Annotated in this window: 106 protein-coding genes (2 of these 106 cut by a window edge); 55 read left to right on the top strand and 51 right to left on the bottom strand. The window is 60.1% G+C overall.

Annotation, left to right across the window (positions count from 1 at the left end; genetic code table 11):
• From flgJ to QMK55_RS21215, 6 genes are all read right to left on the bottom strand, one after another.
• Positions 1-1,004: the 5' portion of a flagellar assembly peptidoglycan hydrolase FlgJ gene (flgJ, locus tag QMK55_RS21240; protein ID WP_320329909.1), read on the bottom strand. The gene continues 280 nt to the left of window position 1, outside the view; only the first 1,004 of its 1,284 coding nucleotides appear in the window; its start codon is at positions 1,002-1,004; the stop codon falls past the left edge of the window.
• An 11-nt stretch (positions 1,005-1,015) separates the two neighbouring features.
• Entirely contained in the window at positions 1,016-2,104 is a 1,089-nt protein-coding gene (locus QMK55_RS21235) for a flagellar basal body P-ring protein FlgI (protein WP_161794916.1), read from the bottom strand.
• A gap of 27 nt (positions 2,105-2,131) precedes the next feature.
• Positions 2,132-2,827: a flagellar basal body L-ring protein FlgH gene (gene flgH, locus QMK55_RS21230; protein WP_007965503.1), complete on the bottom strand. Its 696-nt coding sequence runs from the start codon at positions 2,825-2,827 to the stop codon at positions 2,132-2,134.
• A gap of 52 nt (positions 2,828-2,879) precedes the next feature.
• Complete coding sequence (gene flgG, locus QMK55_RS21225; RefSeq protein WP_003222804.1) at positions 2,880-3,665, bottom strand: flagellar basal-body rod protein FlgG; 786 nt, start codon at positions 3,663-3,665, stop codon at positions 2,880-2,882.
• A 45-nt stretch (positions 3,666-3,710) separates the two neighbouring features.
• Positions 3,711-4,451 (bottom strand): flagellar basal body rod protein FlgF, encoded by a 741-nt coding sequence (locus tag QMK55_RS21220; RefSeq protein ID WP_102355282.1) that lies wholly within the window; start codon positions 4,449-4,451, stop codon positions 3,711-3,713.
• A gap of 310 nt (positions 4,452-4,761) precedes the next feature.
• A complete protein-coding gene (locus QMK55_RS21215) occupies positions 4,762-6,324 on the bottom strand; it encodes a sigma-54-dependent transcriptional regulator (protein WP_102355283.1) in 1,563 nt (520 codons plus the stop codon).
• Positions 6,325-6,696: 372 nt separating this feature from the next.
• Here QMK55_RS21215 and phhA point away from each other — a divergent pair, with 372 nt between their 5' ends.
• From phhA to QMK55_RS21185, 6 genes are all read left to right on the top strand, one after another.
• Positions 6,697-7,488: a phenylalanine 4-monooxygenase gene (gene phhA / locus QMK55_RS21210; protein WP_047292472.1), complete on the top strand. Its 792-nt coding sequence runs from the start codon at positions 6,697-6,699 to the stop codon at positions 7,486-7,488.
• A gap of 118 nt (positions 7,489-7,606) precedes the next feature.
• Complete coding sequence (locus QMK55_RS21205; protein ID WP_003222798.1) at positions 7,607-7,963, top strand: 4a-hydroxytetrahydrobiopterin dehydratase; 357 nt, start codon at positions 7,607-7,609, stop codon at positions 7,961-7,963.
• Entirely contained in the window at positions 7,963-9,156 is a 1,194-nt protein-coding gene (locus tag QMK55_RS21200) for an amino acid aminotransferase (protein ID WP_102355284.1), read from the top strand. The genes QMK55_RS21205 and QMK55_RS21200 overlap by 1 nt, the downstream gene beginning before the upstream one ends.
• Before the next feature lie 269 nt (positions 9,157-9,425).
• On the top strand, positions 9,426-9,557 hold the full coding sequence (locus QMK55_RS21195) for a hypothetical protein (RefSeq protein WP_256588107.1): 132 nt from the start codon (positions 9,426-9,428) through the stop codon (positions 9,555-9,557).
• Between the two features lie 69 nt (positions 9,558-9,626).
• Positions 9,627-9,809, top strand: coding sequence for a hypothetical protein (locus tag QMK55_RS21190; RefSeq protein ID WP_003222790.1), 183 nt, complete (start codon positions 9,627-9,629; stop codon positions 9,807-9,809).
• Between the two features lie 102 nt (positions 9,810-9,911).
• Entirely contained in the window at positions 9,912-11,105 is a 1,194-nt protein-coding gene (locus QMK55_RS21185; RefSeq protein ID WP_102355285.1) for an MFS transporter, read from the top strand.
• Between the two features lie 63 nt (positions 11,106-11,168).
• Here the strand turns inward: QMK55_RS21185 and QMK55_RS21180 are convergent, their stop codons facing one another.
• The 4 genes from QMK55_RS21180 to QMK55_RS21165 form a co-directional block, all read right to left on the bottom strand.
• A complete protein-coding gene (locus tag QMK55_RS21180) occupies positions 11,169-11,639 on the bottom strand; it encodes a hypothetical protein (RefSeq protein ID WP_320329908.1) in 471 nt (156 codons plus the stop codon).
• A gap of 115 nt (positions 11,640-11,754) precedes the next feature.
• Positions 11,755-12,465: a hypothetical protein gene (locus QMK55_RS21175; protein ID WP_320329907.1), complete on the bottom strand. Its 711-nt coding sequence runs from the start codon at positions 12,463-12,465 to the stop codon at positions 11,755-11,757.
• Between the two features lie 234 nt (positions 12,466-12,699).
• On the bottom strand, positions 12,700-13,113 hold the full coding sequence (gene arfB / locus QMK55_RS21170) for an alternative ribosome rescue aminoacyl-tRNA hydrolase ArfB (RefSeq protein ID WP_095050152.1): 414 nt from the start codon (positions 13,111-13,113) through the stop codon (positions 12,700-12,702).
• 223 nt (positions 13,114-13,336) lie between these two features.
• Positions 13,337-14,755, bottom strand: coding sequence for an amino acid permease (locus QMK55_RS21165; RefSeq protein ID WP_102355287.1), 1,419 nt, complete (start codon positions 14,753-14,755; stop codon positions 13,337-13,339).
• An 892-nt stretch (positions 14,756-15,647) separates the two neighbouring features.
• On the opposite strand from QMK55_RS21165, the gene QMK55_RS21160 reads away from it, so the two are divergent.
• Together QMK55_RS21160 and QMK55_RS21155 are read left to right on the top strand one after the other, a co-directional pair.
• Complete coding sequence (locus tag QMK55_RS21160; RefSeq protein ID WP_003222780.1) at positions 15,648-15,785, top strand: hypothetical protein; 138 nt, start codon at positions 15,648-15,650, stop codon at positions 15,783-15,785.
• A gap of 70 nt (positions 15,786-15,855) precedes the next feature.
• Positions 15,856-16,821 (top strand): leucyl aminopeptidase, encoded by a 966-nt coding sequence (locus QMK55_RS21155; RefSeq protein ID WP_102355288.1) that lies wholly within the window; start codon positions 15,856-15,858, stop codon positions 16,819-16,821.
• 189 nt (positions 16,822-17,010) lie between these two features.
• On the opposite strand, the gene rluB is transcribed toward QMK55_RS21155, so the two are convergent.
• The 6 genes from rluB to QMK55_RS21125 form a co-directional block, all read right to left on the bottom strand.
• Positions 17,011-18,231 (bottom strand): 23S rRNA pseudouridine(2605) synthase RluB, encoded by a 1,221-nt coding sequence (gene rluB, locus QMK55_RS21150; protein WP_320329906.1) that lies wholly within the window; start codon positions 18,229-18,231, stop codon positions 17,011-17,013.
• Positions 18,232-18,373: 142 nt separating this feature from the next.
• On the bottom strand, positions 18,374-18,565 hold the full coding sequence (locus QMK55_RS21145) for a DUF1289 domain-containing protein (RefSeq protein ID WP_320329905.1): 192 nt from the start codon (positions 18,563-18,565) through the stop codon (positions 18,374-18,376).
• Positions 18,566-18,712: 147 nt separating this feature from the next.
• Positions 18,713-19,678 carry an SMC-Scp complex subunit ScpB gene (gene scpB / locus QMK55_RS21140; protein ID WP_320329904.1) on the bottom strand — a complete coding sequence of 322 codons (966 nt, stop codon included), beginning with the start codon at positions 19,676-19,678 and terminating at the stop codon, positions 18,713-18,715.
• A gap of 11 nt (positions 19,679-19,689) precedes the next feature.
• Complete coding sequence (locus tag QMK55_RS21135; RefSeq protein WP_178082106.1) at positions 19,690-20,388, bottom strand: segregation and condensation protein A; 699 nt, start codon at positions 20,386-20,388, stop codon at positions 19,690-19,692.
• Between the two features lie 123 nt (positions 20,389-20,511).
• Entirely contained in the window at positions 20,512-21,141 is a 630-nt protein-coding gene (locus tag QMK55_RS21130) for an L-threonylcarbamoyladenylate synthase (protein ID WP_102355312.1), read from the bottom strand.
• A 13-nt stretch (positions 21,142-21,154) separates the two neighbouring features.
• Complete coding sequence (locus QMK55_RS21125) at positions 21,155-22,018, bottom strand: PHP domain-containing protein (protein ID WP_102355293.1); 864 nt, start codon at positions 22,016-22,018, stop codon at positions 21,155-21,157.
• An 87-nt stretch (positions 22,019-22,105) separates the two neighbouring features.
• On the opposite strand from QMK55_RS21125, the gene QMK55_RS21120 reads away from it, so the two are divergent.
• From QMK55_RS21120 to QMK55_RS21095, 6 genes are all read left to right on the top strand, one after another.
• On the top strand, positions 22,106-22,705 hold the full coding sequence (locus QMK55_RS21120) for a septation protein A (protein ID WP_320329903.1): 600 nt from the start codon (positions 22,106-22,108) through the stop codon (positions 22,703-22,705).
• Position 22,706: 1 nt separating this feature from the next.
• On the top strand, positions 22,707-23,006 hold the full coding sequence (locus tag QMK55_RS21115) for a YciI family protein (protein ID WP_007919677.1): 300 nt from the start codon (positions 22,707-22,709) through the stop codon (positions 23,004-23,006).
• A 290-nt stretch (positions 23,007-23,296) separates the two neighbouring features.
• The gene (locus tag QMK55_RS21110; RefSeq protein WP_102355295.1) at positions 23,297-23,707 is read left to right on the top strand and encodes a translation initiation factor 2; all 411 of its coding nucleotides are present in this window, start codon (positions 23,297-23,299) and stop codon (positions 23,705-23,707) included.
• A gap of 7 nt (positions 23,708-23,714) precedes the next feature.
• Positions 23,715-24,392, top strand: a complete 678-nt coding sequence (locus QMK55_RS21105) for a response regulator transcription factor (RefSeq protein ID WP_007966021.1) — start codon at positions 23,715-23,717, stop codon at positions 24,390-24,392.
• Positions 24,393-24,624: 232 nt separating this feature from the next.
• A complete protein-coding gene (locus QMK55_RS21100) occupies positions 24,625-25,074 on the top strand; it encodes an LTXXQ domain protein (protein WP_102355297.1) in 450 nt (149 codons plus the stop codon).
• Between the two features lie 117 nt (positions 25,075-25,191).
• Positions 25,192-26,532, top strand: a complete 1,341-nt coding sequence (locus QMK55_RS21095; RefSeq protein WP_320329902.1) for a HAMP domain-containing sensor histidine kinase — start codon at positions 25,192-25,194, stop codon at positions 26,530-26,532.
• A 112-nt stretch (positions 26,533-26,644) separates the two neighbouring features.
• On the opposite strand, the gene QMK55_RS21090 is transcribed toward QMK55_RS21095, so the two are convergent.
• Positions 26,645-27,211, bottom strand: a complete 567-nt coding sequence (locus QMK55_RS21090) for a nitroreductase family protein (RefSeq protein ID WP_102355299.1) — start codon at positions 27,209-27,211, stop codon at positions 26,645-26,647.
• Positions 27,212-27,332: 121 nt separating this feature from the next.
• On the opposite strand from QMK55_RS21090, the gene QMK55_RS21085 reads away from it, so the two are divergent.
• Positions 27,333-28,787, top strand: a complete 1,455-nt coding sequence (locus tag QMK55_RS21085) for a TrkH family potassium uptake protein (protein ID WP_102355300.1) — start codon at positions 27,333-27,335, stop codon at positions 28,785-28,787.
• Here QMK55_RS21085 and QMK55_RS21080 read toward each other — a convergent pair.
• Positions 28,744-29,799, bottom strand: a complete 1,056-nt coding sequence (locus tag QMK55_RS21080; protein WP_320329901.1) for an AraC family transcriptional regulator — start codon at positions 29,797-29,799, stop codon at positions 28,744-28,746. The two genes, QMK55_RS21085 and QMK55_RS21080, sit on opposite strands and share 44 nt — an antisense overlap.
• Positions 29,800-29,963: 164 nt before the next feature.
• Here QMK55_RS21080 and QMK55_RS21075 point away from each other — a divergent pair, with 164 nt between their 5' ends.
• Complete coding sequence (locus tag QMK55_RS21075; RefSeq protein WP_102355302.1) at positions 29,964-30,275, top strand: DUF962 domain-containing protein; 312 nt, start codon at positions 29,964-29,966, stop codon at positions 30,273-30,275.
• A gap of 26 nt (positions 30,276-30,301) precedes the next feature.
• Positions 30,302-30,892 carry an HD domain-containing protein gene (locus QMK55_RS21070; protein ID WP_320329900.1) on the top strand — a complete coding sequence of 197 codons (591 nt, stop codon included), beginning with the start codon at positions 30,302-30,304 and terminating at the stop codon, positions 30,890-30,892.
• A gap of 124 nt (positions 30,893-31,016) precedes the next feature.
• On the opposite strand, the gene QMK55_RS21065 is transcribed toward QMK55_RS21070, so the two are convergent.
• Entirely contained in the window at positions 31,017-31,832 is an 816-nt protein-coding gene (locus QMK55_RS21065; RefSeq protein ID WP_025110572.1) for a UDP-2,3-diacylglucosamine diphosphatase, read from the bottom strand.
• Positions 31,833-31,968: 136 nt separating this feature from the next.
• On the opposite strand from QMK55_RS21065, the gene QMK55_RS21060 reads away from it, so the two are divergent.
• Together QMK55_RS21060 and QMK55_RS21055 are read left to right on the top strand one after the other, a co-directional pair.
• Positions 31,969-32,733 carry an AraC family transcriptional regulator gene (locus QMK55_RS21060; protein WP_102355304.1) on the top strand — a complete coding sequence of 255 codons (765 nt, stop codon included), beginning with the start codon at positions 31,969-31,971 and terminating at the stop codon, positions 32,731-32,733.
• Positions 32,734-32,914: 181 nt separating this feature from the next.
• Positions 32,915-33,808: a DMT family transporter gene (locus QMK55_RS21055; RefSeq protein ID WP_102355305.1), complete on the top strand. Its 894-nt coding sequence runs from the start codon at positions 32,915-32,917 to the stop codon at positions 33,806-33,808.
• On the opposite strand, the gene QMK55_RS21050 is transcribed toward QMK55_RS21055, so the two are convergent.
• On the bottom strand, positions 33,802-34,089 hold the full coding sequence (locus QMK55_RS21050; RefSeq protein ID WP_016771139.1) for a SelT/SelW/SelH family protein: 288 nt from the start codon (positions 34,087-34,089) through the stop codon (positions 33,802-33,804). The two genes, QMK55_RS21055 and QMK55_RS21050, sit on opposite strands and share 7 nt — an antisense overlap.
• Positions 34,090-34,160: 71 nt before the next feature.
• Here QMK55_RS21050 and QMK55_RS21045 point away from each other — a divergent pair, with 71 nt between their 5' ends.
• Complete coding sequence (locus QMK55_RS21045) at positions 34,161-36,350, top strand: patatin-like phospholipase family protein (RefSeq protein WP_102355307.1); 2,190 nt, start codon at positions 34,161-34,163, stop codon at positions 36,348-36,350.
• 167 nt (positions 36,351-36,517) lie between these two features.
• On the opposite strand, the gene QMK55_RS21040 is transcribed toward QMK55_RS21045, so the two are convergent.
• The 3 genes from QMK55_RS21040 to recQ all read right to left on the bottom strand — a co-directional run bounded on the left by QMK55_RS21040 (position 36,518) and on the right by recQ (position 41,118).
• Positions 36,518-38,293 carry a FimV/HubP family polar landmark protein gene (locus tag QMK55_RS21040; protein WP_320329899.1) on the bottom strand — a complete coding sequence of 592 codons (1,776 nt, stop codon included), beginning with the start codon at positions 38,291-38,293 and terminating at the stop codon, positions 36,518-36,520.
• A gap of 127 nt (positions 38,294-38,420) precedes the next feature.
• The gene (locus QMK55_RS21035) at positions 38,421-38,855 is read right to left on the bottom strand and encodes a MarR family transcriptional regulator (protein WP_064586519.1); all 435 of its coding nucleotides are present in this window, start codon (positions 38,853-38,855) and stop codon (positions 38,421-38,423) included.
• 133 nt (positions 38,856-38,988) lie between these two features.
• Entirely contained in the window at positions 38,989-41,118 is a 2,130-nt protein-coding gene (recQ, locus tag QMK55_RS21030; RefSeq protein WP_102355309.1) for a DNA helicase RecQ, read from the bottom strand.
• 389 nt (positions 41,119-41,507) lie between these two features.
• Here recQ and QMK55_RS21025 point away from each other — a divergent pair, with 389 nt between their 5' ends.
• From QMK55_RS21025 to QMK55_RS21005, 5 genes are all read left to right on the top strand, one after another.
• A complete protein-coding gene (locus QMK55_RS21025) occupies positions 41,508-42,095 on the top strand; it encodes a YecA family protein (protein ID WP_102355310.1) in 588 nt (195 codons plus the stop codon).
• 10 nt (positions 42,096-42,105) lie between these two features.
• The gene (locus QMK55_RS21020) at positions 42,106-42,501 is read left to right on the top strand and encodes a YbaN family protein (RefSeq protein ID WP_320329898.1); all 396 of its coding nucleotides are present in this window, start codon (positions 42,106-42,108) and stop codon (positions 42,499-42,501) included.
• A gap of 124 nt (positions 42,502-42,625) precedes the next feature.
• Entirely contained in the window at positions 42,626-44,020 is a 1,395-nt protein-coding gene (locus QMK55_RS21015) for an AAA family ATPase (RefSeq protein ID WP_320329897.1), read from the top strand.
• A gap of 13 nt (positions 44,021-44,033) precedes the next feature.
• The gene (gene ptuB / locus QMK55_RS21010) at positions 44,034-44,681 is read left to right on the top strand and encodes a retron Ec78 anti-phage system effector HNH endonuclease PtuB (protein WP_320329896.1); all 648 of its coding nucleotides are present in this window, start codon (positions 44,034-44,036) and stop codon (positions 44,679-44,681) included.
• Between the two features lie 342 nt (positions 44,682-45,023).
• Complete coding sequence (locus tag QMK55_RS21005) at positions 45,024-45,383, top strand: DUF6124 family protein (protein WP_220558299.1); 360 nt, start codon at positions 45,024-45,026, stop codon at positions 45,381-45,383.
• Positions 45,384-45,600: 217 nt separating this feature from the next.
• On the opposite strand, the gene QMK55_RS21000 is transcribed toward QMK55_RS21005, so the two are convergent.
• Positions 45,601-54,942 (bottom strand): retention module-containing protein, encoded by a 9,342-nt coding sequence (locus QMK55_RS21000; protein WP_320329895.1) that lies wholly within the window; start codon positions 54,940-54,942, stop codon positions 45,601-45,603.
• A 533-nt stretch (positions 54,943-55,475) separates the two neighbouring features.
• Here QMK55_RS21000 and QMK55_RS20995 point away from each other — a divergent pair.
• The 3 genes from QMK55_RS20995 to QMK55_RS20985 all read left to right on the top strand — a co-directional run bounded on the left by QMK55_RS20995 (position 55,476) and on the right by QMK55_RS20985 (position 60,805).
• Positions 55,476-56,834, top strand: a complete 1,359-nt coding sequence (locus QMK55_RS20995; RefSeq protein ID WP_102354141.1) for a TolC family outer membrane protein — start codon at positions 55,476-55,478, stop codon at positions 56,832-56,834.
• A gap of 151 nt (positions 56,835-56,985) precedes the next feature.
• Positions 56,986-59,145, top strand: coding sequence for a type I secretion system permease/ATPase (locus QMK55_RS20990; RefSeq protein ID WP_102354142.1), 2,160 nt, complete (start codon positions 56,986-56,988; stop codon positions 59,143-59,145).
• 298 nt (positions 59,146-59,443) lie between these two features.
• The gene (locus QMK55_RS20985) at positions 59,444-60,805 is read left to right on the top strand and encodes an HlyD family type I secretion periplasmic adaptor subunit (RefSeq protein ID WP_102354143.1); all 1,362 of its coding nucleotides are present in this window, start codon (positions 59,444-59,446) and stop codon (positions 60,803-60,805) included.
• Between the two features lie 34 nt (positions 60,806-60,839).
• Here QMK55_RS20985 and QMK55_RS20980 read toward each other — a convergent pair whose 3' ends face one another.
• A complete protein-coding gene (locus QMK55_RS20980; protein ID WP_320329894.1) occupies positions 60,840-61,436 on the bottom strand; it encodes a tRNA-uridine aminocarboxypropyltransferase in 597 nt (198 codons plus the stop codon).
• 18 nt (positions 61,437-61,454) lie between these two features.
• The gene (locus tag QMK55_RS20975; protein WP_007956593.1) at positions 61,455-62,348 is read right to left on the bottom strand and encodes a LysR family transcriptional regulator; all 894 of its coding nucleotides are present in this window, start codon (positions 62,346-62,348) and stop codon (positions 61,455-61,457) included.
• A gap of 296 nt (positions 62,349-62,644) precedes the next feature.
• Here QMK55_RS20975 and speB point away from each other — a divergent pair, with 296 nt between their 5' ends.
• The 6 genes from speB (at position 62,645) to QMK55_RS20945 (ending at position 68,513) form a co-directional block, all read left to right on the top strand.
• Positions 62,645-63,595, top strand: a complete 951-nt coding sequence (gene speB / locus QMK55_RS20970; RefSeq protein ID WP_003222717.1) for an agmatinase — start codon at positions 62,645-62,647, stop codon at positions 63,593-63,595.
• Between the two features lie 10 nt (positions 63,596-63,605).
• The gene (locus QMK55_RS20965; RefSeq protein WP_102354146.1) at positions 63,606-64,037 is read left to right on the top strand and encodes a YybH family protein; all 432 of its coding nucleotides are present in this window, start codon (positions 63,606-63,608) and stop codon (positions 64,035-64,037) included.
• A gap of 311 nt (positions 64,038-64,348) precedes the next feature.
• On the top strand, positions 64,349-65,863 hold the full coding sequence (locus QMK55_RS20960) for a cytosine permease (protein ID WP_320329893.1): 1,515 nt from the start codon (positions 64,349-64,351) through the stop codon (positions 65,861-65,863).
• A 168-nt stretch (positions 65,864-66,031) separates the two neighbouring features.
• Entirely contained in the window at positions 66,032-67,411 is a 1,380-nt protein-coding gene (locus QMK55_RS20955) for a sodium:solute symporter (protein ID WP_102354148.1), read from the top strand.
• An 85-nt stretch (positions 67,412-67,496) separates the two neighbouring features.
• Positions 67,497-68,222, top strand: a complete 726-nt coding sequence (locus QMK55_RS20950; protein ID WP_320329892.1) for an MBL fold metallo-hydrolase — start codon at positions 67,497-67,499, stop codon at positions 68,220-68,222.
• Positions 68,223-68,264: 42 nt separating this feature from the next.
• A complete protein-coding gene (locus QMK55_RS20945; protein WP_320329891.1) occupies positions 68,265-68,513 on the top strand; it encodes an acyl carrier protein in 249 nt (82 codons plus the stop codon).
• 137 nt (positions 68,514-68,650) lie between these two features.
• Here the strand turns inward: QMK55_RS20945 and QMK55_RS20940 are convergent, their stop codons facing one another.
• On the bottom strand, positions 68,651-68,779 hold the full coding sequence (locus QMK55_RS20940) for a PA1414 family protein (protein ID WP_003184145.1): 129 nt from the start codon (positions 68,777-68,779) through the stop codon (positions 68,651-68,653).
• A gap of 142 nt (positions 68,780-68,921) precedes the next feature.
• Positions 68,922-69,815 carry a putrescine utilization regulator PtrR gene (gene ptrR, locus QMK55_RS20935; protein WP_320329890.1) on the bottom strand — a complete coding sequence of 298 codons (894 nt, stop codon included), beginning with the start codon at positions 69,813-69,815 and terminating at the stop codon, positions 68,922-68,924.
• 104 nt (positions 69,816-69,919) lie between these two features.
• Here ptrR and QMK55_RS20930 point away from each other — a divergent pair, with 104 nt between their 5' ends.
• Positions 69,920-71,101, top strand: a complete 1,182-nt coding sequence (locus QMK55_RS20930; RefSeq protein ID WP_102354152.1) for an MFS transporter — start codon at positions 69,920-69,922, stop codon at positions 71,099-71,101.
• Here the strand turns inward: QMK55_RS20930 and QMK55_RS20925 are convergent.
• From QMK55_RS20925 to QMK55_RS20915, 3 genes are all read right to left on the bottom strand, one after another.
• Entirely contained in the window at positions 71,046-71,978 is a 933-nt protein-coding gene (locus QMK55_RS20925) for a DMT family transporter (RefSeq protein ID WP_102354153.1), read from the bottom strand. The two genes, QMK55_RS20930 and QMK55_RS20925, sit on opposite strands and share 56 nt — an antisense overlap.
• 252 nt (positions 71,979-72,230) lie before the next feature.
• Positions 72,231-72,623: a DUF2177 family protein gene (locus tag QMK55_RS20920; protein ID WP_320329889.1), complete on the bottom strand. Its 393-nt coding sequence runs from the start codon at positions 72,621-72,623 to the stop codon at positions 72,231-72,233.
• Between the two features lie 45 nt (positions 72,624-72,668).
• Positions 72,669-73,505 (bottom strand): S1 RNA-binding domain-containing protein, encoded by an 837-nt coding sequence (locus tag QMK55_RS20915; protein WP_320329888.1) that lies wholly within the window; start codon positions 73,503-73,505, stop codon positions 72,669-72,671.
• Between the two features lie 350 nt (positions 73,506-73,855).
• On the opposite strand from QMK55_RS20915, the gene QMK55_RS20910 reads away from it, so the two are divergent.
• From QMK55_RS20910 to QMK55_RS20900, 3 genes are all read left to right on the top strand, one after another.
• Positions 73,856-74,044 (top strand): hypothetical protein, encoded by a 189-nt coding sequence (locus tag QMK55_RS20910; RefSeq protein WP_016985943.1) that lies wholly within the window; start codon positions 73,856-73,858, stop codon positions 74,042-74,044.
• Positions 74,045-74,248: 204 nt separating this feature from the next.
• Entirely contained in the window at positions 74,249-74,965 is a 717-nt protein-coding gene (locus QMK55_RS20905; protein ID WP_102354156.1) for a TorF family putative porin, read from the top strand.
• A 71-nt stretch (positions 74,966-75,036) separates the two neighbouring features.
• Entirely contained in the window at positions 75,037-75,906 is an 870-nt protein-coding gene (locus QMK55_RS20900; protein WP_102354157.1) for a DUF6279 family lipoprotein, read from the top strand.
• A gap of 113 nt (positions 75,907-76,019) precedes the next feature.
• On the opposite strand, the gene QMK55_RS20895 is transcribed toward QMK55_RS20900, so the two are convergent.
• Positions 76,020-76,412 carry a transcriptional regulator gene (locus QMK55_RS20895; RefSeq protein WP_102354158.1) on the bottom strand — a complete coding sequence of 131 codons (393 nt, stop codon included), beginning with the start codon at positions 76,410-76,412 and terminating at the stop codon, positions 76,020-76,022.
• Positions 76,413-76,588: 176 nt separating this feature from the next.
• Here QMK55_RS20895 and QMK55_RS20890 point away from each other — a divergent pair, with 176 nt between their 5' ends.
• The 4 genes from QMK55_RS20890 (at position 76,589) to QMK55_RS20875 (ending at position 79,154) form a co-directional block, all read left to right on the top strand.
• On the top strand, positions 76,589-77,326 hold the full coding sequence (locus tag QMK55_RS20890) for a DUF899 domain-containing protein (RefSeq protein ID WP_102354159.1): 738 nt from the start codon (positions 76,589-76,591) through the stop codon (positions 77,324-77,326).
• Between the two features lie 91 nt (positions 77,327-77,417).
• Positions 77,418-77,693, top strand: coding sequence for a hypothetical protein (locus QMK55_RS20885; RefSeq protein WP_102354160.1), 276 nt, complete (start codon positions 77,418-77,420; stop codon positions 77,691-77,693).
• A 264-nt stretch (positions 77,694-77,957) separates the two neighbouring features.
• Complete coding sequence (locus QMK55_RS20880) at positions 77,958-78,542, top strand: papain-like cysteine protease family protein (RefSeq protein ID WP_102354161.1); 585 nt, start codon at positions 77,958-77,960, stop codon at positions 78,540-78,542.
• Positions 78,543-78,554: 12 nt separating this feature from the next.
• Positions 78,555-79,154, top strand: coding sequence for a hypothetical protein (locus QMK55_RS20875; RefSeq protein WP_102354162.1), 600 nt, complete (start codon positions 78,555-78,557; stop codon positions 79,152-79,154).
• Between the two features lie 62 nt (positions 79,155-79,216).
• On the opposite strand, the gene QMK55_RS20870 is transcribed toward QMK55_RS20875, so the two are convergent.
• The gene (locus QMK55_RS20870) at positions 79,217-80,557 is read right to left on the bottom strand and encodes a DEAD/DEAH box helicase (protein ID WP_320329887.1); all 1,341 of its coding nucleotides are present in this window, start codon (positions 80,555-80,557) and stop codon (positions 79,217-79,219) included.
• Positions 80,558-80,748: 191 nt separating this feature from the next.
• Between QMK55_RS20870 and QMK55_RS20865 the strand changes: the two genes are divergently transcribed.
• Positions 80,749-82,047, top strand: a complete 1,299-nt coding sequence (locus tag QMK55_RS20865; RefSeq protein WP_320329886.1) for a mechanosensitive ion channel family protein — start codon at positions 80,749-80,751, stop codon at positions 82,045-82,047.
• Positions 82,048-82,087: 40 nt separating this feature from the next.
• On the opposite strand, the gene QMK55_RS20860 is transcribed toward QMK55_RS20865, so the two are convergent.
• The 3 genes from QMK55_RS20860 to QMK55_RS20850 form a co-directional block, all read right to left on the bottom strand.
• Positions 82,088-82,954, bottom strand: a complete 867-nt coding sequence (locus QMK55_RS20860; protein WP_320329885.1) for a carboxylate/amino acid/amine transporter — start codon at positions 82,952-82,954, stop codon at positions 82,088-82,090.
• Positions 82,955-83,300: 346 nt separating this feature from the next.
• Positions 83,301-83,900 (bottom strand): FMN-dependent NADH-azoreductase, encoded by a 600-nt coding sequence (locus tag QMK55_RS20855; RefSeq protein ID WP_102354173.1) that lies wholly within the window; start codon positions 83,898-83,900, stop codon positions 83,301-83,303.
• Positions 83,901-84,128: 228 nt separating this feature from the next.
• Positions 84,129-84,443: a 3-phosphoglycerate kinase gene (locus QMK55_RS20850; protein ID WP_320329884.1), complete on the bottom strand. Its 315-nt coding sequence runs from the start codon at positions 84,441-84,443 to the stop codon at positions 84,129-84,131.
• A 49-nt stretch (positions 84,444-84,492) separates the two neighbouring features.
• Between QMK55_RS20850 and QMK55_RS20845 the strand changes: the two genes are divergently transcribed.
• From QMK55_RS20845 to aqpZ, 5 genes are all read left to right on the top strand, one after another.
• Entirely contained in the window at positions 84,493-85,416 is a 924-nt protein-coding gene (locus QMK55_RS20845) for a LysR family transcriptional regulator (protein ID WP_102354175.1), read from the top strand.
• Positions 85,417-85,430: 14 nt separating this feature from the next.
• The gene (locus QMK55_RS20840) at positions 85,431-86,234 is read left to right on the top strand and encodes an alpha/beta fold hydrolase (protein ID WP_102354176.1); all 804 of its coding nucleotides are present in this window, start codon (positions 85,431-85,433) and stop codon (positions 86,232-86,234) included.
• Between the two features lie 3 nt (positions 86,235-86,237).
• Entirely contained in the window at positions 86,238-86,795 is a 558-nt protein-coding gene (locus tag QMK55_RS20835) for a peptidylprolyl isomerase (protein WP_041070262.1), read from the top strand.
• A gap of 88 nt (positions 86,796-86,883) precedes the next feature.
• Entirely contained in the window at positions 86,884-88,716 is a 1,833-nt protein-coding gene (locus QMK55_RS20830) for an ABC transporter ATP-binding protein (protein ID WP_102354177.1), read from the top strand.
• Positions 88,717-89,022: 306 nt separating this feature from the next.
• Complete coding sequence (gene aqpZ / locus QMK55_RS20825) at positions 89,023-89,718, top strand: aquaporin Z (protein WP_320329883.1); 696 nt, start codon at positions 89,023-89,025, stop codon at positions 89,716-89,718.
• A gap of 113 nt (positions 89,719-89,831) precedes the next feature.
• On the opposite strand, the gene QMK55_RS20820 is transcribed toward aqpZ, so the two are convergent.
• Entirely contained in the window at positions 89,832-90,956 is a 1,125-nt protein-coding gene (locus QMK55_RS20820) for a GNAT family N-acetyltransferase (protein WP_320329882.1), read from the bottom strand.
• A gap of 279 nt (positions 90,957-91,235) precedes the next feature.
• On the opposite strand from QMK55_RS20820, the gene QMK55_RS20815 reads away from it, so the two are divergent.
• Positions 91,236-92,567, top strand: a complete 1,332-nt coding sequence (locus QMK55_RS20815; RefSeq protein ID WP_102354183.1) for a putative porin — start codon at positions 91,236-91,238, stop codon at positions 92,565-92,567.
• Positions 92,568-92,764: 197 nt separating this feature from the next.
• Here QMK55_RS20815 and QMK55_RS20810 read toward each other — a convergent pair whose 3' ends face one another.
• The 5 genes from QMK55_RS20810 to ttcA form a co-directional block, all read right to left on the bottom strand.
• On the bottom strand, positions 92,765-93,001 hold the full coding sequence (locus tag QMK55_RS20810) for an anti-sigma factor family protein (RefSeq protein WP_102354184.1): 237 nt from the start codon (positions 92,999-93,001) through the stop codon (positions 92,765-92,767).
• Positions 92,995-93,609 carry an RNA polymerase sigma factor gene (locus QMK55_RS20805; RefSeq protein WP_025110617.1) on the bottom strand — a complete coding sequence of 205 codons (615 nt, stop codon included), beginning with the start codon at positions 93,607-93,609 and terminating at the stop codon, positions 92,995-92,997. Before QMK55_RS20805 ends, QMK55_RS20810 begins: the two co-directional genes overlap by 7 nt.
• Before the next feature lie 105 nt (positions 93,610-93,714).
• Complete coding sequence (locus tag QMK55_RS20800; protein ID WP_102354185.1) at positions 93,715-94,836, bottom strand: beta-ketoacyl-ACP synthase III; 1,122 nt, start codon at positions 94,834-94,836, stop codon at positions 93,715-93,717.
• 270 nt (positions 94,837-95,106) lie between these two features.
• A complete protein-coding gene (locus QMK55_RS20795) occupies positions 95,107-95,781 on the bottom strand; it encodes a DNA-3-methyladenine glycosylase I (protein WP_102354186.1) in 675 nt (224 codons plus the stop codon).
• 160 nt (positions 95,782-95,941) lie between these two features.
• Positions 95,942-96,766, bottom strand: coding sequence for a tRNA 2-thiocytidine(32) synthetase TtcA (ttcA, locus tag QMK55_RS20790; RefSeq protein ID WP_102354187.1), 825 nt, complete (start codon positions 96,764-96,766; stop codon positions 95,942-95,944).
• A gap of 470 nt (positions 96,767-97,236) precedes the next feature.
• Between ttcA and QMK55_RS20785 the strand changes: the two genes are divergently transcribed.
• On the top strand, positions 97,237-97,839 hold the full coding sequence (locus QMK55_RS20785) for a Yip1 family protein (protein ID WP_053122787.1): 603 nt from the start codon (positions 97,237-97,239) through the stop codon (positions 97,837-97,839).
• Positions 97,840-97,987: 148 nt separating this feature from the next.
• Positions 97,988-98,482 (top strand): SprT family zinc-dependent metalloprotease, encoded by a 495-nt coding sequence (locus tag QMK55_RS20780; RefSeq protein WP_025112945.1) that lies wholly within the window; start codon positions 97,988-97,990, stop codon positions 98,480-98,482.
• A gap of 108 nt (positions 98,483-98,590) precedes the next feature.
• Here the strand turns inward: QMK55_RS20780 and QMK55_RS20775 are convergent, their stop codons facing one another.
• Positions 98,591-99,772, bottom strand: a complete 1,182-nt coding sequence (locus tag QMK55_RS20775) for a CaiB/BaiF CoA-transferase family protein (protein ID WP_320329881.1) — start codon at positions 99,770-99,772, stop codon at positions 98,591-98,593.
• Between the two features lie 144 nt (positions 99,773-99,916).
• A complete protein-coding gene (locus tag QMK55_RS20770) occupies positions 99,917-101,251 on the bottom strand; it encodes a dicarboxylate/amino acid:cation symporter (RefSeq protein ID WP_102354189.1) in 1,335 nt (444 codons plus the stop codon).
• Between the two features lie 350 nt (positions 101,252-101,601).
• Between QMK55_RS20770 and QMK55_RS20765 the strand changes: the two genes are divergently transcribed.
• Positions 101,602-102,600 carry an AraC family transcriptional regulator gene (locus QMK55_RS20765; protein WP_320329880.1) on the top strand — a complete coding sequence of 333 codons (999 nt, stop codon included), beginning with the start codon at positions 101,602-101,604 and terminating at the stop codon, positions 102,598-102,600.
• A 26-nt stretch (positions 102,601-102,626) separates the two neighbouring features.
• Here the strand turns inward: QMK55_RS20765 and QMK55_RS20760 are convergent, their stop codons facing one another.
• The 5 genes from QMK55_RS20760 to QMK55_RS20740 form a co-directional block, all read right to left on the bottom strand.
• Complete coding sequence (locus QMK55_RS20760; RefSeq protein ID WP_320329879.1) at positions 102,627-103,487, bottom strand: hypothetical protein; 861 nt, start codon at positions 103,485-103,487, stop codon at positions 102,627-102,629.
• Entirely contained in the window at positions 103,412-103,681 is a 270-nt protein-coding gene (locus QMK55_RS20755; RefSeq protein WP_320329878.1) for a hypothetical protein, read from the bottom strand. Before QMK55_RS20755 ends, QMK55_RS20760 begins: the two co-directional genes overlap by 76 nt.
• 170 nt (positions 103,682-103,851) lie before the next feature.
• Complete coding sequence (locus tag QMK55_RS20750) at positions 103,852-105,198, bottom strand: ATP-binding protein (protein WP_102354192.1); 1,347 nt, start codon at positions 105,196-105,198, stop codon at positions 103,852-103,854.
• A complete protein-coding gene (locus tag QMK55_RS20745; protein ID WP_027612288.1) occupies positions 105,195-105,872 on the bottom strand; it encodes a response regulator transcription factor in 678 nt (225 codons plus the stop codon). The genes QMK55_RS20750 and QMK55_RS20745 overlap by 4 nt, the downstream gene beginning before the upstream one ends.
• Before the next feature lie 168 nt (positions 105,873-106,040).
• The gene (locus QMK55_RS20740) at positions 106,041-106,646 is read right to left on the bottom strand and encodes a hypothetical protein (protein ID WP_320329877.1); all 606 of its coding nucleotides are present in this window, start codon (positions 106,644-106,646) and stop codon (positions 106,041-106,043) included.
• Between the two features lie 141 nt (positions 106,647-106,787).
• Between QMK55_RS20740 and QMK55_RS20735 the strand changes: the two genes are divergently transcribed.
• Positions 106,788-107,579, top strand: a complete 792-nt coding sequence (locus QMK55_RS20735; protein WP_102354194.1) for a dienelactone hydrolase family protein — start codon at positions 106,788-106,790, stop codon at positions 107,577-107,579.
• Between the two features lie 145 nt (positions 107,580-107,724).
• On the top strand, positions 107,725-108,450 hold the full coding sequence (locus QMK55_RS20730; RefSeq protein ID WP_320329876.1) for a 4'-phosphopantetheinyl transferase family protein: 726 nt from the start codon (positions 107,725-107,727) through the stop codon (positions 108,448-108,450).
• A gap of 209 nt (positions 108,451-108,659) precedes the next feature.
• Here QMK55_RS20730 and QMK55_RS20725 read toward each other — a convergent pair whose 3' ends face one another.
• Positions 108,660-110,270, bottom strand: a complete 1,611-nt coding sequence (locus QMK55_RS20725; RefSeq protein WP_320329875.1) for an ATP-binding protein — start codon at positions 110,268-110,270, stop codon at positions 108,660-108,662.
• Positions 110,267-110,989 (bottom strand): response regulator, encoded by a 723-nt coding sequence (locus tag QMK55_RS20720; RefSeq protein WP_102354197.1) that lies wholly within the window; start codon positions 110,987-110,989, stop codon positions 110,267-110,269. The genes QMK55_RS20725 and QMK55_RS20720 overlap by 4 nt, the downstream gene beginning before the upstream one ends.
• A gap of 864 nt (positions 110,990-111,853) precedes the next feature.
• Here QMK55_RS20720 and QMK55_RS20715 point away from each other — a divergent pair.
• Positions 111,854-114,599, top strand: partial view of a ribonucleoside-diphosphate reductase subunit alpha gene (locus QMK55_RS20715; RefSeq protein WP_102354198.1) — the 5' portion only. Its footprint extends 149 nt past the window's final position; the window shows 2,746 of its 2,895 coding nt (coding positions 1-2,746); the start codon lies at positions 111,854-111,856; the stop codon falls past the right edge of the window.

Below are 114,599 nucleotides of genomic sequence, written 5' to 3'. Positions count from 1 at the left end.
CTGGTGATCGCCCGCGCCGAATCGCCGGTCCAGTTGCTGCTGGCCTTGATGCCGAACAGGTTGTGGCTGCAGCTGCCGTCCTGGGCGCGCATGACCGATTTGCCCCAGCCGGTTTCCAGCGCGGCTTGCGCCACCAGATAACGCGGATCGACGCCAATTCTGGCGGCGGCCTCTTTGGCCATCGGCAGCATGGTGTTGACGAATTCGTCGGCGGAGCTGAAGGCGCGCTTGGCCGGAGCCAGCGGAATCTGCGCCATCGCCCGACCGTAAATCTGCATCTGCCCGCCGGACGCTTTGGCGTCTTCGGCACGGGTCAGCCAGTCGCCGTTGTACAGCGGGCCGGCGCCGGTGGCGGTCGCGGTCGCGGTGCGTTGCGGCAAGGCATTGGCGGCAGTCGGTGTAGCGGAAGGCACCAGACCGGCGAGCAAACGATCGGCCAGTTTCGGCGGCAGTGCCAGACGACGCTTGTTGATCATTTCCATGTCGTTGGCGTGCGCCAACTGAGTGTTCGGCGCATGCAGCGAACGCGATGCCCACAACGGGCGCTCGCCATTGAGCCGCGACAGCGGGCCGGTGCCCGTGGTGCCAGCAGCAATCGGCGTCTGCACCGCAGCGGCTTTCGCGGCTTCCTGCTTGGCGGCGGACGCGGCCGCAGCCTCACCCGGCGCTAGCGGTTTGTTCCTCGACATCTGCTTCATCAGCACGTCGGCGAGGCCAATACCACCACCCTCGCGGGACAGCGACACCGCCAGTTGCTGGTCGTACATTTCCTGATACTGCTTGGCGGCCGGGGTGTTCATCGGGTTGTCTTTACCCAACGCCTCGGTGGCCGAACGCATCGACTTGAGCATTTCGCCAAGGAACAGCGATTCGAATTCCTGCGCCACCTTGCGCATGTTCGCATCGCTGTTCTTGTCGCCGACCTTGAGCTGGTTCAGACGATTGAGGTCGGAGTAGGAACCCGAATCGCCGGTGCCCACCAGACTGCCTTTGCGCATATCCATGGTCGCCGTCCTCAGATCACGATCAGGTCGGCTTGCAACGCGCCGGCCTGCTTCAGTGCTTCGAGAATCGCCATCAGGTCACCTGGTGCCGCGCCGACCTGGTTCACCGCCCGTACGATTTCGTCGAGAGTGGTACCCGGGCCGAACTTGAACATCGGTTTGGCTTCCTGCTGAGCATTGACCCGCGAACGCGGCACAACAGCGGTCTGCCCGTTGGACAGCGGACCCGGCTGACTGACGATCGGGTCTTCGGTGATGGTCACGGTCAGGCTGCCGTGGGTCACGGCGGCCGGCGAGACTTTCACGTTCTGGCCGATGACGATGGTGCCAGTGCGCGAGTTGATGATGACTTTCGCCACCGCCTGCCCCGGGTCAACTTCGAGGTTTTCCAGGATCGACAGATAGTCGACACGCTGGCTCGGATCGAGCGGCGCCGTCACACGGATCGAACCGCCGTCGATGGCTTGCGCCACGCCAGGGCCGAGCATGTCATTGATCTTGTCGACGATGCGCTTGGCCGTGGTGAAGTCGGAACGGTTGAGGTTCAGCGTCAGGCTGTTGCCCTGGTTGAAACCGCTCGGCACCGAACGCTCCACCGAAGCACCACCGGGGATCCGACCGGCCGAGGGAACGTTGACGGTGATCTTCGAACCGTCGCGCCCTTCGGCATCGAAACCACCCACCACCAGGTTGCCCTGGGCGATGGCGTAGACGTTGCCGTCGATCCCCTTGAGCGGGGTCAGCAACAGGGTGCCGCCGCGCAGGCTCTTGGAGTTACCGATCGAAGACACGGTGATGTCGACCTGCTGACCCGGTTTGGCGAACGCTGGCAGATCGGCACTGACCGACACCGCCGCGACGTTTTTCAACTGCACGTTGCCCGATCCAGGCGGCACCTTGATGCCGAACTGCGAGAGCATGTTGTTGAAGGTCTGCAGGGTGAACGGGGTTTGCGTCGTCTGGTCGCCGGTGCCGTTAAGCCCGACCACCAGGCCGTAACCGATCAACTGGTTGGAGCGCACGCCGGAAATACTGGCGATATCTTTCAGTCGCTCGGCGTGGGCACCAAAGGCTGCGGACAACAGGGCCGCAGCCAGCATGAGGCTCTTGAAATTCAAAGTCGCCACCTAGAAAGGGAACAGCGGGCTGAGGAAGAAACGGTCGAACCAGCCTGGCTGACTCGCATCGGCAAACGAACCGGTGCCCGAGTAGGTGATGCGCGCATCGGCGACACGGGTCGACGACACGGTGTTGTCGGTCGCGATGTCATCGGCGCGCACCAGACCGGCTATCCGCACCAGTTCGTCGCCGGTGTTGAGGGTCATCCACTTCTCGCCGCGCACAGCGATGATGCCGTTGGGCAGCACGTCGGCCACGGTCACGGTGATCGAACCGGTCAGGGTGTTGCCCTGCGCAGCCTTGCTGTCGCCCTTGGTCGCGCGGTCGCCGCTGTAGCCAACGTCCAGGCTCAGGTCGTTACCGCCCAACGGGTTGTTGGTGGTACCGCTGCCGCCGAACAGCGAGGTCAGGCCGATGCCGGTCTTGCTGTTCTTGGCCACTTGCGAGTTGGCGTTCTTGCTCGCCTGGGTCTTCTCGTTCAGGGTGATGGTGATGATGTCACCGACCCGGAACGCCTTGCGGTCGCTGTACAGGTTCTGCTCGAAGCCGGCCTGATAGATCGAGCCGTTATTGGCCGCAGCCGGTAATGGCGTGCGCGGCAACACCGGGGCGTAGTAAGGGTCATTGGGCTTGGGCGTCGGTGCGACGCAGCCCGCGAGCGAGACGACCCCACCCAATGCCAGAACAGATACGAAGCGTTTCATGACCCTACCTCACGGTGTTGCTGGCGGCCTCATGGCCGCCCCATAGACTTGATTACAGATTCTGCGTTACGAACGAGAGCATCTGGTCGGCGGTGGAGATCACCTTGGAGTTCATCTCGTAGGCGCGTTGAGTGGTGATCATGTTGACCATCTCTTCAACGGTGCTGACGTTGGAACCTTCCAGGGTGTTCTGCAGCGTGGTACCGAAACCGTTCAGGCCCGGGGTGCCGATTTGCGGCGCGCCCGAAGCAGCGGTCTCCAGGAACAGGTTGTTGCCCACCGCTTGCAGACCGGCCGGGTTGATGAAGTCAGCGGTTTGCAGGTTGCCGATCACCTGAGCGGCAGGGTTGCCTGGCACAGTGATCGACACGGTGCCGTCGGTGCCGACGGTGAAGCTCTGCGCGTTGTTCGGGATGACGATGGCCGGCTCCAGGGCGAAACCGCTGGCGTTGACGATCTGGCCATTGGAGTCGAGATGGAAAGTACCGTCACGGGTATAGGACGTGGTGCCGTCCGGCTGCAGGATCTGGAAGAAACCGCGGCCGTCGATGGCCATGTCCAGCGGCTGCTCGGTGGTTTGCAGGCTGCCGGCGGTGAAGTTTTTCTGGGTGCCGACGATGCGCACACCGGTACCCAGTTGCAGACCCGACGGCAGTTCGCTGTCCTGGGTCGACTGGGCACCTGGCTGACGCTTGATCTGATACAGCAGGTCCTGGAACTCGGCACGATCACGTTTGAAACCCGTGGTCGAAACGTTCGCCAGGTTGTTGGAAATGGTGGTCAGGTTGGTGTCCTGGGCGGACAGACCGGTTTTGGCAACCCATAGAGCCGGAAGCATTCGATTCTCCTCGTGCGCCTGTTTTACGGCGCGACGTTCTGATAATTAGCTGATCTGCAAGACCCGAGCCATGGCCTGGTCGTCGTCTTTGGCGGTGTTCATCATCTTGACGTGCAACTCGAACTGCTTGGCCAGGGCCAGCACCGAGGTCATTTCTTCCACGGCGTTGACGTTGCTCGACTCAAGGAAACCCGACACCAGCTTGACGTTGGCATCGGCCGGCGCAGGCTGGCCGTCCTTGGTGTAGATCGAACCGTCGAGGCCCTTGTTCATGTTCTTGATGTCCGGGTTGACCAGTTTGATCCGGTCGACTTCCGCCATGACGCGCGGGCCTTCACCCATCGCACGAATACTGATGGTGCCGTCTTCACCGACTTCGACCTGCTGCTCTGGCGGCACGGCAATCGGCCCGCCGTTGCCCATCACGGCCATGCCGTTGCCGGCACGCAGTACGCCGAGGGCGTCGATGTTGAGGCTGCCGGTGCGCACGTAGCTTTCACCGCCATTAGGGTTTTGCACGGCAATAAAACCGTTGCCGGTCACCGCGACGTCGAGGTCACGGCCGGTCTGCACCAGCGAGCCAGGCGAGAAGTCAGTGGCAGGCCGTTCGCTCATGGCAAACGCACGCGCCGGAAAGCTGTCACCGAACACCGGCATCGAACGCGCCTGCTCCAGGTCGCGTTGAAAACCATTGGTGGAGATGTTCGCCAGGTTGTTGGCATGCGCCTTTTGCGCCAGTGCGTTCTGACTGGCGCCGGTCATTGCCACATAAAGGTACTTGTCCACACTCTTTCCTCTGCATGCCGGACGTTTGCCGCCCACCGCTGTACTGCTGAGCCATAAGCAATTTGCAGACCAACTTTTTTCTGGCGGCTTGCGGCCCGGTAAACAAAGGACTTGAGGGCAAGCGAGGGGAAATTTGAAATGTATCGAAGTCGAAAAACCGGCGGTGTTATGCCGCTTCGCGGCAATCCCGGCTAATGATCGTTCCCACGCTCTGCGTGGGAATGCCTCAATGGACGCTCTGCGTCCGCTTTGGGACGCGGAGCGCCCCGGGCTGCATTCCCACGCAGAGCGTGGGAACGATCACGCATTGTTACTCGGCAGGGTCTTTGCCGACTTCATACTCGCGCAGCTTGTTGGCAATCGTGGTATGCGAAACCCCCAACCGCTTGCCCAATTGCCGACTACTCGGATGCTCGGAATACAGCCGCTCCAGCACGGCTTTCTCAAAGCGCCCGACAATTTCATCCAGCCCACCTTCCAGCGAGAAATCGCCAAGCGGCTGACGCACGCCGTAATCCGGCAAGCGAATATGCTCGGCCTTGACCGTGCCGCCGTCGCACAGGGAAACCGCCTGAAACAGCACGTTCTCCAACTGCCGCACGTTGCCCGGCCAGTGATAGTGGCTGAGGCGATCCATCGCCGCCGGCGCCAGTTTTGGCAGTGAGCAGCCAATCTGCCGACTGGCCTGATCGAGAAAGTGCTCGACCAGCGGCGTCAATCCATCGAGGCATTCGCGCAGCGGCGGAATGTGCAACGAAAGCACATTTAAACGGTGATACAGGTCCTGGCGAAACTCACCGCGCGCGCACAGTTCGGACAAGTCGACCTGGGTCGCGCAGATCACCCGCACATCCAGATAAACCTCTTCATCACTGCCGACCCGGCGGAAGCAGCCATCCTGCAAAAAGCGCAGCAGCTTCACTTGAAGGCGTGGGCTCATCTCGCCGACACCGTCAAGAAACAGCGTGCCGCCCGCGGTCAATTCCAGCAGTCCTAGTTTGCCCTCGGCGCGTGCACCTTCGAAGGCTCCCGGGCCATAGCCGAACAACTCGGTCTCGGCCATCGACTCCGGCAGCCCCGCGCAGTTGAGCGCCATCAACGGCGACTGCCCGCGCGGGCTGGCGAGGTGGCAGGCACGCGCCAGCAATTCTTTGCCGGTGCCGGTTTCGCCTTCTATCAATAGCGGTGCATCCAGCGGCGCCATGCGTCGTGCTTCGCGCACCACCGCCGCCATGACTTTGGAACTCTGGAAGATGCTGTCGAAACCACGCAGCTCCTGCTTGCGCACGTTATAGATGCGTTCGCCGACGCGGTCGGCGCGGTGCAAGGTCAGTACCGCACCGGCCATGGCTTCGCTGTCGTCATGCTCCGATTGCAGCGGCGCGATGTCGGCGAGAAAGATGTCGCCCCTGACCTTGACGCGCATGCCGTTGATCCGCGATTTGTTGGCGCGCACCAGTTCCGGCAGGTCGAAATCCTCGGCATACCGTGACAACGGAATCCCCGGCACCTCGTCCACGCGCACCCCGAGCAACTGCGCCGCCGCACGGTTGGCGGCAACGATCGAGCCGCCCATGTCGATCGACAGTACCGGGAACTCCAGTGCGCCGAGCAACGCGTTCAATTCCATGTGCCGGCGCTCGCTGGGCATCAACCCGACGCGCTTGACGCCAAACACCCCGGCAATCGCCTCGAACTTCGGCCGCAGCGCCTGGAACTGAATGTTGATCAGGTTCGGGCAGTGCAGGTAGATCGCGTTGCCGTGCTCGCCACCGACCTCGCCGCGCGCGACGTTGATCCCGTACTCCACCAGCAGGTTGAGGATGTCGCGCAGGATGCCGATGCGGTTCTGGCAGTGGACTTTGATACGCATAGGAACGCCCCGTGAAGACAGTAATACCTGTAGGAGTGAGCCTGCTCGCGATAGCGGTGGGTCAATTGATATTAATACTGACTGATACACCGCTATCGCGAGCAGGCTCACTCCTACAAGGGAACGGCGCCAGATGTTTCTGTCGAGGCGCGCAGATAGTTGTCAAGATTATGTGACAGTCACAGCGATTTTCAAACCTGCCAGTCACCGTAAATGCGAGATACCAGCCAAAGCGTAACGAATAGTTTACGAAATCCACCGATTTTTCCTACGCGTGCGCGTCGCCACCTACTGCACACCACCCCACTCTCAGGTAATTCTGAGTCCATCGCTGGACATAACAAGAACGAATTCCCCTAGCAGGAGAGCAGTATGAAGCAGACGCAATACGTGGCCCGCGAGCCCGATGCGCAAGGTTTTATCGACTACCCCGCCGAAGAACACGCGGTGTGGAACACGCTGATCACCCGCCAGTTGAAAGTGATCGAGGGTCGCGCGTGCCAGGAATACCTGGACGGTATCGAAAAACTCGGTCTGCCCCACGACCGCATTCCGCAACTGGGCGAGATCAACAAGGTGCTCGGCGAAACCACCGGCTGGCAGGTTGCTCGTGTCCCGGCGCTGATCCCCTTCCAGACCTTCTTCGAATTGCTCGCCAGCAAACAGTTTCCGGTGGCCACGTTCATTCGTACCCGCGAAGAGCTGGACTACCTGCAAGAGCCGGACATTTTCCACGAGATCTTCGGCCACTGCCCGCTGCTGACCAACCCCTGGTTCGCCGAATTCACCCACACCTACGGCAAGCTCGGCCTGCAGGCCACCAAGGAAGAACGCGTGTATCTGGCGCGTCTGTACTGGATGACCATCGAGTTCGGTCTGGTCGACACCCCGCAAGGCCAACGCATCTATGGCGGCGGCATTCTGTCCTCGCCAAAAGAAACCGTTTACTCACTGTCGGACGAACCCGAGCATCAGGCCTTCGATCCGCTGGAAGCCATGCGCACTCCGTACCGCATCGACATCCTGCAGCCGCTGTACTTTGTCCTGCCGAACCTCAAGCGCCTGTTCGACCTGGCCCACGAAGACATCATGGGTATGGTCAAGCAAGGCATGCAGCTGGGGTTGCACGCTCCGAAGTTTCCGCCAAAACCGAAAGCCGCGTGATCCGCGACTTTTGCTGACAATTGAGTCTGTCAGTCGCCGCCACTTTGGTTTAGCGTGACGGCACTGACGGCCCAAACGCTTTAATAAAAAAAACACACTCGATTTCAGGAATCACACCATGTCCACTTTGAACCAAGCCCACTGCGAAGCCTGCCGTGCCGATGCGCCACAAGTCAGCGACGAAGAACTGCCGATCCTGATCAAGCAGATCCCTGACTGGAACATCGAAGTACGCGACAGCATCATGCAGCTGGAGAAAGTCTTCCTGTTCAAGAACTTCAAACACGCGCTGGCCTTCACCAATGCGGTCGGCGAGATCTCCGAGGCCGAAGGTCACCACCCGGGCCTGCTGACCGAGTGGGGCAAAGTCACCGTGACCTGGTGGAGCCACTCGATCAAGGGCCTGCACCGCAACGACTTCATCATGGCCGCGCGCACTGACGAAGTGGCCAAGACCGCAGAAGGACGCAAGTAATGCACTTCGACGCCATCGGCCGGGTACCCGGCGACCCGATCCTCGGTTTGATGGAGGCCTATGCGCAGGACAGCAACCCGCGCAAGTTCGACCTCGGCGTTGGCGTCTACAAGGATGCCCAAGGCCTGACGCCGATCCCCGAAGCGGTGAAAATCGCCGAGGCGCGACTAGTCGAAAGCCAGGACACCAAGACCTACATCGGTGGTCACGGTAATCCGTTGTTCGGCAAGGTCATCAACGAGTTGGTGCTCGGCACCGACTCGAAACTGATCGCCGAACAACGTGCTGGCGCTACCCAGACCCCGGGCGGTACCGGTGCTCTGCGTCTGGCCGCTGACTTCATTGCCCAATGCCTGCCGGGCAAGGGCGTGTGGCTGAGCAACCCGACCTGGCCGATTCACGAAACCATCTTCGCGGCGGCCGGGGTCAAGGTCAGTCACTACCCGTACGTGGGCAGCGACAACCGCCTCGACGTCGATGCGATGCTCGCCGTACTCAACGAAGTACCGAAAGGCGATGTGGTGCTGCTGCATGCGTGCTGCCACAACCCGACCGGTTTCGACCTGAGCCACGACGACTGGCAGCGCGTGCTGGACGTGGTGCGCAGCCGCAATCTGCTGCCGCTGATCGACTTTGCCTACCAGGGCTTTGGCGACGGGCTGGAGCAGGATGCGTGGTCGACCCGACTGTTCGCCGCCGAATTGCCGGAAGTGCTGATCACCAGCTCCTGCTCGAAGAACTTCGGCCTGTATCGCGACCGTACTGGCGCGCTGATCGTCTGCGCAAAAACCGCTGACAAGCTCATCGACATCCGCAGCCAACTGGCCAACATCGCCCGCAACCTGTGGTCGACGCCACCGGATCACGGCGCGGCAGTAGTCGCCACCATCCTCGCCGATCCGGAGCTGAAAAGCCGCTGGGCCGACGAAGTGGAAGCCATGCGCTTGCGTATTGCCCAGTTGCGCAGCGGTCTGGTCGAAGCGCTGGAGCCGCATGGCTTGCGTGAGCGCTTTGCGCACATTGGCGTGCAACGCGGGATGTTTTCCTACACCGGCCTGTCGCCGGAGCAGGTCAAACAACTGCGCGAGCATCACAGCGTGTACATGGTCAGCTCGGGCCGGGCCAACGTCGCCGGTATAGATGCAACGCGCCTCGCATTGCTGGCCGAAGCCATCGCCAGCGTCTGCAAATAATCCCTCCCATTGCTCGTTCCCACGCTCCGCGTGGGAATGCAGCCCGGGACGCTCTGCGTCCCAACAGCGGACGCAGAGCGTCCATTGAGGCGTTCCCACGCAGAGCGAGGGAACGATCAATCACCACAGTTTTGCGCTCCCCTGCGGCCATCTGTCGCATTAATTTCAATTAAAAGTCTGATTGTCATTTTTCCTGCTGTATCCTGCGCAGGCTTTCAAGAAGCGCGGATCTACCAGATCTATCAACAGACTTAGCGAGGAGCGCAACCATGCACGAGATTCCTAATCTCCCCTTCCCAAGCCTGCACGTACCTGAGCAGACGACCACGCAACAAGCCGGCGCGGGGCAACCCGAGCCGAAAGAAGCCGTTGAGAGCCGCAAGGCCGACAGCGAAGAGTAAAACCCGCCGTACAGACCGTGTGGAAAGCGCTAAGATGCGCTTTCCACACTGCCTGAAACCGAGCCCGCCATGACCGACGAATTCTCTGAAAGCCAAGCCGCCGTCCTGATCGGCGCGACCGAGAAAATGATCGAGATCTGGAACCGTCTCTCCCCGGAAAAACAGGCCGCCCTGCTCGCCCGTTTCGGCAGCGAAGAAAACGCCCTCGCCGCCCTCGTCACCACACAACTGGTCGCCCCGGCCAAGCCATGAATCGGCCTTGCGGCAAATAGTTTTACTTTTCCCCGCCCCTGACACGTTCGCGCCGGTATCATAAGCAGCCTATCTAATCCTGCTTTCCCGTGGATCGTTCCCATGTCGTCCTCTATGTCAGAGCCGCAGCGCCCCCTTGCGGTCACGCTGCAAGTCGTGTCCATCGTCCTCTTCACCTTCATCGGCTACCTGAACATCGGCATACCGCTCGCTGTGCTGCCAGGCTATGTCCACAGTGATCTGGGCTTCGGCGCGGTGATTGCGGGGCTGGTGATCAGCGTGCAATACCTCGCTACCCTGCTCAGCCGTCCGTACGCCGGCAAGATCATCGACAATCAGGGCAGCAAACGCGCGGTGATGATCGGTCTGGCCGGTTGTGGCTTGAGCGGTGTGTTCATGCTGATCTCGGCGTGGACACCGAACCTGCCGATGCTCAGCCTGATCAGCCTGTTGATCGGTCGACTGGTATTGGGCAGCGCGGAAAGCCTGGTCGGCTCCGGATCGATCGGCTGGGGCATCGGCCGGGTCGGCGCGGCTAACACCGCCAAAGTGATCTCGTGGAACGGCATCGCCAGTTACGGCGCGCTGGCGGTCGGCGCACCGTTCGGGGTGTGGCTGGTCGGCCAGTTGGGCCTGTGGAGCATGGGCGTCAGCATCATCCTGCTGGCGGCGCTGGGCTTGCTGCTGGCGTGGCCGAAAACCGCCGCGCCGATTGTCGCCGGCGAGCGCCTGCCGTTCATGCATGTGTTGGGGCGGGTGTTCCCGCACGGCTGCGGGCTGGCGCTGGGCTCGATCGGTTTCGGCACCATCGCCACCTTCATCACCCTGTATTACGCCACCCAGCACTGGGACAACGCGGTGCTGTGCCTGAGCCTGTTCGGCGCCAGCTTCATCGGCGCGCGACTGCTGTTCGGCAACCTGATCAACCGTCTCGGCGGCTTTCGCGTGGCGATTGCCTGCCTGTCGGTGGAGACCCTGGGCCTGTTGCTGTTGTGGCTGGCACCGGACGCGCATTGGGCGCTGGCGGGTGCGGCGTTGAGCGGTTTCGGTTTCTCGCTGGTGTTCCCGGCGCTGGGCGTGGAAGCGGTGAACCTGGTGCCGGCCTCCAGCCGTGGCGCAGCGGTCGGCGCTTATTCACTGTTCATCGATTTGTCACTGGGGATCACCGGGCCATTGGCCGGGGCGATTGCGGCGGGGTTTGGTTTTGCCTCGATCTTCCTGTTCGCCGCCCTCGCCGCGCTGAGCGGTCTGATCCTGAGTGTGTATTTGTACCGAATTGCGCCAAAACATCATTAATCGCGCACGATTGGCCATTCAGACGATTGCGAATGGCCAATATACAACTCAAGTTTTTATACTTTAACCATGCCAACGAACGATAGCGAAGCTGTCGGGATCCCTGTCTCGACTGGAAACAAAGACAATCTTTCGATCTTTCTGAATCACCAGATCATGAATGATCTCCTCCTTGGGAAATAACACCTTCCCGTCATCAGCAAATCCCAAATCCCAGCCCATGTCCTGTTCAATGCTGGCAATAAATGCCTGGCTGTCCGGCCCCCCACGTAAATGAGCATAACCCGCCACTACAACGGTTGACGCCGCGTCATAAAGGGCCGCCTTCACCACATAAATATCATTGAATGCCAAACTAATATCGGCCCCCCATCCCTGCGGGCCAAAATGAGCATCCTCCTCACCATTCAACCCACGACGTTGAAGCTGGAGATACAGATACTGCGGAACCCCATTATCCGAAGTACCCACGATATAAAACTGAGAACGATCGTCCCGTTTCAAAATGACGTTTTTTAACCGAAGGGGCTCCATCAAAATAACCTTTTATCGATAAATCAGGATCAAGATTACCTTGGGCATCATATCTGCCAACAAACCAGCTCTTCTCACGAAGACCCTCAGAAGCCGCGACAAGATAGTTATCACCTTATCGAAGCAAACTCTCTCCTCTGACTACAATACTCGAACCTCGACGAACTATTTCCCATCCTCCCTCACCGAACTCCTCGTTCAACATTCCGTCGCTTTTTACTTTGACCACAAACGCACCGTCGGAATAAACCCTGTTTTCAATCGTGGTCAGAAGCAACACGCCGCCGTCGTCCAATAACTCCATAGACCCATGGTAGTCGCGGCCTTTATCAGTCAGAAGTTGCTCCACCTTCTGGTCATCCGAACTGACAGGAGCCGCCTCTTTTACCTTTGGGATCCACAACATGACGCCTTTGCGGCCAAACCCTTCATCGAGCTTCCCACTCAAGTCAAATCGAGCCAATCCGGTAGCACTGTTAAAGCCGTTTTTTCGAACAAAGAACCCCACGACATACTTATGATGAGCCCTATCAAATTTTACGCTGTATGGCTGCGCCAGCCCCCAACCCGGGAAGAACTCCGACAGTTTGAAAACAGCAGCACCGCCATCACCGAAACTTTCATCAATCCCCCCACGCTCATCAAGCATCGACAAGTAGGTTTGTTGCAGGTCTTCTTGGGTTGCGCCGCAAAGAATCCTGTGCGGATCAGCAAGAACCGTTACGACCCGTGCTTGCAGACGCCGACCTGATCCATATAGATGCACCTGACTGCGCACACCAAAAGAATTATCGGGCGTGCCACGCTGGTTAATTGAGCTTGTCATCTGCTTTGCTCGATTAGGAAACCAGAACTCAGTGAACCGCTTAAAGCAATCCTACACACCTGTCAGATATGACAGTCATCTAGACCGATGAGCTATAAGAAATTAGAAATTACAGCTACAGGTTTTCTCGCTCGCTCGTGTACTTCAATTCCGGAGCTGTTCATCTGAGCGGGGAGTGTGCAATGTATAACCCCCCCTTCCTGATGAAATGGAATAATTCCAAGACGCCAGATTCTAAAAGTCCACCTTGCCGCGCCCGGCCTTTATGCTGCCGCGCTTGGTTTTCGACTCAAGCCGACGCTTCTTTGAGCCGAGGGTCGGTTTGGTCGGGCGACGCTTCTTTTCGACTTTGGTGGCGCTGAGAATCAGCTCGACCAGACGCTCCAGCGCATCCGCACGGTTGGCTTCCTGCGTGCGATATTGCTGGGCCTTGATGATCAACACGCCATCGCTGGTGATGCGACTGTCGCGCAACGCCAGCAGCCGCTCCTTGTAGAACTCGGGCAAGGACGAGGCCGGAATGTCGAAGCGCAGGTGCACGGCGCTGGACACCTTGTTGACGTTCTGCCCACCGGCGCCTTGCGCGCGGATGGCGGTCAATTCGATCTCGGCATCCGGCAGATGCACGTTGTTGGAAATCACCAGCATGGAAAAGCGTCCGTAATCAGAGGGTGCAGGATACCGCGAAACTGTCCGAACCTCCGATCCCCCCTGTAGGAGTGAGCCTGCTCGCGATAGCGGTAAGTCAGATAAATATTCGTCGACTGATACACCGCTATCGCGAGCAGGCTCACTCCTACAAGGGATTGTGTAAACCCCAGAAACGACAAACCCGGCACACAGGCCGGGTTTGTCGTTTTTGCGTCAGCGCTTACTTCGAAGCACTGGCCGCGTGGAGCGCCTGCTGCGCCCCACGCTTGTTCTTGATCACGTAGCAGACCCACATGAACACGACCCACACCGGAATCGCGTACACCGAGATCTGGATGCCCGGGATCAACAGCATCACGCAGAGGATGAACGCCACGAACGCCAGGCAGACGTAGTTGCCGTACGGATACCACAGGGCCTTGAACAGCGGCGTCTGCTTCGTCTTGTTCATGTGCTGGCGGAACTTGAAGTGCGAGAAACTGATCATCGCCCAGTTGATCACCAGCGTCGCAACCACCAGCGACATCAGCAGTTCCAGCGCGTGTTGCGGAATCAGGTAGTTGAGCAGCACCGCCACCAGCGTGACTGCTGCGGAGGCGAGGATCGAACGCACCGGCACACCGCGTTTGTCGATTTTCGCCAGACCTTTCGGCGCATCGCCCTGCTCGGCCATGCCCAGCAGCATGCGGCTGTTGCAGTAGGTGCCGCTGTTGTACACCGACAGTGCTGCGGTCAGAACTACAAAGTTGAGGATGTGCGCGGCGGTGTTGCTGCCCAGCATCGAGAACACCTGCACGAACGGGCTGCCGCTGTACGAGTCACCGGATGCATTGAGGGTGGCCAGCAAGCTGTCCCACGGGGTCAGCGACAGCAGGATCACCAGCGCGCCGATGTAAAAAATCAGGATCCGGTAGATCACCTGATTGATCGCTTTCGGGATCACGGTCTTCGGCTTGTCGGCTTCAGCTGCGGTGAAACCGAGCATTTCCAGACCGCCGAAAGAGAACATGATGATCGCCATGGCCATCACCAGACCATTGACGCCGTTGGGGAAGAACCCACCGTGCGACCACAGGTTGCTCACCGAGGCTTGCGGGCCGCCGTTGCCGCTGACCAGCAGGTAGCTGCCCAGGGCGATCATGCCGACGATGGCCACGACCTTGATGATCGCGAACCAGAACTCGGCTTCACCGAAGACTTTGACGTTGGCCAGGTTGATCGCGTTGATCAGTACGAAGAAGGCCGCTGCAGACACCCAGGTCGGAATGTCCGGCGCCCAATAGTGAATGTACTTGCCGACCGCAGTCAGTTCCGACATGCCCACCAGAATGTACAGAATCCAGCAGTTCCAGCCCGACAGGAAGCCGGCAAAGCCGCCCCAGTACTTGTGCGCAAAATGGCTGAAGGAGCCGGCCACCGGCTCTTCGACGATCATCTCACCGAGCTGGCGCATGATCATGAAGGCGATGAAGCCGCAGATGGCGTAGCCGAGGATCATCGACGGGCCGGCGGATTTCAGGACCCCGGCAGAGCCCAGGAACAATCCGGTACCGATCGCGCCACCGAGGGCGATCAATTGAATATGGCGATTTTTCAGGCCGCGTTTCAGCTCGCCTGATTGCGAGTTTTGTCCACTCATGAAAAAGGTCCCACGCAAGGTTTGATGATGTTCAGTAGACGTTGCTGCAAGGTTGCGATTTCAGACAACCCCGATCAAACCCCAGCGCAAGCACCAGGAATTCAGCGTTTTTACAACGGTCATGCGTCACCTGTTTGTTTTTATCTGTGACGAAATCGAACCCGACACGCTTGTGACGCGGCGGAGTGAACAAGGCGGATAGCCTTGAGGTTTGCGCGATTACGCAGGGAGTCACAGTAAAACGCGGCGCATTGTACACCGCTAACCCCCTGCTGCCAGACCCCGCTGGATCAGCGTGGCGCTTGCCGGGATTGCGTGGGTCCGCCTCGAGATAATCGGGCGGCTGCAAAAATTGAGTCAGGCCTTTGCAGGCCATCGACGGGGACGAGCGAAAAACCGCCCCACGGAGAGAAGTGAAGATCCATCACGGCGTTCATTGCGCCTCCTTCTTGTTATGCACCTGCACGACAGGCATGAGGCGCATCTCACCCTTCAAACGTTGCTGAAACAAGCGCGCCAGAGCCTTGCGCAGTGCCCGGCTGATCGGGCTTCGGCAGCTTTTCCTTACAGCACCGAAAGCGGTGCTCATCCACTGGGTTTTAACGTGCTTTTCGTAAATATTTCTTTACGATCCGTAACGCAAATTTTCCATTTCAGAAAAATCCGTAGGACGTCTGCAAATTGACGGTAGCTAGCTTGCTAATCAAAGTGACCACTTAGTTTTTTGTTTTCAAATAAGAAAACGCTCGGTAAAAAACAGAATAAAAAGTCTATTTAAATTTTAAATAAATAATTTTTTGCATTACAAAACACCCTGAACTAGGTTCTTCACGTCTTGCCGGCCACCTCGACCGGCCAGTCACAACCGTGAAAGTCATCTAGGAGATCGACCATGCAAGCACTGGAAAAAGACTTGGATACCGAACTGCAACTGGACGAATGGTTTGAAGCACCGACCCATGAGGCCGCCGTGGAAATGATGCAAGCCGACGCGGTGGTTCCGTTCGGCACGGCGATGTGGCCTCTGTAAGACATCCCGGGCGGGCACGATCCGGCCGGTCGTGCCTGCCGCTTTCTTCACGTTCAGTCAGGGAGGACACATGGATAAGCCACGCGCGATCTCGCATTTCCTTTACTACCTCGAACATCACCCGGCCCTTGTCGGCCTTGAGTCGGCGAAGGTATTGCTCGGCCACACGGCTGATTACGAAGCGCTGACCGGGGCCATCGCCGAACAGGCCGGCGATCATCCGCGTTTCACCTTCAGCGCCCGACGGCTGGATCTGGAAAGCACCGCAACGCTGACCTCGGCGATTACCGACAGCGATCTGTACATTTTCTTCTACGACTCTTCCACCCTGCCCAACCCGCGCCCCGACGGCCCGGAATTTGTCCGCGCGCTGCAAGGCGTGATGGCGGAAAACTGGAAGAAGTCGCTGCTGTTCAAGGATTACGGCGACTATTTCTACGACACCTTCAGCGTCACCCCGCAACGTATCGCGGGACTCAACAGCCACTTGATCCAGCGCATGTCTCAGGCAACGACACTGAGTTTCAAGGACGACCACGGCTCATGGTTCGAAACGCCGCTGAGCAGCATCAAGAAGTGGACCGACATCAACGGCGTCGGCAACTTCGACCTGGCCCCCGGCGAAATCGCCACCCACAGCGAAGCCATCAACGGTCATGTGAAATTCAAGGGCACGTTTCTCAGCACCATCCCGTTTGCGCGCAAGTACGGCGTGCTCGAGTCGCCGCTGGAACTGTGGATCGAGAACTCGACCATCAGCCGCATCGCCACTGACGTGCCGGGGCTGGAGCACGATTTCAACAAGTATCTGGACGCCAATCCGTCGAATCGACGGATTGAAGAGTTGGGGATCGGCACCAACGAAGGCGTGAAGGATTTGTATGCGCGCAATGCCGGATTTGAGGAGCGCCATTGTGGTTTGCATCTTGGGCTTGGCGGTGGGGCCAAGGGCAGCCATCACCTGGACCTGATTTTCTCCGGTGGGGTGTTGGCACTGGATGACAAACCTGTATTTGATGGCCGCTTCGTCTTTTAAGGCTGGCACCTGATCGTTCCCACGCTCCGCGTGGGAATGCAGCCTGGGACGCTCCGCGTCCCTCTAGAGCCGAACGCGGAGCGTCCGTTGAGGCATTCCCACGCAGAGCGAGGGAACGATCGGTGTGCGCCAGACGAAAAAAAACGCCAACCCTGCGGTTGGCGTTTTTTCATTTGGCGCTAAACCCGATCACTCAGGCTTCTTGCGGCCAAACCCCGGACGCTGGCCGGAACCGGCCGGTGCGCCGCGGCGCTTGCCCGACGGCTTGTCACCGTCGACCAGTTTGATCCCAGGACGCTTCGGCGCAGGCTTGGCCGGACGCTTGTTGGTAGTGTCCGCAGGACGATCCGCCACTGGCGTGCCGCGACCGGCAGGGGCACCACGTTCGCCACGCTCAGTGCGGCCGTTAGCCGGACGCGGAGCGCGCTCGCCGTCACGGGCAACTGGCTTGCGACCTGGGCGCTCGCCTTCGATCTGCGGCTCACGGCTCGGGCGTGGGCCAGTCGGCGCGCCAGCAGCCGGACGCAGCGTGCGCACGCGCTCGGTCTTGGCCATCGGCCGCGACGATTTGCGCTGCATACGCTCAAGCTTGTCTTTGCTCTTGGCGTTCAGTTGCGGCATCGCCACTGGGGTCAGGCCGACTTCAGCACTGAGAATGTCGACTTCGTACTGGCTCATTTCGCGCCAGCGGCCCATCGGCAGGTCGGAGTTGAGGAACACCGGACCGAAACGCACGCGCTTCAGACGGCTGACCACCAGACCTTGCGATTCCCACAGACGACGAACCTCACGGTTACGCCCTTCCATCACCACGCAGTGATACCAGTGGTTGAAGCCTTCGCCGCCCGGTGCCTGCTTGATGTCAGTGAACTTGGCCGGGCCGTCTTCCAGCACGACGCCGGCCTTCAGGCGCTCGATCATTTCATCGTCGACTTCACCGCGTACACGCACGGCGTACTCACGGTCCATCTCGTAAGACGGGTGCATCAGGCGGTTGGCCAGTTCACCGTCGGTGGTGAACATCAGCAGACCGGTGGTGTTGATGTCGAGACGACCGATGTTGATCCAGCGGCCTTCTTTCGGACGCGGCAGCTTGTCGAACACGGTCGGACGGCCTTCCGGGTCGTCACGGGTGCAGATCTCGCCATCGGGCTTGTTGTACATGATCACGCGGCGGACCGACTCGGCAGCCTCTTCGCGCTTGATCACCTTGCCATCGATGGTGATGGCGTCATGCATGTCGACGCGCAGACCGAGGGTGGCGTCTTTGCCATTGACCTTGATCCGGCCCTGGCTGATCCAGGACTCCACGTCACGGCGCGAGCCGACGCCGATACGGGCGAGGACTTTCTGCAGTTTTTCGCCTGCTGGGCCGATTTCCTGGTCGTCTTTCTGATTGATGTCACTCATCTGGGCACCTCCCGGTGTGGTCTGTTCAGGCGGCGCCTGAAGCTTTGAAAACGGGTATTCGGGCGAAGGGATCGCCGAAGGGTCGCGAATCATACGCGGATGTGCGCCATCGCGCATCAGAGACTAGCTGATCGATCGACAGTTATTTCTTTTTCCGCCGACCGGCACGGCCGAGTTTGATCAGGCGCAGTGCGGCTTCGGCCAGTACGGTGCGCTTGTCGTCGTTGTCGAGTTTCTTCCAGGCGCGGATCTCGCGCTTGCTGCGGCCACAGCCGAGGCAGATGTCGTCGGTGAATTTGCAGAGGCTGATGCAGGGGTCTTTGGTGGAACTCATCAACATCTCCGGAAAAAACACAAATCCCTTGTAGGAGTGAGCCTGCTCGCGATGGCGGTGTGTCAGGCAAGAAAATGTGACTGATACACCGCTATCGCGAGCAGGCTCACTCCTACAGGGGGGATGGCGGTGTTCAGGGGATCGGGGTCAGTCCTCGAACTCGCGGCGTTCGGCTTCGATGGCTTCGGCCAATGCGCGGGCTTCGGCCTCTTCTTCACTCAGTTCTGGTTCTGGCGCCGGCTGCTCGAGGGCGGCGACAGCAGCCAGGAGTTTTTCCCGAGCTTGTGCAACGCCAAGCACGTCTTCTTCCGGTTCGACTTCAGGCTCAATTTCAACTTCAATTGCCGGCCCGGCCATCTCGGCATCAGGTTCAGGCGTCGACACTTCGCCGTCAGCCGCATCACGCAGCAAATCATCGAAGTCGGTCTTGATCCCCTCCTCCATGCTGTCCAGTTCCAGCAACAACGTATGGAAACTGGTCTCTTCCTTCTCCTCCTCCGGCTCGGCGCTGGCATCGGCCAACTCTTGCAGGCCGGCGGGCACCGGCGCGTCGTCGAAGTCGAGCACGGGTTCGGTTTCCATCTCGCGCAGTTCGGCCAGCGGTGGCAGGTCTTCGAGGTTCTTCAGGTTGAAGTGATCGAGAAACGCCTTGGTGGTAGCGAACATCGCCGGTTTGCCCGGGACGTCGCGGTAACCGACGATGCGGATCCACTCACGCTCGATCAACGTCTTGACGATGTTGGTGTTGACCGCCACGCCACGCACGTCTTCGATCTCGCCCCGGGTGATCGGCTGGCGATAGGCAATCAGCGCCATGGTTTCCAGCAGCGCACGGGAATAGCGCTGTGGGCGCTCTTCCCACAAACGGCCGACCCACGGCGAAAACTTCTCGCGGATCTGCAAGCGGTAGCCGGAGGCGACTTCCTTGAGCTCGAACGCACGCCCCTCGCAGGACTTGGCCAGCAGTCTCAGGGCTTTCTTGAAGACCGCAGGTTCCGGCCGTTCGCCCTCTTCGAACAGTTCGAAAAGGCGTTCAAGCGATTGCGGCTTTCCCGAGGCCAACAGAAAGGCTTCAAGCAGGGGCGCCAGCTCGCGGGGTTCAGTCAGGTTCATGTTTCGACTCGTTATTCGGCTCGGGCTCGCACGTGGATCGCGGCGAACGGCTCATTCTGCACCAGCTCGACCAAGGATTCCTTGACCAGTTCAAGGATCGCCATAAAGGTCACCACCACGCCGAGGCGGCCTTCCTCGGCGGTGAACAGCTCGACGAACGGCACAAAGCCGCCGCCCTTGAGCCGTTCCAGCACATCGCTCATGCGCTCGCGGGTCGACAGCGCCTCGCGGCTGACCTGATGGCTCTCGAACATGTCGCCACGGCGCAGTACCTCGGCCATGGACATCAGAATCTCTTCCAGCGCGACATCCGGCAACAGCTTGCGCGCCCTTGCCTCAGGGGCGTCGAGCTTGGGCACCACCACGTCGCGACCGACCCGGCTGAGGCCGTCGATACCTTCGGCGGCGGCCTTGAAGCGCTCGTATTCCTGCAAGCGGCGGATCAGCTCGGCGCGCGGGTCGTCTTCCTCGTCTTCGACGGTTTCGGCCCGGGGCAGGAGCATGCGGGACTTGATCTCGGCGAGCATCGCGGCCATCACCAGGTACTCGGCGGCCAGCTCCAGACGCACCGACTGCATCAACTCGACATAGCCCATGTACTGGCGGGTGATTTCCGCCACCGGAATGTCGAGGATGTTGATGTTCTGCTTGCGGATCAGGTACAGCAGCAGGTCGAGTGGGCCTTCGAAGGCGTCAAGGAACACTTCCAGCGCATCCGGCGGGATGTACAGGTCCAGCGGCATTTCCATGACGGCCTGGCCGTAGACCATGGCAAACGGCAGTTCCTGCTGGGCGCCGGCCTGGGGATCGACAACGGTTTCCACTGCGGACATTCAGGCCTCGACCATGAACGGCGCGGGGTCGCCGCAACCGACGCGGATCACTTCCGGGTCGTCGCCGGTCAGGTCGATCACGGTGGACGCCTTGATTCCGCCGAAACCGCCGTCGATGATCAAGTCCACCTGATGCTCAAGCAATTGGCGCATTTCGTACGGATCGCTCAACGGATCATCGTCGCCCGGCATGATCAGGGTCACACTCATCAGCGGCTCGCCGAGCTCGGCCAGCAAGGCCAACGCGATTGGATGACTCGGCACCCGCAGGCCGATGGTGCGCTTCTTCGCATGCAGCAGCAGGCGCGGCACTTCGCGGGTGGCGTTGAGGATAAAGGTGTAAGGCCCCGGCAGATGGGCCTTGAGAATGCGGAAGGTGCCGGTGTCGATCTTGGCGTAGTTGCCCAGTTGCGACAGGTCGCTGCAGATCAACGCGAAGTTATGCTTTTCATCGAGCTGACGCAGGCGTCGTACACGCTCGATGGCCGTCTTGTCGCCGATCTGGCAACCGATCGCGTAGGAAGAATCCGTGGGATAAATCACCACACCGCCCTTGCGGATGATCTCGACGGCCTGTTTGATCAGGCGCGCTTGCGGGTTTTCCGGATGGATCTGGAAAAATTGACTCACATTTTCTACCTGTTCAGACGGCGGCAATAACTGTGTCATGTTTGAACCGACACCACAGGGGTGGAAGGTCCTCGGGAACCGGCCGGTACTGGCCGATCTCGGACCAGCCGCCAGGGCCATGGAAGTCACTGCCGGCGCTGACCAGCAGACCGAACTCACGGGCAAGGATTGCCAGGCTGCCCACCTGTTCTGCGGGCTGAAAGCCATTGACCACTTCAATCGCATGCCCGCCCGCTTGAATATAGTCGGCAATCAGCTTTCGGCGCTTGCTGCGGGTGAAATCATAGTGCCAGGGATGCGCCAGACTGACCCAGGCACCGGCCGCGCGCAACGTGGCGACGGTGTCTTCGAGGGTTGGCCAGTGCAACTTGACGTCACCCAGCTTGCCGGCGCCGAGCCATTTGCGGAACGCCTCGGCGCGATCCTTTACAAAGCCTTCACGCACCATCCAGTCGGCGAAATGCGGACGGGCCGGGGCGTTGCCGCTGTCGCCCAGTTCCTGCTGAATTTTCCGCGCGCCGTCGAGGGCGCCGGGCATGCCTTTGAGGGCGAGCTTGCGGCTTATTTCTTCCGACCGCAGCCAGCGCCCATCGTGCAATTTGGCGATGGCCTCGACCAACGGAGCGGCGTTGACGTCGAAACCGTAGCCCAGCACATGAATGGTCGCGCCGCCCCAGGTGCAGGACAATTCGACGCCGTTGACCAGTTGCATGCCCAACTCTTTGGCGGTCGCGCGCGCTTCGGCGAGGCCTTCAAGGGTGTCGTGGTCGGTCAACGCCAGGACTCGCACGCCGTTTTCGAACGCACGCGCAACCAGAACCGCAGGCGCCAGGGCGCCATCGGAGGCCGTGCTGTGGCAGTGCAAATCAACATTCACGGTGAGTTGTAACCTCAAATCAGCTGGCGCTATCGCGCGCCCATATGTTTGTTATTATGCCGCCACATCCAGCTTCTGGCTCTTACTGTGAAACAATTCATCGATTTCATCCCGCTTCTGCTGTTTTTCATCGTTTACAAACTTGATCCACAGGTGGTCGATGTCGCGGGCCATGAAGTCACTGTAGGCGGTATTTACAGCGCCACCGCGATGCTGATCATCAGCTCCCTGGTGGTGTACGGCGCGCTTTTCATCAAACAGCGCAAGCTGGAAAAGAGCCAATGGCTGACCCTGATCGCGTGTCTGGTGTTCGGTAGCCTGACGCTGGCTTTCCACAGCGAAACCTTCCTCAAGTGGAAAGCCCCGGTGGTCAACTGGCTGTTCGCCGTCGCATTCATTGGTAGCCACTTCATCGGCGACCGCCTGCTGATCAAACGCATCATGGGCCACGCGCTGACCCTGCCGGATCCGGTCTGGACCCGTCTGAACATCGCCTGGATCGCCTTTTTCCTGTTCTGCGGGGCCGCCAACCTGTTCGTCGCCTTCACCTTCCAGAGCTACTGGGTGGACTTCAAGGTGTTCGGCAGCCTGGGCATGACCCTGATATTCCTGGTCGCACAGGGCATCTACCTGTCGCGCCATCTGCACGATGCCGATACCACAACAACACCAAAAACCGAGGACTGACATGCTCTACGCAATCATTGCCACCGACGTCGCCAACTCGCTGGAAGCCCGCCTGGCCGCGCGCCCTGCGCATCTGGAACGCCTGCAAGCGCTCAAGGGCGAAGGCCGCATCGTGCTGGCCGGCCCGCATCCGGCGGTCGACAGCAATGATCCGGGCGCGGCAGGTTTCACCGGCAGCCTGATCGTTGCCGAGTTCGATTCGCTGAGCGCCGCGCAAGCGTGGGCCGATGCCGATCCGTACATTGCCGCTGGCGTGTATGCCAACGTGGTGGTCAAGCCGTTCAAGCAAGTCCTGCCATAAGGCTTGAATCAAGGCTAAATGGGATTTCTGTGGTGAGGGGATTCATCCCCGATGGGTTGCGCAGCAACCCAAAAACCATCCAGTGCCGTATGCCTGGTACTCCGCATGCTCTGGTTTTGGGACAGCTGCGCTGGCCATCGGGGATGAATCCCCTCACCACAAAAATCATCAACCGCAATATCACCTTCGCCCGCACTGAACCTTCCTGGTTCTAACCGCTCTCAATCGCTCATTATTCTCGTTTGCCTGCCGACAACCTGCCCAATATCCATTTGCTAGCAGGAATCGCAATGCGCAAAGGTCCGTTGTGTCTGATGTGGGTCACGTTGACGATCATGGCGCCCGCCCATGGTGAGGAAACCACCGAAAGCGGCAGCTCCACGCCATTGTCGTTGAGTGCCGGCAGCCAGATTACCGAGTTGCAGCAGCGCCTTAAGGCCAGCGAGCAGCAACGGGAAGAACTGAACAAACAACTGCAAAATGCCGACAACACCCGTGAAAGCGCCCAGCTTGCCCGATTGCGCCAGGAGAACCAGCGCCTGAAGCTGCAACTCAAGGAAGCCCAGGCCAGCCCGTTGCCGCGTCTGTTGACCGAACAGCAGCAATGGTTCGTCACGGGCGCCGGAGTAGCGCTATTGGCGCTGCTCTGCGGTATCTTTGCCAGTGGAGCAAGCCGAAAACGTCGGCAATGGCTAAATTGAGTGAGTCATGAGCGAGCTGTTACTGATTGATGATGACCAGGAGTTGTGCGAACTCCTGAGTAGCTGGCTGAGCCAGGAAGGCTTCCAGGTGCGCGCCTGTCACGATGGCCAGAGCGCCCGCAAAGCTTTGGCCGAATCGGCCCCGGCGGCGGTGGTGCTGGACGTGATGCTGCCCGATGGCAGCGGCCTGGAACTGCTCAAGCAACTGCGCAGCGAACACGCCGATCTGCCGGTGTTGATGCTCTCGGCCCGTGGTGAACCACTGGACCGCATTCTCGGTCTGGAGCTGGGCGCTGACGACTATCTGGCCAAGCCCTGCGACCCACGCGAGCTCACCGCCCGCCTGCGCGCCGTGCTGCGCCGCAGTCATCCGGCCGCGGTGTCGACCCAGCTCGAACTCGGCGACCTGAGCTTCAGCCCGGTGCGCGGCGTGGTCAGCATCGACGAGAAAGAACTGACCCTCACCGTTTCCGAAAGCCGTCTGCTCGAAGCCCTGCTCAAGCAGCCCGGCGAGCCGCTGGACAAACAGGAACTGGCGCAACTGGCCCTCGGCCGCAAGCTGACCCTGTACGACCGCAGCCTCGACATGCACGTCAGCAACCTGCGCAAGAAGATCGGCCCGCACCCCGATGGCCGCCCGCGCATCGTCGCCCTGCGCAGCCGTGGTTACTACTACAGCCTCTGAACCTGCCCCCCCAGCAGGAGTGAACCTGCTCGCGATGGCAGTGTGTCAGTCGAGACTTTCTTGCCAGATACACCACTATCGCGACCAGGCTCACTCCTGCTGGGGTGTGTTTGTAAGGTTGGGAACAAAACGTCTTTACCCAAGCTTTACGCAGCGCTGACCGCCGCTGACCTTGATCTCCGTAATCTGTACTCATCCGGAACGTACCGGGAACGAGACAAGGAGATACACCATGCGCAAGACTCTTATCGCTCTGATGTTCGCTGCCGCTCTGCCAACCGTCGCCATGGCCATGCCACAGGATGGCGGCCCGATGGGTGGCCCGATGGACGGTGCACGCCACGGCGGTCAGATGCACGGCGAGCACGGCAAAGGCCCGTACAGCCAACTCGACCTGTCCCGCGAACAGCGCGATCAGATCCGCAAGATCATGGGCGAGCAGATGCACGAGCGTCGTCAGGTGGTCGAGAAGTACCTGGAAAAACTCTCGCCGGCTGACCAGAAAGCCATGAAGGACGAGATGGCGGCCAACCACAAGAAAGCCGAAGCCGACGTGCGCAACCTGCTGAAACCGGATCAACAGAAGAAATTCGACGAGATCCAGAAGAAACAGGCTGAACGCCGCGCCGAATGGGCCGAGTTCAAGGCGTGGAAAGCGCAACAGCCGCAAAAAACGCAATAATGTTCTGACCCGGATCCGACGGTTAATCCCGTCGGGCCTGTTGCCACTCAATCCAAATGTGGGAGCGGGCTTGCTCGCTCCCACATTGTTGAGTTTTTGTTTGATTGAGGATTTTCTGTGCGTTCATTGTTCTGGCGTATTCTCGCGAGCTTCTGGCTGGCCATTGCACTGGTTGCCGGCCTGTCCATTCTGCTCGGGCACATGCTCAACCAGGACGCGTGGATCCTCAGCCGCCATCCGGGCCTCAACACCCTGGCCGCCGAATGGACGCAAACCTACGAAGCCCAAGGCGAAGACGCTGCGCAGGAAATTCTTCAACAGCGCAAGCGCCAATACCACATCGACGTCCAGGTACTGAACGAGAGCGGCGACCCGGTGGTGCGCGGCACCTTCCCGCGCCGCGCCGCAGCATTCGAAGCCCGGCAAAACAACGATGACCGACGCCTGCCATGGCGGCGCCTGACCGACGAGTTCACCAGCGAAAAAACCGGCGATACCTACCTGTTCATCTTCCGCATCCCGCACCCGGAACTCGACGCCTGGCACCGCGAAAGCCTGCTCTGGCCACTGAGTGCGCTGGGCATCGCGCTGGTGGTGCTGACCCTGTTCAGCCTGCTGGTGACCCTCTCCATCACCCGCCCGCTCAGCCGTTTGCGCGGCGCGGTGCATGATCTGGGGCAAACCACCTATCAGCAGAACAGCCTGGCGAAACTGGCCAACCGCCGCGACGAGTTCGGCGTGCTCGCCACTGACTTCAACCGCATGGGCGCACGCCTGCAAAGTTTGATCGGCAGCCAGCGCCAGTTGCTGCGCGACGTCTCCCACGAACTGCGCTCACCGCTGGCACGGCTGCGCATCGCCTTGGCGCTGGCGGAGCGCGCGAGCCCTGAAGAACGGGAAAAACTCTGGCCGCGCCTGACCCGCGAGTGCGATCGGCTGGAAGCGTTGATCAGCGAAATTCTGGTGCTGGCGCGAGTCGATGCCGACAACGCCAGCGCCGAAGCCGTGGATTTGAACTCATTACTCGGCACGTTGCAGAAAGACGCGCAACTCGGCTCGCCAGAACAGACCGTGCGCCTGATCGCCGAGCCGCACCTGAACCTGACCGGCTGGCCGACCATGATCGAGCGCGCCGTCGATAACCTGCTGCGTAACGCCCAACGCTTCAACCCCGAGGGGCAGGCGATCGAAATGCACGCAGCGCATCAGGGCGAACGGATTGTGGTGAGCGTCCGCGACCACGGGTCGGGCGTGCAGGATGAGCATCTGAGCCAGCTGGGTGAACCGTTCTATCGGGCGCCGGGGCAGACGGCGGCAGGACATGGTCTGGGGTTGGCGATTGCCAAGCGCGCGGCGGAGCGCCACGGCGGGAGTCTGGTGCTGGCCAATCACCCTGAGGGCGGGTTTGTTGCCAGTCTGGAGTTGCCGTTGGTGCCGGGAGCGGTGGTTCAACCCTGATCAAAACAGTAGGAGTGAGCCTGCTCGCGATAGCGGTGGATCAGACAAAAATTCATTGACTGATACACCGCTATCGCGAGCAGGCTCACTCCTACATTTGATCAGTGGTGTGTCAGGCCTTGGACGGCCAGGCGCTGACGAACTCGGCCAGATCAACCTTCTCCGCCACTCGTGGCTCTTTCTGCGGCGTGCCGAGGTACAGGAAGGCAATCACTTGTTCGCCTTCAGCCAGGCCCAGCCCCTTGGCCACGTGCGCCGAATACGCCAGATCACCGGTGCGCCACACCGCACCAATCCCCTGCGCATACGCCGCCAGCAAAATCCCGTGCGCTGCACAGCCAGCCGCCAGCAATTGCTCGGCCTTCGGATACTTGACATGTTCCTGCAGTTTCGCGATCACCACGACCACCAGCGGCGCCCGCAGCGGGCCGTTACGCGCCTTGTCGATCATCGCTTCGGTGACTTCGCCGTCCTGCATCTGCGCTGCTTCGGCGAGCAACTCGCCCATTTGCTCGCGTGCCGCACCTTCGACAGTCAGGAAACGATACGGCTGCAGGTGGCCGTGATCCGGCGCACGCAGAGCTGCACCGAACAAGGCTTCGCGCTGCTGCACGGTGGGGGCCGGTTCGACCAGTCGTGGAACGGAAACACGGTTGAGCAACGCGTCGAGAGCCTGCATCGGCCACCTCCTGAGAAAAATGTGCGGCTATTCTAGCGGTATCTGCCAACCGGGTGCCGGTTTACATGCCTGCCCCCACGGGTAGAATGGCGCCCTTCCCACTTCAGCCCGAGCGGACTTCATGGCGTTGCCGACCTTACGGATCATTGGTTTCATCATCGGCATCTTCCTGATTACCCTGGCCGTCGCCATGGTCGTGCCCATGGCCACTCTGGTGATTTTCGAGCGCACCAGCGACCTGCCGTCGTTCCTCTGGGCGAGCATGATCACCTTCGTCGCCGGCCTTGCCCTGGTAATCCCCGGTCGCCCCGAACACATTCATCTGCGCCCGCGCGACATGTATCTGCTGACCGTCAGCAGCTGGCTGGTGGTGTGCATTTTCGCCGCGCTGCCGTTTTTGCTGACCCAGCACATCAGCTACACCGACTCGTTCTTCGAAAGCATGTCCGGCATCACCGCCACCGGCTCGACCGTGCTCAGCGGGCTGGACACCATGTCGCCGGGGATCCTGATGTGGCGCTCGCTGCTGCACTGGCTCGGCGGCATCGGCTTCATCGGTATGGCGGTGGCGATTCTGCCGTTGCTGCGCATCGGTGGCATGCGCCTGTTCCAGACCGAATCGTCCGACCGTTCGGAAAAGGTCATGCCGCGCTCGCACATGGTGGCGCGCCTGATCGTGGCGGCCTACGTCGGCATCACCATCCTCGGCAGCCTGGCGTTCTGGTGGGCGGGGATGAGCCCGTTCGATGCGATCAACCACGCGATGTCGGCGATTTCCACTGGTGGATTCTCGACCTCCGACCAGTCATTGGCGAAGTGGACGCAACCGGCAGTGCACTGGGTCGCGGTGGTGATCATGATCCTCGGCAGCCTGCCGTTCACCCTGTATGTGGCGACCATGCGCGGTAACCGCAAGGCGTTGATCCGCGATCAGCAGGTGCAGGGTTTGCTCGGCATGTTGCTGGTGACCTGGCTGGTGCTCGGCACCTGGTACTGGTGGACCACCAACCTGCATTGGCTGGATGCATTGCGGCATGTGGCGCTGAACGTCACGTCGGTGGTCACCACCACCGGTTTTGCCCTCGGCGACTACAGCCTGTGGGGCAACTTCTCGCTGATGCTGTTTTTCTATCTGGGCTTTGTCGGCGGCTGCTCCGGCTCGACCGCGGGCGGGATCAAGATCTTCCGATTCCAGGTCGCCTACATCCTGCTCAAGGCCAACCTTAACCAGTTGATTCACCCGCGTGCAGTGATCAAACAGAAGTACAACGGCCACCGTCTCGACGAAGAAATCGTGCGCTCGATTCTGACCTTTTCGTTCTTCTTCGCCATCACCATCTGCGTGATCGCCCTGCTGCTGTCGCTGCTCGGCGTCGACTGGATGACTGCACTGACCGGCGCCGCCAGCACCGTCTCCGGTGTCGGCCCGGGCCTGGGCGAGACCATCGGCCCGGCGGGCAACTTCGCCACCCTGCCGGATGCAGCCAAGTGGATCCTGTCGTTCGGCATGCTGCTCGGCCGACTGGAGATCATTACGGTGTTTGTGCTGTGTATTCCGGCCTTTTGGCGTCACTGATCGGCGTCTGCAACAGCCGCGCCCGGTAATCGCCGGGCGTGGTGTCGAACCAGCGGCGGAAGGCGCGGAAGAAGTTGCTCGGATCGGCAAACCCCAACAGATAGGCAATCTCCAGCAGGGTCATGCTTGGCTGCGCCAGGTACTGCTCGGCCAGTTCACGGCGGGTGTCATCGAGCAACTGCTGAAAACTCGTGCCCTCCTCCTGCAATCGCCGCTGCAGGGTGCGCTGCGAAAGATGCAGGGTCTGCGCCACCGTATCGCGCTTGGGTTCACCCTGGGGCAATAAACGACACAGCACCTGCCGTGCCTTGTGGGTCACGCGGCTTTCGGAAAACCGCGCCAGGTATTCCCCGGCAAACCGGTCGTGCAGCAGCGCCATGGCTTCGTTGGCGGTGGGCAGCGGTGCCTCCATGTCGGTGCGTTCGAAGATCAACGCATCGTACGGCGCGTTGAACATCAGCGGCGCATGGAAGGCTTGTTTGTAGGGTTGCAGGTCATCGGGCTCGTCGCCCTGAAACAACACTTTGACCGGGTGCAGCGTGCGCCCGGTGAGCCAGCCGCACAGGCCCAGCGCACAGGCCAGCGAGGCTTCGGCGCTCTGTCGGGTCGGCGGCAGGTGATCGCCATGCACCGTCAGAATCAGCGCATAACCTTCTTCAATCAGACGAAAACTCAAGTCGGCGCTTTCGGCGATGATCCGCTGATAACGCACCAGGCGCTGAAAGCCTTCGGCCAGGGTGTTGCTCGACATCAAGGCGTAGCCGGCGACATGGAACGAGGCCGGTCGCACCACCTTGCCCATGTTCAGGCCGATCGCCGGGTTGCCGGACAGCTCGACCGCCCGTTGCCAGAGTCGGGTCATGGAATCTTGCGGGAAGCGCGCATCCGGATCATTCAGGGCCGCGTAATCGAGCCCCAGTTGCTTGAACAGTACCCGGCAATCCAGGCCGTCCATCTCCAATGCTTTGACAATCCCCATCGCCCAGCTTGCAGAAGTCGTTCGTTCGCTCATGGCGTTATTCTTTTACATGATGGATCGCATGCTACGACCCGATTTGCGAAGGATACTAAAGTGGCGCCCATTGTCACTGGCTGATGACTCTGTTCACTCTAGACTCAAATAAGCTACCCGCCGAACAACTTGCCGTCAGAACAATAACCACAGAGATCGCGGTCGTGGAAAACATCAAGCAGTTCAATAGCTTCGCTGAGTTCTACCCGTATTACCTCAGCGAGCACAGCAACAGTACCTGCCGGCGATTGCATTTCATCGGCACTACGCTGGTGATATTCATTCTGGCCATGACCATCGCCAAAGGCGCCTGGCTGTTGTTACTCGCCTTGCCGCTGGCCGGTTACAGCTTCGCCTGGGTCGGGCACTTTTTCTTCGAGAAAAACCGCCCGGCAACCTTCCAGCACCCGCTGTACAGCCTGCTCGGCGACTTCGTCATGTACCGCGACATGATCCTCGGCCGCGTGGCGTTCTGAAACCCGACACACCAGGAGGCTTGCCGATGAACGCCAATGCCCGCTTCACCCACATGAAGGACGGCACGCAGGAAGACTGGGCGATCATCGCTGCAGATTTCAGCGCCTACGCCCGGCAACTGCCGTCCCGGATCGTCGCGCACCTGAAATTGCTCGAAGGCGATTTCGGCGGCTTCCCGGTGGATCGCCTGACCCACTCGCTGCAAACCGCGACCCGCGCCTATCGCGATGGACGTGATGAGGAATACGTGGTGTGCGCGCTGCTGCATGACATCGGTGACACCCTCGGTTCCTACAACCATCCGGACATCGCTGCAGCGATACTCAAGCCGTTCGTCAGTGCCGAGAACCTGTGGATGGTCGAGAAACACGGCATCTTTCAGGGCTACTACTTCTTCCATCACCTGGGCATGGATCGGCACCTGCGCGAGCAATTCGCCGCGCATCCGCAGTATCAGGCCACGGCGCAGTTCTGCGCCAAGTACGATGCGGCGGCGTTCGACCCGGCGTATGACACCCTGCCGCTGAGCTTCTTCGAGCCGATGATGGCGCGGCTGTTTGCGCAGCCCAGACATTCGATCTACAAGGCGGCGATGGAAGAACACAACCCGGCTTGATGACTGCCACCATTCAAAAATGTGGGAGGGGGCTCGCTCCCGAAGACGGTGTGTCAGATAAACATGTAATGACTGATACACCGCCTTCGGGAGCAAGCCCCCTCCCACAGGGGATCTCTGGTGTCTAGGCGATCTCTGCCACTTTGGCAGCCTTGAGTTCTGCCTCCCGCGCCTGCGCATCCGCCAGACGATACAACTCGATCGTGCCGTCCCAGTGCTCGATCAACGCCGTGCAAGACTCCACCCAATCGCCGCAATTGAGATAGTCCACCTCGCCGACCTTGCGGATCTCGGCATGGTGAATGTGCCCGCAGACCACGCCGTGCAACTCGCGTTTGACGCACTCGTGGGCAATGGCTTCTTCGAAGTCGCTGATGAAACTCACCGCGGTCTTGACCTTGTGCTTGAGGTACGCCGACAGCGACCAGTAACCGTAGCCATACCGGGCCCGCCAGTGGTTGAGCCAGCGATTGAGGGTCAGGGTGAACTCGTAGGCCGAGTCGCCGAGAAAGGCCAGCCAGCGGTGATAACGGGTGATCACATCGAACTGATCGCCGTGAATCACCAGCAGGTGCCGACCATCCGCCGTGACGTGCACCGCCTCGTCAACCAACTGAATGTTGCCCAAGATCAGCTTCGAATAACGACGCAAAAACTCGTCGTGGTTGCCGGTGACGTAGATCACCTCGGTGCCGCGTTTGCTCATGGTCAGCAGGCGGCGGATCACGTTGGTGTGCGCCTGCGGCCAATACATGCCGCCGCGCAGCTTCCAGCCGTCGATGATGTCACCGACCAGGTAGATCTTGTCGGCGTGGTAGCCCTTGAGAAATTGCGACAAGTGCTCGGCCTGGCAATCACGCGTGCCCAAATGCACGTCGGAAATCCACAGGGTACGCACCCGTTGTTTACGGCTGGGTCTGGCGAGCTCGGCGCTGGTCATGGGCAACCCTCTGCGATGTTTTCGCCACTCTGCGCTTGTCCGGTTAATCGACCATGACAAGCGTGAGTCAGTCGTGTGACAACGCATCCGGCGTGGGTCGGTGTAGACTGGCGATCACTTCGGAGACGACCCTGCCATGCGACCGATCCTCACCCTGCGTCAGTACACCCACGACTTGATCGTCCACAGCCACGACCACGCGCAACTGGTGTTCGGGTTGTCCGGTGCGTTGGATTTCGAGGTCGAGGGTTGTGGCAGCCAGGTTCGTCAGCAGAGCTTCGTGGTGATCCCTTCCGGCGCTCATCATGCCTGCGGCAGTCCCGATGGCAGCCGCTGTCTGGTGATGGATATTCCTGACGGGCAATGGCTGGTCGACTCGCTGGGCGATCATGCCGACGCCAGCCGCCGCTTGCTTGATCAGCCCGCGCGCCTGTCGCTGGATTCCGGGCAGAGTCAGTTGGTCAGTTGGCTGGCGAACAGCCCGGTCAGCGATCCGTTGATCGCGCAGCAAGGTTCAGTGTTGCTCCTGGCCAGCCTCAATCAGGCGCGGCCGGCCGAGCTGGCGGCCCGACGCCTGCCCTATGCGGCGCTGGATGCGCACATCGAGCAAAACGCCGCTTATCCGCTGCAGGTTGCCGATCTGGCGCGGGTTGCCGGGCTCTCAAGCGCGCGCCTGCATGCACGCTTCATGGCCGAATGCGGGCAGACGCCGATGGATTACATCCGCAGCCGACGTCTGCATCTTGCGGTGCAAATGCTGCGCGACACCGCACTGCCGATTGGCGAGATTGCCAGTCGCGTCGGCTACAGCTCGCAGAGTGCCTTCTCGGCCGCCGTGCTGCGCGAGTTCGGCGCATCACCCGGCCAGCTTCGTCGCGACTCCTGCGACAAACGACGATAGTCCGCCGACAGACTTTCGACCTTCCCCGGCTCATTATGTGTCCGCTGCTGATCGTTCCCACGCTCCGCGTGGGAATGCAGCCCGTGACGCTCCGCGTCACTGGACGCAGAGCGTCCCCAGAGGCGTTACCACGCAGAGCGTGGGATCGATCAAGAATTGTGTTTGAGATAGAAGGATTTCGATGACTCCGCGTACCGCCCTCGGCGCTCTGCATATCGGTGCTTTGATGTTTGGCCTGACCGGTGTGTTCGGCAAACTCGCTGCTGCGTCCCCCGCCGTGATCGTCTTCGGTCGCGCTGCTTTCGCCGTGCTCGCCTTGGCATTTTTCGCCCGTTTTGCCAGTCAGCACGGCTGGCAGAAACTTCAGGCCGTGGATTGGCGGCGCCTGGCCCTCAGCGGCGTATTGCTGGCCGGGCACTGGGTGAGTTTCTTCCTGTCGGTGAAGATCGCCGGTGTCGCCATCGCAACATTGGGCTTCGCCAGTTTCCCGGCCTTCACGGTGATTCTCGAAGGGCTGATCTTCCGAGAACGCATCCGTGCCAATGAAATTGTGCTGGTGGTGCTGGTCAGCATCGGCCTGATTCTGGTGACCCCGGCCTTCGACCTGGGCAGCGGCGCGACCATCGGTTTGCTTTGGTCGGTGCTGTCGGGACTGCTGTTCTCGCTGTTGTCACTGACCAACCGCGCCAGCTCCGGGCGTATTCCGGCGGTGCAAGCGGCGCTGTGCCAAAACGTCGTGGTGGCGCTGTGTCTACTCCCAGTTGCAGCACCGCAACTGAGCGAAGTGCGCGCACTCGACTGGCTGTGGATTGCGCTGCTCGGGGTGTTCTGTACCGGCGTCGCGCACAGCCTGTTTGTGGCAAGTCTGGCGGTGATCAAGGCGCGTACGGCGGCAGTAGTGTTTGCGCTGGAGCCGGTCTACGGCATCACCGTCGCCTGGCTGTTGTTCAATGAAAACCCGACGTCGAAGATGTTGATCGGCGGTGCGTTGATCATTGTTGCCATCGTCGTGTCAGCGCGGATGTCCGGCCATGCCGACAAGAAAACCGTCGCCGCCGAGGCTGCGTCTCACTGAGTGCGGTCGTTGTGACCGAGATCGCGGTCAGGATCAATCTGATCGCGAACCCGCTGCTTCAACACCTTGGCCTCGGGAAAACCGCCGTCGGCCTTGCGTTCCCAGATCTGCACGCCGGCGCAGGTGATGTGAAATACCCCGCCGGTGCCTGGCACCAGTGACACTTTGCCGAGGTCGTCAGCGAAGGTGCTGAGCAGTTCCTGCGCCAGCCACGCGGCGCGCAGCAGCCACTGGCATTGGGTGCAATAGGTGATGACAACTTCTGCTTTTGCGACAGTCATGTTCGCTGAAACTCCTGAGACAGAGGGCGCCGCTATAATAGCCGGCTTTATCGCTTGCCCCGAGACTCACCATGCGCCGTTTGCTGTTTTGCCTGTTGCTTGGCTTTCTTCCTTTGCTCGTTCACGCCAGTGAGGCATCGCGCCCGAAAGTCGGCCTGGTGCTGTCCGGTGGTGCCGCCCGTGGACTGGCGCACATCGGCGTGCTCAAGGCCCTTGAGGAACAAGGCATCAAGATCGATGCGATTGCCGGCACCAGCATGGGCGCGGTGGTCGGCGGCCTGTATGCCTCGGGCTACAAGATCGATGAACTGGAAAAACTCGCGCTGAACATCGACTGGCAGCAGGCACTGTCCGACGCTCCGCCACGCGAAGACGTGCCGTTTCGACGCAAGCAGGACGACCGCGATTTTCTGGTGAAACAGCAACTGAGCTTTCGCGATGACGGCAGCCTCGGCCTTCCATTGGGGGTGATTCAGGGCCAGAACCTGGCGCTGATGCTCGAAAGCCTGCTGGCGCACACCAGCGACACCCGGGACTTCGACAAACTGCCGATCCCGTTCCGCGCCGTCGCCACCGACATCGCCAACGGCGAAAAAGTGGTGTTCCGCAAAGGCCATCTGCCCCAAGTGATCCGCGCCAGCATGTCGATCCCGGCGGTATTTGCTCCGGTCGAGCTGGACGGCCGACTGCTGGTGGACGGCGGCATGACCGACAACATCCCGCTCGACGTCGCCCGGGAAATGGGCGTCGACGTGGCCATCGTGGTCGACATCGGCACCCCGCTGCGCAACCGCAAGCAACTGACCACCGTGGTCGATGTGCTGAATCAGTCGATCACCCTGATGACCCGGCGCAACTCCGAAGAACAACTGGCCGCCCTCAAGCCCTCCGACGTGCTGATCCAGCCGGCGCTGGCGGCGTTCGGCGTGACTGATTTCGGCAAGGCCCAGGAGATGATCGACGCCGGTTACCGCGCCACGAAGATTCTCGACGCGCGCCTCGCAGTGCTCAAACCCCGCGAATCCCAGGACGCCGAACTCAATGCTGCCCGCGCCCCGGGCCAGCGCACGCCGATCATCACCGCGATCAAAGTCGAGAACGACTCGAAAGTCGGCGACGACGTGATCCGCTACTACATCCGCCAGCCCATCGGCGAACCGCTGGACCTCGGCCGACTGCACTCGGACATGGGCACACTGTACGGCCTCGACTACTTCGAACAGGTGCAGTACCGCGTGGTGCACAAGGGCCAGGATCACACCCTGGTGATCAGTGCCCGGGGCAAACGCAGCGGCACCGATTACCTGCGGGTTGGCCTGAACCTGTCGGACGACATGCGCGGTGACAGCGCCTTCAACCTCGGCGCCAGTTACCGCATCAACGGCATCAACCGCCTCGGCGCCGAATGGCTGACCCGGGCGCAGATCGGCGACAAACAGGAGCTCTACACCGAGTTCTATCAGCCGCTGGACGTCGGCTCGCGCTATTTCGTCGCGCCTTATGCAGCGTTTGAAGCGCAGAACGTCGATGCCGTGCTCGACAACGACCCGATCGCCCAATACCGCGTCGAACGCTACGGATTCGGCCTCAACTTTGGCCGACAGATCGGCAACAACGGCGAAATCCGCTTCGGCGTCGGTGAAGCCTGGGGCAAAGCGGATGTGCGGATCGGCGATCAGGATCTGCCGAGCGAAAACTTCAAGGAAGGTTTCTATTCGCTGAAGTACTCATTCGACTCGCTGGACAACGTCTACTTCCCCCACGAAGGCAAGGACGTCAGCCTGACCCTGCAGCAATTCGAACCGAGCCTGGGTTCGGACACGCGCTATCGCCAGTGGGAATTCAAACTCGACAAAGCCATGAGCCATGGCCCGGACACGCTGATTCTCGGCGGGCGCTATGCCCGCACGCTGGACGATGCCAACGTGGTGACCTCAAGCTTCCTGCTCGGCGGCGCGCGGCAGTTGTCGGGGTTCCGTGAGGACTCGATCTCCGGGCAGAACATCAGCCTGATGCGCGCCGTGTATTACCGTCGACTGACGCCGCGTTCGTACCTGCCGCTGGACTTCCCGCTGTACGCCGGCGCCTCGCTGGAACGGGGCCGGGCATGGAACAACAACAATGAATTCGACAGCGGCTATATCAATGCCGCCAGCGTGTTCATCGGTTTCGATACGCCGCTGGGGCCGTTGAATTTCACGTATGGCTTGAATGATGCGAACGAGCAGGCGGTTTATCTGAATCTGGGGCAGACGTTCTAAGCACTCAGGAGGATTGATGTTGCCTGGCAGGCCGCCTTCGCGAGCAAGCCCGCTCCCACAGTTTCGGAGGTGTTCACAATATCTCTGATCGACACAAAAACCTGTGGGAGCGGGCTTGCTCGCGAAGGCGATTGTTCAGTCACCCAACAATCCCGGTAACTCAACCATCAGCGAATCCCCGCCAATAACGTCCGCGCGGTCTGTTTGAGCGGCTCGTCCCCTTCCTTGAGCAACTCATTGAGCAACGCAATCGCGCTGTCGATATCCCCGTCATCAATGCAGGTCTGCGCCTGTTCGAGTTTCACTGATCCAGCGGCTGGTTCCGGTTCCTGCCACGCCAGCGGCTCCAGCCCCAGTGATGGCTGCGGATCGCCAAACTCATTGAGAAAATCGTCATCCAGCGGCTGCGCGTCTGGCTCGGGGATCCATTCCAGCTCCGTCTCATGGTTCACTGCGGCTTCAGGCAATTCAAAGTCCGTCGGCAACATCTCAAGGCGCGAACCCGACACGGAGACGGCTGCTGACGGCCGATCGGCTGCCGCACGGCCATCCTCCAGATCCCAGCTGGACGCCATCGACAACTCGCCCAGGTTCAATTCGAAATCATCCTCTGGCGCCGGTTGTGCCGCAGCCACCGGTGCGGCAACGACGACAGGCACTACCGGTGCCATTGGCGCAGCACTGTTGAGCTTTGGATGACGTGCACGGATAGCCTCCAGTTGCTGCGGATCGACTCCTGCCCCGCGCAACTGGGTTTCCTGTTGCTCATAGGCCGCGCTGTCACCCTGGCGCCCCAGCACTTCGAGCAATTGCAGCCCCAGATCGATGCGCTTCGGCTCCTTGTCCAAGGCATTGCGTAGCATCCCGGCAGCCTCGTTCAGGCGTCCGTAGGCCAGGTAAATCCCCACCGCTTCCAGCACGTCGCCCGCCGCCGGCTCTTCACGATGCTCGGTGGTTGCTTTGATGCTGGTGGAAGCTGTGGTGGGGGTCTCATCCAGATCCGGTTCATGGCCTGCCGGGACAATCGCCAGCGGCGCAACATCCTGGGCCAATTGACGGCGACGGCGCACGAATAGCCCGCCCCCCAACACGCCCAGCAACAGCAGCAAACCGCCGAGCAGCGGCCAGTTCAGGCCGTCGTCTTCGGCTTGCGGCGGTGCGGGCGCAGGCTCGGGTGCCGTTGGTGATATGACCGGTGCCGGTGGCTTTTGCAGCTCGGTCAACCGCGTTTGCAGATCACTGACCTGCTTTTTGCCATCGGCAATCTGCGCATCCTGCGCCTGCAGTTTCGCGTTCAGTTCGTCGACGGTCTTTTGCAGCTGCTGGTTCTGCAGCACGCTGGCCGCCAGTTGCTCGGTCAGCGCCGCGTTGGCCGGTGCAGCCACCGCAGGTGGCACCGACGCTGAAGGGGCAACGTCGCGTTTGCCCTGGGCAGCCTGAGGCGCCGCCGTGGCGGGTTCGACGGTAGGGAATTCAGAGGATTGCGGGCGTGGGTCGGGTTCATCCGTGGCCGGCACGATGCTCGGAGAACCCGGCGGATCGATCAGCAGCGTGTACTCGCGCAGCAAACGGCCATTGGGCTGATTGAGCTGCAGCAGAAAATTAAGGAAAGGTTCTTTGACCGGTTTGCGCGAGGTCACCCGGATCATCTGGCGATTGCCATGCAGGATCGGGGTGAACCGCAGGTCATTGAGGAAGAACACCCGCTCGACCCCGGCCCGGCCGAATTCCTCCGCCGTGGCCAGACTGACCGAGAGGTCGCTGGCACTGAGGCCACTGGCATCGACCAGCGCGATGTCGGCCTTGAGCGGCTGATTGAGGCCTGAGTGAACAGTGATGTCCCCCAGACCCAGAGCCATCGACCAGGTCGAATAGCTGAATACGCCAGCGACCAGCAGCCATTTGGCGCCACCGCGCAGTACCACGTGCCGACTTGCGAGCATGAGCATCCCTTAAATAAGCAAAACCGACTTCTATGCGTTCGCACATCCGGTACGAACACGATATTGCCCAGTAGTTCTTATAGTCTGCTCTGCGCGATCCCTCAAAGAACCGGCGTGCGGTTATGCCTCAAGATTTTTCCAGGTTGGCCAGAATGTGCCCGTGAACCCGCATGCAGACCTTCATGTCCGCCTCGTCGATACCGACGAACAGCTCGCTGCGTAGTTGCGTGGCAATGGTTTCGATTTGTTCGATCAGTGGCAGCGCCGGGGCGCAGAGAACGATTTTTTTCGCCCGACGGTCTTCCATCACGGACTGGCGTTGCACCAGGCCCTGGCTTTCCAGGCTATCGAGCAAGCGGGCCAGGGTAGGCCCTTCGACGCCGACACTTTGCGCCAGCTCGCGTTGGGTCGGCGCGTCTTCAAATCGCGCCAGATGCAGCAGCACCAGCCAGCGGGCCTGGGACAGACCCAGACCAGCCAGGCGGCGATCCAGTTCGGCACGCCAGCCACGGGACATCTGGGCCAGTTGCATGCCAAAGCGGTGTTGATCGGTTAACGGCATAAAACACTCATGAGTAGACTGACAAATAGAGAAAAACTAATTATTAGTCAGCTAAGCATGACATTTGGCTATAGGCAAGAGCCGACCTGTACTGAATCGTTACAACTGCCTGACGGTTGGCGCAAACGCCGTCTTACATTTCGAATTCCGATTGCAGCGCAGCCCTTACGCAATAGAGCACACCCTCCGGAACACGACCCGCAAACAGCTCGGCCACTTCAGCGACCGACGGCAATTCGCCCTCGCCGTCGAGGAACGCGTCCTGCACTTCCCCCATCAGCTCTTCCGGTAAGTCCAGCGCCTGCTCCAGCGACAACTGCTGCTTGCCGATGGCCTCGGCGAGCATCGTGTAGACGTTCTTCTCCGAGCACTGCAACTGCCCGGCGATCTGCATCGGAGTCATGCCGGCGCGGGCCAGGGTGATCAGTTCGTGACGCACGTCGGCCACCACTTTCGGCGCCTCGGCCTCGCCGCCGAGCACTTCGAGGAAGGCCTCGCCGTAACGCTCCAGTTTGCGCGCACCGACACCACTGACCCGAGCCATGTCTGCCAGCGAGGTCGGCTGGCTGCGGAGCATTTCCAGCAACGTCGAGTCGGGGAAGATGACGTACGGCGGCACGCCATGTTCTTCGGCGAGTTTGCGCCGCAGCGCGCGCAGGGCTTCCCACTGTTCGCGCTCTTCGCCACGCACCAGTTGGCTGGCCGGGCTCTTGCTGTTGCTCTTGGCAGCGACTTGCGGCTTGAGATCGCGGCGCAGCTCCAGGCTCACTTCGCCCTTGAGCAATGGCCGGCAACTGTCGTTGAGGCGCAGACCGCCATAACCTTCGTGATCGACATCCGCCAACCCTCGCGCCACCAACTGGCGGAACAGCGAGCGCCATTCGCTCTCGCTCAGCGCCTTGCCGACACCCCACACCGACAGGTGCTGATGGCCGAAACTGCGAATTTTCTCGTTGTCCTTGCCCAGCAGCACGTCGACCAGATGACCGACGCCATACCGCTGCCCCGTGCGGAAAATCGCCGACAACGCCTGACGCGCAGGTTCAGTGGCGTCCCAGGTCTGCACGCCATCGACACAGTTGTCGCAATGGCCGCACGGCTCGGGCATGTCTTCATCGAAATACGCCAGCAGGGTCTGACGACGGCAACGGGTTTCTTCGCAGAGCGACAGCATGGCGTCGAGCTTGTGCTGCTCCAGACGCTTGTGGCGCTCATCGCCTTCGGAGTTCTGCAGCATTTGCTTGAGCATCACCACGTCTTGCAGACCGTAGGCCATCCACGCATCTGCCGGCAGACCGTCACGGCCGCCGCGACCGGTTTCCTGGTAATAGGCTTCAAGGGATTTCGGCAGATCGAGGTGCGCGACAAAACGCACGTTGGGTTTGTCGATGCCCATGCCGAACGCCACGGTGGCGACCATGATCAGGCCTTCCTCGTTGAGGAAGCGCTTCTGGTTGAACGCCCGCAGATCGTTGGGCAGACCGGCGTGATACGGCAGCGCCGGGAAACCCTGCTCACTGAGGAACGTCGCCACTTCCTCGACTTTCTTGCGCGACAGGCAGTAGACGATGCCGGCATCGCTGCGCCGCTCGGCGAGGAACGCCAGCAACTGCTTGCGCGGCTGCTCCTTGGGCACGATGCGGTAGAAGATGTTCGGGCGATCGAAGCTCGAGAGGAAGCGCTCGGCATTCTGCAGATGCAGCCGGGTGACGATTTCTTCGCGGGTGCGCTTGTCGGCGGTGGCGGTCAGGGCGATGCGCGGCACGTCGGGGAACATTTCCGCCAACTGGCCCAGTTGCAGGTATTCCGGACGGAAATCGTGGCCCCATTGCGATACACAATGCGCCTCGTCGATGGCGAACAGCGCAATGTTCAAGCCTTGCAGGAACGACAGCATGCGCGGCTGTACCAGGCGCTCGGGGGCCAGATAGAGCATTTTCACTTCGCCGCGCTTGATCCGCGTCGCCAGATCACGCTGCTGTTCGGCACTCAGCGTGGAGTTCAGCGCCGCAGCGGCCACGCCCAGCTCTTCGAGGGTGGCGACCTGATCGTCCATCAGGGCGATCAACGGTGAGACCACCACCGCCAGGCCCTCGCGCAACAGCGCCGGCACCTGGAAGCACAGCGATTTGCCACCACCGGTAGGCATCAGCACCAGCGCATCACCGCCGCTGGCCACGCGCTCAATGATTGCACCCTGACGGCCACGGAAACTGTCGTAGCCGAAGATGTCCTTGAGGACGCGTTGAGCCTGTTCGAGCATAAAAACTCCAAAAATCTACCGAAACATCCCTGCACAGGCTGGTTCAGGACAGCCATGGCTGCTTAAACAAAACGTAAGAGCGCATTGCAATGACAGCCGCAATACGGGCAGGGAGCGCAAAACGCGGCAGTATACCCGAGCCCTCCCCGGCAGGGGGTGCCGCTGAGAAGACACTGATTAATCTGCCACACATAACTCCCTGTAGGAGTGAGCCTGCTCGCGATGACGGCGGCACTTCCAGCATCAAAGTGACTGACACACCGCTATCGCGAGCAGGCTCACTCCTACAGGTTTTGTGTTGTAGCCGGCAAATCTGCCGTGCGGCTGGCTTGAGCGCTCAAGAAGGCCTAGAATTCCCGCATTGTTTATTCCCCCAAGGTAGCCCCGTAATGTCCTTCGCTGAGCAACTAACCCGCCTGCAAGTCTTTCTCGACGCCGACGAGCTGCACGAAGAGGCGCTGGATTACGTGGCCGCCCACGGTTACCTGACCGCGTTGTCGATCTGTGCCGAAGACGTACCGGAGCGTGAGTGGATCGACGCCCTGTTCGCTGAAGAACCGCATTACGCCGATGACGCCCAGCGCGCAGAAATCGAAGCCACGCTGATCGGCCTCAAGGCGCACATCGCCCGTCAACTGGCCTCCGATGAAGAATTCGAGCTGCCATGTGACCTGGATCTCGGCGAAGAGCCGGACGATTCCGAACTGCGCGGCTGGTGCATCGGTTTCATGGAAGGCGTATTCCTGCGTGAAGCCGCCTGGTTCGAGACCGCCGAAGAGGAAGTCAGCGAAATGCTCCTGCCGATCATGGTCGGTTCGGGCCTGTTCGACGAACAGCCAGAGTTCGAAGACATCGCCAAGGACGCCAACCTGATGGACGACATGATCGTGCAGATCCCGGAAGCCCTGACCGCGCTGTACCTGCTGTGCCAGGCGCCAGACGAAAAACCGGCGATCCTCAAGCCACGTCACCACTAAGAACCAGCCTATGGACAACCCCATAGGCAACCGTCCCCTGATGTTGCGCTACTTGCTGCTGGCCATCGGCTGGCTCAGCGTGGCATTGGGGGTGATCGGGATTTTCCTGCCCGTCCTGCCCACCACGCCCTTCCTCCTGCTCGCAGCGGCCTGCTTCGCGCGCAGCTCTCCGCGTTTCTATCAATGGCTGGTCGAGCACCCGAAGCTCGGGCCATGGATCCGTGACTACCTCAATGGCAACGGCATTCCGCTCAAGGGCAAGGTCTATGCGATCGGCCTGATGTGGGCGAGCATTGTGTTTTCGTGTTACCTGGTGCCACTGCCGTGGGCGCGGGGGTTCATGTTGACGAGTGCGGTTTTGGTGACGGTTTATATTTTGCGGCAGAAGACACTGCGCAAATCCTGAAACACGCCGTTAGCAGTGAGCATGTATTCACCTGTATTCATTCACAGTAGAATTTGCACCACATCGGTCCCCGCCAATATAGCCACTGCCGTAGCCTGGAATCGGTTCACATGGAGGAAAGTCTTTGAAACTGATCAGGCTCGATCTGGAAAACTACCGCTGCTTCCCCGCGCTGACACTGGAACTCAATGAACAGCTGACGCTGCTGGTTGCGCGCAACGGTCAGGGCAAGACAAGTTTGCTGGACGCTATCAAAGTGGCGTTGTGGCCCTTTGTTCGCGGATTTGATTTGGGTAACGCTCCTTTGACGGGCATTCAGCCTGACGATGTTTTTTTACGCCCCGTCGAGGCGCATCAAATGGAACCCTCTCTTCCAGTTCGCCTGACGGCTCATGCTGATTTTCAGAGTGCTGCCATTTCCTGGTCACGCAGTCGAATCAGTATTCGCAAAGGAACGAAAACCCGCAGCGACCAAGGTGCAAGGGCTTTGGAGAACAAAGCTCGTGATTTGCAAGGCTGGATCTTTCATAACGTATTAATGGACGTTACCAAACCGATCGATTTACCTGTGCTGGCCTATTACGGTACGAGTCGCCTATGGAGGGATAACACGCCTACCTCTGAACCCATCGATAACGCCGAACTTTCCAGAACCTATGGTTATCGAGACAGCCTTGACCCTGCCTCCAACTACAAGCAGTTCAGCAAATGGTACACACGAATTTTTCGTACCTATCGTGAAGAACAAATTCGCAGTCTTGAACGAGGACAAACAACGTTCGATGTTAAAGACGAGTTTTTGAATCCAGTCAAAGCAGTTCAGAACACAGTCAACTCGATGCTTGAATCACAAACTGGATGGAGAAATCTTGCCTACAGTAGTGAGTTCGCAGATTTGGTGTTGGAGCATCCAATACATGGCGTGCTGAAAGTCAGCCAACTCAGCGACGGTATTCGCAACATAGTTGCCTTGGCAGCCGATATTGCCTATCGCTGCGTAAAGCTGAATCCTCACTTCGGCAGCACCGCGCCACGCCAATGCATGGGAGTGGTGCTGATCGATGAAGTCGATATGCACCTTCATCCTGCTTGGCAGCAAACGGTCATACCCGATCTGCTCGGCGCCTTTCCGAACATCCAGTTCGTCGTCACCACACATAGCCCGCAAGTAATTACCTCCGTTCAGGCAACGTGTATCCGTGTGCTGCATACAGTGACTGACGACAATTGCCGTCACGTTAGAATAAGTAATGTCGATCAACAAACTCAGGGCGTCACCAGTTCTCAGGTTCTGGCATACATCATGGGTATTGACCCCACACCAGACAATGAACCCTCTCGCAAATTGAGCGAATATAAAGCCTTGATTCAGCAAGATCTGCATGAGTCGGACCAAGGACTGTCATTGCGAAAATATCTGGACACGCACTTTGAGACACAACACCCCGTCATGCTTGATTGTGATCGGTTGATTCGCCTTGAAACATTCAAACGCAAACAACTGACACAACAAAAATAAGGAAGTCGGGCGAATGCGAAAACTGATTCGAACTGCTACTCCAAACTGTCTTGCTGGATATAGGCATGGATTACATCGATGGGTTGATGTGACACACGCAGATAGAGACCAAATCCGCCAGTGCCTTCAAGCGATGCAAGATACTCGTTGCGCCTACTGTGAAGCGGATATCAGCGTGCCAGGACTTTCGCATATCGAGCACTTTCGACAAAGACGCAGTTATCCGCAGGGCACCTTCGAATGGACCAATCTATTCCACTCATGTTGTAGGGAGGAAGCCTGCGGAAATTTCAAAGACAATTGCCCGCCCTATGATCACAGAGACCTGCTCAAACCTGACGAAGATGATCCGGATGGCTATTTACTTTTTGTCAGCGACGGCACAATCAGCCCTCTTGCCAACCTCGATGTTCGAGCACGGACGCGTGCCGTCGAGACGTTACGTTTATTCAATCTTGACGCACAAAACGGCGCCCTGCGTGCCATAAGACGAGAGGCTATTCGCCCGCATCTGCAGACTGTCCAGGAGCTGATGGCTATAGCCGATGATTTTTCGCCGGACGACTTTCTAGCGTTTCTGGAAGGCGAAATTCAGAACACCGCACATCTGCCATTCTCTACAGCTATCCGACACACCCTGTCGAAATCTCAGGCTGTTTAAAAGACACCTCCAGACACGCCTTACAGGCTACACACCCTTGCGCCTTTGCCTACAGCTACGCCAGAATCCGCCGGCTTGTGCGCCTTGGGCTCGGGTTTTATTGTGGGTTGGTCGCTGACGAATCAGCGATCGGGTTTAGCGATCCGATACCCTACAGACGCTCAATCCCCAGTCTCAATTGCAGCTTTGTCTATCTGCACTTGGCGTCATGGTGGCTGTGCGTGGGAGACCTTCGGGTCTACCCGGGGTTTCTGTGACCCGGATCGCTAACCTGCGTACAGCCGCCACCTTTACTTGTTTAGCGATGAGCCGTGGCGGCCAAATCGACCACGGAGTATCACCATGATCAAACCAACACCCAACCCGCCCGAAACCGATCTCGCCTCACCCTACGAATCCCTCGATTCAAAAAAGCTCAACGACGCCGCCGAGCGCGCCCTCGACCACTATCTCTGCCCACCCGGCTCCCCCCCACCGCCCCGAAAAACCCGCCGGATGTACGCCGTGACCGCAGACTTCAAAAACGAAGAACTGCTGGCCGATGCCAGCGAAACACTCGCCTCAGCCAGAACCATCGCTCATGACTTCGCCCACCTCATACCCGCGTCGCAGCGCAGGACGCTGTTGGGGATTGCGCAACTGATCATGCTCGGGGAGTTGGCGGTGAATCGGGTGATGGATAATCTGGAGTTGCCGCAGTAGGCCAGACAACCGATCGTTCCCACGCTCTGCGTGGGAATGCCTCTTCGGACGCTCTGCGTTCGGCTCTGGAGAGGACGCGGAGCGTCCCGGCTGCATTCCCACGCAGAGCGTAGGAACGATCACGAATGAGCAACGCCATACCATCAGACAGACAAAACCCGCCGCCCCATAACCGGGGCGGCGGGTTTTGTCGTTTCAGGCCCGAATCAAAAGCCGCTTACACCGTATCCACCTTCAACGAATGATCATTCAACATCCCGCTGATGATCGTCGCCGTGTCATGCCCGCTGGCAATCACCCCGCCCGCCCCCGGGGTCACGCCGTAGTGGCTGGCGAGGTTGACGCCGGCCAGGTCGATGGTCTGGTTCGGCGTGGCGCCGGCCAGGGCACTGACGTCGATGCTGGTGAGCACCGAGGCGCCGCTGCCGGTGACGGTGAAGTGCAGGTAGTCGTCGAGCGACGCCGTGGTGCCGTTTTCACCTTGCAGCAGTTGCGACAGGTCGAGCTTGTCGGTGCCCGGGGTAAAGTCGGTGATGGTGTCGTGGCCGGTGTTGCCCTTCAGGTACTGGAAGGTGTCGGCGCCCGGGCCGCCGGTCAGGGTGTTGTTGCCCATGCCGCCGATCAGCAGGTCGTCACCGCCGCCACCGTTGAGGATGTCGTTGCCGAGGCCGCCGTTGATCACGTTGTTATTGTTGTCGCCGGTCAGGGTGTCGTTGAAGTTCGAACCGACCAGGTTTTCGATATTGCTGAGGGTGTCGGTGCCGGCGCCAATGGTGTTTTGCGCACCGAGCAGGCCGAGGTTGACCGTAACCCCGGCGGTGGCATGAGCATAGCTGACCGTATCGATGCCGGTGCCGCCGTCGAGAATGTCGTTGCCCGGGCCGCTGTAGAGCAAGTCGTTGCCGGCGCCGCCGTGCATCTCGTTATTGCCGGAGCCGGCGGTCAGCACGTCATTGCCGTCGCCGCCGTTGAGGATGTTGTTGCCAGTGCCGGCTACCAGGATGTCGTCGCCTGCGGTACCGGTGAGGGTATGACCATCCTGATAGGTGATGCTGACGTTGGCCGTGTCGCTGCCGCCGTGGTTGTCGTTGGCGGTGTAGGTACCGTTGAAGTCCGGCGTCACGTCGTGGGCGCCGGCGTAGTTGACCGTCATGGTCAGTTGGTAGTTTTCCGCTGCCGTCGGGTTACTGCCGCTGGTGTTGCTGATGTTGGTCACATGGATCTGATAAGTGCCATCGGCGCTGGCGGTGATGGTGCCGCCGTCGGCGATGCTGGTGAACGCGCCGCCGTTGACCGAGTACTCCATCGTGACGTGGCCGGCCGCCAGGTTGTGATCCAGGTTCAGGGTTTCGCCCTGTTTCAGTTTGACGGTGATCAGGTCTTCATCGTTGGCATTGGCGTTGGTCACCGCGCCGAGGTAGCCGCTGACCACCAGTACTGCCGTCATCGCTGCGGTATTGGCCGCAAACGCGTTGCGCACATCGGCCAGGCTCTGGTTGGCGGCTGTGTTGCCGGTGCCGGCGAAGTTGATCGCACCGGTGCCGGTGAAGTCCGCGCCCTTGGCCACCCAACCAGTGTTGAACGCGGTAGGCGAAGCGTTGAGCGTGTCGCCGTCGGGATCGGTGTCGTTGGCCAGCAACAGTTCGCCCGGCACTGTGACGCTGCTCGACAGCACGTTGGTGATGACGTGATCGTCCGCCGCCACCGGTGGCGAGTTGGGGATCACTTTCACGGTCAGCGTCGAGCTGGCGAGGTCGCCGTCGTTGTCGCTGAGGGTGAAACCGATGTTCTCGGTGATCACCGTGGTGGTGGTTTTCTGCGAGGTGTAGCTGTAATCGCCAGTGTCGAGGTTGATCACCAGTGTGCCGCTGTTGTTGGTGGCGATGCTCAGCGTGTTGTTCACCGTGTTGAACGTGCCGTGGTTGGTGCCGCCGCTTGGGGTCAACGAACCCTGGCCGCTGTTGGCGCGCGGGTCATAGGTATAGGTGGTGCCGTCGATCACGATGGATTTGATGAAACCGCCATCGGCACCGAACGTACCGCCCTCGCCCAGCAGCGAACCGGTGACCGGCGCCCCTTCCACGGTGCCCGACAGCACCGAGTTGAGTTGATTGAGGTCGGTGACCACCACTGCGTTGGTGTTGGTGTGGCTGATGCCGTCATAGGCCAGCGGGTCGAGGTTGGCGTTGCTCACGCCGCTGCCCAGGCCAATCGCGTAGTTCTTGATGTTGTTGGCATCGAGGAAGTTTTTCAGCGCGGTCTCGTCGGCGGTACCGATCTCCTGGCCGGTGGTCGGTTTGCCGTCGGAGAAGAAGTAGCCGACGTTCTGCGCCCCGGTGAGTTTGCCCGAGGTGTTGAAGGCGTTTTGCATCATCGCCACAGCCGCGTCGTAGTTGGTGCCACCACCCGCCGTGAGGCCGGCGAGAATCGATTTGGCGGTTGCCACGTCAACCCACACCGACGTTCTGTCGGTGGCACTGCTGCTGAAGGTGACGAGTTGCACCTTCACATCACCAAGGTCGTCATATTTGTCGAGCAAGGCACTGATGGCCTGTTTCGCCAGATCCAGCCGCGACAGCCCCGGCACGCCTGACGGATCGACCATGCTGCCGGAGATGTCGAGGACGATCAGCAGGTTCGAATCGATCTCCACCGCCGCCACCGAACGATCCGAAGGTACAGCTTTTGGCACGTCGTCGACGATGTTGACCACGAGCGTACTGGTGGTGCTGTTGCCCAGCGCATCAGTGGCTTTGTAGGTGAAACTTTCGCTCAGGGTGTTGGCGCCGTCGTTGGCGTTCGGCGTGGTTTTCGGCGCCGAGGTCAGGGTGTAGGTGTAGGTGCCGTCGGCGTTGAGCTGGATCTGCCCGTAAGTGCCGGTGGCGCTGCCGACCAGGGTGTAAGTGATCGCCCCGCTGCCGCCAGTGACCGCGCCGACCAGCGTGCCGGTGGCGGTTTCGCCGGTATTGCTCGGATCACTGCCGGTCACCGTTCCGGGGGCCAGATCCTGGCCGTCCTTGGTCAGGTCGAGAGCTTTTTCATAGACCGTCACATCCTGATCGACCGAGGCTACGAGTTTGCTGTCGGCCACATTGATGGTGATGGTGGTGGTGCTTTCGTCGCCGTCACCGTCGCGGATGGTGTAGGTGAAGGTGTCGGTGGCACCCGGTGGGCTCACCGAGTTCGGGTTGCTGTGGTAAATGGCGGTGCCCGCCGCATCCAGAGTCAGGTAGCCGTAGGTGCCGTTGATGTTGCTGTTGAGGCCACCGATCGCCGAGCTTGAAGTGTCGCCGCCGGCGCGCACGCCGACCACTGCACCGCCCGCCGCTGCGCCGTCCGCACCGGTAACGTCATTGCCCAGCACGCTGACATTGACCGTACCGCCCTCCACCACCGAGCCGGTGTCGGCTTTCGCGGTCGGCAGGTCATCGATGATATTGACGTTGATCTGCCCGGAGGCGGTGCTGCCATCGCCGTCGGTGGCGACCACGTTGAAGTTCTCGGTGAGGCTGTTGGCGCCGTTACCGGTCGGGTGAGCCTCGTTGTCCACCAGCGTGTAGCTGTAACTCACCACGCCCGTGGCCGGGTTGTAACCGGTGATGGTCAGCGTGCTGCCGAGCGGTGTAGTGACCGATTGCGGGAAGCCTGCAGCGACACCATTGGTGACCACGGCGATGCCGCCGACGGTGAGGGTTTGCAGACCATCGAGCGCGGTCACGGTGAAGGTGCCGCTCTGGGTCAGGGCCGGGGTGTTGGGGCTGCTGCCGTCGCTGAGGTTTTTTTCGTAGACCGTGAGTTCGCCACCATTGACGTCGAGGCCGTTGAGGATCACCGGGTCGTCGTTGTTGTGGATCTGCAGGACCAGGTTGGCGGTGCTGGTATCGCCGTCCGAGTCGGTGATGGTGTAGGTGAAGGTTTCCGTGCCGTTGCCTCCGCCGTGCAGGTTTTTGAAGTCGGCATCGGTTGGGTTCAGCGTGTAGGTGTAGGTGCCGTCGGTGTGCAGTTCCAGGGTGCCGTAGGTACCGGTGAAAGTGCCTGCTGTGACTGGGCCGGTGGGCACACGGTCGGCGCCCTGCACATCGTTGGTCAGGACGTTGCCGGTCAGGGTCAGGTTGGTTTCTGACGCAGTGCCGGTGTTGCTGTCATTAACCGCTTTGGGCAGGTCGTCGATGATGTTCACATCAAGGGTTGCGTTGGCAGTGGTGCCGTTGTCATCCACCACCGTGACGCCGAACTGCTCAGGCAGGTTGTTTGCGCCGTTGGCGGTTGGGTGGGCATCGTTGTGATCCAACGTGTAGCTGTAGCTGACTACGCCGGTGGCGGCGTTGAAACCGGTGATCGTCAGCGTGCTGCCGAGCGGCGTGGTGACCGATTGTGGGAAGCCTGCGGCCACGCCGTTGGTGACCACGGCGATGCCGCCGACAGTCAGCGTGGTGACGCCATCCTGCGCGGTGATGGTGAAGGTGCCACTTTGGGTCAGCGCATTGGCATCCGGAGCGCTACCGGTGCTGAGGTTTTTCTCGTAAACCGTCAGTTCGCCGCCGTTGACGTCCAGGCCACTGATCACCACGGGATCGTCGTTGTTGTGGATCTGCAGGACTAGGTTGGCGGTGTTGGTATCGCCGTCCGAGTCGGTGATGGTGTAGGTGAACGTCTCGGTGCCGTTGCCACCGCCGTGCAGGTTTTTGAAGTCGGCGTCGGTGGGGTTCAGCGTGTAGGTGTAGGTGCCGTCGGTGTGCAGTTCCAGCGTGCCGTAGGTACCAGTGAAAGTGCCGGCGGTGACTGGGCCAGTCGGCACGCGGTCGGCGCCCTGAACGTCGTTGGTCAGGACGTTGCCGGTCAGGATCAGGTTGGTTTCCGAGGCGGTGCCGGTGTTGCTGTCATTAACCGCTTTAGGCAGATCGTCGATCACGTTCACATCAAGGGTTGCGTTGGCAGTGGTGCCGTTGTCATCGACCACCGTGACGCCGAACTGTTCCGAAAGCGAGTTGGCACCATTGGCGGTCGGATGCGCATCGTTGTGATCGAGGGTGTAGCTGTAACTCACAACACCGGTTGTGGCGTTGAAGCCGGTGATGGTGAGCGTGCTGCCCAGCGGCGTGGTAACCGATTGCGGGAAGCCTGCGGCCACGCCGTTGGTGACCACGGCAATCCCCCCCACGGTCAGCGTCGTAACGCCGTCCAGTGCGGTAATGGTGAAAGTACCGCTTTGCGTCAATGCAGTGGAATCCGGGGCGCTGCCGGTGCCGAGGTTTTTCTCAAAGACTGTTAGCTCCCCCCCATCAACGTTCAAGCCATTGATGATCACAGGGTCATCGTTGTTATGGATCTGCAGGACGAGATTCGCGGTGCTGGCATCACCGTCCGAATCGGTGATGGTGTAGGTGAAGGTTTCCGTGCCATTGCCACCGCCATGCAGGTTTTTGAAGTCCGCATCGGTTGGGTTGAGCGTGTAGGTGTAGGTGCCGTCGGTGTGCAGTTCCAGAGTGCCGTAAGTGCCGGTGAAAGTGCCGGCGGTGACTGGGCCAGTCGGCACGCGGTCGGCGCCCTGAACGTCGTTGGTCAGGACGTTGCCGGTCAGGATCAGGTTGGTTTCTGATGCAGTGCCTGTATTGCTGTCGTTCACTGCTTTTGGCAGGTCGTCGATGATGTTCACATCGAGCGTTGCGTTGGCGGTCGTGCCGTTGTCGTCGACTACGGTGACGGCGAACTGCTCGGGCAGGTTGTTTGCGCCGTTGGCCGTTGGGTGAGCGTCGTTGTGGTCGAGGGTGTAGCTGTAACTCACAACACCAGTAGCTGCGTTGAAGCCGGTGATGGTCAGTGTGCTGCCGAGCGGTGTGGTAACCGATTGCGGGAAGCCTGCAGCGACGCCATTGGTGACCACGGAGATACCACCGACAGTCAGCGTGGTGACGCCATCCTGCGCGGTGATGGTGAACGTGCCACTTTGGGTCAGGGCATTGGCGTCAGGCGCGCTGCCGGTGCTGAGGTTTTTCTCGTAAACCGTCAGTTCGCCGCCGTTGACGTCCAGGCCACTGATCACCACGGGATCGTCGTTGTTGTGGATCTGCAGGACCAGGTTGGCGGTGCTGGTATCGCCGTCCGAGTCGGTGATGGTGTAGGTGAACGTCTCGGTGCCGTTGCCACCGCCGTGCAGGTTTTTGAAGTCGGCATCGGTTGGGTTGAGCGTGTAGGTGTAGGTGCCGTCGGTGTGCAATTCCAGGGTGCCGTAGGTACCGGTGAAAGTGCCTGCGGTGACTGGGCCGGTGGGCACACGGTCGGCGCCCTGAACGTCGTTGGTCAGGACGTTGCCGGTCAGGGTCAGGTTGGTTTCTGACGCAGTGCCGGTGTTGCTGTCATTAACCGCTTTGGGCAGGTCGTCGATGATGTTGACGTCGAGGGTTGCGTTGGCGGTGGTGCCGTTGTCGTCGACCACGGTGACGGCGAACTGCTCGGGCAGGTTGTTTGCGCCGTTGGCGGTCGGATGCGCATCGTTGTGATCCAACGTGTAGCTGTAGCTGACTACGCCGGTGGCGGCGTTGAAACCGGTGATGGTCAGGGTGCTACCCAACGGTGTGGTGACCGATTGTGGGAAGCCTGCGGCCACGCCGTTGGTGACCACGGCGATGCCGCCGACAGTCAGCGTGGTGACGCCATCCTGCGCGGTGATGGTGAAGGTGCCACTTTGGGTCAGGGCATTGGCGTCAGGCGCGCTGCCGGTGCTGAGGTTTTTCTCGTAAACCGTCAGTTCGCCGCCGTTGACGTCCAGGCCACTGATCACCACAGGATCGTCGTTGTTGTGGATCTGCAGGACCAGGTTGGCGGTGCTGGTATCGCCGTCCGAGTCGGTGATGGTGTAGGTGAACGTCTCGGTGCCGTTGCCACCGCCATGCAGGTTTTTGAAGTCGGCATCGGTTGGGTTGAGCGTGTAGGTGTAAGTGCCGTCGGTGTGCAATTCCAGGGTGCCGTAGGTACCGGTGAAAGTGCCTGCGGTGACTGGGCCGGTGGGCACGCGGTCGGCGCCCTGGACGTCGTTGGTCAGAACGTTGCCGGTCAGCGTGAGGGTTGTTTCCGAGGCGGTGCCATTGTTGCTGTCATTAACCGCTTTAGGCAGATCGTCGATCACGTTCACATCAAGGGTTGCGTTGGCAGTGGTGCCGTTGTCATCCACCACCGTGACGCCGAACTGTTCCGAAAGCGAGTTGGCACCATTGGCGGTCGGATGCGCATCGTTGTGATCGAGGGTGTAGCTGTAACTCACAACACCGGTTGTGGCGTTGAAGCCGGTGATGGTGAGCGTGCTGCCCAGCGGCGTGGTAACCGATTGCGGGAAGCCTGCGGCCACGCCGTTGGTGACCACGGCAATCCCCCCCACGGTCAGCGTCGTAACGCCGTCCAGTGCGGTAATGGTGAAAGTACCGCTTTGCGTCAATGCAGTGGAATCCGGGGCGCTGCCGGTGCCGAGGTCTTTCTCAAAGACTGTTAGCTCCCCCCCATCAACGTTCAAGCCATTGATGATCACAGGGTCATCGTTGTTATGGATTTGCAGGACGAGGTTCGCGGTGCTGGTATCACCATCCGAATCGGTGATGGTGTAGGTGAAGTTCTCCGTGCCATTGCCACCGCCATGCAGGTTTTTGAAGTCCGCATCGGTTGGGTTGAGCGTGTAGGTGTAAGTGCCGTCGGTGTGCAATTCCAGGGTGCCGTAGGTACCGGTGAAAGTGCCTGCGGTGACTGGGCCGGTGGGCACACGGTCGGCGCCCTGGACGTCGTTGGTCAGGACGTTGCCGGTCAGCGTGAGGTTGGTTTCCGAGGCGGTGCCGGTGTTGCTGTCGTTCAGCGCTTTGGGCAGGTCGTCGACCACGTTCACATCAAGGGTCGCATTGGCAGTCGTGCCGTTGTCGTCGACCACGGTGACGGCGAATTGCTCAGGCAATGAGTTGGCGCCATTGCCGGTCGGATGCGCGTCGTTGTGATCGAGGGTGTAGCTGTAGCTGACCACTCCGGTGGCGGCGTTGAAACCGGTGATCGTGAACGTGCTGCCCAGTGGTGTGGTGATCGATTGCGGGAAGCCTGCGGCCACGCCATTGGTAACGACAGCGATGCCGCCGACGGTCAGCGTGGTGACGCCATCCAGCGCCGTGATGCTGAAGGTGCCGCTTTGGGTCAGCGCGGTGGAATCCGGCTCGCTGCCAGTGCTGAGGTTTTTTTCGTAAACCGTCAGCTCGCCACCTTCAACGCTTAACCCGTTGATCACCACCGGATCGTCGTTGTTGTGGATCTGCAGCACCAGGTTGGCGGTGCTGATATCACCATCGGAATCGGTGATGGTGTAGGTGAAGGTTTCAGTGCCATTGCCACCGCCGTGCAGGGCTTTGAAATCGGCGTCACTGGTGTTCAGGGTGTAGGTGTAAGTGCCATTGGCATTTAACACCAGGGTACCGAACGTCCCGGTAAATGTACCGGCGGTGACGGGGCCGGTGGGCACGCGGTCAGCGCCTTGCACATCATTGGTCAGGACGTTGCCGGTCAGGGTCAACAGGGTTTCCGAGGCGGTGTTGGCGTTGCTGTCATTCGCCGCTTTGGGCACATCGTCGATGATGTTGACGTCGAGCGAGCCGGTGGCGCTGTCGCCATTGCTGTCGCCGGCGGTCACGGTGAAATGTTCGCTGAGGCTATTGGCGCCGTCACCGGCCGGGTGCGCGTCATTGCCGTTGAGGGTGTAGCTGTAGCTGACAACTCCAGTCGCGGCGTTGTAGCCGGTGATGGTCAGGGTATTGCCCAGTTGCGTGGTGATCGACTGTGGAAATCCGCCCGCCACGCCGCCGCTGATCACGTTGATGCCGCCGATGTTCAGGCTGCTCAGACCGTCCGGCGCCGAGACCGTGAAGCTGCCGCTCTGAGTCAGCGCGCCGGGATTGGCCGAGGAGCCGTCAGGCAGATTGGCTTCGTTGAGGGTCAACTCGCCCCCGGGTACCGCGAGGCCGCTGAGCGTCACCAGATTGTTCACCGGCGGCGGCACGATTGGCGTGTTGTCGCCATTGTCGATGACGACGTTATGGCGCTCTTCGGGAAACTCGGGAATGCCATTGAAACCGGCGGTCGGGAAGCCAATGACCGGATCCACCCGCCCGCCTACTTCGGTCAGCAATACAAAGCTGTGGCCGCCACCCGCCTCGCCTGGTACCCCAGTCGGTGCGTTTGGACCGGCAGCGGTCGCTTCCGCGGCTTTGGTCGGATCTTCACCGGCGGCGATGGCTTTCTGGATCTGCTCGACATCGGTCAGTTGCGCTTCGCTCGGCGTCAGCGCTTCAGGGGAATCGACGTGCACCGCCTGGTTGGCCAGCAGTTGCCCGGACATGGTCATGCTGCTGTCGCGGCCCAGGGTCAACTCATGGCCGTTTTGCAGATGAACGGCGACGGCGCCTTCTGCGCCGGTGATCACTTGATCGCCGGCAAACAGGCGGTCGCCTTTGACCAAGGCGCGGCGCGTGCCGTCGGTGCCCTGCGCAAAAACCTGACCAATGACTTTAGTGACGATCCCGATGAGCGTTGCCATGTGAAATTCCTCCGCTGCCGACCACCGTCGGCACTGGTTCGCGAAGCAGCCCATGGCTCAATCGGGTTGCCGGGGTGACGCTCGCACCTCGACAGTTCGTTTCGCAGGTTTGCGCAAACAAGGAAACTTCAGTGCTTTCAAGCACTTCAGAATCCTGATCGATGCAGCAGGCCCACTAACGCTACGTAACGGTGGTGAATCACCCGAGTGACAAAAATCTGTCGCTCATCTGCCGCTACGCGTCCCTCCCCTTCAGCATTACTTCGCCGTATGTCGCAAAGTGAGTGGAACTTTCCTCAAGCCTTTTTGTGCTCCCTAAAGCGCATGAAACAAAGGCTTTCGTCCTGAACAATGTGCCGGATTTTGCCAAGCGCATAAGTTTTTTTCGGCATAAGACTTATGAAAATTTTTTCTTAGCTACGCTTCAGGATGTTCTTAGCTCTGTTGTTACAAGAGTGAAACGCTTACACCTCAAAATATCGTCAAATATTTGGCGACAGTAACGCACCATCAGGACCAGGGAGATGCACCCCATGCGCGTTTTAACCCCCCTCTGCAGCGCGGTTTTGCTGGCCATGGCTTGCACTTCCCAAGCCCAGGCCATGAACCTGACCGAAGCGATTCAAAGCACCATTGCCACCCACCCGGAACTCGCTTCGCGCGTGGATGCCAAACTGTCGGCCGATGAACAAGTGAAAGTCGCCAAGGGCGGCTTCTATCCGTCCGTCGATCTGAACGCCGCCTACGGGCGTGGCTACAGCGACAACACCAACACCCGGGCCCTCGGTAATCATCACACCGAAATCCTCAATTACACCCAGTCGGAACTGCGGCTGCGGCAAATGATCTTCGACGGTTTCAACACCGCCAACGAGGTCGAGCGCACCAAGGGCGTGTCCAATTCGCGCGCCTACTATGCGCAAGGTACCGCCCAGGATCTGGCCCTGCGCACCATCGAGGTTTACCTCGAAGTGCTGAAGCGGCGCGAACTGGTGACCCTGGCCAAGAACAACCTGCAAGCGCACTTGCGCGTCAACGATCAGATCGGCCTGCGCACCGAGCGCGGCATCGGCAGCACCGCCGACTCCGATCAGTCGGTGGCCCGTAAGGCGCTGGCGCAAAACAACCTCGACACCGCCGAAGTCGATCTGGCCGACGCCGAATCGAACTTCTACGCTGTGGTCGGGCGCATGCCCGATGAACTCGAAGCGCCACCGTCGACTCGCGGCGAGATCCCCACCAGCCTGCCGGAAGCCCAGCAGAGCATGGTCGAGAACAACCCGTACCTGAAATCCGCGCAGGCGGACGTGCAGTCGGCCGAGAGCCAGTACGAAGTCGCCAAGTCGCCGTTCTATCCACGTTTCGATGCCGAAGCGGCAGTCGGTGCAAACAACAACGTGCAGGGTGATGAAGGCCACGACAACGAATGGCGCGTGGGCGTGATCATGAACTACAACCTGTTCCGTGGCGGCAGCGACAAGGCCCGTCTGGCGTCCGATGCGCACCAGATCAACCAGGCGATGGACATCCGCAACAACGCCCTGCGTCAGTTGAACGAGAACATTCACCTGGCCTGGAACGCCATGGTCAACGCGAAGAAACAGACCCCGACCGCCCGCGAATACGCCGAGACCACCAAGCGTGTGCGCGCGGCCTATCAGGATCAGTTCGGCCTCGGCCAGCGCACCCTGCTCGACTTGCTCGACAGTGAAAACGAGCTCTACAACGCCAACCGCCGCTACACCGAAATCCGCTATACCGAGGAATATTCGATGTACCGCGTGCTGGCGAACATGGGCCAGTTGCTGAGCAAGCAACGGGTCGTGCTGCCGGCAGATGCGATCGCTGCGACCGAGGTGAAGAACGAAGCGCGTTTGCCGGAACTGAAATAAGTCCCATGTTGATCGTTCCCGCGCTCTGCGTGGGAACGCAGTCCGTGACGCTCCGCGTCACTGGACGCAGAGCGTCCCTAGAGGCATTCCCACGCAGAGCGTGGGAACGATCAAACGATCAACTTGAGCCCGTTCAACAGAGGCGATCAATATGACCAGCATGGAACCCGGTAGTACCGGGGTCGATCCGCGGTTGAGCTTCGATGATCCGTTACTCGACGGTCTGTTGATCCTCTGCAAACTCCACGGCGCGACTGTCAGTCGCGCCAGCCTGAGTGCCGGGCTGCCCCTGAACAAGCAACGCCTGAGCCTGGATCTGCTGCCCCGTGCAGCAGCCCGGGCCGGTTTGCAGGCGCGTTTGCTGCGACGAGAACTGAAAGACATCTCAGCGCTGAACCTGCCGATTCTGCTGCTGCTCAAGGATGGGCGTACCGCTGTGCTGCGGCGTTTCGCCGACGACGGCAAGGTGCTGATTCTGCCCAGCGAAGCCGATGGCGGCGAGCAATGGGTCAGCCGTGAAGAGTTGGCCGAACACTACAGCGGCCAGGCCTTGTTCGCCCGTCCGCGCCACGAACTCGAAGACTTGCGCTCCCCGCTGGTGCCGCGGGTCCACGCCTGGTTTCGCGACACCCTGAAGCTGTCGAAATGGCTGTACAGCGACGCGATCCTCGCCAGTTTCCTGATCAACCTGCTGGGCCTGATGGTGCCGCTGTTCGTCATGCAAACCTACGACCGCGTGGTGCCCAATCAGGCCACCTCGACCCTGTGGGTGTTGGCCATCGGCCTGTTGATCGGCACCGGCTTCGAACTGGTGCTGCGAGTGGTGCGCGCGCACTTGCTCGACACCGCCGGCAAGAAAACCGATGTGATCCTTTCTGCGACTTTATTTGAACGCATCACCGGTATGGCGATGAAGGCGCGGCCGGCGACCATCGGTGGTTTCGCCCAGAGCATTCATGACTTTCAGGGCCTGCGTGAATTCCTCACGGCGGTGACCCTGACCAGCCTGATCGACCTGCCCTTCGTGGTGTTGATGCTGGTGGTGATCGGCCTGCTCGGCGGCTGGCTGGTGGTGATTCCGCTGCTGGCGTTTCCGATCACGATCATTTTTGCCCTGGCCATTCAGGTGCGCCTGCGTGACACCGTGCAAAAAAGCCTGAGCCTGGGTGCCGAACGTCAGGCGCTGCTGATCGAAACCCTCGGCGGCCTGGAAACCCTCAAGGCCTGCAGCGCCGAAAGCGAGCGCCAGCACAAATGGGAAAGCACCCACGGCGCCCTCACCCGCCTCGACAGCCATGCGCGCAACCTCTCGGCGCTGGCGACCAACGGCACACTGTTCATTCAACAGTTTTCCGGGATGGCGACGATTGTTGCCGGGGTCTACAGCATCATCGCCGGCAACCTCAGCGTTGGTGCGCTGGTCGCCAGCTACATGCTCGGTAGCCGCGTACTGGCGCCGCTGGGGCAGATCGCCGGGCTGATCACCCGCTATCAGCAAGCGCAACTGACTATGAAAAGTACCGATGCGCTGATGGGCCTGCCGCAGGAGCGCGACGGCAAGCAGCGGCCTCTGGAACGCACGCAACTGCAAGGTGCGCTGGACGTCAGCGGCGTGACCTTTCACTACAACGGTCAGAATGCACCGGCGCTGAGCAACATCAGCTTCAGCATGAAACCCGGCGAGCGGATCGGCATCATCGGCCGCAGCGGTTCAGGCAAAAGCACCCTTGCGCGATTGGTGATGGGCTTCTATGAACCCGAAGAAGGCCAGTTGCTGCTCGACGGCCTCGACCTGCGGCAACTGGATGTCGCCGACCTGCGCCAGCAGATCGGCTACGTCGCCCACGACCTGCCGCTGCTGGCCGGCAGCCTGCGCGACAACCTGACCCTCGGCGCACGTTACATCAGCGATTCGCGCATGCTCGAAGTCGCCGAACTGACCGGTGTCACCGAACTGGCCCGCCAGCATCCGCAAGGTTTCGACCGCCCGGTGGGCGAGCGCGGACAACTGCTCTCCGGCGGCCAACGCCAGGCCGTGCTGCTGGCCCGGGCGTTGCTGCTCGACCCGCCGATCATGCTGCTCGACGAACCCACCAGCGCCATGGACAACAGCAGCGAAGACCTGCTGCGCCAGAAGCTCCACGGCTGGGTGCAAGGCAAGACACTGCTGCTGGTCACCCATCGCACCTCGATGCTGAGTCTGGTGGACCGACTGCTGGTACTGGACAACGGTCGAGTCGTCGCCGACGGCCCGAAAGAAGCGGTCATCGATGCACTGCGCAAGGGCCGTGTCGGCTCGGCGGCGGTGTAAAGGCGTACACATACGGATGGTTTTCACGAACCCGGTGGCTTGTACAAAAGCTGTGTCACTACACAAACCCATGCTTTACACAAAAACCTGTGGCGAGGGGATTTATCCCCTCACCACAGGGAGGCTCTATGGCAACAGGGAAGCTATCGGGTCACAGAGTGGCTCTATGGCAACAGGGAAGCTATCGGGTCACAGAGTGGCTCTATGGCAACAGGGGAGTTCTCTGGTCACAGATTAGTGTCCCTGGCCACTGATGGGTCATCCAGTTTGATGTTTCTCAACTGAGGGGTATCGCCCCATGTCTGCATCTTCAGGTAGTAAGTCACGCGGCTACTTCGACAGTTTCGGCAAAAGCGCCGAAGCCGAGTTCATGCCGGAAACCGCCGGCGCGTCTTTGCAGGACTCGCCGCGCTGGTCGCGGATCACCGTGTGGCTGGCGGCGGCGCTGCTGATCAGCGCGCTGGTCTGGGCCAAGTTTGCAGTGCTTGAAGAAGTGACTATGGGCGAAGGCAAGGCGATTCCGTCGAGCAAGGTCCAGGTGATCCAGAACCTTGAGGGCGGGATCGTCACCGAAATTTTCGTGCGTGAAGGGCAGATGGTGAACAAGGGCGACAAGCTGTTGCGCCTGGATGACACGCGCTTCCTGTCGAACAAGGGTGAGAGCGAGGCCGACCGTTACGCCCTGACCGCGCAAGTCGAACGCCTCTCCGCCGAAGCCGAGGGGCGCCCGTTCAAGCTGTCTGACGAGGTGATCGCCAAGGCGCCACAGGTCGCCGAAGACGAACGGGCACTGTACGACCAGCGCCAGCGGCGACTGGCCAGTGAGCAACGTACCCTCACCGAACAGCTGCGGCAGAAAACCCAGGAGCTGGCGGAATTCCGCTCCAAACAAGGCCAGTACAGCTCCAGCCTGGCGCTGCTGCAGCAAGAGATGAACATGTCGGCGCCGCTGGTTGGCACTGGTGCGGTATCGCCAGTGGAAATCCTGCGGCTCAAGCGCAGCGCGGTGGAGATTCGTGGCTCGCTGAACGCGACGACGCTGGCCATCCCCCGGGCGGAATCGGCGATCAACGAGATCAAGAGCAAGATCGACGAATCGGAGCAGACCTTCCGCTCCGACGCGGCCAAGGACCTCAATCAGAAACGCACCGACCTGTCGAAAATCACCGCGTCGAGCATCGCCATCGACGACCGCGTCAGCCGCACCACCGTGACCTCGCCGGTGCACGGGGTGATCAAGCAACTCAAGGTCAACACCATCGGCGGCGTGGTGCAGCCGGGCAGCGACATGGTGGAAATCGTGCCGCTGGAAGACAACCTGCTGATCGAAGCCAAGGTCCGTCCACAGGACGTCGCGTTCCTGCACCCGGGCCAGAAAGCCATGGTCAAGTTCAGCGCCTATGACTACACGATCTACGGTGGGCTGAGCGCAAAACTGGAGCTGATCGGCGCCGACACCATCACCGATGACAAGGGCAACAGTTTCTATCTGATTCAGGTCAGGACCGATAAAAACCATTTGGGCGGGGATGTGAAACCACTGCTGATCATCCCGGGGATGGTGGCGACGGTGGACATTATTACCGGGGAGAAAAGCGTCCTCGATTACCTGCTCAAACCCGTGCTCAAGGCCAGGACCGAGGCGATGCGCGAGCGCTAGCGAATGATCGTTCCCACGCTCCGCGTGGGAACGATCATCTATCGCCATGATTACGCTGGAAGGTCTCCTCCCCCATCGCCGCAATCTGCCCCTCGATCAACGCCTCGAACGGTTTGAGCAGCGGCGCAAACGTGGTCGGCGCTTCAAGGGTTTCCAGCGCCTGCACGATCGCCTCGATGGTCGACAACGCACCCGGCCCCGGCGCCTTGCGCAGCCGATAGCGCGACACTCCGCCCGCGGCCAGCGTCACCCGTGGCAACCCCGCCAGCAGCGGATTGAGGTGGAGCATCTTGCGCGCCTTGCGCCACGTGCCGTCCGGCACCACCAGCAACAGCGGCTCATCTGATTCGCCATAAGCCTGCATCGGTTGCGCATCGTCGGCGGGAAACAGCAAGCGCGCCTGATACCCCGGTCGGTTGAGCAGTGCCGGCAGATCCTCGAACACTTCACCGACAATCAGCTCGGCATTGGTCAAACCCAGCGCCGCCAGTCGCGCCGTGTTCAGCGCGTGATTGACCTCGCTCGGGTGCTGCAACAGCAACACCCGGGTGCGGCTGTCGAGGCTCGGGATCAGCGGGCACAGGCAATGGGTTTGTGGGCGCAGGCAGCGCGGGCATTGAGGTCTGGACATAATTCTTTTCCCTACAAGCTAAGCCTGATTGAGCTGTGCTTTGAGCAGATCACGGAAAGTCTGGATCAGCGGCTCGCGGCTGCGGCCACGGCGCATGATCATCGAAAACGGCGCCTGATAACCGAAGGTCGCCGGCAACAACACGCGCAAGTCGCCCTTGTCGGCCCAAGCCTGGGCGTAGTGTTCCGGCAGGTAACCGATGTAGGCGCCAGACAGCACCAGAATCAGCTGCGCTTCCATACTTTCCACGGTGGCGGCGCTGTGCTTGAAACCGTGACGCGCCAGCTCGGCCTGGCTCCAGTAACCCCGGCCGACCATGCGTTGCTGGGTGATGACCTGCTCGGGGATGCGTCGCTCGTTGAACAGCGGGTGGCGGCTGCTGCAATACAGCCAGTGCTGCTCGCGGTACAGCGGCATGTAGACCAGACCGCTCATGCGCGTGGAGAACGCGCCGATCGCCAGATCCAGACGGTTGTCCTGCACGCCAAGTTGCAGTTCGTACGGGCTCATCACCGACAAGTGCAAATGCACCGCCGGGTGTTCCTGGCTGTAGGCGCCGATGGCTTCGGCGAACGGCAAGGCCTTGTCGCTGACGGTGGAGTCGATCACCCCGAGGTTGAGCGTGCCGCGCAATTCACCCTTGAGCGCGGCGGCGTATTGCTCGAAACCTTCGAGTTCGGCCAGCAGGCGCAGGGTTTCCTGATGGAACAGTTCACCCTTGCTGGTCAGACTGAACCCGCCCCGCCCGCGATGGCACAGCACCAGACCCAGCGCCGCTTCGAGCTGGCTCATGTAAGTGCTGATCGCCGAGGTCGACAGGTTGAGCTCCTGCTGCGCATTGGCGAAGCCCTGATGCCGAACCACACTGACGAAGATGCGCAATAGTTTCAGGTCGGGTAAAGCGTTGGCCATGTCTACTCCAAGGATCGTTCCCACGCTCTGCGTGGGAATGCCGCCCGTGACGCTCTGCGTCACCTGCGATTACGGCTGGACGCGGAGCGTCCGTGGATGCATTCCCACGCCGAGCGTGGGAACGAGCAGGTAGGGGGGAAGTCTGGCATTAGTTTAGAAAAATCTGAACTAAGTATTTGCCCGTAGCGATTCTTCCGCCTCACTACATTTCGCAGAATCGGTGCCACAGCGGTGCCCGTGACCTTGCGAATGCGGCGCGCCGACATAAATAAAACAAAGACGATGAGGCCCTACCCGTGGACAAGATTCTTCACCAACCACTGGGCGGCAACGAAATGCCGCGCTTCGGCGGCATCGCCACCATGCTCCGACTCCCCCATGTTCCGACTGCTGCCGGCCTGGACGCAGCCTTTGTTGGCGTGCCACTGGACATCGGTACTTCGCTGCGCCCCGGCACCCGCTTCGGGCCACGCGACATCCGCACCGAATCGGTGATGATCCGCCCTTACAACATGGCCACCGGGGCTGCGCCGTTCGACTCGCTGTCGGTCGCCGACATCGGTGACGTGGCGATCAACACCTTCAACCTGCTCGACGCCGTGCGCATCATCGAAGAAGCCTACGACAACATCCTCGAGCACAACGTGATCCCGATGACCCTGGGTGGCGACCACACCATCACCCTGCCGATCCTGCGGGCAATTCACAAAAAGCACGGCAAGGTCGGTCTGGTGCACATCGATGCACACGCTGACGTCAACGATCACATGTTCGGCGAGAAGATCGCTCACGGTACTACCTTCCGTCGCGCCGTCGAAGAAGGTCTTCTGGACTGCGACCGCGTGGTGCAGATTGGTCTGCGCGCGCAGGGCTACACCGCTGACGACTTCAACTGGAGCCGCGATCAGGGCTTCCGCGTGGTGCAGGCCGAAGAGTGCTGGCACAAGTCGCTGGCACCGCTGATGGCCGAAGTGCGCGAGAAAGTCGGTGGCGGTCCGGTGTACCTGAGCTTCGACATCGACGGCATCGACCCGGCCTGGGCGCCGGGCACCGGCACCCCGGAGATCGGTGGTCTGACGACCATTCAGGCGATTGAAATCGTCCGTGGCTGTCAGGGCCTCGACCTGATCGGCTGCGATCTGGTAGAAGTCTCGCCCGCTTACGACACCACCGGCAACACCTCGCTGCTGGCCGCCAACCTGCTGTACGAAATGCTCTGCGTACTGCCTGGCGTGGTCCACCGCTGAGGGTTCGGTCATGAACGAACGTGATCAGGTCTTGAAAGCGGCCGCCGACCTGGTGTCCGCCTTCGCCCGTAATGATCGCGAGGCTTACTTCGGCGCGTTCAGCATCGATGCGAGCTTCGTCTTCTACACCCTCGAACAGCCCCTGCTGTCGCGCGATGCCTATCAGGCCTTGTGGGACAGCTGGCGCGCCGAGGATGGCTTTGAAGTGCTGTCGTGCACTTCGAGCAACGCCTTCGTCAGCCTGCAAGGTGACGTGGCGGTGTTTATCCATGACGTGGCCACCGAGCTGCGCATGCAAGGGGAGCAACACTTCAGCCAGGAGCGCGAGACGATTGTTTTCAAGAAACAAGCGTCGAGCCTAGAACAACAAGGCCATTGGCTGGCCTGCCATGAACATTTGTCCGCAATGCCGGAAGGGCTGCCATCCCCTAGGGTCTGCTGACGTTGGGTGACGACCGCGACGGAGACCCATTTGGCGCAGGGCAAGGCGCGAGGAACGCAGTTTGGTTGTTCCAAATAAGTTCCGAGCAACGCAGCCCTGCGCCAAATGGGTCCCGTCCCTTCGGGTTGCGCGCCAAAGTGCGCGAGGCTGCGTTGCGGGATTTGCCAAGGGAACAACCATGGGCGGCATCCCGCGCCTTGCCTCGCGCACTTTGGCGCAGCAACGCGGTTCGCCACCCAACGTCAGCAGACCCTATCCAAGACAGGTGACGCTCACGCACGATGAGCGCGCCTTTATGATCGGAGCAGATCATGAATAACAACAACAACAACGACCAAAGCCTTACGCAAATTGAAACCCACGGGGTCGAGCAGATCCCGGACAACGAACGCACCGCTGGCCCGACGGATCTGTTCCGGATGATCTTCGGTGGTTCGAATACCTTTGCCACCGCCGTGCTCGGCAGTTTCCCGGTGCTGTTCGGTCTGTCGTTTCAGGCCGGTGTCTGGGCGATTGTGCTGGGCGTGTTGCTCGGCTCGCTGATCCTCGCACCGATGGGCCTGTTCGGCCCGCTCAATGGCACCAACAATGCCGTGTCGTCCGGTGCGCATTTCGGCGTGCACGGGCGCATCGTCGGCTCGTTCCTGTCGCTGTTGACCGCTATCGCGTTTTTCTCGCTCTCGGTGTGGAGTTCGGGGGATGCGCTGATCGGTGGTGCAAAACGCCTGATCGGTCTGCCGGAAACCGACCTGACCCTGGGCCTGGCCTACGGTCTGTTCGCGATTCTGGTGCTGACCGTGTGCATCTACGGCTTCCGCTTTTTGCTGTGGGTGAACAAGATCGCGGTGTGGAGCGCCAGCCTGTTATTCCTGCTGGGCATCTTCGCCTTCGCCGGTCCTTTCGATGTGAACTACGCCGGCACGGTGAACCTCGGTCAGCCGGGCTTCTGGGCAGCGTTCATCGGGGCTGCGCTGGTCGCGATGAGCAATCCGATTTCCTTCGGTGCCTTCCTCGGCGACTGGTCGCGCTACATCCCGCGTGACACCTCCAAGCAGCGAATCATGGCGGCCGTGGTGCTGTCGCAGATCGCCACGTTCATCCCGTTCCTGTTCGGCCTGAGCACCGCGACCATCGTCGCGATCAAGGCGCCGGATTACATCGCGGCCAACAACTATGTGGGTGGTCTGCTGGCGGTGTCGCCGAGCTGGTTTTTCCTGCCGGTGTGTCTGATTGCGGTGATCGGCGGCATGTCCACCGGCACTACGTCGCTGTATGGCACCGGGCTGGACATGTCCAGCGTGTTCCCACGGGTGCTGTCGCGGGTCAAGGCAACGCTGCTGATCGGCGTGCTGTCGATTGCCTTCATCTTCATCGGACGCTTCGCGGCGAACCTGGTGCAAAGCGTTTCGACCTTCGCCGTACTGATCATCACCTGCACCACGCCATGGATGGTGATCATGATCATCGGTCTGCTGGTGCGTCGCGGTTTCTACTGCCCGGATGACCTGCAAGTGTTCACTCGCGGCGAACAGGGCGGACGCTACTGGTTCAGCCACGGCTGGAACTGGCGCGGTTTGGGTGCATGGATCCCGAGCGCGGCGGTCGGCCTGTGCTTCGTCAATCTGCCGGGGCAGTTCGTCGGCCCGCTGGGTGAAATAGCCGGCGGTATCGACATCAGCTTGCCGGTGACCCTGGGTCTGGCGTCGGTGGTGTACCTGACGCTGCTGAGCCTGTTCCCGGAACCGCGAGAAGTGTTCGGGCCGCAGGATGCGCGCAGCCAAGGCGCATCAGCACCGGCCAAATCGGCACTGCGCCAGGCGGCCTGAAGAAACACACAACCCCTGTGGGAGCAGGCTTGCTCGCGAAAGCGATCTGTCAGTCACATCACTTTTTGAATGTGCCGACGCCTTCGCGAGCAAGCCCGCTCCCACAAGGGCAGCAACTCAGAACCAAATTTGTTTCACCATAAAAAAGACAATCGGAGACACGCCATCATGGCTTTGGATTTATTCGTCGTCCTCATCTACGCCGCCGGCATGCTCTTGCTCGGCTACTTCGGCATGCGCAAGGCCAAGACCAACGAGGACTTTCTGGTCGCCGGACGTAATCTGGGCCCGAGCCTGTACATGGGCACCATGGCCGCGACCGTGCTCGGTGGCGCGTCCACCGTCGGCACCGTGCGCTTGGGCTACGTCCACGGCATCTCCGGCTTCTGGCTCTGCGCGGCACTGGGTTGCGGCATCGTTGCGCTGAACCTGTTCCTCGCCAAACCGCTGCTGAAACTGAAGATCTACACCGTTACCCAGGTCCTGGAAAAACGCTACAACCCGATGGCCCGCTCGGCGAGCGCGGCGATCATGCTGGCCTACGCACTGATGATCGGCGTGACCTCGATCCTGGCGATCGGCACCGTGCTGCAAGTGCTGTTCGGCCTGCCGTTCTGGGTCTCGGTATTGCTCGGCGGCGGTGTGGTGGTGGTCTACTCGGCCATCGGCGGCATGTGGTCGCTGACCCTGACCGACATCGTCCAGTTCATCATCAAGACCGTGGGCCTGATGTTCATCCTGTTGCCGATCTGCCTGTACCGCGTTGGCGGCTGGGACGAACTGGTGCTGAAACTGCCGGCGACCGCCTTCAGCTTCACCACCATCGGCTGGGACACGATCATCACCTACTTCATGATCTACTTCTTCGGCATCCTGATCGGTCAGGACATCTGGCAACGGGTGTTCACCGTCAAGACCGCCAAAGTCGCCCAGTACGCCGGCAGTATCGCGGGCATCTACTGCATCGTCTACGGCCTGGCCTGCGCACTGATCGGCATGGCCGCGCACGTGCTGATCCCGGATCTGGACAACGTCAACAACGCCTTCGCCGCCATCGTCAAACTGTCGCTGCCGGACGGCATCCGTGGCCTGGTGATCGCTGCTGCACTCGCTGCCATGATGTCCACCGCCAGCGCCGGCCTGCTCGCCGCTGCCACTACTCTGACTGAAGACCTGCTGCCGAAACTGCGTGGCGGCAAACAATCGAGCCTGGCCATCAACCGCCTGTTCACCCTGCTCACCGGTGTTGTCGTACTGGGCATCGCGCTGGTGGTGAATGACGTGATCAGCGCCCTGACTCTGGCCTACAACCTGTTGGTCGGCGGCATGCTGATCCCGCTGATGGGTGCGATCTTCTGGAAACGCGCGACCACTGCCGGCGCCATTGCGAGCATGGGCCTGGGTTTCGCCACGGCGCTGCTGTTCATGTTCAAGGACGGTCTGGACGCCAACACCCCGATCTACTACAGCCTGGCTGTGGGCCTGATCAGTTTTGTGGTGGTCAGCCTGTTCTCCCGTCGTCCTGCGACGGTGGCGAGCGCGATCTAAGCTCTGATGTAACGACTTGATGCTTTCTTCGACGGGTGTGGCGTCGGTTGCCACACCCGTTTTTTTCGTCTGGAGAAAATGATTGATGAAGATTGTTTCCCGCGATCAGTGGTTCGAAGTTCTGAGTTTGAGCGACGGCATCCGACTGATCCATGAGCCGTACATCCGCCCGTTCTACCGCTGCAATTTGTGGCACATCCAGGGCCGCGACAAAGATCTGCTGCTCGACAGTGGCTCGGGACTGGTGAGCCTGCGCGAGCAGTTACCGTGGATCACCGAGCGTCCACTGGTGGCGGTGGCCAGTCATTGCCATTTCGACCACATTGCCGGCCATCACGAATTCGCCGAACGCCTGGTGCATCGCGCCGAGGCGGACATACTCGCCGCGCCGGACGGTGAAAACGATCTAAGCCGTGCCTTCGTCGGTGACGACATGTTCGAGGCGCACCCGGACTGCCCGTTGTGCTACGCCGAATACCGGGTCAAGGCCGCGCCGGCCACCGGGTTTGTCGAAGACGGCGATGTGCTCGATCTGGGCAACCGCACGCTGCAGGTGCTGCACACACCGGGGCATTCGCCAGGCGGGATCAGCTTGTATGAGGCGGCGACTGAAACCCTGTTCAGCGGCGACATCATCTACGACGGGCCGCTGATCGAGGACGCCTACCACTCCAACCTGAAAGACTACGCTGCCAGTCTGCGGCGCTTGCAGGCGCTGCCGATCCGCACGGTGCATGGCGGGCATTTCGGCAGTTTTTCCGGCGGGCATTTGCGCTCGATGATTGACGAATGGTTGCGCGGGCACGCTTGAGGCCTGCTGTAATCAGTCAAAACAACAACGAATACATCTGCCATGAGAAGAGCTGCCGTGCGTGCCGCGGTACACCGCTACATCCGGCGTCTGCTGGAAGCCTGCGAATTCAATGACAACACCAGCCTGGTGCAACTAGGGCTGGAAACGGCGGATATCGAGGATCTGATCTTCCATCTGGAAGATGAATTCGGACTGACGGCCTTCACCGCCGAAGAAGATCACATGCTCAAGACCGCCAGGACGGCGAATGATCTGAGCCGATTTCTGCTGATGATCGCGCGACACTGAGAAGGGTTATAAATACTGCACTCGTGTTGCTAAATCCCCTCGCCACAAAAGCAAAAGATCGCAGCCTTCGGCAGCTCCTACACTTTTCTCTGTAGGAGCTGCCGAGGGCTGCGATCTTTTGATCTTTTAATTGAGCACTACCGCCGGCGAGGCTGACGCCGGCGCTGTTCGTCATCGGTGCGGATCGGTACGGGTTGCAGAGGCGGTTCGATCAAGCCGAGGGCAACACCCAAATCGTGCAGCCAGTTCTGAATTTTCTCTTTCATCGTCATGCCCCCTTCAGGGTAGTGCTGAGCGGCCGGAATTCTGAGGCCGCTTCGCACTGATAATAGTCCGAAGTCCTACGCAATGCTCGGTCAAATCCGCAATGATCTGTTACTGAATTGAACAGAATTCCGATCGGTTGGTTCATGCCGTCTGCCGGCTTTCATTCGATGCCACGGGATAGAGCGCCTGCTGCTGTTCAATCCAGGCATTGAGGTTGGCCCCGACCATGCCCTTGCGCCACATGAGCCACGTTGTCGCACTGGCAAACGGCTCGGCCAACGGGTGCACCGCAACGCTTTCGCGCCCCGGCAGACTGGCGAGCATCGACTCCGACATCAGCGCCACGCCGCTGCCGGCAATCACGCAGGCGAGCATGCCCTGATAGGACTCGATCTCCATTGCCCGACCCATCGCCGCCTGATAATGGACAAACCACGCCTCCAGCCGTGCGCGGTAGGCGCAACCGTGACGGAAAGTGAACACCGCCCTGCCCTCGACCTCCTTGGCGCTACGGATCGGCGGATGATCGGCCTCGCTGATCAGCACCAGACGCTCGTCGCACAACGGCACGCCGTCGATGCCCGCCAGCAGCGGCGGGCCGTCCACCAGCGCCGCATCGAGGCGCCCGGAGACCAGACCTTCGAGCAACTCACCGCTGGGCCCTGACTGCACTTGCAGGTTCACCGCCGGGTATTGCTTGTGATAGCGCGCCAGCAACGCCGGCAAATGGATCGCCGCCGTGCTGTACAGCGTGCCGAGGACGAAATCCCCCGCCGGTTGCCCGCCCATCACCGCCGCACTGGCCTGATCGCGCAGAGCAAACAGTTTACCGGTGTAGTCCAGCAGGACTTTTCCTGCAGGCGACAACTGCAACCGCTGACGCTCGCGGACGAACAGTTCTACACCCAATTGCTCTTCCAACTGCTTGAGCCGGGTCGACAGGTTGGATGGCACCCGGTGCAAGCGCTCGGCGGCGCGGGTGATCGAACCTTCCTCGGCCACCGCCTGAAAGATCCGCAATTGGCTGAACTCCACGACTTTTCTCCATAACAGAACAAGTTAATCAATATTATTCAATTTTAAAGAAAGTCAATCAGTTCTAGCCTGACGGTCATTGCTCCTTCAAAGGAATCCCGACCATGTCGCCTCTGATTCGCTTATCCGCCTGTTTCGTCGCCCTGATGATGGCCATGGGCATCGGGCGTTTCGCCCTCACCCCGCAAATGCCGCACCTGCTCAGCGAAGGCCAGCTCGACCTGACCGCCGCCGGTCTGATCGCGGCGGCCAACTACCTCGGCTACCTGCTAGGCGCGGTGGACGCAATGTTCGCCCACCGTCCGCAGCAAGTGCAGCGCCGCCTCTACGGTGGTTTGTGGCTATGTGTGCTGCTGACCCTGGCATCGTTCTGGGCCAACGGTTTCTGGTCGCATCTGTTGCTGCGCTTCGGCACCGGCGTGGCGAGTGCCTGGGTGCTGGTGATGATTACTGCGCTGAGTCAGCCACTGGCGGCTGCGGCGGGTCGACCACGGCTGGGTGCGTTGGTGTTTGCCGGTCCGGGGCTGGGAATTTTTCTCACAGGGCTGCTGGCGCTGGTCTCACATCTACTGCAGCAGACGTCGGCCACGCTGTGGCTGATCTACGCCGCCGTGGCGCTGCTGATGTTGCTGGCAATCGTGCGGATCCTGCCGCAACCGGGCACTCACACGCCGGTCGCCACCCTCAATGTCAGCCACTCGAATCGCGGCATCCCGCGACTGGCGGCGGTGTATGCGCTGTATGGCGTGGGTTACATCATCCCGGCCACGTTTCTCTCACAAATGGCCAATGCGCAGTTTCACGGGCAATGGCAGGCCGATTTGTTCTGGCCGTGCTTCGGCCTTGGCGCGGCCATTGGCGTGCTGCTCGTGAGCCTGCGTCGCCACGACCCGAACACCACGCGGCACTGGCTGACGGCCACCCTCTGGCTACAGGCGCTTGGGGTCTTTGCGTGTCTGCTGGGCAGTGGTTATGGCCTGGCACTGGGGGTGATGTTGTGCGGCATGCCGTTTCTGGCCTGCATGCAACTGGTGATGCAACGTTCGCGGGAACTGGCGCCGCATACCACCCAGCGCAACGCCGGCCTGTTGACCGCCTGCTTCGCCATCGGCCAGCTCAGCGGTCCGTTGCTGGCCGCGCTGAGCAGCCATTTCAGCGGTGGGCTGCAACCGGCACTGGTGATCGCCGGCAGCGGTTTGCTGATGGCCGGCGGGTTGGCCCTGCAATCGTCTACTGCTGGCCGAGCGCTTTGCGCAAACGCCGACGCACCCACTGCTCAGCGCTGACAAAAGTGATGCCGAGCAACACCAGCACCGCGCCGATGACGAAGTTCAGGCTCAGTTGTTCACCGAGCAGCACTACGCCGAAAGTGACGCCGAATAACGGCGTCATGAACGAAAACACCGCCAGATTGGCCGCCAGATAGCGCCGCAACAGCCAGAACCATGTCAGGTAGCTGAAGAACGACACCACCAGGCCCTGGAACAGCACGCTGGCGACCGCCACGGTGGTCAAACTGACGTGAGTGATCTGACCACTGAACAGCGCGATCAACAACAGGCCGACAAAGCCGACGATCAACTGATAGAACAGGGTCAACGTCACCGGCGCCTCCGACAGCCGCGAGGCGCGCACCACCACAGTGGTCGCGCCCCAGCAGGCCCCGGCCAGCACGCCGAACGCATCACCCAGCAGCATGCGCCGGTCGAGGTTGTCCCATGACACGCCGCCGGCAAAGGCAATGGCGATACCAATGAATGCCAGCAGAATCCCCATCCACTGCAGCGGCCGCAGGCGTTCGCTGGCCAGCAGAAAGTGCACACCGAGCGCAGTGAAAATCGGCGCGGTGTAGAGGAACACCGACATGTGCGCTGCGGTGGTCAGCTGCAGGCCTTCGGCGATGAAGAAGAACTCCAGGCCAAACAGCGCGCCGGCCAGCAAACCTCCGCGCCAGGTGTTGCCCACTTGATCCCAGCCGCCCTTCCAGCACAGCAGCAGGCCGACCAGCAACGCGGAAATCCCCGAACGCCCGGCCGCCTGCATCACTGGCGCGATGTCCGGCGCGGCCCACTTGATCATCACTTGCTGCACGCCCCAGATCAGGCACAGGCCGATCATCACCTGCAAGGCAAAACCGTCGGCATTGCGCCGCTCGACACTCACCGCAACACCTCGAACACACACAACATGGCAGCCATCCAATGGTCGAAAATCTGTGTCGGGGATTATCAATCAGCCAGGCAGAAAAAGCCGTCTGGAAAAGACATTTAGTTTGTCTGTTGCGTCAGGGGTGAATGGCTGTCGGCTGCGCCGCCATTCGCGAGCAGGCCCGCTGCCACAGTAGACCGCATGCCCCTGTGGGAGCGGGCTTGCTCGCGAAGGCGTCGGTCAAAACAACAAAAATTACGGGACTGACTACACAAATCGCTTCGCTGCTAAAAAACCGACCGAGCAGGCAACAGCCGTGGCAAACGTCCCCCACGCCCAATCCATCAAACTCACCTGCACCGACCAGCCACGCAACGTCGCCCAATTGGTCAGGTCATACGTGCCGTACGCCACCAGCCCCAACAACGCCCCCATGCGCGCCGCGCGTTGCCAGCTCAGCGCCGGCAACACCACAAATTGCACGCAACCAAAAACGTACAGGCAATAAAAAACCGCTGCCGGAACCAGCAGCGGTTTTTCGAGCATCAGCGAACCGAGCAACTCGCGATAGGTCGGCGCCATCAACACGCCAAGCCAGACGCCATCGAGCAGAAGAAACACCACCAGGGTGGCGCCGTAGGCAATCAGTGCTTTTTTCATCTGCCCGACCTCCAGTGAGCCCATGCAACATGGGCCCCTCGCGGGTCAGGTTAGTTCAATGCGATCGGCGTGAATGACGATCTTGCCGTCCTTGTACAACGAACCGATGGCCTTCTTGAAATTACCCTTGCTGACCCCGAACAGGCTGCTGATCAGCGCCGGATCGCTCTTGTCGCTGACCGCCAGCGTGCCGTTGTTATCGCGCAGTTTGGCGAGGATCTTCGAACTCAGGCTGCTGGCAGCCTCCTGGCCAACCGGTTGCAGGCTGAGGCTGATCTTGCCGTCAGCGCGCACTTCCTTGATGAACCCCTTCTCACTCATGCCGGAACGCATGAACTTGAAGATTTCGTTCTTGTGGATCAGGCCCCAGTGTTTGTTGTTGATGATCGCCTTGAAGCCCATGTCGGTGGCTTCGGCAACCAGCAGGTCAACTTCCTGCCCGACACTGTAGTTGGCCGGGGTCTTGTCGAGGTAACGATCCAGGCGCGCGGTGGCGGTGATGCGGCGCGTGTGCTTGTCGAGGTAGACGTGCACCACGCAGTATTCGCCAGCGGTCATCTGCCGTTTTTCTTCGGAGTACGGCAGCAACAGATCTTTCGGCAGGCCCCAATCGAGGAACACACCGATGCTGTTGACTTCAACTACTTTCAGACTGGCAAATTCACCGACCTGAACTTTTGGTTTTTCAGTGGTAGCGAGAAGTTTGTCTTCGCTGTCCAGATAAATAAATACGTTGAGCCAGTCTTCATCTTCGCTGGGAATATCTTTAGGGATATAACGGTTGGGCAAAAGAATTTCGCCGTCGGCACCGCCGTCCAGATATAAACCGAAGTTAGTGTGTTTAACCACTTGCAAACTGTTGTAACGCCCGACTAAAGCCATTTTCCAAAACCCTCATTGCGTGGCGGCATTCTACCCGGTTTTGCCCGTCTCGTTCGCTGACTGAACACCCGGTTCGAGAAAATCGCCGGGACGCCTTGATTTTCCTCCGCTTGGCGCGGGCCGCTTGCCATTCGTCTGGCCAACGCACGACCTGCAGCGCCGTTTCATTCGGGATATTTTCAGTAACGACGAATAAATGTTCTTATTTAAAACAGTAGCTTAGGGGGATGTTTCGAATAATTAATCGAGAATAATCCACCCACGCACCTGGTTATTCCCGGGGATATTTATCAAGCAATTGTCAAGTTATTCCTGTACGATGCCTGGCCGAGTTACTTTTCTACAGGTTAATGGCCGCCATGCGTGTAAAAGCATCCACCAGCAAAGCAAAGCCAGCTCCAGCCGTTGAAACCAGCGAATCGATCAACGATCAGATCGCAGCGTTCCTCAAGTCCGGCGGCGAAATCCAGCAAATTGCCAAAGGCGTCAGCGGCCAGACGTTCGGCCCGTCCAAGCAGATCAGCCTGGGCAAGAAGTAATACCCGGTAATACACCCGTCCAGAGGCGCTTTGAGCTTCGAAGCGCCTGGACTGGCACCCGCGCTACACCTCTTCTGTTTAATTAATCCGCAAAAATCGACGAACGGCCATCGACTCTGATGATTCGCCGGTATCCTTTCACGCGTCTAGATCAAGCGTTTCAGCAGGCCCGACGACCTGCGCTCGCTGTTCATGGAGTGACGCATGCTCAAATTTTCCTGTTTATCATTTGTAGGCCTGCTGGCCTGTTCATCGGCGCACGCGCAGATTTTCCAGCGCGAGTTCGGCGACTTCGACCTCAAACTCGGTACCACCCCCAGCCGCAGCATGGCCCAGGGGCTGGTCAAGCCTTCGGCGGCCGGCTCGTTCCACGGTGGCCTTGACCTCAGCCACGACAGTGGCCTGTATGTCGGCCAATACGCGCCGAGCATGGGCATCAGCCCCGGCAAAAACCTCGAGATCGATTCCTACGTCGGCTTTAAACAACCTTTCGATCAAACCCTCGGCTACGAAGTCGGGATGATCCACTACAGCTATCCCAAGGTAGACACCCTCGACAGCCAGGAGCTGTTCGGCGGCCTGACCCTGCTCGGCAGCCGCTTCGGCGTAGCCTTCAGCGATGATCCGGATAAACAGAACAACACACTGTTCGCCGACCTAGGCGGCAATCAGCCGTTCGGCATCGGAATCAGCATGAAGTACACCACTCATCAATTGAACTCGCCGGTCTCGGTGGACGGTGGCTACGTCAGCAGTTTTACCGATTGGTCGGTAAAGTTTTCCCGGCCGTTCATGGGCATCGACCTCGACCTGATCTACAGCAACTCCAGCCTCAGCGGCAGTGATTGCTCAGCCTACTCCGGACACAACAGCGAGTGCGACGGGCTGGTCACACTCAAGGCCGCACGCGCGTTCTATTGATCGGCTGAACTGCCGGGAGCATCCTGCGTTCACATAAGAATCAGACGCCAGGCTTTCGCAAGGATTCGCTCATGTCTCGCTGGTTCAAACACTTCGCCACCCTGCTGATTTTCACCCTCGCCCTCGGCGCCTGCAGCCGCGTCGGCCTGGCCTATCGCAACCTCGACGTGATAATCCCGTGGACGCTCAGCGACTACCTGGACATGAACGGCGAGCAAAAGGACTGGTTCAACGAGCGCCTCAAGGAACACCTGAACTGGCACTGCACCACGCAGTTGCCGGGTTACCTGGATTGGCTGGATCGCTTGCAGAGCATGGTTGAAACCAATCAGGTGACCGACGCGGCGCTGCAAGCGCGAACCGCGGAAGCGAAGAAAGCCATCGCTGACACCGCCCGGCAGATCACGCCTTCGGCCATCGAGTTGCTGCAAGGGCTGGATGACAAACAGGTCGCGGAAATGAACGACGCCTTTGCCAAGGATCTGCGCAAGCGTCAGCAGGAATACGTCAAACCGCCACTGGCCCAGCAGATCGCCGAACGCGGCGCGCGCATGGACAAGCGCCTGACCGACTGGCTTGGCCCGTTGAGCGTCACTCAGGAACAACGGGTGATGGCCTGGTCAACCGCACTGGGCGATCAGAACAGCCAATGGATCGCCAACCGCGCGCACTGGCAACAGCAGTTCAGCGCGGCAGTGGTCCAGCGCAAAAGTCCTGAATTCCCACAACGGATCGAGACGCTTCTGGTCAATCGCGAGCGTTTATGGACACCGGATTACCAGAAGGCCTACGCCAACACCGAAGCCCAGGCGCGTGCGCTGGCAGTTGATTTGATGGCGCAGAGCACGCCGCAGCAACGGCAGCGGTTGTTGAAGAAGATCGAGGGGGTGCGTAAAGACTTCAATGACCTCAAGTGCCTGAAGGCAGCACAAAAACCTTAAACAAGATGCCAATCCAATGCGGGAGCGGGCTTGCTCGCGAATGCGGTGTGTCAGTCACCATTAATGTGTCTGATACACCGCATTCGCGAGCAAGCCCGCTCCCACACAGGCCATCAAGCAATCTGTGCCTTGGAAGCCACTTCATCAAAGGTCGCTTCATCCAGCGCATCCTGCTGATCATCCAGCACCTGCCGTGGGTGATCATTGCCGGGGATACTGCTGTCGATCAGGCTCAACAGGCTCGAGCCGCGCGCCGTCAGAATGAAATTGTTGCCGGTACTGCCCTCATGATCCGGACGCGGTTCGATGTATCCACGGTCCAACAGCAACTTTTCGTACTCACAGGCCACCGTTTTCAGGTGATCCAGATTCTCGATCGGCTCGCCCGCACTGGCTTTCTCCGCCGCATAGTCCTCGGCATATTTTCGAGGAGCGAAACTTTCGCCAGCACTGTTCTGCACTTCATGCAGCAAGCGTTCAATCAAATCCCAGTTATAAGTGGTCATCCTGATTCAACCTCCGGTGCGCGTGATTTATGGCGCGTTCATAGGTTGTGACCGAAGCCTGTCGCAGCCGTTCAGCCGCATTTTCAGGGACGACCGACCGGCGGTCTGTCGATTTGCCCAAGGGTTAAACGACTAGTCTGACAAAGACGGTTTCAACCCCCGCAGGAGAAATCATCATGAACGTTGAGAATCATCCAGTGGTGCCGCGTGAAGAATGGCTTGCCGCGCGCCAACAACATCTGGCCGACGAAAAAGCCTTCACCCGGGAGCGCGACCGCCTCAGCGCGAAGCGTCGCGCGTTGCCATGGGTCAAAGTCGACAAGGACTACCGCTTTCACGGCCCGAACGGCGAGCTGAAACTGGCCGACCTGTTCGGTAAACACAGCCAACTGATCGTTTACCACTTCATGTTTGCCAAGGACTGGGAAGAAGGCTGCCAGGGTTGCTCGTTCCTGTCCGACCACATTGACGGCGCCAACCAGCACCTGGCCCACCACGACATTGCAGTGGTCGCGGTCTCCCACGCACCGTTCGAGCAATTTCAGACCTTCAAGCGGCGCATGGGCTGGAAATTCGACTGGGTGTCGTCAGACGGTTCCGATTTCAACTACGACTTTGGCGTGTGCGCCCGGGAGGAGGACGCCAAAGCCGGAAAGGCGACGTACAACTACGAAAAAACTGACAGCGCCGAAGAAGAAATGCCGGGGCTGAGCGTGTTTTATCGAAATGCGGCCGGGGAAATTTTCCATACCTATTCAACATATGCGCGTGGGCTGGATATGTTGGTGGGGGCTTACAACTACCTTGATCTGACGCCCAAGGGCCGCAATGAAGAGGAGATCATGGAGTGGGTGCGCCATCATGATCGCTATGAGGGTGGCAGCCAGTCCAGTTGCTGCCATGGCGGCGAATAGCAACCGACTGCGGCGAGCCTGACTGAACTTTTCACCGCCCCGAGGCCTCCACCGGTTAACCCGCCTTAACCGGAACGGAGGCCGCCCCCCCATGAAAACCCTGCTCAAGCTCACCCTCGCCGCCATCCTTGCCTGCGCCCTGCCCGTGTGGGCCTGTACGCCCGAGGAAGCCACCGCCAAGCGTGAACAACTGGCCAAGGAAGTCTCCAGACTCACCGAACAGAATCCGGCCAAGGCCAAGGAGATCAACGCTGAGTTGCAGAAGATGGATCTTGGTACCGCCAGCGCCGATCTGCCGGACAAGTGCCAGTTGATTGATCAGCGATTGAAAGAGCTGGATTCGGCCGAGAAGAAAACCGAGGGCTAATCCCGCCAAAATCAAAAGATCGCAGCCTGCGACAGCTCCTGCAGAAATCGGTGCAGGAACTGTCGCAGGCTGCGATTTTTTGCCCATTAAAATGCATCAATGCATTTATTTTCTTGCATAAACGCATAATCAGACTAGGGTTACCTCGAGCAAGGAGATCGGCACCGTTCATCGAAGATGAAAACCGTTAACCACCGATCGCTCGGCATCACCGCAACAAAATCACAAGCTGGATGCTTGTTTTCATTCATGGAGGACTGAAAAATGTTAACCAATCAAGCAACATCGTTCACCGGCGAGACCCTGCCAAGGTGCCTCGTTGGCCATCTGCTCGACCCGCAACTGGTCGACGTTGAAGCGGCAGCGCAAACCACTGCACTGGCCGCCGCAAACCTCAACTTCACGATGCAGAAACAGACCCAGACCAACTGGTGCTGGGCGGCCGTTTCCGCCTCGGTCGGCAACTACTACGGCACCGGGTCCTGGACCCAGTGCGGTGTCGCCAGCACCCAACTGGACCGCAATTGCTGCAAACAGCCGGGACCCTGCAACGTCTACGGCTATCTGGATTCGGCCCTGCAAACCACCCGCAGCTACAACGGCATGAATCAGGGTTCGCTGCAGATGTCGGCCATCCAGAACCAGATCAACATGGGCCGTCCGGTCGGCCTGCGCTGCGCCTGGTACGGCGGCGGTGCGCACTTTCTGACGATCTACGGCACCAACGGCAACTACGTACTGGTCGCGGACTCGATCTACGGTTACTCGACCCGTGCACTGAACGCGTTCCCCGGTTCGTACAACGGCGGCGGAAACTGGACCCACACTTACTTCACCGCGAAAAACTAGGAGGGCGACATCATGCAACTGACTTATCCAAAGGCGCCTTCCAACGGCGTTCAGACTTTGCGTCCGGCGCTGCAAGCCGCGCTGCACACCCAGGGCTTCGGCATCAATCGCCAATTCGCCAGCGCGGGAGCGGCGAAGATCAGCCTGAGCGAGGCCTATCGCGGCTACTCGCTGACCCTGGACGATCTAAGCCATGGCAAAGGTCTGCAGAACGCGCGTATCGGTGACTGGCATTACCTGGTGTTTGCCGACGGCGTGACCATCGCCGATGCGCAACTGGCGGAGGTTCGCGGCCATGTCGAGTTTTCTTCGCTGAACCACGGCAGCCGGGCCGCCGACACCGTGGGCGCGTTGAAACTGGCGGAACAGGCGCCGCAACTGCAGGGTAAAACCGTCGAATTGCGCGTGTTGTTTGTCTCGGCCCTGCACGTCGTGGCGATCTGGCTGCATGCGGACGGCGAGGATGTGCTGATCCCGATCGAGCCAACGCCGAAGGCGCTGGGCGACTCGCGGTTGTACAGCGAAGCGGCCCTGCTCGCCCTGTTGAAACCGGCGGCAGATCGCGCCAAACAACGCTTTGACGCGGACACCAGTGGGCAACTCGGCAGCTGACAAACGCTGCGCATAAAAAAACCCGGACACTGTCCGGGTTTTTTATTGGCCTGCGAAACGGCTTACTCAGCCGCAGGCTCTGCCGGCTTGCGACGCTTGAGCGGGGCCATGCCGTCGCTGCTCACCAGAGAATCCGGCTTCGGACGATTGGCGCTCTTGCGCTTGGTCGGGGTCTTGGCGGCGGTTTTCTTCTTGTCACCCTTGGCGTCGGTCTTTTTCTTCTTCACCCCAACGGCTTTGCCCGAGGCCTTGACCTTTTTCGGTCCGCCGTAGGTGCCTTTGACTTCCTTGATGGTACGGCGCTCGAAGCTCTGCTTCAGGTAGCGCTCGATGCTCGACATCAGGTTCCAGTCGCCGTGGCAGATCAGCGAGATCGCCAGACCGTCGTTGCCGGCACGGCCGGTACGACCGATACGGTGCACGTATTCGTCGCCGCTGCGTGGCATGTCGAAGTTGATCACCAGATCCAGGCCATCAACGTCCAGACCACGGGCCGCGACGTCAGTCGCCACTAGAATCTTCACACCGCCCTGCTTCAGACGGTCGATCGCCAGTTTGCGATCCTTCTGGTCTTTCTCGCCGTGCAGCACGAACGCCTTGTATTCCTGAGCCACGAGGCGGCCGTAGATGCGGTCGGCCATGGCTCGGGTGTTGGTGAAGACGATGGCCTTCTGATAGGTCTCGTTGGCCAGCAGCCAGTTCACAATCTGCTCTTTGTGCTGATTGTGGTCGGCAGTGATGATCTGCTGACGGGTCGTCGAGTTCAGTTGGCTGACCGCGTTGAGCTGCAGGTGCTCAGGGTTGTTCAGCACCTTGCCGATCATCTCGCGCAGGCCTGAACCACCGGTGGTGGCGGAGAACAGCATGGTCTGCTGACGGTTCGGGCATTCGTCGACCAGGCGTTGTACGTCTTCGGCGAAACCCATGTCGAGCATGCGGTCGGCTTCGTCGAGCACCAGCACTTCGACTTCTTTCAGGTCGAGGTTGCCGGCGTTGAGTTGCTCGATCATCCGGCCCGGGGTGCCGATGAGGATGTCCGGCACCTTGCGCAGCATCGCGGCCTGGACCTTGAAGTCTTCACCGCCGGTGATCAGGCCGGACTTGATGAAGGTGAACTGCGAGAAGCGTTCGACTTCCTTCAGGGTCTGCTGGGCCAGTTCGCGGGTCGGCAACAGGATCAGGGTCTTGATGCTGACGCGGACCTTGGCCGGGCCGATCAGGCGATTAAGGATCGGCAGGACAAAAGCGGCGGTCTTGCCGCTACCGGTTTGCGCCGTCACCCGCAGGTCACGCCCCTGGAGCGCCAGCGGAATGGCCGCTGCTTGCACAGGCGTTGGCTCGACAAATTTCAGCTCGGCCACGGCTTTGAGCAGGCGTTCGTGCAGGGCGAATTGGGAAAACACGGGTGCTACCTCGAAGATATGCAAAAAAACAGCTGCATAGGTTACCGGTTTCGAGCGCTCAGGCCGAGTTTCTTTATACAAACGGGCGTAATCAGTGGCTTTTTTGTTGCTCGATTTGTCTTCAACGGTAATACACAGCGTCTTAAATGCTCTAATCGCCCATCGCGTCTTACAGAAGAATCGTTGCTCACATGGATTTCAAACAGCTCTGGCTCAACGCCCAAGACCTCTGGGGAGCCCTCGAACAGCACCCGCTCCTGCAATCCGGCCTGGCGCTGATGCTGCTACTGGTGATCGCGCTGGTCCTCGGACGAGTGGCGCGCTATCTGATCCTGCATGCCAGCCGCATGCTTGGTCGCCAGCCGGCCCTGCACTGGATCAATGACTTTCGTCATAACAAGGTGTTCCAGCGTCTGGCGCAGATGACGCCGTCGCTGGTGATCCAGTTCGGCCTGCACCTGGTGCCGGAACTGAGCAAAACCGCGATGACCTTTCTTGGCAACGTCGCGCTGTCCTTCACCATCCTGTTCCTGCTGTTGTCGGTCAGCGCCCTGCTCAATGCGCTGCTGGACATCTACGCGCGCACCGAACACGCCCGCACCCGCTCGATCAAGGGCTATGTGCAACTGGCGAAAATGGTCTTGTACGTGTTCGGCGCGATCATCATCGTTGCCACACTGATCGACCGTTCGCCGCTGTTGCTGCTCTCCGGTCTGGGTGCGATGTCGGCGGTGATTCTGTTGGTCTACAAGGACACCCTGCTGTCGTTCGTCGCCAGCGTGCAACTGACCAGCAACGACATGCTGCGGGTCGGCGACTGGATCGAAATGCCGCAAGTCGGCGCCGATGGCGACGTGGTCGACATCACTTTGCACACGGTCAAGGTGCAGAATTTCGACAAGACCATTGTCTCGATCCCGACCTGGCGCCTGATGAGCGAGTCGTTCAGAAACTGGCGCGGCATGCAGCAGTCGGGTGGCCGGCGGATCAAACGCAGCCTGTTCATCGATGCCAGCGGCGTGCGCTTCATCCGCGACGATGAGGAAGAAAAACTCTCCCAGGTGCACCTGCTGACCGATTACATGAGCCGCAAGAAAGCCGAACTCAAGGCGTGGAACGAGGCGCAGGGCAACGTCGCGGCGATGTCAGCCAACCGTCGGCGCATGACCAACATCGGCACCTTCCGCGCTTACGCCTTGGCGTATCTGAAGAGCCACCCGGAGGTGCAGCCGAACATGACCTGCATGGTCCGCCAGATGCAGACCACCGCGCAGGGCATTCCGCTGGAAATCTACTGCTTCACCAGCACCACGGCATGGGCCGACTACGAGCGGATTCAGGGGGATATTTTCGACTATCTGCTGGCGGTGCTGCCGGAGTTCGGGTTGAGCCTGTATCAGCAGCCGAGTGGTGGGGATTTGCGTTCCGGGTTGCTGCCGGCAGTGCTCGGCTCGGCGCACATCCCGGAACCGCAAAAACACCTCATGTAACGCCACAGATCAAAACTGTGGGTTATTTGTCAATCAGGGGTTACGCGGTGGCTTGAGACTTGCGAATACCCAACCGGCTGATCCACACCGCCATCAGAATCACACTCCCGCCAAGCAACAACCGTCCCAGTTCCTCATGCTGATTCCAGATCAGCAGATTCAGCAGCAAGCCCACCGGCACATGCAGGTTGTTCATCACCGCCAGCGTGCCACCGTTGACCATGCACGCGCCCTTGTTCCACCAGTACATGCCCAGCGCGGTCGAGACCAGGCCGAGGAAAAGCAACACGCCCCATTGCAGCGGCGCTTCCGGGAGGAAGTTGGCTTTGCCGAACATCAGGAATGCAGGCAGCACCACCGCCAGCGCGCCGAGGTAGAAGAAGCCGAAACGGCGGTAATGCGGCAGGTCGCTCGGGTGTTTCGCCACCAGATGCTTGTACATCACCTGCCCCGCCGCGTAGGTGAAGTTGGCCAGTTGCAGCAGCAGGAAGCCCATGAAGAAGTCCGGATTGATGCTGTCGAAGCGAATCACCGCCGCCCCGCCCACCGCCACCAGCGCGGCGATCAGCGCCCATGGGTTGAAGCGCCGGTTCAGGGCATCTTCGATCAGGGTCACGTGCAGCGGCGTGAGGATGGTGAACAGCAACACCTCCGGCACCGTCAGCACGCGGAAGCTCAGGTACAAGCAGACGTAGGTCACACCGAACTGCAACGCGCCGATCACCAGCATGCCGCGCATGAACGAAGGTTCGACCGAGCGCCAGCGGGTCAACGGAATGAACACCAGCCCCGCCAGCACGACGCGCACCAGCACCGCGAAATAACTGTCGACGTGACCGGCCAGGTATTCGCCGATCAGACTGAAGGAAAACGCCTGGATCAGCGTGACAAAAAGTAGATAGCCCATGCTCGCCTCGAAATCGAATGGCGGCGACGATAGCGGTTTTCTGGTCTCACTGCGAATAGCCGGAAATACAAAATTCCCCTGTGGGAGCGAGCCTGCTCGCGAAGGCAGAGTGTCAGACGGCAAATACTTGTCTGATACACCGCTTTCGCGAGCAGGCTCGCTCCCACAAGGAGTTTTGCGTCGTTCAAAAAACACAGGCAAAAAAAAGCCCGATCTCGCTAAAGCGTTCAATCGGGCTACAGCACTCAGGAGCAACAAGTGCAAAGGGAGGTTCGATGCGCGTAGAGCCTTGAAGGGGTTGCGCCAGGTCACTAAAACAATCGGCGATTATCTGGCGATTAACCAATCAAGCGACTTGGGACAATTTGGCGTTGGCCTGATTCAGGCCCTTCTCCTGGAAGTCGCCACCCAGGTTCATGCCTTCGGCGTGAATGAAGGTCACGTCGTGGATGCCGATGAAGCCCATGACCTGACGCAGGTACGGTTCCTGATGGTCGGCCGGGCCGCCGGCGTAGATGCCGCCGCGAGCGGTGAGTACGTAGGCACGCTTGCCGCTGAGCAGACCTTGCGGGCCGGTTTCGGTGTACTTGAAGGTCACGCCGGCACGCAGCACGTGGTCGAGCCAGGCCTTGAGGGTGCTCGGGATCGCGAAGTTGTACATCGGCGCAGCCATCACCAGCACGTCGGCGGCCAGCAACTCATCGGTCAATTGGTTGGAACGGTCCAGCGACGATTGTTCGTTGGCGTTGCGCTGCTCGGCAGACTTCATCCAGCCACCCAACAGGTTGGCGTCCAGGTGCGGCACCGGGTTCACGGCAAGGTCACGCACGGTGATCTGATCGTCTGGGTGCGCCGCTTTCCACTGACTGATGAAAGTCTGGGTCAGTTGACGGGATACCGAGTCTTGCTGGCGGGCACTGCTTTCGATGATCAGAACGCGGGACATGGGGTGTAGCCTCCATCCGAGAATGTTGTAGGTCGATGGAGTGAAGGTTAAACAGGGGTGGATCGATGAAAAAGCGCAAATAATTGCTGCAAAGCATCGAATAATTAGTTTAGATGCAGCTTATACCCTGTGGGAGCGAACCTGCTCGCGAAGGAGATGTATCAGTCAGAGAAGGCGTCAACTGACACTACGCCTTCGCGAGCAAGCTCGCTCCCACAGGGATTGCTGTTATTTCGGGCTGCAGCTCAGTTCGATGCGCAGCCTGATGATCTCGCGGGAGAACTTGGCCGTGGCGTTCGTATGCTTGCCGGCCGGCACTTCGATATTGCGCGTGCGCGGTGCTTCCGGGCCATTGCTGAACACAGCCTTGCACAGCGCGTCGACATCGCCGTAGTTGGCGACCCGGATGGAGCCGATGTCTTTGTCGGTATCGAAGGTTTCGTAGTCGATCTTCAAGCCATTGAGGTTCTTCTGCACATCGATCGGGTAAGCAAACGCAGTCAGCGGCAGCAACGCGAGCACCACACAACAGAATTTTTTCATTCGCCAGTCTCCATGAGGGACGGCCAGCTTAGGACAAGAGGAGCTATTGATGAAAGCGCCCCGCGTGACCCTTGATCAATGGCGAACATTGCAGGCTGTGGTCGACCATGGCGGATTCGCCCAGGCCGCCGAGGTTCTGCACCGTTCGCAATCGTCGGTGAGTTACACCGTCGCCCGCATGCAAGACCAACTCGGCGTGCCATTGCTGCGCATCGATGGGCGCAAAGCGGTGCTCACCGAAGCCGGTGGCGTACTGCTGCGCCGTTCGCGGCAACTGGTGAAACAGGCCAGCCAACTGGAAGACCTCGCCCACCACATGGAGCAAGGTTGGGAGGCTGAGGTGCGGCTGGTGGTCGACGCCGCTTACCCGAGCGCACGGATTGTCCGGGCGCTGACAGCGTTCATGCCGCAGAGTCGCGGCTGCCGCGTGCGTCTGCGCGAAGAAGTGTTGTCGGGCGTGGAAGAAGTGCTGCTTGAAGGCGTGGCCGATCTGGCCATTACCGGCCTGAGCATTCCCGGCTACCTCGGCGCGGAATTGAGCGACGTCGAATTCGTCGCCGTCGCCCACCCCGATCACGCCCTGCATCGGCTCAATCGCGAACTGAGCTTCCAGGACCTGGAAACCCAGATGCAGGTGGTGATCCGCGACTCCGGTCGCCAGCAACCGCGCGACGTCGGCTGGCTCGGCGCTGAACAACGCTGGACTGTCGGCAGCCTCGCCACCGCCGCGACGTTCGTCAGCAGTGGCCTGGGCTTTGCCTGGCTGCCGCGGCACATGATCGAACGCGAATTGAAGGAAGGTTCGCTCAAGCTGCTACCGTTGGATCAGGGCGGCAGCCGCAACCCGAGCTTCTATCTGTATTCGAACAAGGACAAACCACTGGGCCCGGCGACGCAAATCCTCATCGAACTGTTGCGCACCTTCGACACATTACCGCTGGACGCACCGTTCGCCGCCCCTGAACAAGCCTGACACGGAGTTCACCGATGGCCTATTTCGAACATGAAGGTTGCAACCTGCACTACGAGGAATATGGCCACGGTACGCCGTTGCTGCTGGTTCACGGGCTCGGCTCGAGCACCCAGGACTGGGAAATGCAGATTCCGGCGCTGTCGGCGCATTACCGGGTAATCGTCCCGGACATACGCGGTCACGGCCGCTCGGACAAACCCCGCGAGCGCTACAGCATCGCCGGGTTCAGCGCCGATCTGCTGGCGCTGATCGAGCACCTGAAACTCGGCCCGGTGCACTACGTCGGGCTGTCGATGGGCGGGATGATCGGCTTTCAGTTCGGCGTCGATCAGCCGCAAATGCTGAAAAGCCTGACCATCGTCAACAGCGCCCCCGAAGTCAAAATCCGCAGCCGCGACGATTACTGGCAGTGGTTCAAGCGCTGGAGCCTGATGCGCGTGCTGAATCTGGCAACCATCGGCAAGGCGCTGGGCGACAAGCTTTTTCCCAAGCCTGAACAGGCCGATCTGCGAGAGAAAATGGCCGAGCGCTGGGCAAAAAACGACAAACGTGCTTATCTCGCCAGCTTCGATGCGATTGTTGGCTGGGGGGTTCAGGAACGACTTTCCCGAGTGACCTGTCCAACGCTCGTCATCAGCGCCGACCGTGACTACACACCGGTGGCGCTGAAAGAAACCTATGTAAAACTGCTGCCCGATGCGCGGCTGGTGGTGATCGCCGATTCGCGCCACGCCACCCCGCTCGATCAACCCCAACGCTTCAACCAAACGCTGCTGGAGTTCCTCGCCGCAGCCGATATTCAATCTCAGGATCACTGACCCATGCTGAAAAAACTCGCCCTCGCCGCTGGTACTGTGCTGTTTGCTGCCAACCTGATGGCTGCCACGCCGGCCAAAGCACCGCACGTGCTGCTGGACACCACCAACGGCCAGATCGAAATCGAACTGGATCCGGTCAAGGCGCCGATCAGTACCAAGAACTTTCTGGATTACGTCAACAGCGGCTTTTACACCAATACCATTTTTCACCGTGTGATCCCGGGCTTCATGGCGCAGGGCGGTGGCTTCACCCCGCAGATGCAGCAGAAAGAAACCAAGGCGCCGATCAAGAACGAACACAAAAATGGTCTGGCCAACGTGCGCGGTACCTTGTCCATGGCTCGCACCTCCGTACCTGATTCGGCGACCAGCCAGTTCTTCATCAACGTCAAGGACAACGATTTCCTCGATCAGGGCGATGGCTACGCCGTATTCGGCAAAGTGGTCAAAGGCATGGACGTGGTCGACATCATCGTCAACTCGCCAACCACCACCAAACAAGGCATGCAAAACGTGCCTTCCGACCCTGTGATCATCAAGTCGGCCAAAGTCATCGACTAAGCTGTACAGGGTGTTTCGAGCGGCGTGAACTCAACCTCACGCCGCTCACACCGATAAAAGGAGAGCCCGGCGTCCGGGCGGTTATCTGATGCTCTATCGCCGTTTCGAACAACTGATCGACATATTCCGCGACGCCCCGACGGCGTCTCCGCCAGATCGCGTCTGGCCCTTCTACACCTATTACCTCAAGCAGGTCTGGCCGAGTTTTGCCGCCCTGCTCGTCGTTGGCCTGTTCGCCGCGCTGATCGAAGTGGCGCTGTTCAGTTACCTGAGCCGCATCATCGACCTGGCCCAGGGCACGCCCAACCCGAACTTCTTCAGCGACCACGCCCTCGAACTGACCTGGATGGTGGTGGTTGCGCTGGTACTGCGGCCGATCTTCTTCGGCCTGCACGACCTGCTGGTGCATCAGACCCTCAGCCCGGGGATGACCAGCATGATCCGCTGGCAAAACCACAGCTACGTGCTCAAGCAGAGCCTGAACTTCTTCCAGAACGACTTCGCCGGGCGCATCGCCCAACGCATCATGCAGACCGGCAACTCGCTGCGTGACTCGGCAGTGCAAGCGGTGGATGCGCTGTGGCACGTGGTGATCTACGCGATCAGTTCGCTGGTGCTGTTCGCCGAAGCCGACTGGCGCCTGATGATCCCGCTGTTGACGTGGATCGCCGCCTACATCGGCGCGCTGTATTACTTCGTGCCACGGGTGAAAGATCGCTCGGTGGAAGCCTCCGACGCACGCTCGAAACTGATGGGGCGGATCGTCGACGGCTACACCAACATCGCCACCCTCAAGCTGTTTGCCCACACCAATTTCGAACAGCACTACGCCAAGGAAGCCATCGAAGAACAGACGGTCAAGGCGCAGATGGCCGGTCGCGTGGTCACCAGCATGGACGTGGCAATCACCACCATGAACGGCCTGCTGATCGTCGGCACTACCGCGCTGGCGCTGTGGCTGTGGACGCAGTCGCTGATCACCGTCGGCGCGATTGCCCTGGCCACCGGCCTGGTCATTCGCATCGTCAACATGTCCGGCTGGATCATGTGGGTGGTCACCGGTATTTTCGAAAACATCGGCATGGTCCAGGACGGTCTGCAGACCATCTCGCAACCGGTCAGCGTCACCGATCGCGAGCAGGCCAAACCGCTGGCCGTGGCCCGTGGTGAAGTGCGTTTCGAGCACGTGGATTTTCACTACGGCAAGAAGAAAGGCATCATCGGCGACCTCAACCTGACCATCAAACCGGGCGAGAAAATCGGCTTGATCGGCCCGTCCGGTGCCGGCAAATCGACCTTGGTCAACCTGCTGCTGCGCCTATACGACGTCGAGGGCGGGCGGATTGTGATCGATGGGCAGAACATCGCCGAAGTCGGCCAGGAAAGCCTGCGCGCGCGCATCGGCATGATTACCCAGGATACGTCGTTGCTGCACCGCTCGATCCGCGACAATCTGTTGTACGGCAAACCCGATGCCACTGACGCAGAGCTTTGGGATGCGGTGCACAAGGCCCGTGCCGATGAGTTCATTCCGTTGCTGTCGGACGCCGAAGGTCGCAGCGGTTTCGATGCGCACGTCGGTGAACGTGGGGTGAAACTGTCCGGTGGACAGCGCCAGCGCATCGCGATCGCGCGGGTGCTGCTCAAGGACGCGCCGATCCTGATCATGGACGAAGCGACCTCGGCACTCGACTCGGAAGTCGAAGCGGCGATCCAGGAAAGCCTGGAAACCCTGATGCAGGGCAAGACTGTGATCGCCATCGCCCACCGCCTCTCGACCATCGCCCGCATGGACCGGCTGGTGGTGCTGGAAAACGGCAAGATCGCCGAGAGCGGCACCCATGCCGAACTGCTGGCGCATCGCGGGCTGTATGCACGGTTGTGGGCGCATCAGACCGGAGGGTTTGTCGGGATCGATTGATACGTCAGATCACCACAAACCTGTAGGAGTGAGCCTGCTCGCGAAAACGGTGTGTCAGCTCCATTCAGGTTGTCTGATATACCGCTATCGCGAGCAGGCTCACTCCTACAAGGATTTTTGCAATCCTGACCGAATAAAACCGCCACAGCCCGCCACCCACGGGCCACGGCGGTTTTTTTGCGCCTGCTGGAAATCTGTCCAAAGCCTGCTGTACTCAGCCAAGGCTCCAGCAGGGAACCTGTCGTAAATTGGCAAGGAAGCACAAATCGATACAGTCTCGATAGCACGCCTATCAAGGACACTCTCATGTCTCTGCTCAAACGTTCAGTCACTGAGTTGTTGGGTACGTTCTGGTTGGTTTTGGGTGGTTGTGGCAGTGCGGTGATCGCCGCGTCTTCGCCTCTGGGCATCGGGGTGCTGGGGGTGGCCCTGGCGTTTGGCCTGACGGTGCTGACCATGGCGTTCGCCATTGGCCACATCAGCGGCTGTCATCTGAACCCGGCCGTTTCGGTGGGTCTGGTCGTCGGCGGTCGGTTCCCGGCCAAAGAGTTGCCCGCCTACATCATCGCGCAAGTGCTCGGTGCGATTCTCGCGGCGGCGCTGATCGCTCACATTGCCAGCGGCAAGGAGGGCTTCGACATCGCTGCGGGCCTTGCGTCCAACGGTTACGGCGAACACTCTCCGGGCAAATACTCGATGGCCGCAGGTTTTGTCACCGAACTGGTGATGACCGGGATGTTCGTGATCATCATCCTCGGCGCCACCGACAAGCGTGCCCCGGCGGGACTCGCACCGATTGCCATTGGCCTGGGCCTGACACTGATTCACCTGATCTCGATTCCGGTCACCAACACCTCGGTCAACCCGGCGCGCAGCACCGGCCCGGCGCTGATGGTCGGCGGCTGGGCGATCGCGCAGTTGTGGATGTTCTGGGTAGCGCCACTGCTGGGCGCGGTGGTGGGCGGGACGATTTATCGCTGGCTGGGTAAAGACGAATCTTGAAGACGCCACAACTCCCCTTGTAGGAGTGAGCCTGCTCGCGATAGCGGTCTGTCGGTTAGCTCATCACTGGCAGACAGGCCGCTATCGCGAGCAGGCTCACTCCTACAGGGGATCTATGTTTGCCGGTAGGGCAAGGCTGTTCTGGCTTCCTCGGCGTAGGCCAATACGCCGGCGTGTTCTTGTTGCAGGAAGTCTTTGACCGCAGCCTTCAATCCCGGATGACGCAGGTAGTGCCACGAATGGGTGATCACCGGTTCAAAACCCCGAATCAGTTTGTGCTCGCCCTGAGCACCCGCATCAAAGCGCTGATACCCTTGGGCAATCGCATAGTCCATGCCCTGATAGAAACACGTCTCGAAGTGCAGCCGGTCAAACTCGGCCAGACATCCCCAATAACGTCCGTAGAAACTGTCGCCGCCGACCAGACTGAAGGCCATCGCCACCGGTCGTGAACCCTGCCTGGCGAAGACCACGCGAATCGACTCCGGCATCCGCTCCGCCAGCAAGCTGAAAAACTCGCGCGTAAGGTACGGCGTCTGCCGACGCACCGCGTAGGTGTTGGCGTAACAGGCATAGACGAAATCCCACTGCGCCTGGTCCAGCTCGCGCCCCTGCAGCCATTCGAACTCGAAGCCCTGCCCCGCCACTTGCTCGCGTTCTTTACGCATCTGCTTACGCTTGCGCGAACTGAGCACGTCGAGAAAATCCTGGAAGTCCCGGTAACCGCGATTCTGCCAGTGATACTGACAACCAACGCGCTGTAGCCAGCCCGGCTGCTCGGCCATCGCGGCATCGGTGAACGGGTCGGTGAAGTTGATGTGCGCGCTGGAAAGCCCTTCGATTTCCAGATAACCCGGTAGGCTCTTGAGCAGCTCGAAACCGTCCTCGACCCGGGCGGCCAGCAAGCGTGGCCCGCTGACCGGACTGAACGGCACCGCCGTCAGCAGCTTGGGATAGTAATCGATGCCGGCGCGGGCACAGGCATCGGCCCAGCCGTGATCGAACACGTACTCGCCGTAGGAATGCCACTTGCGATAACTGGGCAGCGCCGCGATCAGCCGATCGTCTTCAACGTGCAGCAGATGCTCGGGTTGCCAGCCGGTATGGGGGCCGACGCTGCCGCTGTCTTCCAGTGCGCTGAGGAACGCATGGCGCAGAAACGGCTGGTTCTCGGGCACCAGCGCATCCCATGTCGTCGGGGCGATTTCTGACAGGTTTTGCAGACGTTGCAACGGCATCAACTGGCTCTCCACATCTTGGCGTCAAAGCCCGGCGAGTATCGCCGATCGGCACCCATTGCACACGCTCAATCGGGCGACAGCGCTCTAGCTCAATAGTTCACGCAGGCTTTGCCTCGTCATCGACATGACATCATTTAGCCACTGCTCTGTCATAAACCATCGCGATACTCGCTCCTGTTTTTAGAGCGCCGGGTTCTACCCGGACACTGTTTTCCGACGTGCGCGTCGGTGTGCCCTGGATGGTTCAGCCATCCCCTCTCATCTTCGGAGATTGCTATGCGTCTTGCTTCCACGAAAACTGCGGCGGCCCTGTGCGGTGGCCTGTTGCTGGCCATGAGCGTTCCGGCCAGTGCTGCAGTCGACGCCAAACTGCTCGACATGCTCAAGGCTAACGGTTCCATTTCCCAGGCGCAGTACGTTGAACTGCAAACTGAACTGGCCAAGGATCAGAAGGCTCAGCAAATCGCGCAGCAGGCGCAGCAAGAGACCAACGAGCAAATCGCGGCAACCGCGAAGAAAACCAATGAGCTGAGTTCCTTCGACCAGAAACTCGCCTGGGCTGCCAAGACCCAGTTCAAGGGTGACGTGCGTTTCCGTCAGGAGACCGTCAAGAACGATGGCGTGCCGAACAGCAAGGACCAGGACCGTCAGCGCATTCGTGCCCGTCTGGGTGCCTACACCGAAATCAACCCGCAGGTGGACACCGGTATCCGTATCGCCACCGGCAGCAGCGACGACGCCCGCTCCACCAACCAGGACCTGAACAACTACTTCGACAAGAAGCAGATCTGGCTCGACCAGGGTTACGTCGACTATCACCCTGACGCGATCAAGAACCTGCACCTGATCGCCGGTAAAATGAACCAGCCGTGGGTCAGCATGGGCGACATCATCTGGGACAGCGACATCAACCCGGAAGGTCTGGCCGTCACCTACAAGTACCCGCTGAGCGGCAGCACCGAGCTGTTCGGCAGCGCCGGTCACTACACCCTCAAGGACAACGTCGACGGCGAAGGCGTGCAGTTCAAGCACGACCTGCGTCTGTACGCCGGCCAGTTGGGCGGTCGCTTCGCCCTGACCGACAGCCTGAAACTGACCCTGGGCGGCAGCCTCTATTCCTACGACAACGACAAGGACAGCGCCTGCCCGACCACCGGCACCGTGACTGCGCCATGCGCCTTGGCCGTCAACGGCAACAGCCCGAACGAAACCTTCAAACTGTATGAAGGCTTTGGTCAGCTGGACGTCGCCAACCTGCCAGTACCCCTGTCGATCTACGGTCAGTACGTCAACAACAAAGACGCCAGCAACGACCAGGACACCGGCTGGCTGGCCGGCGTCAAGACCAAGGTTTATGGCTTCGGGATCGACTACAACTACCGCGACGTGCAGCGTAACGCGGTGGTCGGTGCCTTCACCGACTCCGACTTCGCCAACGGCTACACCGGTTCGCGCGGCAGCAAGCTGAAAGTCAGCTACGAGCTGGACAAGAACTTCACGCTGGGCGCCACCTACTTCATGGCGAACTCGGACTACACCAATGCCAGCCTGAAGAAGACCGACTCCGACATCAACACCCTGCAACTGGATGCGGAAGCGAAGTTCTAAAAAGCCTCACCCTATAGCCTGGCGTGGATGGAACGATCCCCATCCTCCGTTCGTTTCGCCCTGCGTCGGGCTATTCAGTGAAAACGTGGCGAGGGAGCTTGCTCCCGCTGGAGTGCAAAGCCGTCCTCTGCTTCTAAGTAAAGCGGGGGTCGCTTCGTGCCCCAGCGGGAGCAAGCTCCCTCGCCACACATCATTTCTCAGGAACGGTCGTTGCGCCGTTGCTCGGCCAGGCGTTCGGCCAGCGCATCCACGCCCTCTTCGGGTTTCTGCGGCATCGCCTTCAGCGTGGCCTGCATCAAACGCATCTGACGAATGAAACGCCGACAGTTGGGGCAGAACATCAGGTGATGACGCACCATCAGTTTCTCGCGAAAGCTCAACTGGCCATCGAGATAATCGCTTGAGCGCGCCACTTGCTCTTTACAGGTCAGCATTCGCCGGTCTCCTCAAAATGCTCCACCGTGGCGAAGACTTTCAGCCGCGCACGATGCAGCAGCACACGGACATTGGAGAGCGAGATCTCCAGAAGATTACAGATCTCTTCCAGCTCCAGCCCCTGACGCTCGCGCAGCAGCAAGACGCTGCTTTGCAGTTCCGACAGGCTGAGCAAGGTGTGTTCCAGGCAGTCGCGCAACTCGCTTTCGGTCAGCAAGGCTTCCGGCGTGTCCTGGTGCCAGGCAAACGGCGCCACCAGCCAATGGCCGTCACCGGGGGAAAAGCGATCGTCATCGATGGTGCCGTGCGGCGATGGCAGGTCATCCATCAACACTTCGCGGCGGTTCTGTTTGTAGCGGCTCTTGGCCGAGTTGGCGGTGATGGTCAGCAGCCAGGTCTTGAGGCTGGAACGGCCCTCGAAGCCGCCGATATGGCGTACCACTGACAGCCAGGCGTCCTGCACCACTTCTTCGACATGGCGCTGGCCGACGATGGCATACGCCACGGCGCGCATGGCGCTCTGGTAGGTGCTGACCAGTTCCTTGAAAGCTTTTTGCTCACCGGCCAACAGCCGTTCGAGCAGTTGGGTGTCGTCCGTTGCGGCCATGCACGCCTCGTTTTCAGATGGTCGAAAGCAAAAGATCGCAGCCTGCGGCAGCTCTACAGAGATCAGTGTAGGAGCTGCCGCAGGCTGCGATCTTTTCAGGCGCACTCAGCGCTTGCGCAGAATCACGCTGCCGATCGAGTAGCCGGCGCCGAACGAGCTCAGCACGGCCACCGAACCGGCGGCCAGGTCATCCTGATTCTTGTGGAAAGCAATCACCGAACCTGCAGAGCTGGTGTTGGCGTAGGTGTCGAGAATCACCGGCGCTTCTTCTTCAGTCGCTTCGCGGCCCAGCAGCTTGCGCACGATCAGGTGGTTCATGCTCAGGTTGGCCTGGTGCAGCCAGAAACGCTTGACGTCGCCGACGTTGAGTTTGTTTTCTTCAAGGTGCTCACCGATCAGCTCGGCGACCATCGGGCAGACGTCCTTGAACACCTTGCGGCCTTCCTGCACGAACAGTTTGTCGCGGGCACCGACGCCCTCTTCTGCGGCACGGTTGAGGAAGCCGAAGTTGTTGCGAATGTTGTTGGAGAACTTGGTCAGCAGTTTGGTGCTGACCACGTCGAACTGGTACTTGGACGTCGCGAGGTCGGCGCGCTCGATGATCACCGCCGTTGCCGCGTCACCGAAGATGAAGTGGCTGTCGCGGTCACGGAAGTTCAGGTGACCGGTGCAGACTTCCGGGTTGACCATCAGGATCGCCCGGGCCTGGCCCAGTTGCACGCTGTTGGCCGCGGCCTGAATGCCGAAGGTCGCCGAGGAGCAGGCCACGTTCATGTCGAAACCGAAACCCTGAATGCCCAGTGCTTCCTGGACTTCAATGGCGATGGCCGGATAGGCGCGCTGCAGGTTGGAGCAGGCAACGATCACGCCGTCGATGTCGGCGGCCGTCTTGCCTGCGCGCTGCAAAGCCTGTTCGGCGGCGCCAATGGCCATCTGGCAGAGTACCGACCATTCGTCGTTGGAGCGCTCCGGCAGACGCGGGGCCATGCGTTGCGGGTCGAGAATGCCGTCCTTGTCCATGACAAAGCGGCTCTTGATGCCCGAGGCTTTCTCGATGAACGCGGCGCTGGATTCGGTCAGCGCCTGGATTTCACCACTGGCGATGGCTTCGGCGTTGTCGGCGTTGAACTGCGCGACGTAGCTATTGAAAGACTGCACCAGCTCTTCGTTGGAAATGCTGTTGGCCGGGGTGTACAGGCCGGTGCCGCTGATGACGACGTTATGCATGGTCGTTTCTCTGATCTGTTCAGGCAGAAAGCGCTGGCACCGACGTACCAACACACAATGGGTCTATTCCCGTGCAGGGACGCTGACCTGGCATCTCTTATTCCCGTTCGTGACCACACTTAAGGCTCTGGGTCGCGAAAACGGCATTTATGGTCGCGAAGTTTGCCATAAACGGGGACTTTTGGCGCCTGTCTCAAACCTGCTCCCACAGGATCTGCGCTGAACCACAATTATCTGGTTGGCTCGCCAGCGATTGGGCGCGACTCGGTTTTAATGGTTGACGGTGTAAGCCAACATCATCGAAATCTGGCTCATCGGCCGCCCGCCACTCTGTTCATGCCACTGGTTGAACGCATTCTGCACAATCGCCAGATCGCGCAGGCTGGTCGGTGCCTTGTCGACAATCTTCTGCGCATTCAGCGCCGCGACCACGTCATAACTCGGCACGAACGTATCCTTGCCGACCATGCGCAGGAAGCGTGGCGCCGACAACCCGCCCAACTGATGCCCGTGCTTTTTCAGGTAGGTCCACAGACCGACGATATCAGTCACCGGCCAGTCGGCGATCAACGCGCCAAAACTACCCTTCTCTTTTTCCACGTCGAGGATGAACTGCGCATTGCGCGGCACGCTTTTGAGCTTGCCCAAATGGCGGATGATTCGCGCATCCTGCATCAGGCGTTCGAGGTGCTCGGCGCTCATCAGCACGACTTTTTCCGGGTCGAACTTGAAGAACACCTCTTCGAAGGCCGGCCACTTGGCGTCCACCAGACTGTGCTTGAGCCCGGCGCGGAACACGCGCAGGGCCATGGTCGAGAGATAACGGTCGTCGCTGATCTTGCGCAATTGCGCCGGGGTCTTGGGGACGGGCAGATGGGCTTCCAGTTCAGCCGCCGAACCGAAGCGGTTCAGACAATATTCGTGCAGCCACTTGTAATCGCGCATGCCCTCTCCTATTGAATGAAACGAAAGTACGAGCGGGCCCTGTGGCGAGGGGATTGATCCCCGATTGGGCTGCATGGCAGCCTCAGGCTTTTCTGGGGGAGCTTCGCGCCCCATCGGGGATAAATCCCCTCACCACAGGGCTCACGCCTACAGGTCGGGTTTACAGGTTTACGACGTTAACGAAGCGCGAAGCCGCCGTCTCGTCGATCTTCAGGTTGGTGAAGTCGAACAGGTTGCGGTCGGCCAGTTGCGACGGAATCACGTTCTGCAGACTGCGAAAGATGCTTTCGGTTCGGCCCGGGGTCTTGCGATCCCAGTCCTGGAGCATTTCCTTGACCACCTGACGCTGCAGGTTTTCCTGCGAACCGCAGAGGTTGCACGGGATGATCGGGAATTCCTTGAAATCCGAGTAGGCCTGAATGTCCTTCTCGTTGCAGTACGCCAGCGGGCGGATCACCACATTGCGGCCGTCATCGGCGCGCAGTTTCGGCGGCATCGCCTTGAGCGAGCCGTTGAAGAACATATTGAGGAAGAACGTCTCGACGATGTCGTCGCGATGGTGACCGAGGGCCATTTTCGTCGCGCCGATTTCATCAGCAAACGTGTACAGCGTGCCGCGACGCAGGCGCGAGCACAGCGAACAGGTGGTCTTGCCTTCCGGGATCAGTTCCTTGACCACCGAGTAGGTGTCTTTCTCGACGATGTGGTACTCCACGCCCAGCTCTTTCAGGTAGGCCGGCAGCACGTGCTCGGGGAAGCCCGGCTGCTTCTGGTCCATGTTCACGGCGACGATCTCGAACTTGATCGGGGCAACCTTCTGCAGGTGCAGCAACACGTCGAGCATGGTGTAGCTGTCCTTGCCCCCGGACAGGCAGACCATGACCTTGTCGCCATCTTCAATCATGTTGAAGTCGGCGACCGCTTCGCCGGCCAGGCGGCGCAGGCGCTTTTGCAGTTTGTTCTGGTTGACCGTAAGAGTGCCCATGACGCGAAATCCGTGAGGTGTGACGAAAGGCCGGCATTTTACGCAAAAAACCCCGAATGCGCGAAGGGCCATGGGTCTGCCCCCTGCTTCACTCATTCCCTGTGGCGAGGGGATTCATCCCCGATGGGTTGCGCAGCAGCCCCAGAACCTGAGAACTCTTTTTGCCTGAGACGGCGCGGTGAATGGCTTGGCGACTGCTACGCAGCCGGTCGGGGCGGTGCGACGTTTCGCCAAATCCCCTCACCACAGGGTATTTCAAATATCAACTTGAGTGGACGCCAAGACCCCAAGGCAATTAAGCCCCGGGTTTACAGCGCGATTTGCTCTAAGTCCCTAGTCCCTGTGCGGTTAAGTCCTTTCTATACTGCGACATAAGGTCGCATACATCTGAAGACCTGTATTTGCTCGGCCACCTTGGCCCGTAGGCGCTCCGTTGGGGGGCGATGGCAATAACAAGAGGAGTGACTGGCATGATCCATCACGTAGTGGGACTTTTTACCCACCCCGATCAGGAATGGAAGGAAATCCGTGGCGACCAAGAGGAAAGCATCAGCCACATGTACCTGACGCACACGCTGATCCTGGCGGCGATTCCGGCCATTTCGGCGTTTATCGGCACCACTCAGGTCGGCTGGGTGATCGGCAACCGCGCCCCGGTGATGCTCACCGTGGAAAGCGCCATCTGGATGACCGTCATGTCGTACCTGGCGATGCTTGGCGGGGTCGCGGTCATGGGCGCTTTCGTGCACTGGATGGCCCGCACCTATGACGCCAACCCGAGCCTGGCCCGTTGCGTGGCGTTCGCCACCTATACCGCGACGCCACTGTTCGTTGGCGGGTTGGCGGCGCTGTACCCGCACATGTGGCTGGGGATGATCGTCGGCACGGCGGCCATCTGCTACACGGTCTATCTGCTATACGTCGGGCTACCGACGTTCATGAACATTCCATCGGACGAAGGTTTTCTGTTCTCCAGCTCAGTGCTGGCGGTGGGTCTGGTGGTGCTGGTGGCCATCATGGCGTTCACCGTGATTGTCTGGGGCCTCGGCGTGGGGCCGGTGTATACCAACTGACATGCTTCACCCCCGAGAAAAACAAGATCTGCCAATACAGGCCGCCGCAAGGCGGCCTTCTCGTTTGGCGGATGACCATTCGGCAGGTCAGCGATTCGCAAGTCCGGGAGGTTGCGGCATACTCGACGCCTCTGGAGATCCATCAAGCATGCCCGAGCAACTCAATACCCGCGTCGAAGACTGTTACCAACTCGCAGAATCCTTTTTCAAACGTCATTTCCAACGCCCCGTCGTCAGCCTCAAGCTGCGCGGGCAAAAAGCCGGTGTCGCGCATCTGCACGAGAACCTGCTGCGCTTCAACCCGCAGCTGTACCGGGAAAACACCGAACATTTCCTCAAACAGACCGTGGCCCACGAAGTCGCGCACCTGATCGCCCATCAATTGTTCGGCGACCGCATCCAGCCGCACGGCGAGGAGTGGCAACTGATCATGCGCGGGGTCTACGAATTGCCGCCGGATCGCTGCCACACCTATGCAATCAAACGCCGCAGCGTGACGCGCTACATCTACAAATGCCCGTGCGCCGACAGTGATTTTCCGTTTTCGGCGCAGCGCCATAGCCTGGTAAGGCAGGGGCGGCGGTATTTGTGCCGCAGATGCCGCAATACCTTGGTTTTCAGTGGTGAGATGCGGGTGGAATAGGCAGTTTTGTGTTGTCGCTGCCGACGCCTTCGCGAGCAAGCCCGCTCCCACAGGGGCACGCATTCCAAAGTGGGAGCGGGCTTGCTCGCGAAAGGGCCGGCACAGGCGCTAGAGAATGACCTTGGCCGCACGCAATTGAGCAATTCGCTCAGATCCAAAGCCCAACTCCCCCAACACCTGCTCCGTATGCTGCCCCAACGCCGCGCCAACATGCCGTGGCGCCGGCAGCGCCTCGGAAAATTTCAACGGACAGGCGATCTGCGCCTGACTGGAACCATCCCCACGCGGCACCTGTGTCACCAGTTCCCGCGCCTGCAACTGTGGATGCTGCACCGCCTCGCTCAGGTTCAATACCGGTTCGACACAGGCATCGACCCCGGCGAACAATTCACACAGCTCGGCAAAGTCGTGTTTCTCGAATTCAACTTTCAGCGCGTCCTTCAATAACCTTTGCTGCTCGGGTTTCGACGACAAGCCCTGCGCCGCCAACTCCGGCCGGCCCAACGCCGTGCACAGTTGCTGCATGAACCCAGGCTCCAGACTACCCACCGACAGCCAGCGCCCGTCGCGAGAGCGGTAGTAGTCATAGAAGCTGCCGCCATTGAGCATCTGGTCCTCCCAGTGCGGCTCCTCACCACAGGCCAGATACCCGGCACCGGCCATGGCGTTCAGGCTGAAAACACAATCGGTCATGCTCACATCCAAGTGGGTGCCCTGCCCGCTCTGCTGACGGGCAATCACCGCCGCCAGCAAGCCGATGACCCCGTGCAGCGAGCCGCCCGCCACATCCGCCACCTGCATGCCCAGCGGCAGCGGGCCGCTGTCGGCACGGCCGGTGTAACCGGCAAGCCCGGCCAGTGCGAGGTAGTTGATGTCATGCCCGGCGCGATCCTTGTACGGCCCGGTCTGGCCGTACCCGGTGATCGACACGTAAATCAGCTTCGGGTTGATCGCCTTCAGCGCCTCATACCCCAGGCCCAGTCGCTCCATCACACCGGGACGGAACTGCTCCAGAACGATGTCGTATTCGGTCAGTAACGGCCTGAGCACTTCCAGTGCTTCAGGCTGTTTGAGATCCAGCGCGAGGCTGCGCTTGTTGCGGTTCAGGTAAGCATGACTGGCCGACATCCCCTGATCATGCGGCGGCAGCACCCGCAACAGGTCCATGCGCGTCGGCGATTCGATACGCAGCACCTCGGCGCCCATGTCCGCCAACAACAGTGAGGCGAACGGCCCTGGCAGCAGGGTCGAGAAATCCAGAATCTTCAGCGAAGCCAACGGCGCGGACATGGGCGATCTCCTTGGGCGATGCACCCAGCCTAGGCAGCGATGCAGCGTACGGCAATCACCGGATGCGTCAGCGGCAGTGACCGTAATGCTCAAATCGCAGACAATAAAAAACCTGCCGAAGCAGGTTTTTTATTCAAGCGATGCTTATTTCACATTGCTCGGGGTTGGGCCTTCAGCCACACCCAGGTCATCTTCAGGACGGGTATCCGCGATACCGCGACCGCCCGAGGCCAGCTCGGATTGCAGGACGTCGGTGTCCAGCTCTTTGACCCACTTGGCAACCACGATGGTCGCTACGGCGTTACCGACCAGGTTGGTCAGGGCGCGGGCTTCGGACATGAAACGGTCGATACCCAGGATCAGCGCCAGACCGGCCACCGGCAGGTGACCTACCGCCGACAGAGTAGCCGCCAGCACGATGAAGCCCGAACCGGTCACACCGGCTGCGCCTTTGGAGGACAGCAACAACACCACCAGCAGAGTGATCTGGTGAGTGATGTCCATGTGGGTGTCGGTGGCCTGCGCAATGAACACCGCAGCCATGGTCAGGTAGATCGCAGTACCGTCGAGGTTGAACGAGTAACCAGTCGGGATCACCAGACCCACTACCGATTTCTTCGCGCCCAGACGCTCCATCTTGATCAGCATGCGTGGCAGTACCGATTCCGACGAGGAAGTACCCAGTACGATCAGCAGTTCTTCACGAATGTAGCGGATCATCTTCAGCACGCTGAAGCCGTGCATGCGGGCAATAGCACCCAGCACGATCAGGACGAACAGCAAGCAAGTGATGTAGAAGCAGGCCATCAGTTGACCCAGTTGCACCAGCGAGCCGACACCGTAGGCACCGATGGTGAACGCCATCGCACCGAAGGCACCGATTGGCGCGAGCTTCATGATCATGTTGATGATGTTGAACATCACGTGGGCGAAGCGATCGATGAAGTCGAGGATCGGACGGCCGTAGTCACCCAGGCGATGCAGGGCGAAACCGAAGATCACCGAGAACATCAGCACTTGCAGGATGTCACCCGTGGCGAACGCGCCGACGATGGTGGTCGGGATCACGTTGAGCAGGAAGCCGACAACACTCTGGTCAGCACCTTGGGCCACGTAAGTGGCGACTTTCGAAGCGTCGAGGGTGGCGACATCGATGTGCATGCCGTTGCCCGGCTGCACAATGTTGACCACGACCAGACCCACCAGCAACGCGATGGTCGATACGATTTCGAAGTACAGCAGCGCGTAACCGCCAGTCTTGCCGACCGATTTCATGCTTTGCATGCCAGCGATACCGCTGACCACGGTGCAGAAGATGATCGGGGCGATGATCATCTTGATCAGTTTGATGAACCCGTCACCCAGTGGCTTAACCGCCACACCGAATTGCGGGTAGTAGTGACCAAGGGCAATACCGATGATGATCGCGACGATTACCTGGAAATACAGGGATTTGTACAGTGGCTGACGAGTCGTCATTGCAAGCTTCCTCAAGCGTCCCACGGGCAACATCCATCTGTTGAACGCAGAACCTGAATTGCGAACCCTCCTGCACTGGAGGGATTTGTTGTGTCGAGCAGCGTTTTTCCCACGGGATAGACGCACACTTCTGTCGCTCTTATCGCAAACCTCGTGCCACTTTGGTGCAATTCCCTGCAAGCCTTTTGATATCAGGACTTACAGGCTTTTCTGTGTCACTGTTCGGTTACTCAAGTGTGGCGGTTTTCCGCCAACTCGGCGGATCTCGTCCTACAATTTGGCGGAAATCCGCCTTGTTGGCGATGACGCCCCCGACTACCATCCGGCGCCTGAGGAAGGATCTGCCGCTTATGCGCGAACGTACCATCGCCAGTCATTTCGCCCGTGCCGCCCTCGGTGGCGCACGCCGCTCGGGGTTCGATTATTGGCCGCTGCTGCAACAGTTGGGCATCAGCCCCGAGTTGCTGGATGAGCCACGGGCACGCATCGCCCCGGAGCAATTCACCCAACTGCTGCAGAGCCTGTGGCTGGCCCTGGATGACGAATACCTGGGTTTTGGCAACGCGCCGAGCAAACCCGGCAGCTTCGCGATGATGTGCCACGCCCTGATCCACTGCCGCAATCTGGAGAAGGCACTGCAACGTGGTTTATTGTTTTATAGCCTATTCCCCGAGGCCCCGCGTCTGAGCCTGCAGCGCGAAGACGAATGGGTGCGCCTGAGCCTTGATGATTCGCAGTTATGGGACCCGGATCACTTTCTCAGCGAGAGCCTGCTGGTGATCTGGCATCGCCTCGGCAGTTGGCTGATCGGCCAGCGGATTCGTCTGGAGCAGGCCACGTTCAGCTACCCGAAACCGGCGCACGGTGCCGAATACGACCTGCTGTTTCCCTGCCCGCTGGTGTTTTCTGCCGAGCACAGCAGCCTGCTGTTCCACAGCCGCTATCTGCACATGCCGCTGCTGCAGGACGAACGCACCCTCAAACACTTTCTCGAACGCTCACCCGCCGACCTGCTGTCACGCCCGGACGACGGCGACAGCCTCAGCAGTCGCCTGCGCCGCTTCCTCAGCCGCGACAGCGCGCACTGGCCGGACCTGGAAGCTGTGGCCGCGCACCTGCACATCAGCCCGCAAACCCTGCGCCGGCATTTACGTGAGGAAGGCACCAGTTTTCAGGAGTTGAAGGATCAGTTGCGGCGGGATATCGCCATCTACCATTTGGGCCGGGCGGATCTGTCGTTGCAACAGATTGCCGAGCAACTGGGGTTTTCCGAGCCGTCGGCGTTTCACCGGGCGTTCAAGAAATGGACGGGGCTGACGCCGGGGGCTTATCGGGCGCAGGAGCAGTGAGGCAGTACATCAAAAGCCCGTAAGGGTCAGTCCAGTATCGGCGGTTCAAGCCTCACAAGTGGCGTACCGACAACCTCCCCTGTCTTACGCTCCACAATGCCCAACGCTCTTACACTCGGACCTAATTGAGCATGGAGCAAAGGCACGTGGATCAGCAGATCCTGACCGATGTGATGGGATTCCAGGATCTGTCGCCAAACATAAGAAGTCCCAATCAGGATCCCTGAAAAAATGAACGTGACCGCATCACCAACGCTCATGCCATGAGTGCTCAACCTCATTGGAATACGCCCGGCTTTATCAACGAGATCCAGTTGCCCCGGCGTGTATCGCCCTGGCGATCCATAAACCTGTTCGGGCGCTTTCAAATCCCCTTCGACTTCCAACTCCATAAGTGAAGTTGTCCACTTTCGACCGGCATTCTCCACCGTGTAAATCAGTTGGACAGTGCCGTACTTATTGGGCCGCAAAAAACGCGGAGCAATGCCAAACACCACATCTTTACCTTCATCGCTACTCTGGATTCGGAAATGGCTGGCGTATGAGCCTTCACACGCAGTCCCGTGCCAGTAAAAGGAAACAAGTGCCCCGACTGACAAAGCCTTGGAAGCCCTCAGGCGAACGTTCACCCCGCGATTAACCACCGCCAACGGGATAATGCCCTTCTCGGCTTCATCTACAACGGGACGATAAATCTCATCCTCCGCGAAGTAACGAGTACTCGGCGAGATCGAATTTTCGATTTCCAGATAGAAATAACGAAGCACTATCGATTGCCCACGAAAAGTCAGTGCGCGATCGGCGGGGATGGTTACAAGGGTGTCGCCCTCAGCGCTTTGAATTCTTCCAGCCAGCCCCCAGCTACCCAGCTCATCTTCGACTTCCACAAAAGCGAGATACCTGTATCCGACTTGCTGCTCCTCGATGTGAGGAATTCGGAAACCAGCCCGTCTTGCATCTGGAACAGACTGATTGTCGAATCCTTAACACCATCGATCGCTGGAGCCGGCAGTTCCACAATCCTTTGCGACATCGCCTTGCCAATCTGCTCACGATCCTGAGCCGCCACGAACTCGACCATTTGCAATCTCCTTGTCCCGAATGAAATTCCGTACCCATTCATGAAATGGCCGAAACGCCAGGCCGACGCACTCACCTAATAGACGCGACCAGCCTGATTGGAAGAAGAAAAAAGAACACCTGTCAGATCTGACAGTTGCGACCAGCGGTCAGGGTTCGACGATACGTCAATCAAACCGCAGGAAAATGAATCTTGAACGCCGCCCCACCCATCGGCGAATCGCCCAGCATCAGCTTGGCGTTGTAGCTTTCGATGATGTCCTTGACCACCGCCAGCCCGATCCCCTGCCCCGGATGCTGGCGATCCAGACGCTCACCACGTTCGAGAATCCGCGCTCGCTGATTCGGCGGTACGCCGGGGCCGTCGTCCTCAATGCACAGCTCAATGCCGGCCAGGCTCTCGCGCACGCTGATGCGCACTTCGCCCAGGCACAGGCGATAGGCGTTTTCCAGCAGGTTGCCCATCATCTCCAGCAGCGCGCCCTGCTCGATCGGCACATAGCAATGCTCCGGCAGATCGAAGGCCACGCGCACGTGTTTGTCGCGGTAGACCTTGTCCAGCGTGTCGCACAGGCTTTTAAGCACCGGTTGCAGGCGCACCTGATGGCGCACCAGACCGCTTTTGCGCAGGCTGGCCCGCTGCAGTTGATAGCTGATCTGCTGGCTCATGCGCTCGATCTGGGTTTGCAGCACCCAGGCCTGATCGCGATCTTCGGGACGCTGGGCCATGTCTTCGCTGACCCCTTGCAGCACCGCCAGCGGGGTTTTCAGGCTGTGCGCCAGGTCATCGAGTGAATCACGGTAACGGCTGCGCTGCTGACGTTCGCTGTGCAGCAAACGGTTGAGCGAGCCGGTCAGGCGCAGCAGTTCGCGCGGGTGCTCCTCGGTGAGACTTTCGCGGGTGCCGCTTTCGATTTCGTCGAGCTCCTGACTGAGCCGGCGCAGCGCCTTCAGGCCCCAGGTCAGGCCGATCCACAGCAGCGCCAGCAACACCAGCAACGCGGCGCCAAAGCCCAGATAGAGATTGTCGCGCAGGCCTTCGAGGGTATTTTCGTATTCACGCACCGGTTGCAGGGCAACGATACTGAACGCTGCACTTTTGCCGCCCAGCAGTTTGACCTCGACGTCGTAGACGAAGAATTCCTGACCGTTGCTCTCGCGGATCCGCGCGAACTCGTTGCCCATGCCGTCGTAGCGCGGCTTGTAGTTGATCTGCTCTTCCTGCGTGCCTTTCGAACGCCAGACCAGTTTGCCTTCGCGGTCGTAGATGTAGCCAAGCAAACGGTTGTCGGTGAGATTGAAACGCTCATCCGGCAATTGCACCGGCATCATCAGCCGGCCGTTCTCGATACGCGCTGCGGAGATCAGCGTGGTGACGTCCGAGGCCAGCCGCTGCTCGATCGAGTCCTGCAGGGCCAGGCTGAATGCGCCCTGCATCGCCGGCAGCAAGCCGAGCATGAACAACACCGCCAATGTGGTGGCGGCGAGCATCAAGCGAACACGAAGCGAACGAATCAAGTGCAGCGCTCATTGAACAGGTAGCCGAGACCGCGCACGGTGTCGATCGGCTTGAACCCGCCCGGGCCTTCAAGCTTGCGGCGCAGTCGACCGACCAGCACTTCGATCACGTTCGGATCGCGCTCGTCGTCGTCCGGGTAGAGCTGCTCCATCAGGCGATCCTTGGGCACCACTTGCTGATGGTGGCGCATCAGGTATTCGAGGATGCGGTATTCGTAGGCGGTCAGCGCCAGCGGCTCCTCGTCCAGCGACGCCTGCTTGCGATTGAGGTCCAGCAGCAACGGCCCGGCAACGATGGTCGACTGGGTAAAACCACTGGAGCGGCGCAACAAGGCGTTGAGTCGCGCGTCGAGCTCTTCGAACTGGAACGGCTTGACCACGTAGTCGTCGGCACCGGCGGCGAGGCCTTCGACCTTGTCCTGCCAGTTGCCGCGCGCGGTGAGGATCAGGATCGGAAACGTCTTGCCGCTCGAGCGCAACTGGCGGATCAGGTCCAGACCGCCCATGCCCGGCAAACCGAGATCGATCACTGCCAGATCGAAGTTGAACTGTCCGGTCTGGTACAGCGCCTCTTCGGCATTGGCCACGGACTCGACCACGTGACCGCTCTCCGTCAGGCGGGTTTGCAGGTGATGGCGCAACAGCGCTTCATCTTCGACGACCAACAGTTTCATAACGCTCTCCCGGGTAAATCGATAACGCCAACAACACACCTGTGGGAGCGAGCCTGCTCGCGAAGGCGATGGTTCAGTCAACGTAGATGTCGACTGAACCATCGCCTTCGCGAGCAAGCCCGCTCCCACCCTGATTTCGCCTGGCACTTGCCCTCGCGAATCGCTTTTCTAGAAAGCGTAGTTGGCCGACAGGTAAGTCTGGGCGCTGCTGGTCAAGTCCAGCGAGCCTTGCTTGCTGCCGCCGCGCTCTTTCATTTCAGTGCTGGCGTTGCTCATCAGGTAACGGTAACCGAGTTCGACCGAAACGTTTTGCGCCACTTGCTGCAGCACACCGACCTGGCCGCCGACGGTGTAACCGATGTCGCTGTCACGGCTGTAGCCTGGCGATTCCTGAGTCAGCTTGGTCAAACCGGCCGTTGCACCACCGAACAATTGGGTGCTGCCGCCCACTGGATAGAACAGATCGTAGCTGCCCAGCAGGTTTTCCTGGCGCAGTTTAATGCCATTGTGCGAACCGGACACGTTGTCGTAGGTGGCGTAGTAGCGACCTTGCGAGTTTTGCTGCCCCAGGCGCACGCCGTAGGTGTTGTTGCCGTCGATCGCGCCGCTGGCGTCCGGGTGGCCGAGGTTGTCGTTCAGTGCGTGGGACTTTTTGACCTTGTCACTGGTCTGGCCGAACGTCAGGCCGGCGAAGTTAGTGGTGTCATCGGCATGTGCCGCAATGCTGGAGCCCAACAAGGTAAAAGCCAGCAGCAGTTTGTTCAGACGAGTCATCGAGTTTCCTCTTTCACAGTGCTGTTTGGTATGGCGCAAGGTTACTGACCTGCCCCTGTACCTCCCCTGAACGCTCTCTGAACCTGCGCTGAATCAAATCGACTAGGCTGTCCTGACCACTTTTCGATAAGGAGACCGACCATGCGCCTGTTCCTCGCCCTCGCCCTGCTCGCTGCCAGCAGCCTGGCCAACGCTGCGATCAAGACTCAGGAGATTCCCTACCAGAGCGCCGACGGCACAAAACTGATCGGCTACTACGCCTACGACGACGCGATCAAGGGCAAGCGCCCGGGCGTGGTGGTGGTGCACGAATGGTGGGGCCTGAACGATTACGCCAAGCGCCGCGCCCGCGACCTCGCCGAACTGGGTTACAGCGCGCTGGCGATCGACATGTACGGCGAAGGCAAGAACACCGAGCACCCGAAAGATGCGATGGCGTTCATGCAGGCCGCGACCCAGGATGCCACCGCGTCCAGCAAGCGCTTCGAGGCCGGGCTGGATCTGCTGAAGAAACAGCCGCAGACCGATGTGAATAAAATCGCCGCCATCGGCTATTGCTTCGGCGGTGGCGTGGTGCTCAACGCGGCGCGTCAAGGCGAGCCACTGGCAGGCGTGGTCAGTTTCCATGGCGCGCTGGCGACCACCACCCCGGCCACGCCGGGCAGTGTGAAGGCGAAGATTCTGGTCGAGCATGGTGCCCTCGACAGCATGGTGACGGCGGATAACGTCACCGCGTTCAAGGCGGAAATGGACAAGGCCGGCGCCGTCTACAAATTCGTCAGCCTGGATGGCGCCAAGCACGGCTTCACCAATCCCGACGCCGATCGCTTGAGCCACGGCGATCACGGTGGCCCGGATATCGGTTACAACAAGGCCGCCGATGAAAAATCGTGGGCGGACATGAAGGCGTTTTTCCTGAATATCTTCAGCTGATCTGAGACGTCGCGGCGCGGCCTTCGCGAGCAGGCTCGCTCCCACAAGGGATTTGTGATCGACGCAGATCCAGTGTGGGAGCTCGCTCGCGAAAGCCGCACCACCGATCTCGACCTTGCCCCGACTAACCGGCAAAATGCCCGCCATGAATCTCACCCCCGCCCTCCCCGCCTGCTGCACCCCACTCGACAGCCACTGGCCGTTGCCGACGGTCTTGCCTGACACCGTGCTGCTCAGCACCCACTTCGACCCGAAACAACTGCTGGGCGATGACTTTCAGCGCAGCGCAGTCGAGCCGCCGCCGAGCATTCAGCGCTCGGTGGCCAAGCGTCAGGCCGAGTTTCTCGCCGGGCGGATCTGCGCCCGGGCCGCGTTGCAGCAGCTCGAAGGCTCAAGCGTGATCCCGGCGATCGGTGAAGATCGCGCCCCGGTGTGGCCGGCGCACATCTGCGGCTCGATCACCCACAGCACCGGGCGCGCCGCAGCGATCGTCGCCAATAAACAGCACTGGCGCGGTTTGGGCATGGACCTGGAAAACCTGCTCGACAATGATCGCGCCGAACGCCTGTCCGCAGAAATCCTGACTCCAGCGGAACTGCAGCGCATGGCCGCCGGCTCGCGCGAGCAACTGGGGTTATGGGTGACGCTGACGTTTTCGGTGAAAGAGAGCCTGTTCAAGGCGCTGTACCCGATTGTGCAAAAACGCTTTTACTTCGAGCACGCTGAAGTGCTGGAGTGGACGGAACAAGGTCAGGTGCGCTTGCGGTTGTTGACGGATTTGTCGAGCGAATGGCGTAACGGCACCGAGCTTGATGCGCAATTTGGTGTGCAGGACGGGCAGTTGTTGAGTCTGGTCAGCATTCCTGCCTGAAGATTTTTCAGCGACTGCTCCGCCGCCTTCGCGAGCAAGCCCGCTCCCACATTTTGAAATGCGCCCCCCTGCGGGAACGAGCTTGCTCGCGAAGGCGTAATCGGTGTCCGGGATTACTTGACCCGTTCAGCTCGCTCCCACACTTTGAAATGCATTCCCCCGTGGGAGCGAGCCTGCTCGCGAAGGCGGCATCACGGTTGCCACAAAACTCAGCGGCGTTCCTGATGGCGCGGCCAGCTCAGACTGAAACAAGCCCCACCCAGACTCTTGCTCTTGTTGATCAGCGCCCGGCCGTCGTGCCAGTGGATGATCCGCCGCACAATCGACAGCCCCAGGCCATGCCCGCCTGACGCCCGGGTGCGACTGTCATCCAGACGCAGGAACGGGGTGAAGATGCGCTCCCAAGCCGACTCCGGCACACCCGGCCCGTCATCCTCGACATCCACCCGACAGCGCAACTGCCCGACCTGATAACTCACCGTCACGTTCGAGCGTGCATGGCGCATCGCATTGCTCACCAGATTCTGCAACGCCCGGTGCAGGAAGCGCGGTTCGGCCTCGACCCAGGCGCCGTCGTTATCCGCCGCTGACAAGCACAACCCGCGCTGCACCGTGACCTCGGCGCGCAACGGCGCCAGCTCTTCGATCACCTGATTGACCAGTGCATCAAGATCGATCCGTTGAAAGGTCAGCGCTGGGGAACCCTGTTCCAGCCGCGCATAGGTGAGCATTTCGTCGACCAGCTTATCGAGGTCCTCGATGTCGTGGTCCATGCCCTCACGGTACTTTTCCAGCGCCTGCGGGGTGGTCGCCGAGCCGATCATCTCCAGCCCGAAACGCAGGCGCGCCACCGGCGTACGCAGCTCATGGGACACCGCACGCACCAGCTCACGCTGGATCGCCAGCAACTGCTGCAAGTGCTCGGCCATGCCGTTGAATGCCGACGCCAGGCGCCCCACCGAATCGGCGCCCCGGGCCGGCACACGGGTTTCCAGGCTGCCCTTGGCAATGCGCGTGGCCGCCGCTTCCAGGCCGCGCAAACGCCGTTCGAGCTGACGCACCAGCAGATAAACGATCAGACCGATCAGGCTCAGGCCGAGGGCAGCGATCAGCACCAGCCATTGCGGCGGGTATGGATTCATCTGATACAGCGGGCCGATCTCCAGCACCCACGGTGTACCGACCATGCCGGCAAACACCCGGATCGAGTCCCCCCCCTTGCCCAGCGCCATCACCGTATCGCCCTCGGACACGCGACGGCTCTGGTCTTCGTCCATGTCGGCTTCGCTCACCGTGACCAGGCGCAGATCGAAACCGAAGCCCTTCTCTTCCTTTAACTGTGCCAGCCGCTTGGGCTGTTCGCCGACGGGGAAACGCACCAGCTCATCGGCCAACAGGTAAATAGTCGCCCGCGCTAACTGCTCGCTGATCTGCTGCACGTCGCCGGTGAGCACCAGTTGCTCTTTATCGCTGACCAGCCGATAGACCCGCGCCGCATGCGGGCCGGTCTGCTCCACCAGCGCCTGACCGTGCTGCACCCGAGTGCGCTGGGACAGATCCAGATCGGTCTCGGAAAACTTCTTCAACGCCAGCGGAATCCCCAGCAATCGCTCCCACACCAGCAGCGCCCGATGGCGCTCGGTTTCGTTCATCGGTTGCAGATTGTCGGCCATCAGTGAAAACGTACCGTGGGCCAGGCGCTCGCGGTACTGCTCGCTGCGCACCTGATTGAGCAGATGCAGCGCCAGCACGCCGAGCACCGCCACCAGAATCAGCGCCGCGCACATGCCGCCGTAGATGCGCAGGAAGATCGAGTTCACAAGGCCAGATCCACGCAAGCTTCCGGGACGAACAAATAGCCTTTGCTGCGGATGGTCTTGATCAGGCGCGGGTGGTCGGGGTCATCGCCGATTTTCGGGCGGATGCGCGAGATGCGCACGTCGATCGAACGGTCCTGGCCGTCGTAGCCGATGCCGCGCAGCGCGGTGAAGATTTCTTCGCGAGACAGGATTCGCCCGGCATTCGACACCAGCAGCCAGAGCAGGTCAAACTCGGCGCTGGTCAGTTCGATGCCGCTGTCACTGAGCCAGGCTTCGCGCAAGGCGTTGTCCACCACCAGCGGGCCGAACTGCAGACGACGGCTTTTTTCCGCGAGAGGTTCGGCCGTGTCACTGCGTCGCAGCAAGGCCTGGATCCGCGCCAGCAACAACCGTGGACGCACGGGTTTGCACACGTAATCGTCAGCGCCGAGATCCAGCCCCTGGATCTGGTCGGCATCGTCGGTGCGGGCGGTGAGCATCAGGATCGGCCCGTCATAGCGGTCACGAACCTTGCGGCAGATGCTCAGGCCGTCTTCACCGGGCAGCATCAGGTCGAGGATCACCAGGTCCGGCTGCTCTTTGATGATCCGCGCCGCTGCCAGTGCGCCGTTGCCTTCGATCTCCACGCGCAATCCATTGGCTTGCAGGTATTCGCGGGTGAGTTCGGCCAGACGCTGGTCGTCCTCGACTATCAATACCTGCCACGCTTCTTGCTCCACCGGTGACCTCTGCTTTTCTATTTTTTATTTATAAAGGAGACGATTGCCCCACCAGACACCTTCCCCTGCAGGAGTGAGCCTGCTCGCGATAGCGGTGGGTCAGTCGACATCAAATCCAATGTGCCGCCATCATTGCGAGCAGGCTCGCTCCTACAGTTTTTTCTGAATCCTCCCGTCTTTTTGTCATCTTTCGGGAGGATAAGAATGGGTAAACACCGCTCGATTGTATAAACGGCGTACAGCCAGAACACAAGTCGCCAAATGCGTTCGGACAAGGCGGTTTTTTGTGATAGGGTTCGCGCCCTTAAAAATCCGCTGAAGCGTTTTTCCCAAGTGAAAAACAGTGACAAACGGTCTAGCTCAGCAGGTTCGCGGCCTACACGCTGCTTCGCCATTTCGCACACAATTTACGCACAGGGTTATCCACAGGCTGTCCGTTGCATTCCCCCCCTAAAACGCATTATCTTGTAGCCCGTGCGTAAAAAAACCCTACATGTAGGGGTTTGCACAAAAAACCAAACACAAACCGGACAGTGAATTCAAGGCTTTTTATTGCCATTGTCGGGTTGAACCAAACGTATTTTCGAAAGCCCAAACCGCGCCTGCGGATGGCTACCGTTTTTCAGTCGACCACGACGATAACGGTACGGGTGTTGCAGTGACGAATCTGCTCCCCGAAAGGAATGCGGTCTCACGCGTATCGCGTGCACCGAAGACTTCGGCATGGAAGCGGCGCCCATAAGGCCCCCTTCCTGAACTGTCCCGAAGTCGTTATACCCGGCGCGTGCCGGTTGTAGTGCTTCAGGACGGAACGGTGGGCACCTTGATGGTGCCCAAACAAACATAGAGAACGTGGAGACACCCATGCAAACCGACACAACTCGCGAGAACCCGCAGGGCACCTTGCCGCAGGCCGCCGATTCGAATTCGGATCTGGCTGCCACCGCGCCTGGTCAACTGCGCGTGATCAAGCGTAATGGCACTGTCGTTCCTTACACCGATGACAAGATCACCGTCGCTATCACCAAAGCGTTTCTCGCAGTTGAGGGCGGCACCGCTGCCGCTTCGTCGCGAATCCACGACACCGTGGCCCGCCTGACCGAACAAGTCACCGCGACCTTCAAGCGTCGCATGCCTTCGGGCGGCACCATCCACATCGAAGAAATCCAGGATCAGGTCGAACTGGCCCTGATGCGTGCCGGCGAGCAGAAAGTTGCTCGCGACTACGTGATCTACCGTGACGGTCGTTCGAAAGAACGCGCAGCCCACGCTCCGGCCGAAGAAGCGGTCAACGCGCACCCGTCGATCCGCATCACCCGTGCCGACGGTAGCCTGGCGCCGCTGGACATGGGCCGCCTGAACACCATCGTCACCGAAGCGTGCGAAGGTCTGGAAGAAGTCGACGGCGACCTGATCCAGCGCGAAACCCTGAAAAACCTGTACGACGGCGTGGCCCTGACCGACGTCAACACCGCACTGGTGATGACCGCCCGTACGCTGGTTGAGCGCGAGCCGAACTACTCGTTCGTGACCGCCCGGCTGCTGATGGACACCCTGCGTGCCGAAGGCCTGGGCTTCCTGGGCGTGGCCGAAAGCGCCACTCACCACGAAATGGCCGACCTGTATGCCAAGGCACTGCCGGCTTACATCGCCAAAGGTATCGAGTTCGAACTGCTGAACCCTGTGCTGGCCTCCTTCGACCTGGAAAAACTGGGCAAGGCGATCAACCACGAGCGTGATCAGCAATTCACCTACCTGGGCCTGCAAACCCTGTACGACCGTTACTTCATCCACAAGGATGGCGTGCGTTTCGAACTGCCGCAGATCTTCTTCATGCGTGTGGCCATGGGCCTGGCGATCGAAGAGAAGCACAAAGAAGACCGTGCGATCGAGTTCTACAACCTGCTGTCGTCCTTCGACTACATGTCGTCGACCCCGACCCTGTTCAACGCCGGTACTCTGCGTCCACAGCTGTCGAGCTGCTACCTGACCACCGTGCCGGATGACCTGTCGGGTATCTACCACGCGATCCACGACAACGCCATGTTGTCCAAATTCGCTGGCGGCCTGGGCAACGACTGGACGCCTGTTCGTGCTCTGGGTTCGTACATCAAGGGCACCAACGGCAAATCCCAAGGCGTGGTTCCGTTCCTCAAAGTAGTGAACGACACCGCTGTAGCCGTTAACCAGGGTGGCAAGCGCAAGGGCGCTGTGTGTGCCTACCTGGAAACCTGGCACATGGACATCGAAGAGTTCATCGAACTGCGCAAGAACACCGGTGATGATCGTCGTCGTACCCACGACATGAACACTGCCAACTGGATCCCTGACCTGTTCATGAAGCGCGTCTTCGATGACGGCAAGTGGACCCTGTTCTCGCCATCCGAAGTACCGGACCTGCACGACCTGACCGGTAAAGCCTTCGAAGAGCGTTACGAGTACTACGAAGCCCTGACCGAGTACCCAGGCAAGGTCAAGCTGTTCAAGACCATCCAGGCCAAAGACCTGTGGCGCAAAATGCTCTCCATGCTGTTCGAAACCGGCCACCCATGGCTGACTTTCAAAGACCCGTGCAACCTGCGCAGCCCGCAGCAGCACGTCGGCGTGGTTCACAGCTCGAACCTGTGCACCGAGATCACCTTGAACACCAACAAGGACGAGATCGCCGTTTGCAACCTGGGCTCGATCAACCTGCCGAACCACATCGTCAACGGCAAGCTGGACACCGCCAAGCTGGAACGCACCGTGAACACCGCCGTGCGCATGCTCGATAACGTTATCGACATCAACTACTACTCGGTGCCACAAGCGAAGAACTCCAACTTCAAGCACCGTCCGGTCGGTCTGGGCATCATGGGCTTCCAGGACGCGCTGTACCTGCAACACATCCCTTACGGTTCCGACGCTGCCGTCGAATTCGCCGACAAGTCGATGGAAGCGGTCAGCTACTACGCGATCCAGGCTTCCTGCGACCTGGCTGACGAGCGCGGCGCTTACGAGACGTTCCAGGGTTCGCTGTGGTCCAAAGGCATCCTGCCGCTGGATTCGCAACAGATCCTGATCGAAGCTCGTGGCCAGAAGTACATCGATGTCGACCTGAACGAAACCCTGGACTGGGCACCGGTTCGCGCCCGTGTACAGAAAGGCATTCGTAACTCCAACATCATGGCCATCGCACCGACCGCGACCATCGCCAACATCACTGGCGTCTCGCAGTCGATCGAACCGACCTACCAGAACCTGTATGTGAAATCGAACCTGTCGGGCGAATTCACCGTGATCAACCCGTACCTGGTTCGCGACCTCAAGGCTCGCGGTCTGTGGGACTCGGTCATGATCAACGACCTGAAGTACTACGACGGTTCGGTTCAGCAGATCGAGCGCATCCCGCAAGAACTCAAAGAGCTCTACGCGACTGCCTTCGAAGTGGATACCAAGTGGATCGTTGACGCCGCCAGCCGTCGCCAGAAGTGGATCGACCAGGCTCAGTCGCTGAACCTGTACATCGCCGGCGCCTCGGGCAAGAAGCTCGACGTGACCTACCGCATGGCCTGGTACCGTGGCCTGAAAACCACTTACTACCTCCGTGCCCTGGCCGCGACCAGCACCG

This window comes from Pseudomonas sp. P8_229 (assembly GCF_034008635.1).
GTDB lineage: Bacteria > Pseudomonadota > Gammaproteobacteria > Pseudomonadales > Pseudomonadaceae > Aquipseudomonas.
The sequence above is the reverse complement of the archived record's forward strand: the minus strand, read 5'-3'. Positions and strand labels throughout refer to the sequence as shown.

Excerpts from the sequence above, each read along its gene's own strand:
- QMK55_RS20785 (WP_053122787.1), top strand. The coding sequence starts at position 97,237 with ATGATCCATCACGTAGTGGGACTTTTTACCCACCCCGATCAGGAATGG.
- QMK55_RS20735 (WP_102354194.1), top strand. The coding sequence starts at position 106,788 with ATGCGCCTGTTCCTCGCCCTCGCCCTGCTCGCTGCCAGCAGCCTGGCC.
- QMK55_RS20975 (WP_007956593.1), bottom strand. The coding sequence starts at position 62,348 with ATGGCCAACGCTTTACCCGACCTGAAACTATTGCGCATCTTCGTCAGT.
- QMK55_RS20755 (WP_320329878.1), bottom strand. The coding sequence starts at position 103,681 with ATGGTCGAGTTCGTGGCGGCTCAGGATCGTGAGCAGATTGGCAAGGCG.
- QMK55_RS20965 (WP_102354146.1), top strand. The coding sequence starts at position 63,606 with ATGAACGAACGTGATCAGGTCTTGAAAGCGGCCGCCGACCTGGTGTCC.
- aqpZ (WP_320329883.1), top strand. The coding sequence starts at position 89,023 with ATGTCTCTGCTCAAACGTTCAGTCACTGAGTTGTTGGGTACGTTCTGG.
- QMK55_RS21085 (WP_102355300.1), top strand. The coding sequence starts at position 27,333 with ATGGCGTTGCCGACCTTACGGATCATTGGTTTCATCATCGGCATCTTC.
- QMK55_RS21200 (WP_102355284.1), top strand. The coding sequence starts at position 7,963 with ATGCACTTCGACGCCATCGGCCGGGTACCCGGCGACCCGATCCTCGGT.
- QMK55_RS20990 (WP_102354142.1), top strand. The coding sequence starts at position 56,986 with ATGACCAGCATGGAACCCGGTAGTACCGGGGTCGATCCGCGGTTGAGC.
- QMK55_RS20885 (WP_102354160.1), top strand. The coding sequence starts at position 77,418 with ATGAAAACCCTGCTCAAGCTCACCCTCGCCGCCATCCTTGCCTGCGCC.
- QMK55_RS20980 (WP_320329894.1), bottom strand. The coding sequence starts at position 61,436 with ATGTCCAGACCTCAATGCCCGCGCTGCCTGCGCCCACAAACCCATTGC.
- QMK55_RS20850 (WP_320329884.1), bottom strand. The coding sequence starts at position 84,443 with ATGAAAAAATTCTGTTGTGTGGTGCTCGCGTTGCTGCCGCTGACTGCG.
- QMK55_RS21155 (WP_102355288.1), top strand. The coding sequence starts at position 15,856 with ATGGATAAGCCACGCGCGATCTCGCATTTCCTTTACTACCTCGAACAT.
- QMK55_RS21065 (WP_025110572.1), bottom strand. The coding sequence starts at position 31,832 with ATGACCAGCGCCGAGCTCGCCAGACCCAGCCGTAAACAACGGGTGCGT.
- QMK55_RS21080 (WP_320329901.1), bottom strand. The coding sequence starts at position 29,799 with ATGAGCGAACGAACGACTTCTGCAAGCTGGGCGATGGGGATTGTCAAA.
- ttcA (WP_102354187.1), bottom strand. The coding sequence starts at position 96,766 with ATGGGCACTCTTACGGTCAACCAGAACAAACTGCAAAAGCGCCTGCGC.
- QMK55_RS21040 (WP_320329899.1), bottom strand. The coding sequence starts at position 38,293 with ATGCTCGCAAGTCGGCACGTGGTACTGCGCGGTGGCGCCAAATGGCTG.
- QMK55_RS20920 (WP_320329889.1), bottom strand. The coding sequence starts at position 72,623 with ATGAAAAAAGCACTGATTGCCTACGGCGCCACCCTGGTGGTGTTTCTT.
- QMK55_RS20770 (WP_102354189.1), bottom strand. The coding sequence starts at position 101,251 with ATGACGACTCGTCAGCCACTGTACAAATCCCTGTATTTCCAGGTAATC.
- QMK55_RS20820 (WP_320329882.1), bottom strand. The coding sequence starts at position 90,956 with ATGCCGTTGCAACGTCTGCAAAACCTGTCAGAAATCGCCCCGACGACA.
- QMK55_RS20985 (WP_102354143.1), top strand. The coding sequence starts at position 59,444 with ATGTCTGCATCTTCAGGTAGTAAGTCACGCGGCTACTTCGACAGTTTC.
- QMK55_RS21235 (WP_161794916.1), bottom strand. The coding sequence starts at position 2,104 with ATGCTGGCTGCGGCCCTGTTGTCCGCAGCCTTTGGTGCCCACGCCGAG.
- QMK55_RS20730 (WP_320329876.1), top strand. The coding sequence starts at position 107,725 with ATGAATCTCACCCCCGCCCTCCCCGCCTGCTGCACCCCACTCGACAGC.
- flgG (WP_003222804.1), bottom strand. The coding sequence starts at position 3,665 with ATGCTTCCGGCTCTATGGGTTGCCAAAACCGGTCTGTCCGCCCAGGAC.
- QMK55_RS20765 (WP_320329880.1), top strand. The coding sequence starts at position 101,602 with ATGCGCGAACGTACCATCGCCAGTCATTTCGCCCGTGCCGCCCTCGGT.
- QMK55_RS20815 (WP_102354183.1), top strand. The coding sequence starts at position 91,236 with ATGCGTCTTGCTTCCACGAAAACTGCGGCGGCCCTGTGCGGTGGCCTG.
- QMK55_RS20775 (WP_320329881.1), bottom strand. The coding sequence starts at position 99,772 with ATGTCCGCGCCGTTGGCTTCGCTGAAGATTCTGGATTTCTCGACCCTG.
- QMK55_RS21020 (WP_320329898.1), top strand. The coding sequence starts at position 42,106 with ATGGACAACCCCATAGGCAACCGTCCCCTGATGTTGCGCTACTTGCTG.
- QMK55_RS20800 (WP_102354185.1), bottom strand. The coding sequence starts at position 94,836 with ATGCATAACGTCGTCATCAGCGGCACCGGCCTGTACACCCCGGCCAAC.
- QMK55_RS21060 (WP_102355304.1), top strand. The coding sequence starts at position 31,969 with ATGCGACCGATCCTCACCCTGCGTCAGTACACCCACGACTTGATCGTC.
- QMK55_RS20780 (WP_025112945.1), top strand. The coding sequence starts at position 97,988 with ATGCCCGAGCAACTCAATACCCGCGTCGAAGACTGTTACCAACTCGCA.
- QMK55_RS20865 (WP_320329886.1), top strand. The coding sequence starts at position 80,749 with ATGGATTTCAAACAGCTCTGGCTCAACGCCCAAGACCTCTGGGGAGCC.
- QMK55_RS20900 (WP_102354157.1), top strand. The coding sequence starts at position 75,037 with ATGTCTCGCTGGTTCAAACACTTCGCCACCCTGCTGATTTTCACCCTC.
- QMK55_RS20960 (WP_320329893.1), top strand. The coding sequence starts at position 64,349 with ATGAATAACAACAACAACAACGACCAAAGCCTTACGCAAATTGAAACC.
- phhA (WP_047292472.1), top strand. The coding sequence starts at position 6,697 with ATGAAGCAGACGCAATACGTGGCCCGCGAGCCCGATGCGCAAGGTTTT.
- QMK55_RS20855 (WP_102354173.1), bottom strand. The coding sequence starts at position 83,900 with ATGTCCCGCGTTCTGATCATCGAAAGCAGTGCCCGCCAGCAAGACTCG.
- QMK55_RS20895 (WP_102354158.1), bottom strand. The coding sequence starts at position 76,412 with ATGACCACTTATAACTGGGATTTGATTGAACGCTTGCTGCATGAAGTG.
- rluB (WP_320329906.1), bottom strand. The coding sequence starts at position 18,231 with ATGAGTGACATCAATCAGAAAGACGACCAGGAAATCGGCCCAGCAGGC.
- QMK55_RS20955 (WP_102354148.1), top strand. The coding sequence starts at position 66,032 with ATGGCTTTGGATTTATTCGTCGTCCTCATCTACGCCGCCGGCATGCTC.
- QMK55_RS20795 (WP_102354186.1), bottom strand. The coding sequence starts at position 95,781 with ATGCGCGATTACAAGTGGCTGCACGAATATTGTCTGAACCGCTTCGGT.
- arfB (WP_095050152.1), bottom strand. The coding sequence starts at position 13,113 with ATGCTGGTGATTTCCAACAACGTGCATCTGCCGGATGCCGAGATCGAA.
- ptuB (WP_320329896.1), top strand. The coding sequence starts at position 44,034 with ATGCGAAAACTGATTCGAACTGCTACTCCAAACTGTCTTGCTGGATAT.
- QMK55_RS21025 (WP_102355310.1), top strand. The coding sequence starts at position 41,508 with ATGTCCTTCGCTGAGCAACTAACCCGCCTGCAAGTCTTTCTCGACGCC.
- QMK55_RS21115 (WP_007919677.1), top strand. The coding sequence starts at position 22,707 with ATGCTCTACGCAATCATTGCCACCGACGTCGCCAACTCGCTGGAAGCC.
- QMK55_RS20810 (WP_102354184.1), bottom strand. The coding sequence starts at position 93,001 with ATGCTGACCTGTAAAGAGCAAGTGGCGCGCTCAAGCGATTATCTCGAT.
- QMK55_RS21055 (WP_102355305.1), top strand. The coding sequence starts at position 32,915 with ATGACTCCGCGTACCGCCCTCGGCGCTCTGCATATCGGTGCTTTGATG.
- scpB (WP_320329904.1), bottom strand. The coding sequence starts at position 19,678 with ATGAACCTGACTGAACCCCGCGAGCTGGCGCCCCTGCTTGAAGCCTTT.
- recQ (WP_102355309.1), bottom strand. The coding sequence starts at position 41,118 with ATGCTCGAACAGGCTCAACGCGTCCTCAAGGACATCTTCGGCTACGAC.
- QMK55_RS20945 (WP_320329891.1), top strand. The coding sequence starts at position 68,265 with ATGAGAAGAGCTGCCGTGCGTGCCGCGGTACACCGCTACATCCGGCGT.
- QMK55_RS20950 (WP_320329892.1), top strand. The coding sequence starts at position 67,497 with ATGAAGATTGTTTCCCGCGATCAGTGGTTCGAAGTTCTGAGTTTGAGC.
- QMK55_RS21215 (WP_102355283.1), bottom strand. The coding sequence starts at position 6,324 with ATGCGTATCAAAGTCCACTGCCAGAACCGCATCGGCATCCTGCGCGAC.
- QMK55_RS20940 (WP_003184145.1), bottom strand. The coding sequence starts at position 68,779 with ATGAAAGAGAAAATTCAGAACTGGCTGCACGATTTGGGTGTTGCCCTC.
- QMK55_RS20860 (WP_320329885.1), bottom strand. The coding sequence starts at position 82,954 with ATGGGCTATCTACTTTTTGTCACGCTGATCCAGGCGTTTTCCTTCAGT.
- QMK55_RS21165 (WP_102355287.1), bottom strand. The coding sequence starts at position 14,755 with ATGAGTGGACAAAACTCGCAATCAGGCGAGCTGAAACGCGGCCTGAAA.
- QMK55_RS21185 (WP_102355285.1), top strand. The coding sequence starts at position 9,912 with ATGTCGTCCTCTATGTCAGAGCCGCAGCGCCCCCTTGCGGTCACGCTG.
- QMK55_RS20930 (WP_102354152.1), top strand. The coding sequence starts at position 69,920 with ATGTCGCCTCTGATTCGCTTATCCGCCTGTTTCGTCGCCCTGATGATG.
- QMK55_RS20835 (WP_041070262.1), top strand. The coding sequence starts at position 86,238 with ATGCTGAAAAAACTCGCCCTCGCCGCTGGTACTGTGCTGTTTGCTGCC.
- QMK55_RS21090 (WP_102355299.1), bottom strand. The coding sequence starts at position 27,211 with ATGCAGGCTCTCGACGCGTTGCTCAACCGTGTTTCCGTTCCACGACTG.
- QMK55_RS21100 (WP_102355297.1), top strand. The coding sequence starts at position 24,625 with ATGCGCAAGACTCTTATCGCTCTGATGTTCGCTGCCGCTCTGCCAACC.
- QMK55_RS20805 (WP_025110617.1), bottom strand. The coding sequence starts at position 93,609 with ATGGCCGCAACGGACGACACCCAACTGCTCGAACGGCTGTTGGCCGGT.
- QMK55_RS21195 (WP_256588107.1), top strand. The coding sequence starts at position 9,426 with ATGCACGAGATTCCTAATCTCCCCTTCCCAAGCCTGCACGTACCTGAG.
- QMK55_RS21005 (WP_220558299.1), top strand. The coding sequence starts at position 45,024 with ATGATCAAACCAACACCCAACCCGCCCGAAACCGATCTCGCCTCACCC.
- flgH (WP_007965503.1), bottom strand. The coding sequence starts at position 2,827 with ATGAAACGCTTCGTATCTGTTCTGGCATTGGGTGGGGTCGTCTCGCTC.
- QMK55_RS20905 (WP_102354156.1), top strand. The coding sequence starts at position 74,249 with ATGCTCAAATTTTCCTGTTTATCATTTGTAGGCCTGCTGGCCTGTTCA.
- QMK55_RS21190 (WP_003222790.1), top strand. The coding sequence starts at position 9,627 with ATGACCGACGAATTCTCTGAAAGCCAAGCCGCCGTCCTGATCGGCGCG.
- QMK55_RS21000 (WP_320329895.1), bottom strand. The coding sequence starts at position 54,942 with ATGGCAACGCTCATCGGGATCGTCACTAAAGTCATTGGTCAGGTTTTT.
- QMK55_RS20880 (WP_102354161.1), top strand. The coding sequence starts at position 77,958 with ATGTTAACCAATCAAGCAACATCGTTCACCGGCGAGACCCTGCCAAGG.
- QMK55_RS21035 (WP_064586519.1), bottom strand. The coding sequence starts at position 38,855 with ATGCCGTTAACCGATCAACACCGCTTTGGCATGCAACTGGCCCAGATG.
- QMK55_RS21050 (WP_016771139.1), bottom strand. The coding sequence starts at position 34,089 with ATGACTGTCGCAAAAGCAGAAGTTGTCATCACCTATTGCACCCAATGC.
- QMK55_RS21160 (WP_003222780.1), top strand. The coding sequence starts at position 15,648 with ATGCAAGCACTGGAAAAAGACTTGGATACCGAACTGCAACTGGACGAA.
- QMK55_RS20840 (WP_102354176.1), top strand. The coding sequence starts at position 85,431 with ATGGCCTATTTCGAACATGAAGGTTGCAACCTGCACTACGAGGAATAT.
- QMK55_RS20890 (WP_102354159.1), top strand. The coding sequence starts at position 76,589 with ATGAACGTTGAGAATCATCCAGTGGTGCCGCGTGAAGAATGGCTTGCC.
- QMK55_RS20915 (WP_320329888.1), bottom strand. The coding sequence starts at position 73,505 with ATGGCTTTAGTCGGGCGTTACAACAGTTTGCAAGTGGTTAAACACACT.
- QMK55_RS21045 (WP_102355307.1), top strand. The coding sequence starts at position 34,161 with ATGCGCCGTTTGCTGTTTTGCCTGTTGCTTGGCTTTCTTCCTTTGCTC.
- QMK55_RS20830 (WP_102354177.1), top strand. The coding sequence starts at position 86,884 with ATGCTCTATCGCCGTTTCGAACAACTGATCGACATATTCCGCGACGCC.
- QMK55_RS20910 (WP_016985943.1), top strand. The coding sequence starts at position 73,856 with ATGGCCGCCATGCGTGTAAAAGCATCCACCAGCAAAGCAAAGCCAGCT.
- QMK55_RS21145 (WP_320329905.1), bottom strand. The coding sequence starts at position 18,565 with ATGAGTTCCACCAAAGACCCCTGCATCAGCCTCTGCAAATTCACCGAC.
- QMK55_RS21175 (WP_320329907.1), bottom strand. The coding sequence starts at position 12,465 with ATGACAAGCTCAATTAACCAGCGTGGCACGCCCGATAATTCTTTTGGT.
- QMK55_RS20740 (WP_320329877.1), bottom strand. The coding sequence starts at position 106,646 with ATGACTCGTCTGAACAAACTGCTGCTGGCTTTTACCTTGTTGGGCTCC.
- QMK55_RS21205 (WP_003222798.1), top strand. The coding sequence starts at position 7,607 with ATGTCCACTTTGAACCAAGCCCACTGCGAAGCCTGCCGTGCCGATGCG.
- QMK55_RS20875 (WP_102354162.1), top strand. The coding sequence starts at position 78,555 with ATGCAACTGACTTATCCAAAGGCGCCTTCCAACGGCGTTCAGACTTTG.
- QMK55_RS20845 (WP_102354175.1), top strand. The coding sequence starts at position 84,493 with ATGAAAGCGCCCCGCGTGACCCTTGATCAATGGCGAACATTGCAGGCT.
- QMK55_RS20995 (WP_102354141.1), top strand. The coding sequence starts at position 55,476 with ATGCGCGTTTTAACCCCCCTCTGCAGCGCGGTTTTGCTGGCCATGGCT.
- QMK55_RS21070 (WP_320329900.1), top strand. The coding sequence starts at position 30,302 with ATGAACGCCAATGCCCGCTTCACCCACATGAAGGACGGCACGCAGGAA.
- QMK55_RS21180 (WP_320329908.1), bottom strand. The coding sequence starts at position 11,639 with ATGGAGCCCCTTCGGTTAAAAAACGTCATTTTGAAACGGGACGATCGT.
- QMK55_RS20745 (WP_027612288.1), bottom strand. The coding sequence starts at position 105,872 with ATGAAACTGTTGGTCGTCGAAGATGAAGCGCTGTTGCGCCATCACCTG.
- QMK55_RS21105 (WP_007966021.1), top strand. The coding sequence starts at position 23,715 with ATGAGCGAGCTGTTACTGATTGATGATGACCAGGAGTTGTGCGAACTC.
- QMK55_RS21110 (WP_102355295.1), top strand. The coding sequence starts at position 23,297 with ATGCGCAAAGGTCCGTTGTGTCTGATGTGGGTCACGTTGACGATCATG.